105 protein-coding genes, 1 tRNA gene and 2 riboswitches (1 of these 108 running past the window's edge) are annotated in these 113209 nt (G+C 70.9%); of the genes, 46 read left to right on the top strand and 60 right to left on the bottom strand.

Annotation, left to right across the window (positions count from 1 at the left end):
- Positions 1 to 155: 155 nt before the first annotated feature.
- On the top strand, positions 156 to 752 hold the full coding sequence (locus ACIA8R_RS22990) for a hypothetical protein (protein WP_397040224.1): 597 nt from the start codon (positions 156 to 158) through the stop codon (positions 750 to 752).
- A gap of 110 nt (positions 753 to 862) precedes the next feature.
- Here ACIA8R_RS22990 and ffh read toward each other — a convergent pair whose 3' ends face one another.
- From ffh to ACIA8R_RS22965, 5 genes are read right to left on the bottom strand one after another with little or no spacing between them, the layout of a single operon-like run.
- Complete coding sequence (gene ffh / locus ACIA8R_RS22985) at positions 863 to 2419, bottom strand: signal recognition particle protein (RefSeq protein WP_397040223.1); 1557 nt, start codon at positions 2417 to 2419, stop codon at positions 863 to 865.
- Positions 2420 to 2476: 57 nt separating this feature from the next.
- The gene (locus ACIA8R_RS22980; protein WP_357695423.1) at positions 2477 to 3037 is read right to left on the bottom strand and encodes an ATP/GTP-binding protein; all 561 of its coding nucleotides are present in this window, start codon (positions 3035 to 3037) and stop codon (positions 2477 to 2479) included.
- A gap of 7 nt (positions 3038 to 3044) precedes the next feature.
- A complete protein-coding gene (locus ACIA8R_RS22975) occupies positions 3045 to 3437 on the bottom strand; it encodes a DUF742 domain-containing protein (RefSeq protein WP_357695399.1) in 393 nt (130 codons plus the stop codon).
- Between the two features lie 5 nt (positions 3438 to 3442).
- The gene (locus ACIA8R_RS22970) at positions 3443 to 3865 is read right to left on the bottom strand and encodes a roadblock/LC7 domain-containing protein (protein ID WP_020546542.1); all 423 of its coding nucleotides are present in this window, start codon (positions 3863 to 3865) and stop codon (positions 3443 to 3445) included.
- The gene (locus tag ACIA8R_RS22965) at positions 3862 to 6759 is read right to left on the bottom strand and encodes a nitrate- and nitrite sensing domain-containing protein (protein ID WP_364104653.1); all 2898 of its coding nucleotides are present in this window, start codon (positions 6757 to 6759) and stop codon (positions 3862 to 3864) included. Before ACIA8R_RS22965 ends, ACIA8R_RS22970 begins: the two co-directional genes overlap by 4 nt.
- 390 nt (positions 6760 to 7149) lie before the next feature.
- Between ACIA8R_RS22965 and ACIA8R_RS22960 the strand changes: the two genes are divergently transcribed.
- From ACIA8R_RS22960 to ACIA8R_RS22945, 4 genes are read left to right on the top strand one after another with little or no spacing between them, the layout of a single operon-like run.
- Positions 7150 to 8136, top strand: a complete 987-nt coding sequence (locus ACIA8R_RS22960; protein WP_357695395.1) for an ABC transporter substrate-binding protein — start codon at positions 7150 to 7152, stop codon at positions 8134 to 8136.
- Positions 8136 to 8912, top strand: coding sequence for an ABC transporter permease (locus tag ACIA8R_RS22955; protein WP_364104658.1), 777 nt, complete (start codon positions 8136 to 8138; stop codon positions 8910 to 8912). Before ACIA8R_RS22960 ends, ACIA8R_RS22955 begins: the two co-directional genes overlap by 1 nt.
- Positions 8909 to 9700 (top strand): ABC transporter permease subunit, encoded by a 792-nt coding sequence (locus ACIA8R_RS22950; RefSeq protein ID WP_364104661.1) that lies wholly within the window; start codon positions 8909 to 8911, stop codon positions 9698 to 9700. Before ACIA8R_RS22955 ends, ACIA8R_RS22950 begins: the two co-directional genes overlap by 4 nt.
- Before the next feature lie 18 nt (positions 9701 to 9718).
- A complete protein-coding gene (locus ACIA8R_RS22945; RefSeq protein WP_397040219.1) occupies positions 9719 to 10723 on the top strand; it encodes a methyltransferase in 1005 nt (334 codons plus the stop codon).
- 24 nt (positions 10724 to 10747) lie between these two features.
- Here ACIA8R_RS22945 and ACIA8R_RS22940 read toward each other — a convergent pair whose 3' ends face one another.
- The 4 genes from ACIA8R_RS22940 to ACIA8R_RS22925 form a co-directional block, all read right to left on the bottom strand.
- A complete protein-coding gene (locus tag ACIA8R_RS22940; protein WP_352329408.1) occupies positions 10748 to 11314 on the bottom strand; it encodes an ATP/GTP-binding protein in 567 nt (188 codons plus the stop codon).
- A gap of 7 nt (positions 11315 to 11321) precedes the next feature.
- Positions 11322 to 11669, bottom strand: a complete 348-nt coding sequence (locus ACIA8R_RS22935; protein ID WP_352350491.1) for a DUF742 domain-containing protein — start codon at positions 11667 to 11669, stop codon at positions 11322 to 11324.
- Between the two features lie 71 nt (positions 11670 to 11740).
- Positions 11741 to 12163: a roadblock/LC7 domain-containing protein gene (locus ACIA8R_RS22930; RefSeq protein WP_020546542.1), complete on the bottom strand. Its 423-nt coding sequence runs from the start codon at positions 12161 to 12163 to the stop codon at positions 11741 to 11743.
- Complete coding sequence (locus ACIA8R_RS22925) at positions 12160 to 14982, bottom strand: nitrate- and nitrite sensing domain-containing protein (RefSeq protein WP_397040217.1); 2823 nt, start codon at positions 14980 to 14982, stop codon at positions 12160 to 12162. Before ACIA8R_RS22925 ends, ACIA8R_RS22930 begins: the two co-directional genes overlap by 4 nt.
- Positions 14983 to 15612: 630 nt before the next feature.
- Here ACIA8R_RS22925 and ACIA8R_RS22920 point away from each other — a divergent pair.
- The 3 genes from ACIA8R_RS22920 to ACIA8R_RS22910 are packed head-to-tail and all read left to right on the top strand — an operon-like array spanning position 15613 to position 18322.
- Positions 15613 to 16623: an ABC transporter substrate-binding protein gene (locus ACIA8R_RS22920; RefSeq protein ID WP_364101982.1), complete on the top strand. Its 1011-nt coding sequence runs from the start codon at positions 15613 to 15615 to the stop codon at positions 16621 to 16623.
- A complete protein-coding gene (locus tag ACIA8R_RS22915) occupies positions 16620 to 17441 on the top strand; it encodes an ABC transporter permease (RefSeq protein WP_397040216.1) in 822 nt (273 codons plus the stop codon). Before ACIA8R_RS22920 ends, ACIA8R_RS22915 begins: the two co-directional genes overlap by 4 nt.
- Positions 17438 to 18322, top strand: coding sequence for an ABC transporter permease (locus tag ACIA8R_RS22910; protein ID WP_397040214.1), 885 nt, complete (start codon positions 17438 to 17440; stop codon positions 18320 to 18322). The genes ACIA8R_RS22915 and ACIA8R_RS22910 overlap by 4 nt, the downstream gene beginning before the upstream one ends.
- On the opposite strand, the gene ACIA8R_RS22905 is transcribed toward ACIA8R_RS22910, so the two are convergent.
- Entirely contained in the window at positions 18309 to 18743 is a 435-nt protein-coding gene (locus ACIA8R_RS22905) for a pyridoxamine 5'-phosphate oxidase family protein (protein WP_364101973.1), read from the bottom strand. The genes ACIA8R_RS22910 and ACIA8R_RS22905 overlap by 14 nt on opposite strands.
- A 142-nt stretch (positions 18744 to 18885) precedes the next feature.
- Between ACIA8R_RS22905 and ACIA8R_RS22900 the strand changes: the two genes are divergently transcribed.
- Both ACIA8R_RS22900 and ACIA8R_RS22895 read left to right on the top strand, forming a co-directional pair.
- On the top strand, positions 18886 to 20118 hold the full coding sequence (locus ACIA8R_RS22900) for a flavin-dependent oxidoreductase (RefSeq protein ID WP_397040316.1): 1233 nt from the start codon (positions 18886 to 18888) through the stop codon (positions 20116 to 20118).
- 105 nt (positions 20119 to 20223) lie between these two features.
- On the top strand, positions 20224 to 21093 hold the full coding sequence (locus tag ACIA8R_RS22895) for an ABC transporter ATP-binding protein (RefSeq protein ID WP_364101970.1): 870 nt from the start codon (positions 20224 to 20226) through the stop codon (positions 21091 to 21093).
- Positions 21094 to 21154: 61 nt separating this feature from the next.
- Here the strand turns inward: ACIA8R_RS22895 and ACIA8R_RS22890 are convergent, their stop codons facing one another.
- The 6 genes from ACIA8R_RS22890 to ACIA8R_RS22865 form a co-directional block, all read right to left on the bottom strand.
- Positions 21155 to 21685 (bottom strand): ATP/GTP-binding protein, encoded by a 531-nt coding sequence (locus ACIA8R_RS22890; protein WP_364101967.1) that lies wholly within the window; start codon positions 21683 to 21685, stop codon positions 21155 to 21157.
- Between the two features lie 28 nt (positions 21686 to 21713).
- A complete protein-coding gene (locus tag ACIA8R_RS22885; protein ID WP_055507219.1) occupies positions 21714 to 22118 on the bottom strand; it encodes a DUF742 domain-containing protein in 405 nt (134 codons plus the stop codon).
- A 19-nt stretch (positions 22119 to 22137) separates the two neighbouring features.
- The gene (locus tag ACIA8R_RS22880; RefSeq protein WP_201760494.1) at positions 22138 to 22551 is read right to left on the bottom strand and encodes a roadblock/LC7 domain-containing protein; all 414 of its coding nucleotides are present in this window, start codon (positions 22549 to 22551) and stop codon (positions 22138 to 22140) included.
- Positions 22552 to 22556: 5 nt separating this feature from the next.
- On the bottom strand, positions 22557 to 25802 hold the full coding sequence (locus ACIA8R_RS22875) for a nitrate- and nitrite sensing domain-containing protein (RefSeq protein WP_357695372.1): 3246 nt from the start codon (positions 25800 to 25802) through the stop codon (positions 22557 to 22559).
- Positions 25803 to 26054: 252 nt separating this feature from the next.
- Positions 26055 to 27452, bottom strand: coding sequence for an aminobutyraldehyde dehydrogenase (locus tag ACIA8R_RS22870; protein ID WP_357695370.1), 1398 nt, complete (start codon positions 27450 to 27452; stop codon positions 26055 to 26057).
- Between the two features lie 18 nt (positions 27453 to 27470).
- Positions 27471 to 28814, bottom strand: coding sequence for a glycosyltransferase (locus ACIA8R_RS22865; protein ID WP_364101961.1), 1344 nt, complete (start codon positions 28812 to 28814; stop codon positions 27471 to 27473).
- Positions 28815 to 28942: 128 nt separating this feature from the next.
- Between ACIA8R_RS22865 and ACIA8R_RS22860 the strand changes: the two genes are divergently transcribed.
- Positions 28943 to 29548 (top strand): TetR family transcriptional regulator, encoded by a 606-nt coding sequence (locus tag ACIA8R_RS22860; RefSeq protein ID WP_357695366.1) that lies wholly within the window; start codon positions 28943 to 28945, stop codon positions 29546 to 29548.
- Here ACIA8R_RS22860 and ACIA8R_RS22855 read toward each other — a convergent pair.
- The 4 genes from ACIA8R_RS22855 to ACIA8R_RS22840 are packed head-to-tail and all read right to left on the bottom strand — an operon-like array spanning position 29542 to position 33364.
- On the bottom strand, positions 29542 to 30591 hold the full coding sequence (locus ACIA8R_RS22855; RefSeq protein ID WP_364101957.1) for an ABC transporter ATP-binding protein: 1050 nt from the start codon (positions 30589 to 30591) through the stop codon (positions 29542 to 29544). The genes ACIA8R_RS22860 and ACIA8R_RS22855 overlap by 7 nt on opposite strands.
- Entirely contained in the window at positions 30578 to 31384 is an 807-nt protein-coding gene (locus tag ACIA8R_RS22850; protein WP_357695362.1) for an ABC transporter permease, read from the bottom strand. Before ACIA8R_RS22850 ends, ACIA8R_RS22855 begins: the two co-directional genes overlap by 14 nt.
- Complete coding sequence (locus ACIA8R_RS22845; RefSeq protein ID WP_397040209.1) at positions 31377 to 32231, bottom strand: ABC transporter permease; 855 nt, start codon at positions 32229 to 32231, stop codon at positions 31377 to 31379. Before ACIA8R_RS22845 ends, ACIA8R_RS22850 begins: the two co-directional genes overlap by 8 nt.
- Positions 32232 to 32242: 11 nt before the next feature.
- Positions 32243 to 33364 (bottom strand): spermidine/putrescine ABC transporter substrate-binding protein, encoded by a 1122-nt coding sequence (locus tag ACIA8R_RS22840; protein ID WP_357695358.1) that lies wholly within the window; start codon positions 33362 to 33364, stop codon positions 32243 to 32245.
- Between the two features lie 624 nt (positions 33365 to 33988).
- Between ACIA8R_RS22840 and ACIA8R_RS22835 the strand changes: the two genes are divergently transcribed.
- Together ACIA8R_RS22835 and ACIA8R_RS22830 are read left to right on the top strand one after the other, a co-directional pair.
- Positions 33989 to 35080 carry a hypothetical protein gene (locus tag ACIA8R_RS22835; RefSeq protein ID WP_397040207.1) on the top strand — a complete coding sequence of 364 codons (1092 nt, stop codon included), beginning with the start codon at positions 33989 to 33991 and terminating at the stop codon, positions 35078 to 35080.
- On the top strand, positions 35077 to 36036 hold the full coding sequence (locus tag ACIA8R_RS22830; protein WP_397040205.1) for an SIS domain-containing protein: 960 nt from the start codon (positions 35077 to 35079) through the stop codon (positions 36034 to 36036). The genes ACIA8R_RS22835 and ACIA8R_RS22830 overlap by 4 nt, the downstream gene beginning before the upstream one ends.
- 9 nt (positions 36037 to 36045) lie before the next feature.
- On the opposite strand, the gene ACIA8R_RS22825 is transcribed toward ACIA8R_RS22830, so the two are convergent.
- Genes ACIA8R_RS22825 through ACIA8R_RS22815 form a run of 3 tightly spaced genes read right to left on the bottom strand, consistent with a single transcriptional unit; the run spans position 36046 to position 39557 of the window.
- A complete protein-coding gene (locus tag ACIA8R_RS22825; protein WP_364101944.1) occupies positions 36046 to 36414 on the bottom strand; it encodes a DUF742 domain-containing protein in 369 nt (122 codons plus the stop codon).
- A 12-nt stretch (positions 36415 to 36426) separates the two neighbouring features.
- Positions 36427 to 36849, bottom strand: coding sequence for a roadblock/LC7 domain-containing protein (locus ACIA8R_RS22820; RefSeq protein ID WP_352321436.1), 423 nt, complete (start codon positions 36847 to 36849; stop codon positions 36427 to 36429).
- On the bottom strand, positions 36849 to 39557 hold the full coding sequence (locus tag ACIA8R_RS22815; protein ID WP_397040202.1) for a nitrate- and nitrite sensing domain-containing protein: 2709 nt from the start codon (positions 39555 to 39557) through the stop codon (positions 36849 to 36851). Before ACIA8R_RS22815 ends, ACIA8R_RS22820 begins: the two co-directional genes overlap by 1 nt.
- Positions 39558 to 39974: 417 nt before the next feature.
- On the opposite strand from ACIA8R_RS22815, the gene ACIA8R_RS22810 reads away from it, so the two are divergent.
- The 5 genes from ACIA8R_RS22810 (at position 39975) to betA (ending at position 46459) form a co-directional block, all read left to right on the top strand.
- The gene (locus ACIA8R_RS22810; RefSeq protein ID WP_357695348.1) at positions 39975 to 40955 is read left to right on the top strand and encodes a betaine/proline/choline family ABC transporter ATP-binding protein; all 981 of its coding nucleotides are present in this window, start codon (positions 39975 to 39977) and stop codon (positions 40953 to 40955) included.
- Positions 40952 to 42865, top strand: coding sequence for an ABC transporter permease (locus ACIA8R_RS22805; protein ID WP_397040200.1), 1914 nt, complete (start codon positions 40952 to 40954; stop codon positions 42863 to 42865). The genes ACIA8R_RS22810 and ACIA8R_RS22805 overlap by 4 nt, the downstream gene beginning before the upstream one ends.
- Positions 42862 to 43839, top strand: coding sequence for an ABC transporter substrate-binding protein (locus ACIA8R_RS22800; protein ID WP_364101932.1), 978 nt, complete (start codon positions 42862 to 42864; stop codon positions 43837 to 43839). The genes ACIA8R_RS22805 and ACIA8R_RS22800 overlap by 4 nt, the downstream gene beginning before the upstream one ends.
- A 62-nt stretch (positions 43840 to 43901) precedes the next feature.
- Positions 43902 to 44837 (top strand): ABC transporter substrate-binding protein, encoded by a 936-nt coding sequence (locus ACIA8R_RS22795; RefSeq protein ID WP_364101929.1) that lies wholly within the window; start codon positions 43902 to 43904, stop codon positions 44835 to 44837.
- Positions 44813 to 46459, top strand: coding sequence for a choline dehydrogenase (betA, locus tag ACIA8R_RS22790; RefSeq protein WP_397040198.1), 1647 nt, complete (start codon positions 44813 to 44815; stop codon positions 46457 to 46459). Before ACIA8R_RS22795 ends, betA begins: the two co-directional genes overlap by 25 nt.
- A 7-nt stretch (positions 46460 to 46466) precedes the next feature.
- On the opposite strand, the gene ACIA8R_RS22785 is transcribed toward betA, so the two are convergent.
- Both ACIA8R_RS22785 and ACIA8R_RS22780 read right to left on the bottom strand, forming a co-directional pair.
- The gene (locus tag ACIA8R_RS22785) at positions 46467 to 47255 is read right to left on the bottom strand and encodes an ABC transporter permease (RefSeq protein ID WP_397040197.1); all 789 of its coding nucleotides are present in this window, start codon (positions 47253 to 47255) and stop codon (positions 46467 to 46469) included.
- A complete protein-coding gene (locus ACIA8R_RS22780) occupies positions 47252 to 48190 on the bottom strand; it encodes an ATP-binding cassette domain-containing protein (RefSeq protein ID WP_357695337.1) in 939 nt (312 codons plus the stop codon). Before ACIA8R_RS22780 ends, ACIA8R_RS22785 begins: the two co-directional genes overlap by 4 nt.
- 80 nt (positions 48191 to 48270) lie before the next feature.
- Between ACIA8R_RS22780 and ACIA8R_RS22775 the strand changes: the two genes are divergently transcribed.
- A complete protein-coding gene (locus ACIA8R_RS22775) occupies positions 48271 to 49038 on the top strand; it encodes a TetR/AcrR family transcriptional regulator (RefSeq protein ID WP_397040195.1) in 768 nt (255 codons plus the stop codon).
- Here the strand turns inward: ACIA8R_RS22775 and ACIA8R_RS22770 are convergent.
- The gene (locus tag ACIA8R_RS22770; RefSeq protein ID WP_357695333.1) at positions 49027 to 49479 is read right to left on the bottom strand and encodes a MarR family winged helix-turn-helix transcriptional regulator; all 453 of its coding nucleotides are present in this window, start codon (positions 49477 to 49479) and stop codon (positions 49027 to 49029) included. The genes ACIA8R_RS22775 and ACIA8R_RS22770 overlap by 12 nt on opposite strands.
- 75 nt (positions 49480 to 49554) lie before the next feature.
- Here ACIA8R_RS22770 and ACIA8R_RS22765 point away from each other — a divergent pair, with 75 nt between their 5' ends.
- Positions 49555 to 49956, top strand: a complete 402-nt coding sequence (locus tag ACIA8R_RS22765; protein ID WP_397040193.1) for a hemerythrin domain-containing protein — start codon at positions 49555 to 49557, stop codon at positions 49954 to 49956.
- Here the strand turns inward: ACIA8R_RS22765 and ACIA8R_RS22760 are convergent.
- From ACIA8R_RS22760 to ACIA8R_RS22730, 7 genes are all read right to left on the bottom strand, one after another.
- Positions 49953 to 50531: an ATP/GTP-binding protein gene (locus ACIA8R_RS22760; protein WP_357695329.1), complete on the bottom strand. Its 579-nt coding sequence runs from the start codon at positions 50529 to 50531 to the stop codon at positions 49953 to 49955. The two genes, ACIA8R_RS22765 and ACIA8R_RS22760, sit on opposite strands and share 4 nt — an antisense overlap.
- Positions 50512 to 50874, bottom strand: a complete 363-nt coding sequence (locus tag ACIA8R_RS22755; protein WP_125631446.1) for a DUF742 domain-containing protein — start codon at positions 50872 to 50874, stop codon at positions 50512 to 50514. The genes ACIA8R_RS22760 and ACIA8R_RS22755 overlap by 20 nt, the downstream gene beginning before the upstream one ends.
- Before the next feature lie 26 nt (positions 50875 to 50900).
- On the bottom strand, positions 50901 to 51317 hold the full coding sequence (locus ACIA8R_RS22750) for a roadblock/LC7 domain-containing protein (protein ID WP_357695326.1): 417 nt from the start codon (positions 51315 to 51317) through the stop codon (positions 50901 to 50903).
- A gap of 27 nt (positions 51318 to 51344) precedes the next feature.
- Positions 51345 to 54299 (bottom strand): nitrate- and nitrite sensing domain-containing protein, encoded by a 2955-nt coding sequence (locus tag ACIA8R_RS22745; RefSeq protein WP_397040190.1) that lies wholly within the window; start codon positions 54297 to 54299, stop codon positions 51345 to 51347.
- 224 nt (positions 54300 to 54523) lie between these two features.
- On the bottom strand, positions 54524 to 56749 hold the full coding sequence (locus ACIA8R_RS22740) for a [protein-PII] uridylyltransferase (RefSeq protein ID WP_397040188.1): 2226 nt from the start codon (positions 56747 to 56749) through the stop codon (positions 54524 to 54526).
- Positions 56746 to 57084, bottom strand: coding sequence for a P-II family nitrogen regulator (locus ACIA8R_RS22735; RefSeq protein WP_357695321.1), 339 nt, complete (start codon positions 57082 to 57084; stop codon positions 56746 to 56748). The genes ACIA8R_RS22740 and ACIA8R_RS22735 overlap by 4 nt, the downstream gene beginning before the upstream one ends.
- Positions 57081 to 58403: an ammonium transporter gene (locus tag ACIA8R_RS22730; protein WP_357695319.1), complete on the bottom strand. Its 1323-nt coding sequence runs from the start codon at positions 58401 to 58403 to the stop codon at positions 57081 to 57083. Before ACIA8R_RS22730 ends, ACIA8R_RS22735 begins: the two co-directional genes overlap by 4 nt.
- Positions 58404 to 58595: 192 nt before the next feature.
- On the opposite strand from ACIA8R_RS22730, the gene ACIA8R_RS22725 reads away from it, so the two are divergent.
- Entirely contained in the window at positions 58596 to 59516 is a 921-nt protein-coding gene (locus ACIA8R_RS22725) for an ABC transporter substrate-binding protein (RefSeq protein ID WP_397040185.1), read from the top strand.
- Here ACIA8R_RS22725 and ACIA8R_RS22720 read toward each other — a convergent pair.
- Positions 59500 to 60264, bottom strand: coding sequence for an MOSC domain-containing protein (locus tag ACIA8R_RS22720; RefSeq protein WP_357695315.1), 765 nt, complete (start codon positions 60262 to 60264; stop codon positions 59500 to 59502). The two genes, ACIA8R_RS22725 and ACIA8R_RS22720, sit on opposite strands and share 17 nt — an antisense overlap.
- A 10-nt stretch (positions 60265 to 60274) precedes the next feature.
- Positions 60275 to 61078 carry an alpha/beta fold hydrolase gene (locus ACIA8R_RS22715; protein ID WP_397040183.1) on the bottom strand — a complete coding sequence of 268 codons (804 nt, stop codon included), beginning with the start codon at positions 61076 to 61078 and terminating at the stop codon, positions 60275 to 60277.
- A gap of 78 nt (positions 61079 to 61156) precedes the next feature.
- Here ACIA8R_RS22715 and ACIA8R_RS22710 point away from each other — a divergent pair, with 78 nt between their 5' ends.
- Positions 61157 to 61723 (top strand): TetR/AcrR family transcriptional regulator, encoded by a 567-nt coding sequence (locus ACIA8R_RS22710; RefSeq protein WP_357695311.1) that lies wholly within the window; start codon positions 61157 to 61159, stop codon positions 61721 to 61723.
- Between the two features lie 251 nt (positions 61724 to 61974).
- Here ACIA8R_RS22710 and ACIA8R_RS22705 read toward each other — a convergent pair whose 3' ends face one another.
- From ACIA8R_RS22705 to ACIA8R_RS22685, 5 genes are all read right to left on the bottom strand, one after another.
- On the bottom strand, positions 61975 to 62916 hold the full coding sequence (locus tag ACIA8R_RS22705; RefSeq protein ID WP_364101887.1) for a sigma-70 family RNA polymerase sigma factor: 942 nt from the start codon (positions 62914 to 62916) through the stop codon (positions 61975 to 61977).
- 106 nt (positions 62917 to 63022) lie between these two features.
- Positions 63023 to 64183: an imidazolonepropionase gene (gene hutI, locus ACIA8R_RS22700; RefSeq protein ID WP_397040180.1), complete on the bottom strand. Its 1161-nt coding sequence runs from the start codon at positions 64181 to 64183 to the stop codon at positions 63023 to 63025.
- Positions 64180 to 65502, bottom strand: a complete 1323-nt coding sequence (locus ACIA8R_RS22695) for a formimidoylglutamate deiminase (protein WP_397040178.1) — start codon at positions 65500 to 65502, stop codon at positions 64180 to 64182. Before ACIA8R_RS22695 ends, hutI begins: the two co-directional genes overlap by 4 nt.
- Positions 65493 to 66662, bottom strand: coding sequence for an allantoate amidohydrolase (locus ACIA8R_RS22690; RefSeq protein ID WP_357695303.1), 1170 nt, complete (start codon positions 66660 to 66662; stop codon positions 65493 to 65495). Before ACIA8R_RS22690 ends, ACIA8R_RS22695 begins: the two co-directional genes overlap by 10 nt.
- A gap of 33 nt (positions 66663 to 66695) precedes the next feature.
- On the bottom strand, positions 66696 to 67382 hold the full coding sequence (locus ACIA8R_RS22685; protein WP_397040176.1) for an SDR family oxidoreductase: 687 nt from the start codon (positions 67380 to 67382) through the stop codon (positions 66696 to 66698).
- 54 nt (positions 67383 to 67436) lie between these two features.
- On the opposite strand from ACIA8R_RS22685, the gene ACIA8R_RS22680 reads away from it, so the two are divergent.
- The 3 genes from ACIA8R_RS22680 to ACIA8R_RS22670 are packed head-to-tail and all read left to right on the top strand — an operon-like array spanning position 67437 to position 69678.
- Positions 67437 to 67970: a PadR family transcriptional regulator gene (locus tag ACIA8R_RS22680; RefSeq protein ID WP_364101875.1), complete on the top strand. Its 534-nt coding sequence runs from the start codon at positions 67437 to 67439 to the stop codon at positions 67968 to 67970.
- A gap of 8 nt (positions 67971 to 67978) precedes the next feature.
- Positions 67979 to 68932: an ATP-binding cassette domain-containing protein gene (locus tag ACIA8R_RS22675; RefSeq protein ID WP_397040173.1), complete on the top strand. Its 954-nt coding sequence runs from the start codon at positions 67979 to 67981 to the stop codon at positions 68930 to 68932.
- Positions 68929 to 69678: an ABC transporter permease gene (locus ACIA8R_RS22670; protein WP_364101869.1), complete on the top strand. Its 750-nt coding sequence runs from the start codon at positions 68929 to 68931 to the stop codon at positions 69676 to 69678. Before ACIA8R_RS22675 ends, ACIA8R_RS22670 begins: the two co-directional genes overlap by 4 nt.
- Here ACIA8R_RS22670 and ACIA8R_RS22665 read toward each other — a convergent pair.
- The 3 genes from ACIA8R_RS22665 to ACIA8R_RS22655 form a co-directional block, all read right to left on the bottom strand.
- A complete protein-coding gene (locus tag ACIA8R_RS22665) occupies positions 69658 to 70491 on the bottom strand; it encodes a MurR/RpiR family transcriptional regulator (RefSeq protein ID WP_364101866.1) in 834 nt (277 codons plus the stop codon). The genes ACIA8R_RS22670 and ACIA8R_RS22665 overlap by 21 nt on opposite strands.
- 69 nt (positions 70492 to 70560) lie before the next feature.
- Entirely contained in the window at positions 70561 to 72210 is a 1650-nt protein-coding gene (hutU, locus tag ACIA8R_RS22660) for a urocanate hydratase (RefSeq protein WP_397040171.1), read from the bottom strand.
- 196 nt (positions 72211 to 72406) lie between these two features.
- Complete coding sequence (locus tag ACIA8R_RS22655; protein ID WP_364101860.1) at positions 72407 to 74113, bottom strand: ABC transporter ATP-binding protein; 1707 nt, start codon at positions 74111 to 74113, stop codon at positions 72407 to 72409.
- A gap of 333 nt (positions 74114 to 74446) precedes the next feature.
- Here ACIA8R_RS22655 and ACIA8R_RS22650 point away from each other — a divergent pair, with 333 nt between their 5' ends.
- Positions 74447 to 75022, top strand: a complete 576-nt coding sequence (locus ACIA8R_RS22650; protein WP_397040169.1) for a PadR family transcriptional regulator — start codon at positions 74447 to 74449, stop codon at positions 75020 to 75022.
- On the top strand, positions 75019 to 75816 hold the full coding sequence (locus ACIA8R_RS22645) for an SGNH/GDSL hydrolase family protein (protein WP_364101855.1): 798 nt from the start codon (positions 75019 to 75021) through the stop codon (positions 75814 to 75816). The genes ACIA8R_RS22650 and ACIA8R_RS22645 overlap by 4 nt, the downstream gene beginning before the upstream one ends.
- On the opposite strand, the gene ACIA8R_RS22640 is transcribed toward ACIA8R_RS22645, so the two are convergent.
- The 9 genes from ACIA8R_RS22640 to ACIA8R_RS22600 form a co-directional block, all read right to left on the bottom strand.
- Positions 75783 to 76475, bottom strand: coding sequence for a hypothetical protein (locus tag ACIA8R_RS22640; RefSeq protein ID WP_364101852.1), 693 nt, complete (start codon positions 76473 to 76475; stop codon positions 75783 to 75785). The two genes, ACIA8R_RS22645 and ACIA8R_RS22640, sit on opposite strands and share 34 nt — an antisense overlap.
- 35 nt (positions 76476 to 76510) lie before the next feature.
- Entirely contained in the window at positions 76511 to 77269 is a 759-nt protein-coding gene (locus ACIA8R_RS22635; protein WP_364101849.1) for a hypothetical protein, read from the bottom strand.
- Between the two features lie 58 nt (positions 77270 to 77327).
- On the bottom strand, positions 77328 to 78107 hold the full coding sequence (locus ACIA8R_RS22630) for a hypothetical protein (protein ID WP_397040166.1): 780 nt from the start codon (positions 78105 to 78107) through the stop codon (positions 77328 to 77330).
- A gap of 4 nt (positions 78108 to 78111) precedes the next feature.
- Positions 78112 to 80193 (bottom strand): right-handed parallel beta-helix repeat-containing protein, encoded by a 2082-nt coding sequence (locus tag ACIA8R_RS22625; protein WP_397040164.1) that lies wholly within the window; start codon positions 80191 to 80193, stop codon positions 78112 to 78114.
- 45 nt (positions 80194 to 80238) lie between these two features.
- On the bottom strand, positions 80239 to 81240 hold the full coding sequence (locus ACIA8R_RS22620; protein ID WP_357695277.1) for a hydroxyacid dehydrogenase: 1002 nt from the start codon (positions 81238 to 81240) through the stop codon (positions 80239 to 80241).
- The gene (locus ACIA8R_RS22615) at positions 81237 to 82061 is read right to left on the bottom strand and encodes a carbohydrate ABC transporter permease (RefSeq protein ID WP_357695420.1); all 825 of its coding nucleotides are present in this window, start codon (positions 82059 to 82061) and stop codon (positions 81237 to 81239) included. Before ACIA8R_RS22615 ends, ACIA8R_RS22620 begins: the two co-directional genes overlap by 4 nt.
- Positions 82062 to 82066: 5 nt before the next feature.
- Positions 82067 to 82963, bottom strand: a complete 897-nt coding sequence (locus ACIA8R_RS22610) for a carbohydrate ABC transporter permease (RefSeq protein WP_397040162.1) — start codon at positions 82961 to 82963, stop codon at positions 82067 to 82069.
- Positions 82964 to 83017: 54 nt separating this feature from the next.
- Complete coding sequence (locus ACIA8R_RS22605; protein WP_364088835.1) at positions 83018 to 84325, bottom strand: extracellular solute-binding protein; 1308 nt, start codon at positions 84323 to 84325, stop codon at positions 83018 to 83020.
- A 106-nt stretch (positions 84326 to 84431) separates the two neighbouring features.
- Positions 84432 to 85469 carry a substrate-binding domain-containing protein gene (locus tag ACIA8R_RS22600; protein ID WP_357695271.1) on the bottom strand — a complete coding sequence of 346 codons (1038 nt, stop codon included), beginning with the start codon at positions 85467 to 85469 and terminating at the stop codon, positions 84432 to 84434.
- Between the two features lie 124 nt (positions 85470 to 85593).
- Here ACIA8R_RS22600 and ACIA8R_RS22595 point away from each other — a divergent pair, with 124 nt between their 5' ends.
- On the top strand, positions 85594 to 87360 hold the full coding sequence (locus ACIA8R_RS22595) for a DUF2264 domain-containing protein (protein WP_397040160.1): 1767 nt from the start codon (positions 85594 to 85596) through the stop codon (positions 87358 to 87360).
- A 16-nt stretch (positions 87361 to 87376) separates the two neighbouring features.
- Here ACIA8R_RS22595 and ACIA8R_RS22590 read toward each other — a convergent pair whose 3' ends face one another.
- A complete protein-coding gene (locus ACIA8R_RS22590; RefSeq protein ID WP_397040158.1) occupies positions 87377 to 88081 on the bottom strand; it encodes a FadR/GntR family transcriptional regulator in 705 nt (234 codons plus the stop codon).
- Positions 88082 to 88232: 151 nt separating this feature from the next.
- Here ACIA8R_RS22590 and ACIA8R_RS22585 point away from each other — a divergent pair, with 151 nt between their 5' ends.
- The 11 genes from ACIA8R_RS22585 (at position 88233) to ACIA8R_RS22535 (ending at position 100565) form a co-directional block, all read left to right on the top strand.
- Positions 88233 to 89576: a glutamine synthetase family protein gene (locus ACIA8R_RS22585; RefSeq protein WP_397040314.1), complete on the top strand. Its 1344-nt coding sequence runs from the start codon at positions 88233 to 88235 to the stop codon at positions 89574 to 89576.
- 8 nt (positions 89577 to 89584) lie between these two features.
- The gene (locus ACIA8R_RS22580; RefSeq protein WP_357695264.1) at positions 89585 to 90928 is read left to right on the top strand and encodes an aldehyde dehydrogenase family protein; all 1344 of its coding nucleotides are present in this window, start codon (positions 89585 to 89587) and stop codon (positions 90926 to 90928) included.
- A gap of 278 nt (positions 90929 to 91206) precedes the next feature.
- Complete coding sequence (locus tag ACIA8R_RS22575; RefSeq protein WP_397040156.1) at positions 91207 to 91971, top strand: 3-oxoacyl-ACP reductase; 765 nt, start codon at positions 91207 to 91209, stop codon at positions 91969 to 91971.
- Positions 91968 to 92657: a gamma-glutamyl-gamma-aminobutyrate hydrolase family protein gene (locus ACIA8R_RS22570; RefSeq protein ID WP_397040154.1), complete on the top strand. Its 690-nt coding sequence runs from the start codon at positions 91968 to 91970 to the stop codon at positions 92655 to 92657. The genes ACIA8R_RS22575 and ACIA8R_RS22570 overlap by 4 nt, the downstream gene beginning before the upstream one ends.
- Before the next feature lie 222 nt (positions 92658 to 92879).
- Complete coding sequence (locus tag ACIA8R_RS22565; RefSeq protein WP_397040152.1) at positions 92880 to 95174, top strand: M4 family metallopeptidase; 2295 nt, start codon at positions 92880 to 92882, stop codon at positions 95172 to 95174.
- Positions 95175 to 95254: 80 nt separating this feature from the next.
- Positions 95255 to 96628 carry a M28 family peptidase gene (locus ACIA8R_RS22560; protein ID WP_357695257.1) on the top strand — a complete coding sequence of 458 codons (1374 nt, stop codon included), beginning with the start codon at positions 95255 to 95257 and terminating at the stop codon, positions 96626 to 96628.
- Between the two features lie 213 nt (positions 96629 to 96841).
- Positions 96842 to 96939: riboswitch (glycine riboswitch) on the top strand.
- Between the two features lie 20 nt (positions 96940 to 96959).
- Positions 96960 to 97059, top strand: a riboswitch (glycine riboswitch).
- Positions 97060 to 97093: 34 nt separating this feature from the next.
- Positions 97094 to 98179 carry a glycine cleavage system aminomethyltransferase GcvT gene (gene gcvT / locus ACIA8R_RS22555; protein WP_357695255.1) on the top strand — a complete coding sequence of 362 codons (1086 nt, stop codon included), beginning with the start codon at positions 97094 to 97096 and terminating at the stop codon, positions 98177 to 98179.
- On the top strand, positions 98176 to 98565 hold the full coding sequence (gene gcvH / locus ACIA8R_RS22550) for a glycine cleavage system protein GcvH (RefSeq protein ID WP_357695253.1): 390 nt from the start codon (positions 98176 to 98178) through the stop codon (positions 98563 to 98565). Before gcvT ends, gcvH begins: the two co-directional genes overlap by 4 nt.
- Before the next feature lie 59 nt (positions 98566 to 98624).
- The gene (locus tag ACIA8R_RS22545; RefSeq protein WP_397040149.1) at positions 98625 to 100001 is read left to right on the top strand and encodes an L-serine ammonia-lyase; all 1377 of its coding nucleotides are present in this window, start codon (positions 98625 to 98627) and stop codon (positions 99999 to 100001) included.
- Between the two features lie 49 nt (positions 100002 to 100050).
- Positions 100051 to 100311: a type II toxin-antitoxin system prevent-host-death family antitoxin gene (locus ACIA8R_RS22540; protein WP_364088863.1), complete on the top strand. Its 261-nt coding sequence runs from the start codon at positions 100051 to 100053 to the stop codon at positions 100309 to 100311.
- The gene (locus tag ACIA8R_RS22535; protein WP_364088866.1) at positions 100308 to 100565 is read left to right on the top strand and encodes a Txe/YoeB family addiction module toxin; all 258 of its coding nucleotides are present in this window, start codon (positions 100308 to 100310) and stop codon (positions 100563 to 100565) included. The genes ACIA8R_RS22540 and ACIA8R_RS22535 overlap by 4 nt, the downstream gene beginning before the upstream one ends.
- 100 nt (positions 100566 to 100665) lie before the next feature.
- Here the strand turns inward: ACIA8R_RS22535 and ACIA8R_RS22530 are convergent, their stop codons facing one another.
- From ACIA8R_RS22530 to ACIA8R_RS22520, 3 genes are all read right to left on the bottom strand, one after another.
- Positions 100666 to 100803, bottom strand: coding sequence for a hypothetical protein (locus ACIA8R_RS22530; protein ID WP_397040147.1), 138 nt, complete (start codon positions 100801 to 100803; stop codon positions 100666 to 100668).
- A 206-nt stretch (positions 100804 to 101009) separates the two neighbouring features.
- Positions 101010 to 101522 carry a hypothetical protein gene (locus ACIA8R_RS22525; protein ID WP_357695247.1) on the bottom strand — a complete coding sequence of 171 codons (513 nt, stop codon included), beginning with the start codon at positions 101520 to 101522 and terminating at the stop codon, positions 101010 to 101012.
- Entirely contained in the window at positions 101522 to 102100 is a 579-nt protein-coding gene (locus tag ACIA8R_RS22520; RefSeq protein WP_357695245.1) for a DUF6286 domain-containing protein, read from the bottom strand. The genes ACIA8R_RS22525 and ACIA8R_RS22520 overlap by 1 nt, the downstream gene beginning before the upstream one ends.
- Before the next feature lie 212 nt (positions 102101 to 102312).
- Between ACIA8R_RS22520 and ACIA8R_RS22515 the strand changes: the two genes are divergently transcribed.
- Positions 102313 to 103506 (top strand): amino acid deaminase/aldolase, encoded by a 1194-nt coding sequence (locus ACIA8R_RS22515; protein ID WP_397040145.1) that lies wholly within the window; start codon positions 102313 to 102315, stop codon positions 103504 to 103506.
- Between the two features lie 37 nt (positions 103507 to 103543).
- On the opposite strand, the gene ACIA8R_RS22510 is transcribed toward ACIA8R_RS22515, so the two are convergent.
- Positions 103544 to 103876 carry a DUF3618 domain-containing protein gene (locus ACIA8R_RS22510; protein ID WP_357695242.1) on the bottom strand — a complete coding sequence of 111 codons (333 nt, stop codon included), beginning with the start codon at positions 103874 to 103876 and terminating at the stop codon, positions 103544 to 103546.
- A gap of 151 nt (positions 103877 to 104027) precedes the next feature.
- Here ACIA8R_RS22510 and bcp point away from each other — a divergent pair, with 151 nt between their 5' ends.
- The 6 genes from bcp (at position 104028) to ACIA8R_RS22480 (ending at position 110110) form a co-directional block, all read left to right on the top strand.
- A complete protein-coding gene (gene bcp, locus ACIA8R_RS22505; RefSeq protein ID WP_397040142.1) occupies positions 104028 to 104501 on the top strand; it encodes a thioredoxin-dependent thiol peroxidase in 474 nt (157 codons plus the stop codon).
- 104 nt (positions 104502 to 104605) lie between these two features.
- A tRNA-Leu gene (locus ACIA8R_RS22500) sits at positions 104606 to 104688 on the top strand.
- A 296-nt stretch (positions 104689 to 104984) separates the two neighbouring features.
- Entirely contained in the window at positions 104985 to 106109 is a 1125-nt protein-coding gene (locus ACIA8R_RS22495; protein ID WP_357695240.1) for a sensor histidine kinase, read from the top strand.
- Entirely contained in the window at positions 106109 to 106759 is a 651-nt protein-coding gene (locus tag ACIA8R_RS22490; RefSeq protein ID WP_357695238.1) for a response regulator transcription factor, read from the top strand. Before ACIA8R_RS22495 ends, ACIA8R_RS22490 begins: the two co-directional genes overlap by 1 nt.
- Before the next feature lie 89 nt (positions 106760 to 106848).
- Positions 106849 to 107619: an ABC transporter ATP-binding protein gene (locus tag ACIA8R_RS22485; RefSeq protein WP_397040139.1), complete on the top strand. Its 771-nt coding sequence runs from the start codon at positions 106849 to 106851 to the stop codon at positions 107617 to 107619.
- A gap of 1 nt (position 107620) precedes the next feature.
- Complete coding sequence (locus tag ACIA8R_RS22480; RefSeq protein ID WP_397040137.1) at positions 107621 to 110110, top strand: ABC transporter permease; 2490 nt, start codon at positions 107621 to 107623, stop codon at positions 110108 to 110110.
- 265 nt (positions 110111 to 110375) lie between these two features.
- Here ACIA8R_RS22480 and ACIA8R_RS22475 read toward each other — a convergent pair whose 3' ends face one another.
- The 3 genes from ACIA8R_RS22475 to ACIA8R_RS22465 form a co-directional block, all read right to left on the bottom strand.
- Complete coding sequence (locus tag ACIA8R_RS22475; RefSeq protein ID WP_357695232.1) at positions 110376 to 110645, bottom strand: hypothetical protein; 270 nt, start codon at positions 110643 to 110645, stop codon at positions 110376 to 110378.
- On the bottom strand, positions 110642 to 112210 hold the full coding sequence (locus ACIA8R_RS22470) for a toxin glutamine deamidase domain-containing protein (RefSeq protein WP_397040135.1): 1569 nt from the start codon (positions 112208 to 112210) through the stop codon (positions 110642 to 110644). The genes ACIA8R_RS22475 and ACIA8R_RS22470 overlap by 4 nt, the downstream gene beginning before the upstream one ends.
- 119 nt (positions 112211 to 112329) lie before the next feature.
- On the bottom strand, positions 112330 to 113209 hold the final stretch of the coding sequence (locus ACIA8R_RS22465; RefSeq protein ID WP_397040133.1) for a molybdopterin-dependent oxidoreductase. Its footprint extends 881 nt past the window's final position; the window shows 880 of its 1761 coding nt (coding positions 882–1761); its start codon lies beyond the right edge, outside the window; its stop codon occupies positions 112330 to 112332.

Below are 113209 nucleotides of genomic sequence, written 5' to 3'. Positions count from 1 at the left end.
GGGGGGGGGGGGGGGGGGGGGGCCCCCCCCCCCCCCCCCCGCGGCCGCCCGCTCCCCTTTCCGGTGGCGGGGGGGGTGGTTGTGTTTGCTCGCCCCGCCCCCCCCCCCCCCCCCCCCCCCCCCCCCCCCACGACGCGACCTCCGCCGAGGCGGACATGACGATCTCGATCTCGGCTGACCTGCGGAGCGACGACGGCGCCACCATCTACGAGGGGCCGCTGACCGAGGTCGTGATCGGGCGGGTCGAGGTCAACTGCGTCCCCAACCAGCCCACCCCGACGCCCACGATCACGCCCACGGTGACCCCGACGCCCACGCCTACCGTGACACCCACCGTGACACCCACACCCACGGCGACGCCGACACCCACCGTGACACCCACACCCACCGTGACACCCACACCGACCGTGACACCGACACCCACCGTGACACCGACCGTGACGCCCACACCTACGGTGACTCCGACGCCCAGCCCGACGCCCACCCATGACTGCACTCACCGGCCGCACAAGCCGCACAAGCCGAGCTACTGGCCCCCTTGCGGGTGGCCGCATGATCCGCACCACCATGGCGACCCGAGCGGCCATCAATGGCCCGCCGACCACGACGACGAGTTCGGCCTTGCGCCCGAAGACGCCTGGATGACCCACAAGTCGCCGCTCACCGGCCTGCCGATGTGGATGCCCGCAACGGCCGCCTCAGGGTGGCTCCTGATGGACCCCGCCCTGCAGTGGATGCTCCTCTGCCGTTAAGAGCGGGCCGACCGCCCCACATACGCGCACCCCGCGACCGATGTCGGTCCGGGGTGCGTCGGGTTTCAGGAGCGCGGCAGGCAGGGGCGGGCGTCGCCCGCCCCGATCGCCTACTTCTGGCCGGGCAGCCTCAGCTTCGACGGGTCGAAGCCCGGCGGCAGCTCGATGCCGGGCGGGAGCTTGCCGCCCAGGTTCCCCAGCACTCCCCCGGCCTTGGGCGCGCCGCCCTCGCCGTCGGGGGACGAGGACGCCGACTTCTCCAGGCCCGCCTTGCGCGGGTCGCCGCTGACGCGCCGCCCCTTCTTGGCCTTCTTCTGGGCCTTGGACGCCTTCCCGCGCCCGCCGGGCATGCCCGGAAGGCCCATGCCCCCGGCCACCCGCTTCATCATCTTCTGCGCCTCGAAGAAGCGCGTGACGAGGTTGCTCACGGCGCTGACCGTGACGCCGGAGCCGGCGGCGATGCGGGCGCGGCGGGAGCCATTGATGATCTTCGGGTCCTGCCGCTCGCCGGGCGTCATCGAGCGGATGATGGCGGCGATGCGGTCGAGGTCGCGGTCGTCGATGGAGTTGAGCTGGTCACGCATCTGCCCCATGCCGGGCATCATGCCGAGCAGGTTCTTGATCGGGCCCATCTTCTGGACCATCATCATCTGCTCGAGGAAGTCGTCGAGCGTGAAGTTCTCGCCCGAGGTGAGCTTGCCCGCCATCTTGGCGGCCTGCTCCTCGTCGAACGTCTTCTGCGCCTGCTCGATCAGGGTGAGGATGTCACCCATGTCGAGGATGCGGGAGGCCATCCGGTCGGGGTGGAAGGCGTCGAAGTCTTCCAGCTTCTCGCCCGTGGAGGCGAACATGATCGGGCGGCCGGTGATGTGCCGCACCGACAGCGCCGCGCCGCCGCGGGCGTCGCCGTCGAGCTTGGTCAGCACGACGCCGTCGAAGCCGACGCCGTCCATGAACGCCTGGGCCGTGGTGACGGCGTCCTGGCCGATCATGGCGTCGACCACGAACAGGACCTCGTCGGGGCGGACCGCGTCGCGGATGTCGGCGGCCTGCTTCATCATCTCCTGGTCGATGCCCAGGCGGCCGGCGGTGTCGATGATGACGACGTCGTGGTTGAGGCGCCGGGCCTCGTCGATCGAGCGGCGGGCGACGGCGACCGGGTCGCCGACGCCGCTGCCGGGCTCGGGCGCGAAGACGGCGACCTGGGCGCGCTCGCCCACGACCTGGAGCTGCTGCACCGCGTTGGGCCGCTGGAGGTCGGCGGCGACCAGCATGGGCGCGTGCCCCTGCTCGCGCAGCCACCGGGCCAGCTTGCCGGCCAGGGTGGTCTTACCGGCGCCCTGGAGACCCGCGAGCATGACGACCGTCGGCGAGGTCTTGGCGAAGCGGAGCCTGCGGGTCTCGCCGCCGAGGATCTCGATCAGCTCGTCATTGACGATCTTGACGACCTGCTGCGCCGGGTTGAGCGCCTGGGAGACCTCGGCGCCGCGGGCGCGCTCCTTGACCTGGGCGACGAACGTCTTGACCACCGGGAGCGCGACATCGGCCTCAAGCAGGGCGATGCGGATCTCGCGGGTGGTGGCGTCGATGTCGGCGTCGGACAGCCGACCCTTGGATCGGAGGGAGGAGAAGACCGATGTCAGCCGGTCGGAAAGCGTCTCGAACACGTGGTTGGCCAGTCCTCGAAGCGAATGTACGTCTAAGACTTCAGCCTATCCGCTCTCCTAGCCGCTCCAGCCTGGCACGGCCATCCGGACGGTCAACGCGTGCTCGACGAGGTTGATCAGAGCACTTTTGACCGAGTCCTTCTGGCGGGCGTCGAGGCGCACCAGCGGGATGTGGGGGGCCAGCGTGAGGGCGTCCCGGACCTCGGAGTCGCTGTGGGCGTACGTGCCGTCCCAGCCGTTGATCCCCACGATGAAGGGGAGCTGCGCCTCCTCGAAATAGTCGATCGCGGGGAAGCTGTCGGCCAGGCGGCGGGTGTCGACCAGGACGACGGCCCCGATGGCGCCGCGGACCAGGTCGTCCCACATGAACCAGAACCGGTGCTGTCCGGGCGTGCCGAACAGGTACAGGATCAGGTCGCGGTCGAGCGAGACGCGGCCGAAGTCCATCGCGACGGTCGTGGTTGACTTCAGCGGCGTCATGCCCAGGTCGTCGATCCCCGCGGAGGCGTCGGTCATGACGGCCTCCGTGGTGAGCGGCATGATCTCCGAGACCGCGCCGACGAACGTCGTCTTGCCCACGCCGAAGCCGCCGGCCACGACGATCTTCGTCGAGGTCAGACCGGGGCTAGAGCCTGCGAAGTCCACTGAGCACCCTTTCCAGCAGGTTGACGTCCGGCCTACCCGCGTCCAGCGCGGGCTGGTGCACCCGCACCAGGCCCTCGGCCGCCATGTCAGCGATCAGAACACGCACCACCCCGAGCGGGATCCGCAGCAGCGCCGACACCTCGGCCACCGACCGGACCTGGCGGCAGAGCTGGCTGATCGCCTTGTACTCGGGGGTGATGTGGGAGAACTCCCGGTGCTCGGCGGTCGCCGACGAGACCAGGGCCTCCATGGCCAGCTTGACCTTGGGCGCGGTACGCCCGCCCGTCACCGCGTACGGGCGTACCGGCGAGGCCGGGTCCGAGCTGACCGGCGGCTGGGGCTCCCAACCGCCGCTGTTCCAGGAATCCGTCACCTACATCACCTGGTCTGGCTGGCGCGCAGTTCCGCACGCACCGCCGGAGTCAGCACCTGACCGGCGCGATCCACCATCAACGTCATCTGGTACGCCACCAGCCCCATGTCACAGTCAGGGGCCGCCAGCACCGCGAGACACGAACCATCACTGATCGACATGATCAGCATCAGCCCGCGCTGCATCTCCACGATCGTCTGGTTGACCGCACCACCCTCGAACACCCTGGCCGCACCCTGCGTCAAGCTCACCAGCCCCGACGCGATCGCAGCCAGCTGATCCGCCCGGTCAGCCGGAAAACCCGACGAGGCCGCAAGCGGCAACCCGTCGGATGACACGACCACCGCGTGCGCGACCCCCGGGACGGTACTGACGAAGTCGGTGATTAACCAGTCAACCCCGCGTGCCGCGTGGCTCAGGTCATTCACGCGCCCTCCTCCCTACTGTCGTTCCTAGAGCCGGATTGGTATGTCCTGCCCTCGCTGATGTCGTCCCGCGCTGCTCGGAAGCCCTGCTGGAAGCTCGACAACCTGCTGCGCACCCGGTCCGGCGAGACCGACGGCATGGGAGCCACGCCCTTGGGCGCGGACGCCGTGTCCGCCGATCCGGGCACCAGGTTGGCCTTGGGCACCCGCTTGGGCAGCCCGGCCGCCGTCGAGCCGTCGCGTGCGGGCTCCACCACGGACGCCGCCGCGCTCCAGCCGGCGTCGGCCTTGGCCGAACCCCAGGTGGCGCTGGGCTCGCCCTGGTCGAACCAGGCCGACTCCACCGCGGCGAAGATCGGCAGGTACTCGTCCCCGCCGGAGGCGGGCTTGACGACGGGGATCGGGCCGGTGGCGGCCGACTCCGTCTCGGGGTAGTCGTACTTGGGCGCGGCCAGCGGCGTCTCCTGCGGGGCCGACCAGGGGCGCGACTCCTCGGGCGGCAGGCCGCGCTGCGGCGGCGCGTGCTCCCCGGTGACCGGGCCGCGCGAGGACACCCAGACGTCGGACGACGAGTCCGGCAACCAGTCGGAGCCGGTGTTCGTCGACTCGGTCGAGGGCCACTGCGGCATGGCGGACGGCATCGAGGACGGCGTGGAGGACGGCATCGACGAGGGCAGCGAGGCCGGCATCGACGGCCACGACCCTCCGGCCGGCTCGGACGGGTACGACGGGTAGGACGGGTGCCCGGGGGCGAGCCCGAAGCCCGTTGCGCCGGGCCACTGCTGGGCGCCGGCGGCGGGCTGGGACGCGGCGAAGGCGTCCTCGCGGCCGGCGGAGGCGGCGGTGTTGCCGCCCGCGCCGGCGACGGCGGCCGGCTGCGCGCCGAGCAGCGACTCGGGGATGAGGACCATGGCGGTCAGACCGCCGGAGCCGTGCGGGCGGAGCTGCACCCTGATGCCGTGCCGGTGGGCCAGCCTGGCGACCACGAACAGGCCCATGCGGCGGGAGACCGACACGTCCACGGTGGGGGCGTCGGTCAGGCGCTCGTTGGCCTGGACCAGCTCGTCGCCGGTCATGCCGATGCCGGAGTCGCTGATGGAGAGCATGATCCCACCGCCGTCGATCCTGCTGCCGGAGACGGGGACGCGGGTCTCGCGCGGGGAGAACGACAGCGCGTTCTCCACCAGCTCGGCCAGCAGGTGGATGACGTCGTTGACGGCCTGGCCGGCGATGGAGACGCCCTCGGGGACCTCCAGGACGACGCGCTCGTAGTTCTCGACCTCAGAGAGGGAGGCGCGGGCGACGTCGACCAGCTTGACCGGCTGGCTCCAGCGACGCGGCGGGTCCTGACCGGCGAGAACCAGCAGGTTCTCGCTGTTGCGCCGCATACGGGTGGCCAGGTGGTCCAGCTTGAACAGGTTGCCGAGCCGCTGCTCGTCCTGCTCGCCCTGCTCCAGGCCGTCGATGAGGGTGATCTGCCGCTCGACCAGCGTCTGGCTGCGGCGCGACAGGTTCACGAACATCGCGTTGACGTTCGAGCGGAGCCTGGACTCCTCGCCGGCCAGTCGGACGGCCTCGCGGTGGACCTCGTCGAAGGCGCGGGCGACTTCACCGATCTCGTCCTTGGAGTTGACCTCGATCGGCGGGACGTGCAGCTGTTCGGGGCTGACGTCGGTGTTGCGGAGCTGCCTGACCAGGTCGGGCAGCGTCTGGCCGGCGATCTTCAGGGCGTCGCCGCGCAGACGGCGCAGCGGGCGCACCAGCGAGCCGGCCATCAGGGCGGTGATCGCGAGGACCAGGACGAGCAGGCCGGCCACGATGCCGATGTTGATCGCGGCGAGCTGCCGGTCGCTGCTGGCGATGTCGGCGCTTCGGGTGGCGATCTGCTCCGACAGCGACTTCTGCACGGTGTGCAGGCGCTCGACGGTCTCGGTGATGGACTGGAACCACTGGTCGGTGTCGTCCCTGGTCGAGGTGTCGAGCCGGCGCAGCGACTGGTTGGCGTTGTGCAGCAGTACGGCGCGGCTGGCGTAGAACTCGGCGCGGCCGATCTTCAGGCTGGCGACGGTGTTGTCGTAGAACTGGCGCTGCGCGGGCGTGGCGACGGCGCGGAAGGCGTCGCGCTCGCTGTTGCGGCGGGATCGGGCGTCGAGGAAGGCGTTGTACTCCGGCTCCTCGAACGCGCCCCTGATCAGCGCGCTGGTCAGGAGGCCACGCTGCTTGGACGCCTCCTCCTCGGCGCGGGCGACGGCGCGCAGGGCCGCGCTGGTGGCGATGATCTCCTCGTCCGTGGAGCCCTGGCCCAGCTCGTCGTAGAGCTGCAGCAGCTCGGCGATGGCCTCTGAGTACTTCTCGCTGGTGGGCAGCGGCGGGAGCTTGGTCTCGGCGACCGTCTTGCGCATCGAGGGGATCTGGCTGAGCCGGACCCGGATGTGGTCGAGGGCCTTCTTGCCGAGGTCGGACAGGGACGCTTCCGACTTCTTCGCCGCGTCCAGGGTGCTGGCGATGCGCTTGTCGACGATCTCGTGCTGGCTCTTCAGCCGCTGTTCGTCGGAGGCCCCGCGGTTGGTGGCGACGTGGCGGGTGGCCAGGTCGCGTTCGAGCCCGAGGTCGCGGGAGAGCTCGCCGAGCTGTGCGACCAGGGTCCCCACGCTGCTGATGTCCTGGTACTGCTGGGCGCTGGCGATCGACGTCGTGACCCGCAGGGCGCCCAGGATGACGGCGATGACCGTGGGGATGGCGATGAGGGCGATGAGGCGGGTACGCACGCGCCAGTTGCGCAGCGCGAACGGGCTGCCCGCCTTGGGCGGGTGGGCCTGCTGCACCTCGCCGTCCGCGGCCTTTTCCGGGGCGTCCGGAGCCCTGCCACGACCGGGTCCGGTCGTTTTTGTCCTCACTGGTGGCAACCTCTCGCCGTGGCCTGCTTCAGGGGGAATCAGCGGCTTCGTCACGCGGACGAGTGATCGCAGGCAAGTTCGAGGCCCAATTTGAGCACAAACCTCATACTTAGGCCAACGTTTCAGCCGTTTTCAACCGTTCCACATCGCACTCCCTTCACGTCGCATGCCATCGCACACGGAGCGCAACCACCGTCCCAATCCGGACAAATCACCACTAACCATACTTAATCTCTAGATTTACATCTATAACGTTGATTTGTCATATTTTCGCGATAAACCTACATATACGCGGCATAGCGCTGTAGATCCGAACTCTGCTCCGGTACGCTTCACGCCCGGCATCCCGTGCCGATCTCCGGAACTTCCCCCTGGTAGGAGAACCCCCCCATGACACGCACCATGCGCGGCCACGCCATTGTCGTCGGCGTGGCTCTGGCGCTCACCCTTGCCGGCTGCGGCGGAGGCGGCGGCGAAACCGCGAACACCTCGGCCAACAGCAAGGGGCTGGAGAAGACCACCATCAAGGTCGGCGCCCTCCCCGTGCCCGACGCTGTCTCGGTCTATCTCGCCAACGCCAAGGGCTTCTTCAAGGAAGAGGGACTGACCGTCGAGCCGCAGACCATCACCGGTGGCGCAGCGGCGCTGCCGCAGATCGAGAGCGGCGCCCTCGACATTTCGCAGACCAACTACGTCTCGACCTTCCTCGCGGTGAGCAAGGGCAAGAAGATCAAGCTGGTCGCGGACATGTACCAGGCCGCGCCGAACACGTTCAACATCATGGTGCCGAAGGACTCCCCCATCAAGACGGTGGCGGACCTGAAGGGCAAGACGGTCTACGTCAACAACCTCAACAACGTCGCCACCCTGGCCGTGGAGACGCAGCTCAAGGTCGCCGGCCTCACCAAGGAGGACGTCAACTTCGCCGAGAAGCCGTTCCCCGACCAGGGCAACGCGCTCAACACCGGGCAGGCGGACGCGGGCTGGATGACCGAGCCCTTCGTCACCGCCAACCAGAGCGCCTTCGGCTTCCGCAAGCTCGCCGACACCATGACCGGCCAGACGGAGGACCTCCCCATCGCCGGCTGGATGGCCACCGAGGACTGGGTGCAGAAGTACCCCAAGACGCTCGCCGCCTTCCAGCGGGCCATCGCCAAGGCGCAGCAGCTCGCCTCCAGTGACCGCAAGGCGATCGAGGAGACGCTGCCGAAGTACACCAAGATCGACGCCAAGACGGCCTCGGTGATCACGCTCGGCACGTACCCGAGCGAGCTGAACGAGAACCGTCTGCAGAAGGTCGCCGACCTGATGCTGGAGTACAAGTACCTCACCAGCCCGATCGACGTGAAGTCGGTCATCGCCGCCCCTGCAAGCTGATGAACTCCGCGCGTCTGCTCCGCGGCGCCGCCGGCGCCGCGGGGTTCCTCATCGCCGGTGAGCTGGTCATCCGCTTCGCGCTGAGCGACGGCGTGATCTTCCCGGCGCCCTCCGTCATCCTGTACGAAGCCGCGCGTCTCCTCGCCGACCCGGTGTTCCTGGAGGGTCTGGCCACCACCCTCGCGAACTGGGCGCTCGGCCTGCTCATCGCCATCGTCGTGGCCGTGCCGCTGGGCGTGCTGCTGGGCGCGGTGCCGCCGGTGGAGCGGGCGATCCGGCCGCTGCTGGAGTTCATGCGCCCGATCCCCTCGGTGGCGATCATCCCGCTGGCGATCCTGCTGATCCCGGTGGACGGCCTGATGAAGGTCTCGGTCATCGTCTACGCGTCGATGTGGCCGATCCTGATCAACACCCTGTACGGCATGCAGGACGTGGACCCGCTGGCCAAGGAGTCGCTGCGCAGCTTCGGCTTCGGCCGGCTCGCCGTGCTCGGCCGGGTCAGCCTGCCGAGCGCCGCCCCCTTCGTCGCGACCGGCATCAGGATCGCGGCCGGCATCGCGCTCGTCCTCGCGGTCAGCGCCGAGCTGCTGGCCGGCGGCACGGCCGGGATCGGGGTCTACACGATCCAGGCGGGCAGCGGCAACCGGATGGACCTGATCATGGCGGCGACGTTCTGGGCCGGGGCGTTCGGGGTGTTCGCGAACCTCGCCCTGCTGGCCGGCGAACGGCGGCTGTTCCGCTGGCACCGCGTCCGGATGGGAGCGTCGGAATCGTGAGGCGGCTGTCCAGGCTCTGGGTGGTGCCGGTCGTGCTCGTCGTCTGGGAGCTGCTGGCGCGGCTCATCGGCGACAGCGACTTCCCGCCGCCGCTCACCATCGTCACCAGCATGTACGAGATGTGGTTCTCCGGGCCCGTCTCCCACCTGTTCCTCACCGAGGACGCGGTCGGCAACATCCTGCCCAGCCTCGGTCGCATGTTCAGCGGCTGGATCCTGGCCTCGCTGCTCGGGGTGCTGCTCGGCGTGGCGCTCGGCCGTTCCAAGGCGGCCACCGACTACGTGGACGCGCTGTTCGAGTTCGGCCGGGCGATCCCGCCGCCGCTGCTGCTGCCGCTGTTCGTCGCGCTGTTCGCCGGCACCGCGCACGCGCAGCTGAGCATGCAGCTCGCCACGATCGTGTTCGGCGTGATCTGGCCGGTGCTGCTCAACACGATCGAGGGCGTCCGGGCCGTGGACCGCACCTACACCGAGACCGCCACCGTGTTCGGGCTGTCCAAGGGGCAGCGCCTGCGCGTGGTCGTGCTGCCCGCCGCGTCGCCGAAGATCTTCGCCGGGCTGCGGCTGAGCCTGTCGCTGGCGCTGATCCTCATGGTGATCTCCGAGCTGTTCGGCAGCACGGACGGCATCGGCTACCAGCTCCTGCAGGCCCAGCGCAGCTTCGACGGCCCCGGCGTGTGGGCGACGATCGCCCTGCTCGGCATCCTGGGCTACCTGGTGAACGGGCTGTTCGTGCTGGCCGAGCACCGCCTGCTGGTCTGGCACCGGCAGGCCAACCGCAACGTCTGACTTATCGGGAAGGACCCCATGTCCCACTCGGATGACCTCCTTTGGGGGGCCGTGGCCGACATCTCGCGCTTCGCCGCTCTGCTCACCATGGCGGAGCTCGGCCTGGCCGACCATCTCGCCCACGGTCCCCTCAGCACCACCGACCTGGCCGCCCGCAGCGACGCCGACGCCCCGCGGCTGCGCCGCGTCCTGCGGGAGCTGGCCGGGATGGGCGTCGTCCGCGGTGCCGGGCCGGACGTCTACGACCTGACCGAGCGCGGCACGGCGCTGCGCTCGGACGTCCCGGACTCGGTGCGCTCGTCGGTCCGCATGCTCGGCGAGGAGGGCTTCTGGCACGCCATGGGCAACCTGCCCGCCACCGTGCGCGACGGCGGCTCGGCCTTCGTCGCCCGCTACGGCCACCTGTACGAGTACCTGGCGGCGAACCCGGGAGCGGGCAAGCTGTTCGACGACTACATGACCGCCCGCGCCATCCCCTTCACCGAGGGCCTGGCCAAGCGGTACGACTTCCCGGCCACCGCGACCATGGTGGACGTGGCCGGCGGCAAGGGCCACATCCTGGCCACCGTCCTGCACGCCAACCCGGACATGCGCGGCATCCTGTTCGACCTGGAGCACGTGGCCGGCCGGGCCAGGGAGCTGCTGGCCGCCGAGGGGCTGGGTGAGCGGAGCGAGGTCGTCACCGGCGACTTCTTCGCCGAGGTCCCGGCCGGCGGCGACGTCTACCTGCTGGCCAGCGTCCTGCACAACTGGGACGACGAGGACGCGGTCACGATCCTGCGCAACGTCCGCCGGGCGATGAACCCCGACGGCCGCGTCCTGGTGCTGGAGGTGGCGTTGCCCGACGACGAGGCGCCGCACCTGGGCAAGGACATCGACATGCGGATGCTGGCGATCTTCGACGGCGGCACCGAGCGCAGCCGTGAGGAGTACCGGGCGCTGCTCGACCGGGCGGACCTGCACCTGACCGAGGTCGTCGAGCTGGGCTCGGGAGCCAGCCTCATCGAGGCCCGGCCCCGCTGAGCGGAAGGGCGGCGGCGGGCCTGATCAGCCGCCGCCGCTCCAGCCCGGCACCGCCATCCTGATCGACAGGGCGTGCTCGACCAGATGGATCAGAGCGCTCTTGACCGAGTCCTTGGAGCGCGCGTCCAGCCGTACGAGGGGGATGTGGGGGGCCAGCGTGAGGGCGTCGCGCACCTCGGCGTCGCTGTGCGGGTACTGGCCGTCCCAGCCGTTGACGCCCACCACGAACGGCAGTTGCGCCTCCTCGAAGTAGTCGATCGCGGGAAAACTGTCGGCCAGGCGGCGGGTGTCCACCAGCACGACCGCGCCGATCGCACCGCGCACCAGGTCGTCCCACATGAACCAGAACCGATGCTGGCCCGGCGTGCCGAACAGATAGAGGATCAGGTCGCGGTCGAGCGAGACGCGGCCGAAGTCCATCGCCACGGTGGTGGTCGACTTCAGCGGCGTCATGCCCAGGTCGTCGATCCCCGCGGAGGCGTCGGTCATCACCGCCTCCGTGGTCAACGGCATGATCTCCGAGACCGCGCCGACGAACGTCGTCTTGCCCACCCCGAAACCGCCGGCCACCACGATCTTCGTTGAAGTCAAGCCGGGGCTAGAGCCTGCGAAGTCCACTGAGCACCCTTTCGAGCAGATTAACGTCCGGCCTACCGGCGTCCAGCTGTGGCTGATGCACGCGGACCAGACCTTCGGCCGCCATGTCGGCGATCAGAACACGCACCACGCCCAGCGGGATCCGCAGCAGCGCCGACACCTCGGCCACCGACCGGACCTGCCTGCACAGCTGGCTGATCGCCTGATACTCCGGCGTGATGTGCGAGAACTCCCGGTGCTCGGCGGTCGCCGAGGACACCAGGGCCTCCATCGCCAGCTTGACCCTGGGCGCCGTCCGCCCACCCGTCACCGCGTACGGGCGGACGGGTGAGGCGGGGTCGGGGTGCAGCTGCGACTGGGGCTGTGGCTTGGGCGGAGGCGCCCAGCCGCCGCTGTTCCATCTCTGGTCCGTCACCTACATCACCTGGTCTGGCTGGCGCGCAGTTCCGCACGCACCGCCGGAGTCAACACCTGACCGGCGCGATCCACCATCAACGTCATCTGGTACGCCACCAGCCCCATGTCACAGTCAGGGGCCGCCAGCACCGCGAGACACGAACCATCACTGATCGACATGATCAGCATCAGCCCGCGCTGCATCTCCACGATCGTCTGGTTGACCGCACCACCCTCGAACACCCTGGCCGCACCTTGCGTCAAGCTCACCAGCCCCGACGCGATCGCAGCCAGCTGATCCGCCCGGTCAGCCGGAAAACCCGACGAGGCCGCAAGCGGCAACCCGTCGGACGAGACGACCACCGCATGTGCCACACCGGGGACCGTGCTGACGAAGTCGGTGATCAACCAGTCGACTCCGCGCGCCGCGTGGCTCAGGTCGTTCATGCGCCCTCCTCTCTTTCACCGTTGTGGGGTTCACCGTTGTAGGAGCCGCGGGGGCCGGGCTGGAACGCCTTGCCCCCGGTGATGTCGTCGCGGGCCGCCCGGAAGCCCTGCTGGAAGCTGGACAACCTGTTCCGCACCCGGTCCGGCGAGACCGAGGGCATCGGCAGCACGCCCTTGGGCGAGGCGGAGGTGTCGGCCGAGCCCGGCACCAGGTTGGCCTTGGGCACCCGTTTGGGCAGGCCGGCCGCGGTCGTGCCGTCGCGGGCCGGTTCGGCCACGGCCTCGGCCGCGGTCCAGCCGGCGTCGGCCTTCGTCGAGCCCCAGCCGCCCTCGTCGCGCCCGAACCAGGCCGACTCGACGGCGGCGAAGATCGGCAGGTAGTCGTCCCCCGCGGAGGCGGGCGGCACGGGCGGGATCGGGCCGGTGGCCGCCGACTCGGTCTCGGGGAAGTCGGGCCGGGGCCGCTGGAGGCCGTCCGGCTTCCAGGGTGGCGGCGGCTCGGCCGCGGGACGTTTGGACAACCCGCGGTCGCCGTTGTGGCGCGGCGGCGACCAGATGTCGTGGCTGTCGAAACCGCCGCCGTGCGCGTCGGAGGGCCAGCCGTCGGACGGCCACTGCGGCCAGTTGCCCCCCGCCTCCGGGTTCGACGGGTACGACGGGTGCGCCGGCCCCATCTGATAGGTGGGCCGCGGCCAGTCCTGTCCGGCGGGCGGCGGCGCCTGCGGCCAGTCGGACACCGGCGTGAGCGGCGTCTGCGGCCAGTCGGCCCCCGGCGCGGGCGGCGCGGGCGGCCAGTCGGCCCCGGCGGAGGAGGCGATCGCGGGCCAGTCGGGCTCGGGCGGGGCCGAGACCGGCGGCCAGTCGGTGGCCGGCGGCGCCGCGTGCGGCCCCACGTACGGCTCGCTCCCGGACGTGCTCTCGGCGAGCGCCGGGGGCTGCATGCCGGCGAAGCCCGGCGCCTGCGTGCCCAGCATGTTCTCCGGGACGAGCACCATGGCGGTCAGCCCGCCGGAGTTGTGCGGGCGGAGCTGCACCCTGATGCCGTGCCGGTGGGCCAGCCTGGCGACCACGAACAGGCCCATCCGCCGCGAGACCGACACGTCGACGCTGGGCGAGTCGGTGAGCCGGTCGTTGGCCTGGGCCAGTTCCTCGGGGGTCATGCCGATGCCGGAGTCGGTGATCGACAACATCACGCCGCCGCCGTCGATCCTGCTGCCCGACACCGCCACCCGCGTCTCGCGCGGCGAGAACGACAGCGCGTTCTCCACCAGCTCGGCCAGCAGGTGGATGACGTCGTTGACGGCCTGTCCGGCCACCGACACGCCGTCGGGCACCTGGAGCACGACGCGTTCGTAGCTCTCGACCTCCGACAGGGAGGCGCGGGCCACGTCGACCAGCTTGACCGGCTGGCTCCAGCGACGCGGCGGGTCCTGACCGGCCAGCACCAGCAGGTTCTCGCTGTTGCGCCGCATACGGGTGGCCAGGTGGTCCAGCTTGAACAGGTTGCCGAGCCGCTGCTCGTCCTGCTCACCCTGCTCCAGACCGTCGATCAGGGTGATCTGCCGCTCCACCAGCGTCTGGCTGCGGCGCGACAGGTTCACGAACATCGCGTTGACGTTCGAGCGCAGTCGCGCCTCCTCGCCGGCCAGCCGCACCGCCTCGCGGTGGACCTCGTCGAAGGCGCGCGCCACCTCGCCGATCTCGTCGTGGGTGTCCACCCCGATCGGCGGGACGGGCCCGACCTTGCCGTCCCCCGCCTCGCGGAGCGCCCGCACGGTCTCCGGCAGGCGTTTGCCGGCGATGTCCAGGGCCTCTCGGCGCAGCCTGCGCAGTGGCCTGATGAGCGAGCGGGCGATGAAGGTGATGATGATCAGCACCACGATCAGCAGGATCATGATGAGCACGCCGGAGATCAGTGCGGAGCGGTTGGCCCCCTCCTCCAGGGCGCGGGCCCGCAGGATGACCGAGGAGGCCAGCGACTTCTCCACGCTGCGCAGGGCGTCGATCTTGCCCGTGCTGACGTCGAACCAGGTGCCGACGTCCTTGTCCGGACGTACGCCGATGCTCAGGGGCTTGGCCTCGACGGACTGGGCCATGGCCCGCAGCCGGAACAGGTCGGTCTGGTCGACGTCCCTGCCCACGACGGTGTCGCGGTAGAGCTCAAGCTGGTCGAGGCTGGCGAGGGTGGCGAACAGGGTCTCCTCGCTCTCCTCGCGCGCCTTGGCGTCGGAGAGTGCGTCGAGCTCGCCGCTGTCGAAGCTCTTCTTGTCCAGGGCGCTGGCCAGGATGCCCCGCTGTTTGGACGCCTGTTCCTTCGCGCGCGCGATGGCGGCCATGGAGCTGGCGCTGTGGGAGATGTCGTCGTCCACGGCGACCTGGCCCACCTGGTCGTGGAACTGCAGGAGGGTGGAGATGATCTGGGAGTACTTCTGGATCATCGGCAAGGGCTGGATCTTGCCCTTGACGGCGGTGTCGCGCAGGGTCTGGATCTCCTCCAGGCGGCGCAGCACCGGGCGTACGGAATCGGCGTGGGTGTCGGTGAGGGCGCCGGCCCGCACCTTGGCCTCGTCGATGAGGTTGTCGACCCCGCTGTAGGTGGTGCGGAGCTGGGCCGCGCGACTCTCCGGACGGCCTTGCGCGATGTAGAGGGCGGTCTCGTCCCGCTCGAAGGCCAGTTCGTGCGTGACGGCGCCGAGCTGCTCGCTGAGCTCGGCGACCTCTCTGAGTGTCTGGTACGTGTCGGCGTCCCTGAGGGAGGTGATCACGTTCAGCCCGCCCAGGCCCACCGCGACGGCCGTGGGCACGACGATCAACGCCACAAGACGCGATCTGACGTGCCAATTACCCAATCCGAACCTGTTAGAAGCTGGTTTGGGCAGCCGTCGCTTCTGGCGCCCGTGCGGCTCGCGGTCAGCGGAAGCTTCAGCGCTCTGCGTTCTCACTTGCCTCGCAACCTCTCGCCCCGGAGGGGAATTCTCGAAGACCATGCAGGTAAATGCACGTGGGGCAATATGTACAATCGAGATGAGGGCCATTTGAGCACAGGTACCGGTCAGGACCAACCACCTATAGTGCCCATCTGAGGCTTATATCCCGGATTGTCCAAATATTGTGACAAAATTGGTAGACCGCCGTTTACCTGCAAAAACGGGCAGCCGAAACGTGTTCCGCAAGCCCCCTTCCGCCCGCGGAACGATCCATATCAGTCAGTCTCAGTAGTAACAGACGCCCCGGGCGCCACCCTCTTTCACAAAACGGACAAAGTCATCTCACGCCTCTTTTAACGATAGAGCGGCAAACGGACATTGCAACCACAGGAGTCATTTTCTTGATAATGACTGCCAATGTGGTGCTACGGTCGATTCCTGCTTGTTCGTCAGGCACTCAGCCCCGGGGGCAGTTCAGCCACCCGGTCCCCCCGGCTCGATGTCTTGAAGGGAGTCCCTGACATGAGGCTTGGCCGCTCCGCCAAGGCCGCCATCATCGGGTTCGCCGTGACTTTAGGCGCCGTAGCGTGCAGCACCGGCGGCTCAACCACCGCCAGCGCCCCGCCCTCCGCCTCCGCGAACGGCGGCGGCGGCGCCTTGGAGAAGACGAAGCTCAAGATCGCCACTCTGCCCGCCATCGACAGTGCCGCCATCTACGTCGCCATCGACCAGAAGCTCTTCGAGCAAGAGGGGCTCGACGTCACCCCGCAGGTCGTCCAGGCCGCCCCTGAGGCGATCCCCATGCTGGTCAACGGCGAGATCGACGCCATGTTCGGCAACTACGTGTCGATGTTCCAAGCGCACGACAAGGGGGCGATCAAGATCCATGTGCTCGCCGAGGGCTCGCGGGCCGCCCCCGACTCGCTCAGCATCATGGCGCTGCCCAACTCCCCCATCAAGACGCCGAAGGACCTCGCGGGCAAGACGATCAACGTCAACGTCCTGCACAACTTCCAGGAGCTCGCGCTCACCCAGGTGCTCAAGGCCAACAACATCGACCCGGCCACGATCAAGTACGTCCCCGTGACCTTCCAGAACATCATGGCCTCGTGGAAGAACGGCCAGATCGACGCCGCCTACCTGGGCGAGCCGCTGGTCACCGCGGCGACGTCGCAGATGGGCGCCCGCAAGATCCTCGACCCCGCCTCCGGGCCGGCGGCGGAGTTCCCGATCTCGGGATACATCAGCACCCAGGACTGGTACGACAAGAACCCGAAGACGGCGGCGGCCTTCCAGCGGGCCATCCACAACGCGGCCAAGCTGATGGAGAACAACCGTGAGGTGGTGGCCAAGGTGCTGCCGAACTTCACGCAGATCGACGCGCCCACGGCGGCGACGGTCACCTTCCCCTACTTCTCCAGCTCCGACAACCCGGTACGGCTGCAACGCGTGGCCGACTGGATGTGGGAGGCCAAGTGGCTGGGCAAGGAGATCGACGTCAAGGCGTTGATGTCGCCGACGACATCGGGGTGAGCACCACCACGACGGGCGTCGTCATCCGCCGTCCGGCCGGCGCCGCCACGCGGTGGTCGCGCCGGGCGGCGGGGGCGGCGGGCTTCGCCGTCCTCGTCGAGCTGCTGAGCCGGTCGGGGCTGGTGGACGCCGAGGTGCTGCCGCCGGCCACGCGGATCGTCGGGCGCGGCGCCGCGCTGCTCGCCGATCCCGCCTTCCGCGACCACGCCCTGACCAGCCTGCTCGCCTGGGCCATCGGGCTGGGCCTCGCGGTGCTGGTCGCGGTGCCGCTCGGCCTGCTGCTCGGCAGCGTGCCGGTGATCGACGCCGCCACGCGCTCGGTGGTGGAGTTCCTGCGGCCGATCCCGTCGGTGGCGCTGATCCCGCTGGTCGCGCTCGTCATCGGCACCGGCCTGCAGCTCCGCGTCACACTCGTGCTCTACGCCGCCATGTGGCCCATCCTCTACAACACCATGTACGGCCTGCGCGGCGTCGACCCCGTCGCCAAGGAGACCATGCGCTCCTATGGCTTCGGCCCGCTGTCGGTGCTGCTGCGGGTCAGCCTGCCGTCGGCGGCGCCGTTCATCACGACGGGCGTGCGGCTGGCGGCGTCGGTGGCGCTCATCCTGACCGTCAGCACCGAGATCGTGGCCGGGCGCGGGGAGGGCATCGGCGTGTTCATCTTCTTCGCCGGGATCGCGGTGCCGGCCAGGATGACCGACATCCTGGCCGGGGTCTTCTGGGTGGGGCTGTTCGGCGTGCTGGTCAACGCCCTGCTGGTGGCCGCCGAGCGGCGCGCCTTCCGCTGGCACCACGCGCGGCTGACGGAGGGCGCGTGACCAGGGCCCGCCGCGGGCCGGGGGCGCGCAATGCTACACGCGGGCCGGGGGCGCGCAATGGTACACGCGGGCCGGGGGCGCGCAACGGCACGCGCGGCACGGTGTTCCGGGTGGTCGTGCTGGTCGTGCTCGTCCTGGGCTGGGAGGCGGGCACGCGGCTGGCGGGCAGCGCGTTCTTCCCGCCGCCGACGACGATCGTGGGCCGGATGCACCAGATGTGGTTCTCCGGGCCGCCCGGCAGCCTGTTCCTGACCGGCGAGGCCGTGGACAACGTCCTGCCGAGCCTGGGCAGGATGGCCGCCGGGTTCGCGGGCGGGGGCGTGGCCGGGGTGCTGCTCGGGCTGGCGTTCGGGTTGTCGGCGCGGGTCTACGACTACCTCGACGGCGTGCTGCAGTTCCTGCGCGCGATCCCGCCGCCCGCGCTGGTCACCGTGTTCCTGGTGGTGTTCGGGTTCGGGCTGCGCATGCAGCTCGCGTTCATCGTGTTCAGCGTCGTGTGGCCGGTGCTGCTCAACACGGCCGACGGCGCGCGGGCGGTCGATCCGCTGCACCTGGACACCGGGCGGGTGTTCCGGCTGTCGCGGACGGAGCGCCTGCTGCGGGTCGTGCTGCCGTCGGCGCTGCCGAAGATGTTCGCCGGGCTGCGGCTGGCGCTGTCCCTGTCGCTGATCGTGATGGTCTTCGCCGAGCTGCTGCCGGGAGCGTCCAACGGCATCGGGTTCCAGCTCACCACCGCGTACTCGACGTTCGACCTGCCCGCGATGTGGGCCGGGATCGTGCTGCTCGGCGTGCTGGGTTACCTGCTCAACGAGCTGTTCCTGGTGGCCGAGCGGCGGGTGCTGGCCTGGCACCTCGGCGCGCAGCGGCTCATGGGGCAGTGAACGTGCCGGCGTCGACCGGGCGGCTGCGCGGCGGTTCGTAGGCGCCCGAGTCGATGCCCCACGACGCGACGGAGAGCGGCATGATCTCCACCCATACGGGCTCGTACCCGGGTTTCAGCCGTTCGCCGCCTGTGGAGTGCACCCGCCCGACCCCCTGGACCAGGACGCCGCGCGGCCCCTCCTCGGTGAAGTCGTCCACGACGAGCGACACCTCGGGGTTGCTCCTGACGTCGGCGCGGTACCGCCGGGGACGCACGCCCTCGGGCAGCATGCGGGAGCCGACCGCGATCATGCCGCGGTCCGGCTGGAGATGGATCCGCACGGGCACGACGTGCGGCGTTCCCCCGGCCCCCGCCGTGGCCAGCCGCGCCAGGTCGTGCGCGAGCAGGTAGGCGAACTCCCCGTCACTGAATCCGCGCATCACACACCTCACACCAGATAGGAACGAGATTAGTGGGACAAACCTGTTCTTCAGCCTGCAAAGAGAGAGAAACTTAGCGTCATGTTCCCCGTCAGGGGACACGGGTGATCGGATCGAGACCACTGGGGGCGACGTGCGGACGATGGTCGTGGGCGGCGGCATCGGCGGGCTCACCACGGCGCTCAGCCTGGCGGCGGCCGGGCTGGAGTGCGTGGTCGTGGAAGCGGCCGCCGCGCTGAGGCCGCTCGGCGTCGGGATCAACCTGCAACCGCACGCCGTACGGGAGCTGACCGAGCTCGGGCTGGCCGGCGAGCTGGCCGCGCTGGGCGTGGAGACGAGCTTCATGACCTTCGCCGACCGGCACGGCAACGTGATCCTGGCGCTGCCGCGCGGTCGGTCGGCCGGCTACCGCTGGCCGCAGTACAGCATCCACCGGGGCGAGTTGCAGATGGCGCTGCTGGCCGCGGTCGAGGAACGGGTCGGCCCGGTGCGGACGGGCGTCCGCCTGGAGGGCTTCGAACAGGACGGCAAGAAGGTCCTCGTCCGGCTCCGGCAGGGCGGCGAGCTCCTGGAGGAACGGGTGGACGTGCTCGTCGGCGCGGACGGCGTGCAGTCCACGGTACGGGCGCTGCTGCACCCGTCGGGCGATCCCCTGCTGTGGGCGGGCATCCGGATGTGGCGCGGGGTGGCCGAGACCGATCCCGTCCTGGACGGCGCCACGGTGCTCGTGGGCGGCTCCAACCGGGCCGGAAAGCTCGTGACGTATCACATCTCGGCCGGAAATCCCCGGCTGGTCAACTGGGTGGCCGAGGTCAAGGTGGCAGAGCCAGGCGTCGTCGCGGAGGCCGACTGGTCGCGCGAGGGCCGGCTGGAGGAGGTGTCCGCCCACTTCGCGGACTGGCGGTACCGTCCGGTGGACGTCCAGGGGTTGTTGTCGGGCTCGGCCCGCATCCTGGAGTACCCGATGGTGGACCGGGATCCGCTGCCCGTCTGGGGCGAGGGCCGGGTGACGCTGCTGGGCGACGCCGCCCACCCCATGTACCCGATCGGCTCGAACGGCGGCTCGCAGGCCGTGCTCGACGCGCGGGTGCTGGCCCGGTGCCTGGCGACGTCCGGCGACCCGGCCACGGCGCTCAAGGCGTACGAGGAGGAACGGCGTCCGCCCACGTCGGCGCTGGTGCTGGCCCATCGGGCGCTGCCGATCGAGGATACGATCGCGCTGGTGACCGAACGCGCGCCCGACGGGTTCGCCGACATCGCCGACGTGCTGACGGAGGCCGAGCTGGCCGCCATGGCCGGGGCGCAGCGGCGCATCTCCGACGCCGACGTCCGGGCGCTGAACGAGCGGGGGTCGTGGAGCGTGGGCATCCCATGACAGCCGTGAAGACTCAAGGGTAAGATCCGACACCGAAGAGCCATACCGACATTTCCGGCTTCCCGAGTCGGTCCTCCGCTCGGGGCCTCGCCCCCTAGGACATCCATGCTCGAGATAGAGAACCTCTCCCACGTCTACGGCGGCGGTGGCCCCAACGCTCACCACGCCATCGAAGGGCTGAACCTGAGCGTCGCCGCGGGCGAGCTGCTGTGCATCGTCGGGCCGTCGGGCGCCGGGAAGTCCACCCTGCTGCGCTCCATCGCCGGGCTGATCAGGCCGACGGGCGGGGAGGTCAGGGTCGAGGGCGAGCTCGTGCGGCAGACGCCGGACAACCTGGCGGTGGTCTTCCAGGACTACAGCCGCTCGCTGTTCCCGTGGATGTCGGTGGCCGACAACGTGGCCCTGCCGCTGCGCCGCCGGGGCATGGACAAGCGGCAGCGCCGCGAGGCCGCCCAGGAGGCGCTGGAGTCGGTCGGGCTCCAGGGCGCCGAGAAGAAGTATCCGTTCCAGCTCTCGGGCGGCATGCAGCAGCGGGTGGCGATCGCGCGGGCGCTGGCCTACCGGCCCTCGCTCATGCTCATGGACGAGCCGTTCGGCTCGGTCGACGCCCAGACCCGCGAAGACCTCGAAGACCTGGTGCTGAAGGTGCGCGGCCACCACCAGATGACGATCGTGCTCATCACGCACGACATCGACGAGAGCGTCTACGTCGGCGACCGCGTCGTGGTGTTGTCGAAGGCGCCCGCGCGCGTGGTCGGCGACCTCAAGGTCGACCTGCCCGGCCCGCGCGACCAGATCACCACCCGCGAGCACCCTGACTTCGTCCACCTGCGCGCCGAGGTCGGCCGCCTGGTGCGCGGCCACGCCACCGCCGCCGACCCTGTCGCCGAGCCCGCCGCCGAGTCCACTTCCGACCCGGACGCCGAGCCCACTTCCGAGCCCGCCGCCGAGTCCACTTCCGACTCCGTCGCCTGAGCCCGCCGCCCGGCCGTCCGGGGCGCGCGCGGATCGATGGGCGCGCGCCCGGGGCTCACGTCTATACCGGCGTGTGCGAGTGGCGGGTGAGCGCGTGCTCCACCAGCGTGATCAGGGTGGATTTCACCGTGTCGCGCTGACGGGCGTCGAGGCGGATGATCGGGATGTGCCCGCCGACGGACAGGGCCTCCCGGATCTCGTCCTCCGCGTGGGCGAACTGACCGTCCCAGCCGTTGATGCCGATCACGAAGGGCAGCTTGGCCTCTTCGAAGTAGTCGATCGCGGGGAAACTGTCCGCGAGACGGCGCGTGTCCACCAGGACGACGGCGCCGATCGCACCGCGCACGAGGTCGTCCCACATGAACCAGAAGCGGTGCTGTCCGGGGGTGCCGAACAGATAAAGGATCAGATCGCGATCCAGCGACACACGTCCGAAGTCCATCGCCACGGTGGTGGTCGTCTTGTTCGGCGTGAGCGAGACGTCGTCGACGTGTGCCGATGCGTCCGTCATGACCGCTTCCGTGGTGAGCGGCAGGATCTCCGAGACCGCTCCCACGAACGTCGTCTTCCCCACGCCGAAGCCCCCGGCCACGACGATCTTCGTCGAGGTCAGACCGGGGCTAGAGCCTGCGAAGTCCACTGAGCACCCTTTCGAGCAAGTTGAGGTCCGGCTTTCCCGCGTCCAGCGCAGGCTGGTGCACGCGGATCAGGCCCTCCGACGCCATGTCGGCGATCAGCACCCGGACCACACCAAGGGGCTGGCGTAAAAGGGCGGAGATCTCGGCAACCGACCGGACGTTCCGGGTCAGCTGAATGATCGCCTGATACTCCGGACTCAGTAGGGAAATGTCTTGGTATTCCGACGTCACGGAGGACACCAAAGCCTCCATGGCGAACTTCATCCGCGGCGCGGTGCGCCCCCCGGTCACGGCATAGGGCCGTACCAGGGAGCTCGGCTTCTGCGGACGAGGGGCCGCCGGATGCGGCGGAGTGCTATCACCAGCCCAACCCTGACCTGACACCATGATCTCCTGTCACCGCCCGCTAGCGGGGGCGGGCCGCTTGCAGCTCAGCGCGTACGGCCGGGGTGAGCACCTGACCTGCCCGCTCGACCAGCAGCGTCATCTGGTACGCCACGAGGCCCATGTCACAGTCGGGAGCCGCGAGGACGGCCAGACAGGACCCGTCGCTGATGGACATGATCATCAAGAGCCCGCGCTGCATCTCGATGACGGTCTGGGTCACCATGCCGCCCTCGAAGACCCGCGCGGCGCCCTGCGTCAAACTGATCACACCCGAGGCGACCGCGGCGAGCTGGTCGGCCCGGTCCTTGGGGAAACCCTCCGAGAAGGCCAGCGGCAGGCCGTCGGACGACACCACGACGGTGTGCGCGACGCCTGGCACGTTGTTCACGAAGTCGGTGATCAGCCAGCTGATGCCACGCGCTCCCTGGCTCATCTCTCTCATTTGTCCTCCTCATTCTCTTCTCCGCGGGTGAACGCGCGGCCTTGCCGCACTCCCTGCTGGAAGCTGGAGAGCCTGCTGCGCAACCGCTCGGGCGAGATCTGCGGCGGCGGTGACGTGGGCTGCGGCTCGGCGAGACTGGCCGTACCGGGCACGAGGTTGGCCTTGGGCACGCGGCGCGGCAGGCCCGAGGCCGTGATGCCGGACTGGGCGGGCTGCGCCGCGGCCTGGGCCGCCTGGAAACCCGAGTCGGCGGGCGAGGACCACGACGCGCCGGCGCCGGACTGGCCGGGCTTGCGCTGCGGCAGCCCGGACCGGCCGGTCGCCGGGGCGGCGGGCGGCGCCGCGGGCGGCGCGGACGCCGGGGGCTCGGCGGGCACAGCCGGGTGCACGGCGGTGATCTCGTGCTCGGACTCCTGGTCCTGGCGCAGCTGCTCGGGGTCGGGCCTGCGGAACCAGTCCGAGCCGACGGACGAGAAGATCGGCAGGAACTCCTCGCCCTGCTCCTCCAGGGGCGAGGTGCGCACCACGGGGAGCGGGCCGGTCATGTCCTGCGAGGAGTAGTCACCCTGGCCGAATGGGCCGAAAGCGCCCGGACTGCTCTGCTCGTACTGGTCGGCGGGCTTGGGCTCCTCCGCGCCGAACCCCTGGAGGTCGCCGAACGCCGAGCGGTAGGGCTCCTCGCCGTACGGCGGGGGGCTCGGCCGGTCGACCGACTCGAACAGGGACCGCCGCGGCTCCTCGCCGAAGGCCGACTGGCCGAGCGAGGTGTCGCCGAAGGACGGCGAGCCGAAGGAGGACCAGCGGGGCTCCTCCTTCCCGGCCTGCGGCGGCTCGGTGGCGAAGGACGGCCAGCGGGGCTCGTCGTCCTGCATCGGCGGCGGCTGCTCGGCGAAGGAGGGCCAGCGCTGCTCGCCCCACGGGGACTGGGCCTGCGGCTGCGGCTCGGGCTGGGCCGCCGGCGGCTCCTCCGCGAAGAACGGCTTGGGCTCGTCGGAGTAGAACGGCTTGGGCTCGTCGGCGAAGAAGGGCTTGGGCTCGTCGCCGAAGGACGGCTTGGGGTCCTCGGCGAACGAGGGCCAGCGCGGCTCGTCCCGGCCGGGCTCCTCGCCGAAGGATCCCCAGCGGGTCTCCTCCTGCGCGGACTCGTCGGCGAAGGACGGCCAGTTGCCGGTGCCCGGCGCGGGCAGCGAGCCCGGCCACTGCGTGTCCAGCACCCGGTCGGCCGAGGCCGGCGCGGAGGCGTGGCCGCCGTTCTGGCTCGCCTCGTCGGGCTGGGCGGGCACGCCGAACTGGCTCGGGTCGAACGTGGTGAACGCCTCGTACTGGCTGCCGGCCTGCTGCGGCATGCCGGCGCCCCCGCTGATGAGCATGTCGGGCATCATCACCAGCGCGCTCAGGCCGCCGGTCTCCCGCATGCTGAGCTGGACGCGGATGCCGTGGCGCAGCGCCAGGCGGCCGACCACGAACAGGCCCATGCGGCGGGAGACGCCGACGTCCACGACGGGCGGGTTGGCCAGGCGCCAGTTGGCCTCGGCGAGCTCTTCGGGGCTCATGCCGATGCCCAGGTCGTTGATGGAGATCATGACGCCGCCGTCGGCGGCCACGCTGCTGACCTCGACCTTGCTCTCGCGGGGCGAGAAGGAGATCGCGTTCTCGATCAGCTCGGCGAGCAGGTGGACGGCGTCGGTGACGGCCGGGCCGACGATCAGCGTGCCGGACGGGATCTTGATCTGGACCCGCTCGTAGTTCTCGACCTCCGACAGCGAGGCGCGGGCGATGTCGACCAGCGGCACCGGCTCGCTCCACTTGCGCGCGGCCTCCTGGCCGGCGAGGACCAGGAGGTTCTCGCTGTTGCGGCGCATGCGGGTGGCCAGGTGGTCGAGGCGGAACAGGTTCGCGAGCCGCTGCTCGTCCTCCTCGCCCTGCTCCAGGCCCTCGATGAGCTGGAGCTGCCGTTCGACCAGCGTCTGGCTGCGGCGGGAGAGGTTGACGAACATGGCGTTGACGTTGGCGCGCAGCTTGGCCTCGTCACCGGCCAGCCGGAGCGCCTCGCGGTGGACCTCGTCGAAGGCCCGGGCCACTTCACCGATCTCGTCACGGGTGTTGACGCCGACCGAGGGCACCTCGGGCACCTGCGCGCCCTCACCGGACTCGCGCAGGATGCGGACGGTCTCGGGCAGCCGGGTGGTGGCCACCTGGAGCGCCTCGGCGCGCAGCCGGCGCAGCGGGCGGACCAGCGAACCGGCCACCCGGGTGGTGATGATCAGGACGAGCAGCAGCAGGACGAGGATGGTCGCGCCGCTGATGATGGCGTTGCGCTGCTCGGTGTCGCTCAGCTCACGGGCCCTGGTCACGATCTTGGTGGCCAGGGAGTCCTCGACCTTGCGCATGGCGTTGCCGGCCAGCGTGGTGCTGTCGTACCAGCGGCTCAGGTCGCGGGCGGAGGTGACGTCGAGGTCCTTGATCTGGTTGTACTCACGGATCTGGGCCAGGGCGCGCTGCCGCATCGCGTCGGCGCGGTCGATGTCCGAGCCGCGCATGCCCTTCTGGTACGCCTTCAGGTCGGCCGGGTCGGCCTCCCGCTCGAAGGCGGCGAGCTCGGCCTGCTGGCGGCTCCACGAGCCGAGCAACTCCGACGGATCGTCGTAGTCGAGCTTACGCTCAAGGAGCGCGATCATGAGAATGGTCTGCTGCCTGGAGACTTCTTCCTTGACCCGCTCCAGCGAGCCGAGGGCGGCCACGTCACCCTGGAGGTCGTCGTCGTTCACGCCGTCGCCCAGGTCGCCCAGGATGCCGGAGAAGACGCCGATCATCGTCGTGTACGTGGTGATCGCGGCTCGCGAGGGCGCGCCGTCGGCCACCATCGACGCCCGGAGGCTGTCGAGGCCGGCCAGCCACCGGCGCATGTTCTCCACGCCCTCGCGGATACGGGCCGAGTGCGCGGCGTCGATGGCGTTCGCCGAGGCCAGCACCCGCTTCTTGGCCGCGTCGACGGCCGCGCGCTGGGTCTTGAGCTGAACGAACCGTCCGGACTTCGACTGGTCGGTGACGTACCACGCGGTGAGCGTGCGTTCCTTGGCCAGCTCGTGGTTGAGTCCGCCGATGCGCTGCACCAGCTCGGCGACCTGGGTCAGCCGGCGGTACTCGGAGCTCGTCCCGATCGCGTTGGCGAGCTGCACACCCGCGAGGAGCACGCCCACGATGGTGGGGATGAGGATCAGCGCGATCAACCTTGAGCGCACACGCCAGTTCCCCAGCCGGAACCTTCCGCCTGTGTACTCCCCTGACCTCGTGTGCCTGGGGTTTTCCGTCCTCACTGACTCTCGCTACCTCTCGCCGGTACGTGCTCGAAAGAAAATCAGACACGCGTGTGGCGCATGGGATTCTGTCCGGCTGGGTAATTGGAACACAGTCCGTACCAGACGGCCAACCGTACATTTCCCACTAAATGCGCCCAAAGCGACACTTTGGGCGACATATCGCCGTACACGTTTTCAGGCGGGCCGGAACGAATCCCGCTCCACGGGTGCCGCGTGCTTGACCATCAGGTGACGCGTCACCGAATACTCCTGCACCGCCTCCTGGCTCATGTCCTTACCGAACCCGCTGCCCTTCACGCCGCCGTGCGGCGCCTCGCTGGCGATCGGGAGATGATCGTTCACCCAGGTCACGCCCACGTCCAGCCGGTGGGACACGCGCATTGCCCGCGCGACGTCGCGCGACCACACCGACGAGGCGAGCCCGTAGGGGGTGTCGTTGGCCAGCCGGACGGCCTCGTCCTCGCCGTCGAACGGCAGCGCCACAAGGACCGGTCCGAAAAGTTCTCCCTGGACGATCTCGCTCTCCTGTGCGACATCGGTCACAAGCGTGGGCGGGTAGAAGAACCCGGGCCCCTCGACGGGCGCGCCGCCGTGCACGATCCGCCCGCCCGAGCGTGAGACGAAGCCGTGCACGCGCTCGCGGTGGGCGGCCGAGATCAGCGGGCCGATGTCCGTCGCCGGGTCCCAGGGGTCGCCCACGGTGATCTCGGCGAGCGTCGCCCGGATGGCCTCGACGGCGTCGTCGTAGATCTCGCGGGCCACGTACACGCGGGTGGCCGCGGTGCAGTCCTGGCCGGTGTTGTACGTGGCGCCCATGGCCACGCCGCGGGCCATCTCGGCCAGGTCGGCGTCCTGGAAGACCAGGGCGGGCGCCTTGCCGCCGAGTTCGAGGTGCACCCGCTTGAGCGTGGCCGCCGCGCCGGTCATGACCGCCCGGCCGGTGCCGGTCGAGCCGGTGACGCTCACCATGTCCACGCCCGGGTCGGTCACCAGCGCCTGGCCGACCTCGGCGTCGCCGGTGACCGCCTGGACGAGCCCCTCGGGCGCGCCCGCCTTGGCGAACAGCTCGGCCAGGCGCAGCGTCGTGCGCGGCGTCTGCGGCGCCGGCTTGATGACCACGGCGTTGCCGGCGGCCACGGCCGGGCCGACCTTCCACACCGCCATGACGAACGGGAAGTTCCATGGCGCGATCGACCCCACCACCCCGACGGGCCGGCGCAGCAGCACCGAGGTGTAACCGGCGCTGAACACCCCGGCGCCCGACCCTTCGAGAGAGCGGGCGGCGCCGGCGAAGAAGCGCAGGTTGTCGACGGCGAAGGGCAGCTCGCCGTCCCTGAACACGGCCGCCGGCTTGCCGGTCTCCTCCACCTCCAGCCTGGTCAGCTCCTCGGCGTCGGCCTCCACCAGGTCGGCCAGGCGCAGCAGCAGCCGCTGGCGCTCGGCGGGAGTGGTCTGCGCCCACTCCTCGTACGCGCCCCTGGCGGTCCGGACGGCCGCCGCCACGTCCGCCACCGGCGTGTCCGGGATCTCGGCGCACGGGAGGCCGGTGGCGGGGTTGATCAGTTCACGCATGGAATGTCCTCGAAATCCCTACTGGCCGAGCTGTTCGATCAGGTCGGCGGCCTTGCGCAGGCCGTCACGGCCGCGGATCTCCTCGCCCGCGGCGGCGAGCCTCGCGCGCATCTCGGTGTCGCCGAGCAGGCGCTCCACGGCGCCTGTCAGCTCCTCGTCGGTGAAGGTGTAGGTGGAGAGCCTGACACCGTAGCCCAGTTCGTCCACGCGCTGGGCGTTGTCGTACTGGTCCCAGAACAGCGGGAGCACGATCATCGGCTTGCCGAAGTGCACCGCCTCGGTGGTGGTGTTGTTGCCGCCGTGCGTGATGACCAGGTCGCACAGCGGGATGATCTTCGTCTGCGGCAGGAACTCGGCGCCGTACATGTTGTCGGCGAGCCTGATCTCCTCGTGCAGCGGGCCCTTGGAGACGATGTACTGGTGGCGCGTGCCGGCCAGGATGTCGATCACGCGCTGCATCAGCTCCACGTCGGAGGAGCCGAGCGAGCCGAGCGAGAAGTAGATCAGCGAGCCGTCGTTACGCTCGTGCTCATCGTCGCGCCCGCTTCGCTCCTCGTTGGCTCCTCCGTCGCTCTCTCGTCGCGAGCTCCTGCGCTCGAAGGGCAGCGTGAAGTCCTCGTCGGTCTCGCGCACCGAGGAGTCGAGCCGCTGCCAGCTCGGGCCGAGCGGGCGGGCGTCGGTGTAGTCGAGGATCTCGGGGAAGACGTAGAGGTTCAGGTCGCCCTCGTGGATGAAGTCCAGGTCGGGCAGCGGGGCCGTGCCCTGCTCGACGCACCACGCGTTGAAGGCCGTCCAGATCTCGCGGTGGGTGCGGTCGTACTCGGCGCGGAAGGCGTCCCACTCGGAGCGGTCGTCGGCGGGCAGGCCGGAGAAGACCGGCGCGACGTTCTCGCCGCGCACCTCCAGCGGGTTGCAGGAGACGATGCGGACGAACTTCTTGCCGGCCGTGAGCAGCGCCGGGAACGTGATCACGTTGTCCTCGACGATCACGTCCGGGTTCACGCGCTCGATGATGGCCTTGAGCTGCGGCTCGCAGTACTTGGCGCCGTCGATGAGGGAGTCCCAGATCGGCTTGGTGACGGTGTCGAGCTGCTCCAGCGTGCTCTTGCGGTACTCCGGCGCGGTCTCGCGGATGAAGTCCTTCCAGAACTGACCGGCGTCCTGCTCCTCGGCGTTCTCGGCCGGCGGGGCGAGGTCGACGAGGTCCTCCTCGAAGCCGAGCGCTTCGAGCTTGCCCTTCCAGGAGGATTCGGCGGCGAAGACGACGCGGTGCCCGCGACGACGGAGAATGTCGCCGATGCCGATGCTGTTGTTCGTGGGGCCGTACGCGCTCTCTGGCATGAACAGGATGGTGAGGGACATCGTGAACTCCGGGGGAACTCGTCAAATTGAAGAGGAATTCAAATACTCATCTAGCGTGAAGCGCAAGTTAAGTGCACTATGGTCACGGCCGATCTGAATGGTGACCAAACGCACGGGGGGTGGTGGTCGTGGCCCAGCGCAAAAGCCGTAGTGACCGGCGCATCGACTTGATCGAGGCCGCGCGCCGAGCCATCATCCGTCATGGAATCGACGGAGTACAGCTCTCGCACGTCGCCGAGGAGGCCGGCCTGACCTCCGGAGCCGTGCTCTACCACTACCCCGACCTGGGCGAACTCCTGGTCGAGGCGCAGCACGCGGGCATGGAACGTTTCTACGAGCTGCGCATGCGCCGCCTGGCCGACTTCACCGACCCGGTCGAGAAGCTGGTCGTCACGATCCGGTCGGGGTTGCCGACCGGGCCGCTCGACCCCGACGTGCGCCTGCTCAACGAGCTGGGCGGCGCCGCGGGCCGGCACCGGGTCTACGGCGTGCTGCTCACCTCGCTGTACGACCGCCAGGTGTCGATGTACCAGGCGATCCTGGACACGGGGGCCGCGCTCGGGGTCTTCCGGCTGACGGCCGACTCCGTGACCGTCGCGCGCAACCTGGTGGCCCTGGAGGACGCCTACGGCTACCGCATCACCGCCCGCCACCCGCTGATCGGGCCCGACGAGGCGGCCGAGCTGATCCTGTCGTACGCGCGGGCGGCGACGGGCAACGACCTGGCTCATTGATCGACCGTCATGATGACGGCGTCCTGGGTCTCCCAGCGCACCTTCACCTTGGCGCCGGGCTGCACCGTGCTCGCTCCCTGGACGGCGGCGAGCACGGGTTTGGCCCGTCCCGGCACGTCCACGGAGATGTGTGAGACGCCGCCGTAGAAGCTGACGTCCAGGACGCTGCCCTTCAGGCCCCTGGCCGCGTTCTCGTCGGCCAGCTCGATCTTCTCGGGACGGACCGCGAGCAGCGCCTTGGTGTCGGCGGCGAGCTCGTCGAGCGGCGTTCCGGCCAGCATGCCGAACTCGTCGCTCTTGATCCCGTCCAGGCCGGTGTAGACGCCCTCGAAGAGGTTGTTCGCCCCGACGAAGTCGGCCACGAACGGCGAGCGCGGGCGCTCGTACAGGGCGACGGGGGCGTCCACCTGGCGCACGGTGCCGCTGTCGAAGACCGCGATGCGGTCGGCCAGCGACATGGCCTCCTCCTGGTCGTGCGTGACGACCACGAAGGTGATGCCGACCTCGTGCTGGAGCCGCTTGAGCTCCAGCTGCATGTCCGCGCGGACCTTCTTGTCCAGGGCCGACAGCGGCTCGTCGAGCAGCAGCAGACGCGGCCGCTTGACGATGGAACGCGCCAGCGCGACCCGCTGCCGCTGTCCGCCGGACAGCTGGGCGGGCTTGCGCGAGGCGTGCGCCGACAGGCCCACGGTCTCCAGCACCTCGCCGACGCGCTGCTTGATCTCCGCCCGGGGCAGCTTCTCGCGCTCCAGGCCGTAGGCCACGTTCTTGGCCACGGTCATGTGCGGGAACAGCGCGTACGACTGGAACATGAGGCTGATCGGCCGCCGGTTGGGCTGCTTGGCCAGCAGGTCCTCGTCGTCGAGCGTGACCGTGCCGGCGTCGGGCGACTCGAACCCGGCGATGATGCGCAGCAAAGTGGTCTTCCCGCAGCCGGACGGCCCGAGCAGGGCGAAGAACTCGCCCTGCTCGATCTCCAGCGAGACGTCGTCGAGCGCGGTGACGTCACCGAACCTGCGGGTGATCCCGTCAATCCTGAGCACGCGATCTCCCGATCTTGGTCATCCGCTGCCCGGCGATCACTGCCGTGAAGCTCACGAGGAGCAGGATCGCGGCCAGCGCGTTGATCTTCGGGGTCACCCCGAAACGAACCATTGAGTAGATGACGATCGGCAGCGTCGGCTCGGCGTTGCCGATCGTGAAGAAGGCGATCACGAACTCGTCCAGCGACAGCGTGAACGCCAGCAGCGCCCCGGCGACGATCCCGGGCAGGAGCTGCGGCAGCGTGATCTTCATGAACGTGACCACCGGCCCGGCCCCCAGGTCGCGCGAGGCCTCCTCCAGCGAGGGGTCGGCGCCGGTGAGCCGGGTGCGCACCACGGCCGCGACGAACGCCATGGAGAACAGGGCGTGCGCGAGGGTCACCGTGGGCAGCCCGAGCGCGAACTGGGCGTCCCACTGGGCCAGGAAGTTGTTGATCAGGGCGTACAGGACCAGCAGGCCGATCCCGAGCACCAGGTCGGGCAGCACGGCCGGCATGAGCGCGACCGCGTCGAGGATCTTGGACCTGGTGTACCGGGCCAGGCCGACGGCCAGCAGCGTGCCGAGCACGGTGGCGATCGCCGTCGAGCCCAGGGCCACGATCAGCGTGTTGACCAGGCTGTCCCGGACCTTCTCGTCGGCGGCCAGCTCGCCGTACCACTTCAGGCTGAAGCCCTCGAAGGTGTAGGCCGACTTGCCGGAGTTGAAGGACATGACGACCAGGACGATGATCGGCACGTACATGAAGACGTAGGTCGCCCAGAAGGGCACGTACAGCAGCTTGGGCCTACGCACGGCGGGCCGCCCACGCCTGGACGAGCAGCAGCAGGACCAGTAGGGCGATCAGCGCCAGCACCAGCGCCGAGCCGAACGGCCAGTCGCGCGCGGTCAGGAACTGGTTGCGGATCAGGTTGCCCACCATGATCGACTTGCTGCCGCCGAGCATCTCGGGGATGACGAAGTTGCCGAAGCTCGGCACGAACACGAACATCGCCCCGGTCAGCGCGCCGGGCAGCGTGAGCGGCAGCGTCACCTTCCTGAACGTGGTGAACGCCGAGGCCCCGAGGTTCGCCGACGCCTCGCGCAGTTGCGGGTCGAGCTTCTCGATCGAGGAGTACAGCGGCAGCACCATGAGCGGCAGGTACGAGTAGAGCAGGCCGACGACGATCGTGCCCTGGGTGTAGAGCAGCTCCAGCTTCGTGCCCAGCAGGGAGTTGATCAGCCCCGGGCCGCTGAGCATGATGATCCACGCGTAGACGCGGATGATGAAGTTCGTCCAGAAGGGCAGCACGATCGCCACCAGGGCGATCGTCTTCCACTTCGGCGGGAGCTGGGCGATCAGGTACGCCGTCGGGTAGCCGAGCAGCAACGCGATCAGCGTGGCGATCGCCGCCATCTTCAGCGAGTCGCCGACGACCCCCAGGTAGAGGGAGTCGAACAGGCGCTGGAAGTTCTCCAGCGTGAACTCGTAGAAGATGCCGCCGAAGCGCCCCCGCTGGAAGACCGTGTAGCTGAGCACCAGCCCCAGCGGCACGAGGAGCAGCACGACCAGGTACGTCAGACCTGGCGAAAGGAAAACGAACGCGCCCAGCCGGCGACCCCGCTTACGGGACACCGGCCGGGCCTTGACCTCGGATCTCACTGCACCAACGACTATCCGGCCGTGACTTCCTGCGACAGGCGGCTGAACTTGGTCGACGCCTGCCCCAGGTCGATGATCGACTCACCGTTGAGCAGCTCCGCCGGCTTGATGTCCAGCAGCGAGCCCTTGGCGATGGTCACCTTGTCCATGGCGGCCTTGTTGGGGACCTTGTAGTTGATGTTCTCGGCCGCCCAGCGGTGGATCTCCGGGTCGAGGATCATGTTGATGAAGGCGTGGGCCGCCTCCTTGTTCTTGGAGGACTTCATGATCACCATGGTGTCCACCCAGAGGTCGCTGCCCTCCTTCGGCACCACGAACTTGATGTTCTGCTTCTCGTCCGTGGTGGGGCACCAGCCGTCCCACGCCTCGACCATGATCGCCTCGCCGGACTTCAGCTTGTCGCCGAAGGTGGTGTCGTCGTAGGAGAGCAGGTGCGGCTTCTGCGAGACCAGGAGCTCCTTGGCCTTGGCGATCTCCTCGTCCTTCTCGGTGTTGACCGAATAGCCGAGCGACTTGAGCGCGGGCAGGACCAGCCAGCGCTCGGTGGTCATCATGGTGACCTTCTTCTCGGCCCAGGACGCGGGCTTGAGGATGTCGTTCCAGCTCGTCGGCGGCGTCTTCACCAGGTCGCTGCGGTAGCAGATGCCGGTGGTGCCCCAGGTGTAGGGCACCGAGTACTTGTTGCCCTTGTCGTAGGAGAGCTGGGTGGCCTCGGGGTAGAGATTGGCCAGGTTGGGGATCAGCTCGGCGTGGATGGGCTCCAGCAGGCCCTGGGCGTTGAGCGCCTGGGCGTACTGACCGGACACGAACGCGACGTCGATGCCGCTGTCGCCGGAGGCGGTCAGCTTGGCCATCGCCAGCTCGTTGGTGTCGTGGTTGGTGATCGCCATCTCTTTGACCTTGAGCTGCTGCTTGACCTTCTCGGGCAGCTCCTCGGGCGTGTAACCCGGCCAGACCGTCACCTTGAGCGACTGCTTGGTCAGGTCGGCGTTGGGCTGGAGCTGCTCTGCCTTGGCCGCGGTCGTGCCGTCTGAGCTGGTCGACGACTCACCGCCGCACGCCGCGACGGCTAGCGCGAGGCCGGCCACCGCCACGGCGGCCGGAAGACGACGGGTGAACCGGTTACGGGACACGGCCGCTACTCCTTCTGGTGCTGAGGATTGAGGGGTCGCGCGACCTTACTGGACACGGCAGACCAGAGCAGGAGTGTTGCAGCAGAAATCAACATGAGCAAGACTTTTCCCGACATTGCTACCAGGAAGTTTGATCAGAGTGTTGAATCTGGATTCAATAACGGAGTCGCCTCATCCCGGTCCGTGAGGGGCCTCTCACCTCGCGTACGGACCGCCTTTGGGCCGCGCTCTTCGCGCCATCTCTCCCAGCCGTAATCTAGCGGTTCGGGAGCGTGCGGTACCTGGCGGGGGCTCAAGAATCGGGCGAAGGATCAGGATCCGCCCAGGGCGGGATGAGGGGCGTCGCCGGGCCGGGCCGGTCCGATCGACTTCGCCGCCACGGTCCCCGTCGGACCGGTCGGGACGAGCCGTCCGCCCGCAGGCGCCCCCCTCCGGAAATCCGGAGTGACCACCTCGATCAGGACAGTACCCTCCTGCCTGGCGAGGCGGCATTTGCGCTAATGCGATGACCCGCTCCGATTACCGGCGGCCGGACCAAGTTGCAGCCGATATCAACATGAGCGAGACTTCCTACCCACACGTCGATCGGGAACCATGGGCAATCTGTTGAACTGGGATTCAATTGTGCGTCGGCTCGCTGCCCTCGCGGAGGAGCCCGTCTCCGACCGGGACCACGGCCTGTCCACGAGCCTCCTGCGCGCGCTGGCGCACGACCCGCCGTCCCCGTTCGCCGTCCGCCGGTTCCATGACCTTCCCGTCCTCGCGGCGACGGCCGCCGAGCGCGGTTTCGGGGCGCACGTCGACCAGACCAACCACTCGGTCGTGGTGGACGAGCGGGTGGTCGTGAAGTGGCTGACCCCGCCGGTCCCGCTCCCCCACCCGACGCCCGAGATCTTCGCCCATCTCGTCGAGGTCGGCTTCGCCGGCACCGCGCCTCCCTACCTGGCCCTGACCCGCGCGTCGGACGCCGGCGAGGAGCTGCTGGCGCTGGTGACGGGCTACCTGCCCGAGGCGCGCGACGGCTGGGAGTGGTGCGTGGACGAGGCCGAGTCGGGCGGCACGGAGTTCGCCGGCGAGCTCGGCCGCCTGGCCGCCGACCTGCACGTGGCGCTGGCCACCCTGCCCGGCGGCTCGTCCGGGCGGCAGGCGGACCCGGCGGCGCGCGCCGCGGACGCGCTGGCCGAGGCCCTGGCCCTCACCGACGGCGCCGACGGCGAGTGGCTGGCCGCGCGGGCCGCCGATCTGGCCCGCGAGCTGGAGCCGCTGCGGGCGGGCATCACGGGCCCGTCGATCAGGATCCACGGCGACCTGCACGTGGGCCAGATCCTGCGGTGGCGCGAGGGGTACGCCGTGATCGACTTCGACGGCAACCCCACCGTGGCCGACACCGCCGCCCGTCAGCCGGCCGCCAGGGACGTCGCCCAGCTCACCACCAGCCTGGAGCACGTGGCCCAGGTCGCGATCGTCCGCCGGGGCACCCCGTCCGCCCACGCCGCGGCCTGGGCGGCGAAGGCCCGCGCCGGCCTGCTGGCCGCCTACCGCCGCCGCCTGTCCGACAAGGGCCGGCCCGACCTCCTGGACGAGACGCTGCTGCGCCCGTTCGAGGTCGAGCAGGAGTGCCGCGAGCTGATCTACGCCGCCCGCCACCTGCCCCGCTGGCGCTACGCCCCCATGGGCGTGCTGCGCACCTGGTACCCCGAGGAGAACCTGCCGTGAATTCCGAGCTCTACCTGGCCGACCTGGAAGCCAAGCCCGCCGCCCTGGCCGCCCTCGCCGACGGGCTGCGCACGGCCGACCCCTTCGCCGGGCTGCCGGAAGGGGTGCGCCGGGTGCTGTTCCTCGGCATGGGCAGCTCCCGGTACGCCGCCGGGGTGGCGGCCCTGCGCCTGCGCGCGGCCGGCGTGGACGCCTACGCCGACTACGCCTCGGCCGCGGCGACCTACCCGGCCGGTCCCGGCACGCTGGTCGTGCCGATCTCGGCCACCGGCGGCAGCCGCGAGACCCTCGACGCGCTCGCCCGCTACGCCGGGGGCCCGTCGTACGTGGCCGCGATCACCAACGTGCCCGGCTCGCCCGTCACCGAGGCGGCCGACCTGGTGGTCCCCATGAGCGCGGGCGAGGAGCGCGGCGGCGTGGCCTGCCGGACGTTCCAGCACACGCTGGCCCTGCTGCTGGCGCTCGAAGCCCGCCTCACCGGAGCCGGACGCGACCTGCCCGCACTGCTCGACCGGGCCGCGGAGGCCACCGGCGACCTGCTGGACCGCCGCGACGACTGGCTCCCGCCGACCCTGGAGCTGCTCGACGGCCCCGACGGCGTCTACACGATCGCCCCGGCCGAGCGGCTGTCGTCGGCCGAGCAGTCGGCGCTGATGCTCCGCGAGGGCCCGCGCCGCGCGGCCGACGCCTGCGAGGCGGGCGACTGGTCGCACGTGGACGTCTACCTCACCAAGACCCTCGACTACCGGGCGCTGCTCTTCCCCGGCTCCCGCTACGACGGGCAGGCCATGGACTGGGTGCGCGAGCGCGGCTCCACGGTGATCTCCGTGGGCGGCGAGGTGAAGGAGGCCGCGGCGGCGATCCGCTACGCGCACGACGACGACCCCGACGTGGCGCTGCTCACCGAGACGCTGGTGGCCGAACTGGTGGCCGCGCACTGGTGGAACGCCCAGTAGGCACGGGCGTCAGAGGCGGCGGAGCCCGCTCAGGACCCTTTCGAGCAGCCTCCTGTCCGGCAGGCCGGCCTCAAGCTGCGGCTGGTAGATCTTGACCAGCCCGTCGGCCTCCATGTCGGCGACCAGCACCCGCGCGACGCCGAGCGGGACGGCCAGCAGCGCGGAGATCTCGGCCACCGAGCGCACCTGGCGGCACAGCTCGCTGATGGCGCGAAACTCGCGGGTGTAGGTCATGCCGAGCCGCGCGGAGGTCGCCGACGAGACCAGCGCCTCCATGGCCAAGCCGGTGCGTGGCGCCGTCCTGCCGCCGGTGACGGCGTACATGCGCACCAGCGAGCTGCGCTCGGGCTCCGGCTCACGGTCATGCCACGATGCCAACGTCCACTCCCATCACCAGGGGCGCGCGGATGACAACTCCGCCCGTACGGCAGGGGTCAGCACCTGCCCCGTGCGTTCCACCAGAATCGTCATCTGGTACGCCACCAGGCCCATGTCACAGTCGGGCGCGGCCAGTACCGCCAGGCACGAGCCGTCGCTGATGGACATCACCAGCAACAGCCCGCGTTCCATCTCCACCAGGGTCTGGGTGACGCCGCCGCCCTCGAAGACCCGCGCCGACCCCTGCGTGAGGCTGACCAATCCGGCCGCGATGGCGGCGAGCTGGTCGGCCCGGTCCTTGGGGAAGCCGCGGGAGAAGGCCATCGGCAGCCCGTCGGCGGAGACGACCACGGCGTGGGCCACGCCGGGCACCTCCTCGACGAACGCGCTCACCAGCCAGTTGATGTCCCTGGCCCCCTGGCTCAGCTCCTTCATCAGTCCTCCTCTAGCTCGGCGCGGCCCTTGCGCACGCCCTGCTGGTAGCTGGCCAGCCTGTTGCGCAGCCGGTCAGGGGACAGCGGAGGAACTGGTGCGGGCGGCGGCTGGGGGACAGCGGTGCCCGGCACCAGATTCGCTCGCGGCGTGCGCCTGGGCAAGCCGGAGTTCGTGGTGCCGCTCCTGGCGGGCTCGGCGGTCGTGTTCGCCGCCTGCCAGCCCTGGTCGGCGGGCGATGACCAGGACGGGTCCCGCCGGTCGGCGGTCGGCGCGGCCTTGCTGAACCAGCTGCTCTCCTCGACCGAGGCGAAGATCGGCAGGAACTCGTTCGTGGCCGCCGGCTCGGCCGGTTCGGGGCCCGTGGCGAACGACGGGTACGACGTGCCCTGCGCGTCCGGCTGCGGCAGCTCGACCGAGTGCGACGCGGTCGAGGTGAACCACGACGACTCCGACGCCGCCCCGGACGGGGACGGCGACGACTCGGCCGGCGACGCGGGCGGGAACGGCATGGCGTCGAACGACGGGTGCCCGTAGGCGGGCATCGGGGCCGTGGGCGGCGCATACGGCTCGGGACTCTGGAAGGGCTCCGCGCTGTGGAAGGGCTCGGCGCTCTGGAAGGGCTCGGCGTTGTGGAAGGGCTCGGCCCGTCCGCGCTCCGGCCGTCCCGCGCCCGTCATGGCGGCCTGGACGCCGCCGGCCATCGAGCCGTGCGCCGCCATCGAGCCGTGCAGGGGCCCGGCCGTCGCGCCCGGGACGGCGGTGAGCAGCATCTCCGGGATCAGCACCATCGCGGTCAGGCCGCCGATGTCCTGGCGGCGGAGCTGCACCTTGATGCTGTGCCGCAGCGCGAGCCGCCCGACCACGAACAGGCCCATCCGCCGCGACACGGACACGTCCACCACCGGCGGGTTGGCCAGCCGCCAGTTGGCCTCGGCCAGCTCCTCGGGGGTCATGCCGATGCCGTTGTCGGTCACCGAGACCATCAGCCCGCCGCCATCGATGCGGCTGCTGGAGATGATCACCTTGGTGTCCCTGGAGGAGAAGGAGACCGAGTTCTCGACCAGCTCGGCCAGCAGGTGCACCACGTCGGTGACGGCCTGCCCGGCGATGGCGACGTCCGACTGCACCTGGACGCTGACCCGGTCGTAGCTCTCGACCTCGCCGAGCGCCGCGCGCACGATGTCCATGAGCTCGACCGGCTCGCTCCACTTGCGCGCGGCCTCCTGGCCGGCCAGGACCAGCAGGTTCTCACTGTTGCGGCGCATGCGGGTGGCCAGGTGGTCGAGCTTGAACAGGTCGCCCAGGCGCTCGTCGTCGCGCTCGCCGCGCTCCAGGCGCTCGATCAGGGTGAGCTGCCGTTCGACCAGGGTCTGGCTGCGCCGCGACAGGTTGACGAACATGGCGTTGACGTTGGAGCGCAGCCGCGCCTCGTCGCCCGCCAGCCGCACGGCCTCGCGGTGCACCTCGTCGAAGGCGCGGGCGACCTCGCCCACCTCGTCCTTGGAGAAGATGCCGATGGGCGGCACCTCGGCGTTGACCGCGCCGTCGCGCGACTCGCGCAGATGCTGGACGAAGTCCGGCAGCCGGTGCCCGGCGATCTCCAGCGCCTCGCCGCGCAGCCTGCGCAGCGGCCGGACCAGCGACCTGGCCACGCCGGTGGTGATCAGCAGGACGGCGACGAGCAACGCGAGCACCGCGCCCGCGATGACCAGCGCCCGCTGCTGCTCCTCGCCGCTGAGCGTACGGCTGCGCGCCACGATCCCGGCGGCCTGACGCTGCTCGACCGTGCGCATGGAGTCCACGACGACGTTGGAGGCGTCGAACCACTCCTTCGCGTCGTCGCGCTTGGCCAGGTCCAGCCCGCGCAGCGGCAGCGAGGCCGACGCCCTGATGAGCACGAGCTCGCGCAGGAACAGCATGCGGTCGGCGCTGCGGCCGTTCACGGTCTCGTCGAAGAAGCGGCGCTCGTCGGCGGTGGCCTCTGCGGCGAAGCCCTGGCGCTCGGCGTTCTCGCTGGACAGTTCGCCGAGGAAGCGCTTGAGCTGGTCCTGGCCGAAGGCGCCCTCGACGAGGACGGTGGTCAGCAGCGCCTGCTGGTAGGAGACGCTCTCCTTCGCCCGGGCCAGGCCGTCCAGCATGCGGGTCTGGCGGAACAGCTCGTCGTCGGAGCTGCCCTTGATGAGTTCGGTGTGGATGGAGAGCAGCTCGTTGATCACCGTCGTGTAGAGGTCGACGGCGGGGCCGGGGAGCAGGTTGGCGTCCAGGGCCTGCTGACGCAGCGAGGTCAGGTCGTCCAGGCGGCTGAGCATGTTCTCGATCTGGTCGGCGGTACGGCCCTCGACGTCGGCGAGGATCTGCTGGGCGGTGCCGCGTACCTCTTTGATGGCGACGTCCACCTGGTCCATCTGGGACTGGACGGCGCCGATCCCGACGACGGGCCGGTTCCTGGCGATGTACCAGGCGGTCTTGGCCCGCTCGCCGGCGAGCTGGTGGGTCAGGTCGCCCACCTGCTCCGAGAGCATGGCTAATCGGTTCGTCCGGTCGTAGTCGGCGGCGGCGCCCGTCGAGGACAGCACCTGGACGCCGCCCAGCAGCACGGCGGCGGCCGTCGGCACCAGGATGAGGGCGACCAGGCGCGCACGTACGCGCCAATTGCGCAGGCGCCAGTTGCCTTCGGCGGCCTGCCTCTCGCCCAGCTGTGTTGTCACCGAACGCACCTCGCCCGAATCGGCGTATTTGTCAGGGCTGTGCCCCTTGAGAGAAATCAGCAAGTGCGGGTAATTGGAACACATCCTAAGCGGGCGTGGCCACCCGCACATATCGGGACGCAATTCAACTTCTGTGTCCAGTGAGACGAGAAGCTGGAGCCCCATCTCGCTCTCCGTCCGGCCAGAAATAACCCGCCATCTGTTTATATGTCCACATATGGGCGATTAGCGCGTTCCAAGCACATAACACCGGAGGAGCGGCCAGGTCTCTCACGGGTCACAGCGTTGAGATTTGCGTTATTCACCGCATATGTTGAGCCCCCGGCAATCGAGGAGGCGAGGGTGCGGGATTCTCCCGACAGCGCGGCTATCAGCGTCGACGGGCTTTGGAAGATCTTCGGATCCAGGGCGCAAAAGGTGCTGGACAGCGAGGACAGACACCTCGACCCCGCCGCGATGCGAGAGAGGACCGGCTGCACCGCCGCCGTCCGCGACGTGAGCTTCGAGGTGCGCCCCGGCGAGGTCTTCGTCGTCATGGGCCTGTCGGGAAGCGGCAAGTCCACCCTCGTACGCTGCCTGACCCGGCTCGTCGAGCCCAGCGCCGGCGAGATCAGGATCGGCGGCGAGGACGTCGGCCGCGCCTCCCCCGCCCGGCTGCGCGAGCTGCGCCGCCACCAGGTGAGCATGGTCTTCCAGCATTTCGGGCTGTTGCCGCACCGTAAGGTCGTTGACAACGTTGCCTATGGTCTGGAGATCCAGGGCACCGCCAAGGCGGCCAGGCACGCGCGGGCCGCCGAGATCCTCTCCCTCGTGGGCCTCGACGGCCACGCCGACGCCTATCCCGACCAGCTCTCCGGCGGCATGCAGCAACGTGTCGGCCTGGCCCGCGCGCTGGCCGTCGATCCCCAGGTGATGCTGTTCGACGAGCCGTTCAGCGCGCTCGACCCGCTGATCCGGCGCGACATGCAGGCCGAGGTGATCCGGCTGCACCGCGAGGTCGGCAAGACGATGGTGTTCATCACCCACGACCTGTCCGAGGCGCTCAAGCTGGGCGAGCGGATCGCCATCATGCGCGACGGCTCGATCGTGCAGCTCGGCACGGCCGAGGAGCTGGTGGGCGCGCCGGCCGACGACTACGTGGCCGACTTCGTCCGGGACGTGCCGCGCAGCCACGTGCTGACGCTGCGCTGGATCCGCCGCGATCCCGAGCCCGGCGAGCCGCTGGACGGCCCGCAGCTCCCCGTCACCACCCTGATCAAGGACGCCATCGCCGCGGCCTCGGCCTCCTCCCGCCCGATCCGGGTGATGGACGGCGACGAGCTGGCCGGCGTCGTGGACCGCGTGGACCTGCTGTCCTTCCTGGCCGGCGAGGACGCGGCGGTTAGGGCAGGCGCGTGAGCACCACCGCGGTCAGCGCCCCCGGCAGGCTCAGGATCCCGAGGTGGGCCGGTCCGGCCGGGGTCGCGGTGCTGTTCGCCGTGGCGTACCTGCTCTTCCGGGACACCGGCACGCTGCCGCACGACAAGGAGGCGCCGCAGTTCCTGGCGGTCACCGACCTGCGCGAGTGGATCGACGACCACCGGAACGAGAGCCCGCTCTTCCTGTACTTCCTCAACTACATCCGGCTGTTCGTCGACGGCGTCTACACCTTCTTCCAGACCGTCCTCACGGCCCTGAACTGGCCGGGGCTGATCGGCGTCCTGGGCGCGCTCGGCTGGCTCGCCGGTGGCCGGCGCGTCGCGCTGCTCGCGGCGGCGGGCGTGGGCGCGTTCGGGGTGCTCGGGCTGTGGCAGTCGAGCGTGGACACGCTGGCGCTGGTGGCGGCCTCGGTGCTGTTGTCGCTGGCGGTCGGCGTGCCGCTCGGCGTGTGGGCGGGGTTGTCGGCGCGGGTGCGCCGGGTGCTGACGCCGGTGCTCGACGTCATGCAGATCATGCCGACGTTCGCCTACCTGGCGCCGCTCGTGCTGTTCTTCCACATCGGCGCGCCGGCCGGGGCGATCGCGACGATGATCTACTCGATCCCGCCCGCGATCCGCATCACGGCGCTGGCCGTCGAGGGGGTCTCCGCCACGGCGGTCGAGGCGTCGGCGTCGCTGGGCGCCACCCGCCGGCAGACCCTGTTCAAGGTGCAACTTCCGCTGGCCCGCTCGACGATGGCGCTGGCGGTGAACCAGACCATCATGATGGCGCTGTCCATGGTGGTGATCGCGAACCTGATCTCGGCCCCCGGCCTGGGCGGCGACATCATCCGCGGCCTGTCGCGGGCCCAGGTCGGCATCATGCTCCCGGCCGGCCTGGCGATCGTGGTCATGGCCGTGGTGCTCGACCGCATGCTCATGTCGGTGGCCCGCCGCCAGGCGCACGCGAGGGCCGGCCGGCTCGACCTGGTGGTCGCGGCGGCGCTGGCCGGCGTGGGGGTGGTGGCCGGGTTCGCGCTGCCGGCGGGCTGGCCGGACGGCCTGACCGTCACCTTCGCCGGCGCGGTGAACGACGCCGTGCGCTGGGCCGAGACGACCTGGTACCCGGTCACGACGTTCGTCAAGGATCTGACCTCGGCCGTCCTGCTCAACCCGCTGGAAGGCCTGCTCATCTCGGCACCGTGGTGGCTGATCGCCCTCGCGGTGCTGGCGCTGGCCTGGCGGGTGAGCGGGTTGCGTCCGGCGCTGACCGCGCTCGGCTGCCTGCTGGCGATCGCGCTGCTCGGCGTGTGGGAGCACGCCATGCAGACGATGACCACGGTCGCGGTGGCGGTGTTCGTCACCCTGGTCGTCGGCCTGCTGCTGGGCGTGGCCGCGGCCCGCTCGCCGCGTTACTCGGCGATCCAGCGCCCGCTGCTGGACGCCGCCCAGACCATGCCCGCGTTCGTCTACCTGCTGCCGGCGCTGGCCCTGTTCGAGACGACCCGGTTCACCGCGATCTTCGCCTCGGTGATCTACGCGGTGCCGCCCGTGGTGCGCCTGGTCGAGGACGGCATCAGAGGGGTGCCCGCCACGGTCGTCGAGGCGGCCGCGTCGGCGGGCTCGACCCCTGGCCAGCTCTTGTGGAAGGTGCAGCTCCCGATGGCGCGACGGGCCATCCTGCTCGCGGCCAACCAGGGCATCGTGATGACGCTGGCCATGGTCGTCGTCGGCGGCCTGGTCGGGGCGGGCGCGCTCGGCTACGACGTGGTCGTCGGCTTCTCCCAGCGCACGGATTTCGGCATGGGCTTCGTGGCGGGCATCGCGACCGTCCTGCTCGGAGTCATGCTCGACCGCATCACGCAGGGCGCCGACAGGCGCCCTTCCCCCCGAAAGAGGAAGCGCACATGAAGATTCGCCTGCTCGCAGGCCTGCTCGTTGTCGGCCTCACCGCCGTGGGTTGCGGCGGTGGCGCCAAGGTGGAGACCTCCCCCAGCTCCGCCGCCCCGTCGACCGGCGCCACCTCCGGCGCGGCGACGACGGGCACCGTCAAGATCGCGATCAACCCGTGGGTCGGGTACGAGGCCAGCGCGAACGTCGTCGCCTACCTGCTGAAGAACGAGCTCAAGTACGACGTGGAGCTGCCCGAGATCAAGGAGCAGGTCGCCTGGGAGGGCTTCGAGACGGGCGACGTCGACGTCATCATCGAGAACTGGGGTCACCCGGACCTGAAGAAGAAGTTCATCGACGAGAAGAAGGTCGCGCTCTCGGCGGGCTCCACCGGCAACAAGGGCGTCATCGGCTGGTACGTGCCCAAGTGGATGGCCGACAAGTACCCGGACATCACCGACTCCAAGAACCTGAACAAGTACGCCGACCTGTTCAAGACGTCGGAGTCCGGTGGCAAGGGCCAGCTCCTCGACGGCGACCCCAGCTACGTCACCAACGACGAGGCCCTGGTCAAGAACCTCAAGCTGAACTACAAGGTGGTGACCGGCGGCAGCGAGGCGGCCCTGCTCAAGGCGGCCGAGCAGGCGCAGGCGCAGAAGAAGGCGCTGCTGTTCTACTTCTGGACGCCCCACTGGCTGTTCGACAAGGTCGAGCTGACCCGGGTGAACCTGCCCCCGTACACCGAGGGCTGTGACGCCGACGCCAAGAAGGTCGCCTGCGACTACGCCGAGCTGGACCTCGACAAGATCGTCAGCAAGAAGTTCGCCGACACCGGCGGCAAGGCGTACGAGCTGGTCAAGAACTTCAGCTGGACCAACGAGGACCAGAACGCGGTCGCCAACGACATGACCAACAACGGCCTGACCGGCGAGCAGGCCGCCAAGAAGTGGGTCGAGGCGAACACCGCCAAGTGGCAGGGCTGGATCCCCAAGTGACCCCTCTTGACCGTGCCCCCTCCGGCCGCGCGCCGGAGGGGTCGCGGTCGCGGAGACCTCTCATGCGAACCAAGAAGCTGATCGGGCCGCTGCTCGCGGCCCTGCTCCTGACGTCCTGCTCCGGCGGCGCCCCCGAGACCGGGGCCGCGCCCAAGGGGACGGTCAACCTCGACGTCCACGCCTGGGTCGGGTACGAGGCCCAGGCCGCCGTCCTGGCCTACCTGCTCGAACACGAGCTGGGCTACAAGGTCAACACGCGCAAGATGAACGAGAGCGATTCCTGGCGCGATTTCGAATCCGGCAAGGTCGACGTGATCGTCGAGAACTGGGGACACAACGACCTGAAGAAGGAGTACATCGAGCAGAAGAAGGTGGCGCTGTCGGCCGGCCTCACCGGCAACAAAGGTGTGATCGGTTGGTACGTCCCCGAGTGGATGGCCAAGAAATATCCCGACATAACCGACTATCGGAACCTGAACAAGTACGCCCCCCTATTCCGGACCTCCAAAACCGGAAATTTGGGTCAGGTGCTCGACGGGGATCCGGCATTCGTCACCAACGACGAGGCTCTCATCAAGAACCTCAACCTCGATTACAAGGTCGTCTACTCCGGCAGCGAGGACGCCCTGATCAAGGCCGCGCAGTCCGCGACGAAGAATCGCACGCCCCTGCTCATGTATTTCTACGAGCCGCAATGGCTGTTCACCAGGGTCAAACTGGTCAAGGTCAACCTGCCCGCGTACGCGATCGGCTGCGACGACGTGCCCGCCAAGGTCGCCTGCGACTACCCGCCGTACCTGCTGGACAAGATCGTCAGCAGGCGGTTCGCCGAGCGCGGCGGGAAGGCGTACGAGCTGGTGCGCAACTTCACCTGGACCAACGACAACCAGAACGCCGTGGCGAGCGACATGCTCAACGGCAGGAAGTCCGCCGCGCAGGCCGCCCGGCAGTGGGTGGAGGAGAACAAGATCGTGTGGAAGGACTGGATCCCGCGTTGAGCTTCGACTTCGTCATCGTGGGCGGCGGCTCGGCCGGCTGCGCCCTGGCCAACCGGCTGAGCGCCGATCCGTCGGTGTCCGTGCTGGTGCTGGAGGCGGGCCGGCCGGACTACCTCTGGGACGTCTTCATCCACATGCCGGCCGCGCTGATGTTCCCCATCGGCAGCCGGTTCTACGACTGGAAGTACGAGTCCGAGCCCGAGCCGCACATGAACGGCCGGCGCATCTACCACGCCCGCGGCAAGGTCCTGGGCGGCTCCAGCAGCATCAACGGGATGATCTTCCAGCGCGGCAACCCGCTCGACTACGAGCGCTGGGCCGCCGATCCCGGCATGGAGAACTGGGACTACGCCCACTGCCTGCCCTACTTCAGGCGCATGGAGAACTGCCTGGCCGACCCCGGCTCGCCGTTCCGGGGCGACGACGGCCCGCTGAAGCTGGAGCGCGGCCCGGCCCGCGGCCCGCTGTTCGAGGCGTTCTTCGAGGCCGTCCAGCAGGCCGGTCACCCCCTCACTGACGACGTGAACGGCTACCGCCAGGAGGGGTTCGCCGCCTTCGACCGCAACGTCCACCGGGGCCGGCGGCTCAGCGCGGCCCGCGCCTACCTGCATCCGGTGCGCCGCCGTCCCAACCTCACGGTCAGGACGCGGGCCCACGTGGAGAAGGTGCTCTTCGAGGGCACGCGGGCGGTGGGCGTCCAGTGCGGCGGCGAGCGCATCGAGGCGCGCGAGGTCGTGCTGTGCGGGGGCGCGATCAACACCCCCCAGCTGCTCCAGCTCTCGGGGGTCGGCCCGAAGGCGCTCCTGGAGTCCGTGGGCGTCAAGGTGGTGCACGACCTGCCGGGCGTCGGCGAGAACCTCCAGGACCACCTGGAGGTCTACGTCCAGCACGCCTGCACCCGGCCGGTCTCGCAGCAGCCGTCGCTGGCCATGTGGCGGCGGCCGTTCATCGGCGCCGACTGGCTGTTCCTGCGGCGCGGCCCCGGCGCCACGAACCACTTCGAGGCGGGCGGGTTCATCCGCTCGAACGACGACGTGGCGTACCCGAACCTGATGTTCCACTTCCTGCCGATCGCCGTGCGCTACGACGGCTCGGCCCCGGCCGGCGGCCACGGCTACCAGGTGCACATCGGCCCGATGTACTCCGACGCCCGCGGCTCGGTGCGCATCCGGTCGGCCGACCCCCGCGACAAGCCGGCGCTCCGCTTCAACTACCTCTCGACCGAGCAGGACCGCCGCGAATGGGTGGAGGCCATCAGGCACGCCCGCGCCATCCTGTCCCAGCCCGCCTGGGCCGGCCTGGACGGCGGCGAGCTCTCCCCCGGCCCGGACGTCAGCACCGACGAGGAGATCCTGGCCTGGGTCGCCAAGGACGGCGAGACGGCCCTCCACCCGTCGTGCACCTGCAAGATGGGCGTGGACGACCTGGCCGTGCTGGACCCCGGCACCATGCGCGTGCACGGCCTCGACGGCCTGCGCGTCGTGGACGCCTCCGCCATGCCGTACGTCACCAACGGCAACATCTACGCCCCGGTCATGATGCTCGCCGAGAAGTCCGCCGACCTGATCCTCGGCAACACCCCCCTGCCTCCCGACCCCGTGGACTTCCACCGCCGCGCCTGAGCCGTCCTCACCGGTCCATGCGCTGGTACAGCCGTACCGACAGGACGAAGAAGACGACGGTGATCGCCGCCGGCCACAGCACGGCCATCGGCACGGCGTGCCGGGCCACCCACGAGTCGCCGCCCCAGCCCGGGTTGCCGAACAGCTCCCTGGCGGCGGCGACCGTGGAGGAGAGCGGGTTCCACTCCGAGATCGCGCCCAGCCAGCCGGGCATGGTGCCGGGCGCGACGAAGGCGTTGGACAGGAACCCGATCGGGAACTCCAGCGTCTGGATCGCGACCACCGCGCCCGGCTCCCGGGTGAGCAGGCCCAGGTACATGCCCGCCCACAACAGGGAGAAGCGCAGGAGCAGCAGCAGGCCGACCGCGCCGAGCGCTCCCCCGGCACTCGCCGGTCGCCAGCCCACCGCCAGGCCGCAGAGCAGCAGCCCGCCCAGGATCAGGACCGAGTTGAGCAGGTCGGCGACGGCCCGGCCGATCAGCACGGCCGACGGCGCCATGGGCATCGACCGGAAGCGGTCGGTGACGCCCTTGGCGACGTCCGCGGACACGGCCATCATGGTGGAGCTCAGGCCGAAGAGCATCGTCATGCCGTACATGCCGGGCATGAGGAAGGCGAAGTAGTCCGCGCCCGCGGGCACCTCGACCGCGCCGCCGAACAGGTAGCCGAACGCCAGGGTGATCACCACGGGGAAGAGCACCCCGAAGACCACCGTCATGGGCTGGTTGGCCCAGTGGATCAGGTCGCGGCGGGCGACGGTCCAGCCGTCGGCCAGCGCCCATCTGAGTGCGGTCATCGGTCGCCTCCGGTGGTCGTCAGGTTCAGGAAGACCTCGTCGAGGGTCGGCCGGCGCAGCGCGACGTCCTCGGCCTCGATGCCGGCCGCCGCCAGCGCGGGCAGGACCCGGGTGAGCGCGCTCACGCGGTCGGCCACCGGGGCGCTGACGTGCCGGGTGTCCCGGTCGAGCTCGGCGGCGCCCGAGGCCGTCGCCGAGAGGATCGCCGCCGCCTCGTCGAGCCGCGCCGGGTCGTTGATCACCACGTCGAGCCGATCGCCGCCGAGCTTGGACTTCAGCGCCTCAGGAGTGCCCTCCGCCACCACCCGGCCGGAGTCGATCACCGCGACGCGGTCGGCGAGCTGGTCGGCCTCCTCCAGGTACTGGGTGGTCAGCAGCACGGTCGTGCCGCCCGCGACCAGCTCGCGCACCGCGCTCCAGATCCCGGCGCGGCTACGCGGGTCGAGGCCCGTGGTGGGCTCGTCGAGGAAGAGCACGGGCGGCGCCAGGATCATGCTCGCGGCCAGGTCGAGGCGGCGGCGCAGGCCGCCGGACAGCTCCTTGGCCGGGCCGTCGTGCTCGGCCAGGCCGAAGCGTTCCAGCAGCTCGGCGGCCCTGGCGCGGGCGGCGGACGCGCTCAGGTGGTAGAGGCGGCCGAACAGCTCCAGGTTCTGGCGGGCGGTCAGGATCTCGTCCACGGCCGTCTGCTGGCCGACCAGGCCGATGGCGGCGCGGACCCGGCGGGGCTCGGCCGTCACGTCGAACCCGGCCACCTGGGCCCGGCCGTCCGACGGGCGCAGGAGCGTGGTGAGGATGCGGACGGTCGTGGTCTTCCCCGCGCCGTTGGGCCCCAGCAGACCGTAGACCGTGCCCGCGGGCACGTCGAGGTCGATGCCGTCCAGCGCGGTCTTCGTGCCGTACGTCTTGCGCAGGCCCTGGGCGAGCACTGCGGACATGGCCACCTCCCGATTGAATCGTACGGCGTACCGTACAACATACGATCGAAGACGGCAACCGTACGGTGTACCGTACGAGGGTGACAGTTGAGTACCCGGGCAAGGGCGATCCGGCGCGCAGTCTGGCGTTGCTGTGGCGGACGAGCGAGCGGGCCAGCCGCAAGGGCAAACCGGAGCTGGGCGTCGGGCGCATCGTCCGCGCCGCCATCGACGTGGCCGACGCCGAAGGGCTGCAGGCGCTGTCCATGCGCCGGGTGGCGGAGAAGCTGGGCGTCGGCACGATGTCGCTCTACACGTACGTGCCGGGCAAGCCGGAGCTGCTCGACGTCATGCTCGACACCGTCTACGGCGAGACCGCCCGCCCCGAGGACGTGCCCGGCGGCTGGCGCGACCGGCTGGAGCTCATCGCCCGCGAGAACTTCGCCCTCTACCTGCGCCACCCGTGGCTGCTCCAGGTGGCATCGAGCCGCCCGGTCCTCGGCCCGAACGTCACCGCCAAGTACGACTACGAGCTGCGCGCCATCGACGGCATCGGCCTGACCGACCTGGAGATGGACTCGGTGATCACACTGGTCACCGGCTTCGTGCACGGCACGGCCAGGGGCGCGGTGGAGGCCGCCCAGGCCGAGAGCCTGACCGGCATGACGGACCAGCAGTGGTGGGCCGCGCACGCGCCCTTCCTCAGCCGGATCTCCGACCCCACCCTGTTCCCCACGGCCTCGCGCGTGGGCCAGGCGGCCGGGGAGGAGCTCCAGGCGCCCTACAGCCCCGAGCACGCCTTCGAGTTCGGCCTCCAGCGCGTGCTCGACGGCGTCGAGGTGCTGGTCAACAGCAGGTCATCGCCCTGACAGCGCCTGCTCGTAGGCCAGCAGGGTGCGCACGAACGTCTGCCGCTCCTGCGGCGTCAGCGGGTCGAGGGCGGCCCGCCAGGCCGTGGCGCCGTAGCCGAGCCATTCGGTGATCGCCTCCTGGTGGGCCGGGGCGATGCTGACGATCGTCCGGCGCCGGTCGGCGTCGTCCTCGCGGCGCTCCAGCACGCCCTTCCTGCTCAGCTCGCCCACCATCAGGCTCACGGTGGCCGGCGCCACCTCCAGCCGCCCGGCCAGCTCGTTGACCGTCGTCGGACCGTCGAACAGCAGGTAGGCCAGCAACGACAGGTGCCGGGGGGCCAGCGACAACGACCGCAGCGCCTCGGGCACCTTGAGCCGCTTGGCCCGGCCCACCATGCGCGGCATCAGGAGCAGCAGCGTCCTGATGCCTTCGTCCACGCTCAAGCCGTCGGTTGACATCGCCAATACCTTGCTGCCTAAATTAGCTTTGCTTGCAAAGCAAAAACGTCGTGGTCTGAGGCAAAGGATAGTGACGTGGACGAGCGGGTGCGGGCCTTCGGGGACGAGCTGGTCAAGGTGCACGAATGGTTCAGGGGCGAGCTGGCGAAGCTGCGCGCGGGCGAGGCGGTGACCGACGACCTGCGGGCCCACTGCCTGACCTTCTGCGACGCGCTGAGCTTCCACCACTCCGGCGAGGACCGGGTGGCGTTCCCGTTCCTGGAGGGGACGCGCCCGGAGCTGAAGGGGCCGCTGGACCGGCTGCGCCGCGAGCACGAGGTGATCGCGGCGCTGGTCGAGGAGCTGCGCGCGGCCGGCGACCCGGCGACGATCGAACGCGTCGCCGCCGAGCTGGAGGCCCATTTCGACTATGAGGAGCGGGCGCTGGTGCCCGTGCTCAACTCGCTGGAGAGCGTCCCGTGGGCGGTCGGCGACTAGCGGACGGGGGCCGCGCGCAGCCGTACGACGTGCTCGACGAGCGAGATCAGCGTCGACTTGACCGACTCCCTGTTACGCGCGTCGGTGCGCACGATCGGCACGTGCGAGCCCAGAGCCAGCGCCTCGCGCACCTCTTCGTCGGTGTGCATGAACTGGCCGTCCCAGCCGTTGATGCCCACCACGAAGGGCAGCTTGGCCTCTTCGAAGTAGTCGATCGCGGGGAAGCTGTCGGCCAGACGGCGGGTGTCGAGCAGCACCACCGCACCGATCGCGCCGCGGACCAGGTCGTCCCACATGAACCAGAACCGGTGCTGTCCGGGCGTGCCGAACAGGTACAGGATCAGGTCGCGGTCGAGCGAGAGGCGGCCGAAGTCCATGGCGACGGTCGTGGTCTGCTTGTTCGGCGTCAACCCGAGGTCGTCGATGCCCGCGGACGCGTCGGTCATCACCGCTTCCGTGGTGAGCGGGAGGATCTCGGACACCGCCCCCACGAACGTCGTCTTGCCGACGCCGAACCCACCAGCGACGACGATCTTCGTCGAAGTGAGCCCGGGGCTAGAGCCTGCGAAGTCCACTGAGCACCCTTTCGAGCATGTTGAGGTCTGGTTGTCCCTGGCTGAGGCGTGGCTGGTGCAGGCGGACGAGACCTTCGTCTGACATGTCCGCCACAAGCACCCTCGCCACGCCCAGCGGGACGCGGAGCAGGGCCGAGATCTCGGCGACCGACCGGAACGTCCTGCACAACTGCATGATGGCCTCCTGCTCGGGGGTGAGCATGGCCATCTCGTCGTCCGGGATCGACATCGATGAGATCAACGTCTCCATCGCGAGGTGATACCGCGGCTCGGAACGGCCGCCGGTCACCGCGTAAGGACGGAACAGGGGCTCGTCGTCCCCGGTCCCGTCACTGCCGTACACGGCCCTCTCCCATCAGTTCCATCACATCACCGGGTCCTTGCGGCCTGGAGTTCGGCGCGCAGGGCCGGCGTGAGCGCCTGTCCCGCTCTGTCTACCAGCAGCGTCATCTGGTACGCCACCAGCCCCATGTCACAATCCGGACCCGCCAGCACCGTCAGCACGGAGCCGTCGCTGATCGCCATGACCAGGAGCAGCCCGCGCTGCATCTCGACGACGGTCTGCGACACCGAGCCGCCCTCGAACACCCTGGACGCGCCCACGGTCAGGCTCAGCAGGCCGGCGGAGACCGCCGCGAGCTGGTCGGCCCGGTCCGGCGGGAAGCCCTCGGAGGCCGCCAGGCACAGGCCGTCGGCGGAGACGACCACGGCGTGCGCGACCCCCGGAGTGTTGCGCACGAAGTCGGTGATCAGCCAGTCGAAGCGGTTCGCCTCATGGCTCAGCATGGTCACGCATCCTCCCCAGCGGGACGCTTACTCACTCTGTTCCTCCTGTCCACGTACTTCCTGGCGGCCCCGCCGCACACCCTTTTGGTAGCTGGCCATGCGGCTGCGCATCCGGTCGGCTGAGACCGGGGGCGCCGGCGGCTGCGACTGCTGAGCCTGCTGCTGAGCGGGCTGGCTCGCCGTGCCGGGGACCAGATTGGCCTTGGGGGTGCGCTTGGGGAGCCCCGCGGCGGTCACGCCGCCGAGGCTGGGCTCGCTGGCTTTGGCCGCCGCACGCCAACCGGCGTCCGCGGCCGTCTGCCACGCTTCCTCCCCAGAGGGTACGGCTTGCGCGGGCCTCGCCTCACCGCCGCTTTCGCCGGACGAGGGCGCCTCGGGCGCCGACTCCCCCGGCGGCCTGCGGAACCACGCGGACTCCACCGACGCGAAGATCGGCAGAAACTCCTCCTGCTCCGGTTCCATCGGCGAGACGTCCACCGAGGGAGCCGGGTCGGGACGGCGCACGTCGTTCGTCCCGTAGTTCGTCGCGTACGGCGGCGGCGTCGGGAACGCCCCTCCGTTCGCCGGGTACGACGGGAACGAGCCGTTGCCCGACGACAACGACGGGTAGGCCCCCGAGTCGAACGGCGACGACTGCCGCCGGTAGGAGCCACCGTCGGTGTCGGCGGTGAACCCGTTGACCGGACGGCCCGGGTCGGAGTTGAACCCGTTGCGGCCCGGGTCGGAGTTGAACGCCCCGAGCCCCTGCCTCGGCGCCGGGCTGTCGAAGGACGACGGCCCGGAAGGCGCGTCGAAAGGCCCGGACGGCCCTGAAGACGCGCTGTCGAAAGGCCCGGGCTGCCCTGAAGACGCGCTGTCGAAAGGCCCGGGCTGCCCTGAAGACGCGCTGTCGAAGGGCCCGGGTGGCCCGGACGGGGCGCCGCCGAAGGCCCCCGACGGCCCCGGGCCGAACCTGGCCGGATCGCCGGGACCCGGCCGCGAGCCGTTCGCCTCGACCGAGTCGAAGCTGCCGAACGACCGGAACGAGCCGTTCTGCGAGGGCGGCGTCACCGTCCCGCCGCCGAACGCCGGACGCTGCGGCAGCGGCTGCTGCGTGCCGTCGGCGATCAGGGTGGGCGGCAGCAGCACCATGGCGATCAGGCCGGCGCCCTCGCCCTTCCTGAGCTGCACCCGGATGCCGTGGCGCAGCGCCAGCCGGCCGACCACGAACAGGCCCATGCGGCGGGAGACCGACACGTCCACGACCGGCGGCTCGGCCAGGCGGCGGTTGGCCTCGGCCAGCTCCTCCTCGGTCATGCTGATGCCGGAGTCGCTCACCGACAGCAGCGCGCCGCCGCCCTCGATGAGACTGCTGGAGACCAGGACCTGGGAGTTGCTCGGGGAGAACTGGATCGCGTTCTCCACCAGCTCGGCCACCAGGTGGACGAGGTCGTTGGCGGCGCTGCCCTGGACGGACGTGGCCCGGTGGACCTTGACCTGGACCCGCTCGTAGCCCTCGACCTCCGACAGTGCGGCGCGCACGACGTCGACCAGTTTGGCCGGCTGGCTGCGCCGGCGGGTGGCCTCGTGGCCGGCGAGGACCAGGAGGTTCTCGGAGTTGCGCCGCATGCGGGTGGCCAGGTGGTCGAGCTTGAACAGGTCGGACAGCCGGCCGCCGTCCTGCTCGCCCTTCTCCAGGCCGTCGATCAGCGAGATCTGCCGCTCGACCAGCGTCTGGGTACGGCGCGAGAGGTTGACGAACATCGAGCTGATGTTGCTGCGGAGCTCGGCCTCCTCGCCCGCCAGGCGCACGGCCTGGCGGTGGACCTGGTCGAACGCCCGCGCGACCTCACCGATCTCGTCCTGGCCCTCGACCTCGATCGGACGCACGTCGGTGCTGGCCTCGCCCGAGACGCGGAGCTGGCGCACCACGTCGGGGAGCCGGAAGCCGGCGATCTCCAGGGCCTCCGTGCGCAGCCGGCGCAGCGGGCCGACCATCGAACGGGCGATGGCCACGGTGAGCAGCAGGACGACCAGCAGCAGCGCCAGGATCAGGACACCGGCGATGATGGCGTTGCGGATCTCGGCCTCGCGCAGCTCCTGGCTGCGCAGGTTCACCTTGTCGGCGAGGTCCTTCTCGATCTCGTGCAGGACGCCGATCGCGACCTTGTTGTCGCCGAACCACTGCTCGCGGGCGTTGGACCGGGAGGAGATCAGGTTGTCGGCGATGCGCACGCCCGGGGCCCGGCCGCTGGCCAGGGTGACCGCGCGGGCCTTGGTGAGCTGGACGTTGACGTACTCGTTCTTGCCGGTCAGCAGCTTCGACAGCTGCAGGCCGATCTCGACACCGGCCTCGGCGCCCACGGTGGCGATGTCGCTCTGCTCGCGGGCGTTGGAGGCGATGAACCGCTCGACCTCCTTGGCGTCGACGCCGTCGACGTTGTAGGAGTTCTTCAGCAGCTGCACGCGCTGGCGGGACATCTCCTCCTTGGCCTGCGCGAGCGCGCTCAGGGCCCGGAAGTGGCCGATGATCTGGGAGTCGTCCGACAGCAGTGCCAGCTCGTCGTGCAGCTTGAGCAGGGTGTCGGTCAGGAAGTCGTACCGGATCGTGTCGGCCTGGCCCTCGGCGCGGATCTTGGCCAGCCGGTTGAGGTCGTACTTGGCCTGGCCGGCGGCCTTGACGACGCGTTCGCCGTAGGAGTCGTCGATGGCGTCGAGGTCCTCGCGGACGCTCGTGACCAGCTTGTCGACGGCGCCCTTGTACTCGTTGAGCTCGCCTGCCTTCGACTTGCGCAGCTTGGGATAGGCCCCGATCCAGCCCCCCGTGTCACGCTCCAGGCCGAGTGCCTGCACCAGGTCCCTGATCCGGCCCGCCTGCTCGGCCGCGGTGGCCGTGCGGTCGTAGTCGCCGATGCTCTGGACCGAGCCGACCACACGTGCTCCCCCGAGCACGACGCCGGCGATGGTGGGCACGAGGATGAGCGCCGTCAGACGCCATCTCACGCGCCAGTTGCGCAGGCCCAGGCGAGGCAGCGACCGCTTCCCGCGGTCCCGCCTCGCGGCATGGCCGCTGTCGGAATTCCCCGTGATCACTGCTTTCGCTACCCCTCAATCGTCCCGTTCAACGACGGGTGTTCAAGCCGTCCACAAGGTATCCGCAGTATCCGACTTAACAGGCATTTCGGACACAATCGTTACATATGTGACCGACAGTTGTTCACTGTTGGTTATCGCAGTGCGGCCAGCACCTGATCGTGAACTTGAACTCGCTGCGCGCCGTCGCTGAGGGTGCGACCGGCGCGGTCCACGACATAGAAGACGTCCACCGCCTCCGCGCCGAGAGTCTCCACGCGGGCGGCTCTCACGTCAAGACCACACTCCCCGAACGCCCGTCCGATGCGCCACAGGAGCCCCGGCCTGTCATGGGCCCTGACTTCCACCACGGTGGCCGTCGCGGAGGCGTCGTCGACCAGTGTCACGCGAGGTGGAGCCACAGGTACCCGGGGCGGCCGTACGGACCTGGCGCGGCGGGCCAGCCGCTGCTCGATGTCAAGACGGCCGGCAAGGACGAGCCGCAGATCGGCCTCCAGCGTGGCCGGGTCGGGCGGGGAGCCGTACTCGGGCACGACGGCGAACTCGATCACCGCCGTGCCGCCCGCCGACGCGGCCGACGCCGAGCGCACGACCATCCGGTGGGCGGCCAGCACCCCGGCGGCGCTCCACAGCAGCCCGGCCCGGTCGGGGGCGACGACCGTGACCGCCCCGCCGTTGACCCGGACCGCCCCGCCGCCGTGCCGGGCCAGCGCGGCCTGCTCGGGCGAGATCGAGGGCGCCCTGGGCGGCGGCGAGCCTGACAGCACGGACCTGACCCGGCGGACGAGGTCGGCGACCAGGCCGGCCTTCCAGGCATTCCAGGCGGCGGGCCCGGTCGCGTTGCCGTCGGCGACGGCCAGCGCGGCCAGCAGGTCGAGCACCTCGCGGGAGCCGACCGTGGCGGCGACCTTCTCGATCGTGACCGGGTCGTCCAGGTCCCTGCGGGTGGCGGTCTCGGGCAGCAGCAGGTGGTGGCGTACGACGGTGGCCAGCGTCTCGACGTCGCGCGCGGGCAGCCCCATGCGGCGGGCGAGGTCGCGGACCACGACCTCGCCCGTCGCCGAGTGGTCGCCCGGCCAGCCCTTGCCGATGTCGTGCAGGAGCGCGCCGATCAGCAGCAGGTCGGGACGGGAGACCTCGCGGGCGAGGCCGGCGGCGTTCGCGGCGGCCTCGATCAGGTGCCGGTCCACGGTGAAGCGGTGGATGGGATTGCGCTGCGGACGATGCCGTACGCGCTCCCAGTCAGGAAGCAGCTTGACAAGGACGCCGGCCTGGTCGAGCTCCTCCCACACGGGCACGGCGGCCCGTCCGGCGCCGAGGATCGACACCAGCGCGTCGCGCGCCTCCTCGGGCCACGGCACCGGCATCGAAGCCGACTGAGCGGCCAGGACGGACACCGTCGCGGGCGCCAGCGGCAGCCCCGAACCGGCCGCGGCGGCAGCCGCCCGCAGCACCAGGACGGGGTCCCTGCGCGGGTCGACACCCCTGGCGAGCACCACCTCCCCACCGTGCTCGACCACACCGTCGGCCAGCGGACGGCGCCCCCGCGGCACCGGCCCTGACAGCAGCTTGTCAACCGTCCGCCAGGTGGCGTCGAAGGCGTGGGAGACGGTCCGGCCCGCCTCGGCGAGCCTGCGCATGAGGGCCTCGGCGTCGAGCAGGCCGAGCAGCCCGGCCACGGCGTCCTGCTCCTGGAGCACCAGCCGGTCGGCGCCGCGCGCGGTGACGACGTGCAGCGCGTGCCGCACGTCGAGGATGAACTCGTGCGCCTCGCGCGCCCGCGGTCCCGGCGCCGAGGCCACCCAAGCCGCCGCCACGGCCTGCATCGCCTGGACGTCGCGGAGCCCGCCGCGGCCGTCCTTGAGGTCGGGTTCGAGGAGGAAGGCCAGCTCGCCGCTGACCTGCGCCCGGTGGTCGGCCGACGCGCGCAGCTCGCCCAGCCTGCGCCGCGAGTCGGTCCGCCACTCGGCCAGCACCGCCTCCCTGGCCTTCCTGGTCAGGTCGGGGTCGCCGGCGACGTGCCTGGCCTGGATGAGTCCGAGCACGGCCTTGAGGTCCTGCCTGGCCACGGCCACGGCCTCCGCCACGGTCCGCACGGAGTGGTCGAGGCCGACGGCGGAGTCCCAGATGGGGTACCAGATGCGGTCGGCGATCCGCGCCACGTCGGCCCGCCCGTCGTGCAGCAGGACCAGGTCCAGGTCGCTGCCCGGGGCCGGCTCGCCGCGCCCGAGGCTGCCGACGGCGACCAGGGAGACCTGGTCGCCGTCGCTCGCCGTCCTGAAGAGGTCCTTGAGCCAGCGGTCGGTGTCCGCGGTCCGCTCCTTGCGGGCCGCGGCGTACGAGCGCGCCTCTCCTCTCACAGGGCCTCCGGCCCTCGCTCTCCGGTGCGTACGCGCACGACCGTGTCGACGGGCACGGACCAGACCTTGCCGTCGCCGATCTTGCCGGTGTGGGCCGCCTTGACGATGACGTCGAGGACGTCCTCGGCGTCGTCCTCCTCGGCCAGCACCTCCAGGCGCACCTTCGGCACCAGGTCCACCTGGTACTCGGCGCCGCGGTAGACCTCGGTGTGGCCGCGCTGGCGGCCGTAGCCGCTGGCCTCGCTGACCGTCATGCCCTTGACGCCGAACTGCTCCAGCGCCGCCTTGACGTCGTCGAGCTTGAACGGCTTGATGATCGCGGTGATGAGCCTCATGCCTCCACCTTCTTGGGAGCCGGAGCCGGGGCCGGGGTGAGCGGACCGTTCGGGGTGGTCACGCCGGACGCGTAGACCGTGCCCAGGTCGTACCCGGTCTCGGCGTGCGTGGTGACGTCGATGCCGGTGAGCTCGTCCTCGGCGGAGATGCGGAAGCCCATCGTCCTGTCGATGATCTTCCCGACGATCCAGGTGGCGACGAACGAGTAGCCGCCGATCGCGACCGGGCCGAGCACCTGGAGCCCGAGCTGGCCGAGGCCGCCGCCGTAGAACAGGCCCTTGCTCTGCTGGTCGAGGAAGGGATAGGCGGCCAGGAAGCCGAGCGAGACGGCGCCGATGACCCCGCCGACCAGGTGCACGCCGACCACGTCGAGCGAGTCGTCGAAGCCCAGCCGGTACTTCAGGCCCACGGCGTAGGCGCAGACGGCCCCGGCCACCAGCCCGATGACCATCGCGGCCCACGGGTCCACGAAACCGCAGGCCGGCGTGATGGCGACCAGGCCGGCGACCGCGCCGGAGGCGACGCCGAGGCTGGTGGCGTGGCCGTCGCGCAGCTTCTCCACGACGAGCCAGGCCCCGGCGGCGACCGCGGTGGCGATCTGGGTGTTCATGAACGCGAGCCCGGCGGTGCCGTCCACGGCCAGTTCCGAGCCGGCGTTGAAGCCGAACCAGCCGAACCACAGCAGGCCCGCGCCGAGCAGCACCAGCGTGAGGTTGTGCGGCCGCATCGGCTCCTTGCGCCAGCCCTTGCGCTTGCCGATCACCAGGGCCAGGGCCAGCGCCGCGGCGCCGGCGTTGATGTGGACGACGGTTCCGCCGGCGAAGTCCTCGATGCCCATGGTGTTGAGCCAGCCGGTGCCCCACACCCAGTGGGCGACCGGGAAGTAGACCACGGTGGCCCAGACGACGGTGAACAGGATCCACGCGCCGAACTTCGCCCGGTCCGCGATCGCGCCGCTGATCAGGGCGACGGTGATGATGGCGAACGTCAGCTGGAAGGCCGAGAAGACCAGGCTCGGCATGCCGGTGCCGTCGTCCTTGGTGGCCGTGTCGACCAGGCTCTGCAGGCCCAGGGCGTCGAAGCCGCCGACGATGTTGTTGAGCACCGTGCTGCCGTTGTCGGTGAACGCGATCGAGTGCCCGAACAGCACCCAGGCCACGGTGACCGTGATGATGGCGCCGAACGACATCATCATCATGTTCAGGACGCTCTTGGCCCTGGTCATGCCCCCGTAGAAGAACGCGAGGCCCGGAGTCATCAGCAACACCAGCGCGGTGGCCGCGAGCATCCAGGCTGTGGTGCCGCTATCGATCTTCACGACGCGACCCTCCTTACATGTGACGTGTCGCCACAGCGTGTTCGGCCGGGGTTTCGTGGCTCGACCTGGAGTGTTTCGCGTTCGTGAATCTCGTCGGCACGGTGTTTCGGGTACGTTTCGGCCCCTTCACATGCTTCGAACCGGCCATGAGATACTTAGGATTGCCTAACCTAATAGATCAAGGAATCCCTCATGCGTCTCCGGCTTCTGGCCCTGCTCCCCGTCCTCGCCCTGGCCGCCTGCGGCACCTCGACCGGCACGCAGGACGCCGGCCCCACCAGGACGGTCAAGCACGCCATGGGCGAGAGCAAAGTTCCGATGACCCCCAAGCGGGTGGTCGTGCTCGACACCGACAAGCTGGACACGATGGTCTCCCTCGGGATGGCCCCCGTCGGCGCGGCCCAGGCGGGCGAGAACCAGACCTGGCCGGAGTACCTCGGCTCGGCGCTGTCGGCCACCAAGCCGGTCGGCACGCTCCAGCAGCCCAACATCGAGGCGATCATGGCGCTCAAGCCGGACCTCATCCTCGGCACGAAGTTCCGCCAGGCCGCCTTCTACGACAAGCTCAGCAAGATCGCTCCGACCGTGTTCACGGAGAAGGTGGGCATCACCTGGAAGGAGAACTTCCTGCTGGACGCCGAGGCCCTGGGCAGGAAGGAGCAGGCGTCCGGGCTGCTGTCGTCCTACGAGCAGCGGGCCAAGGAGGTGGGCGCGAAGTTCTCGAAGCTCTCGGTGAGCATCGTGCGCTTCATGCCCACCGAGATCCGCATGTACGGCCCCGAGTCGTTCAGCGGCATCGTGGTCGGCGACGCCGGCGTCCAGCGGCCGGAGGTCCAGCGCCTGGCCGACCAGGACGACAAGCGCTTCGGCAAGCTGAGCCAGGAGAACATCGCCAAGGCCGACGGCGACGCGATCTTCTACAGCGCCTACGGCGAGGCCGCCGCCAAGTCGCAGGCCACGGTGACCGGCGGCCCGCTGTGGAAGAACCTGGCCGCGGTCAAGGCCGGCCACGCGCATGACGTGGACGACGAGATCTGGATGACCGGCATCGGCGTCACCGCCGCCGGCAAGATCCTCGACGACCTGGAGAAGTACCTCAGCCCGCTGGCCTGACCGGGTCGCCCTGGACGATCCGGCCGGGGCGCAGCACCCGCGCGTAGACGCCCGCGCACGCCTGGAGCCCGGCGTCGAGCACCGGGACCCGGTTGTGCCGGGCGACCACGCGCAGCGCCTCGGTGTCGCGGCCGAGCGCGCCGTGGGCCAGCGTCGGCACCGCGCAGCGCGGGCTGGCCACGATGACCTGGAGCACGACCTCGTGCCCGACGTGCAGCTCGCGCCCCACCCAGTCGTTCTCGGCGAAGCCCTCCACGTCGGTCCTGATGATCAGGTTGGGCCGGTAGCGGAGGGCTTCGACGTGCCCGCGCGGGCTCAGCTCGCCGATGCGGTCGATCGTCGCGGTGGAGATCAGGTGCAGGGGCGCGAAGTCGAAGAACGTGCCCTCCGGCGAGGCCCCGCCCAGCGTGCCCACCGTGTACGGCACCTCCGCCTCGATGCCCTCGGCCAGCACCCGCTCGGGCACCGACCGCTCCAGCTCGGCCCCCTCCGGCGGCACGTCGATCAGCCGCACCTCGCGGCCGAGCAGCTTCGACAGCTCCTCGTCGCCCGGCGCGCGGGCGCCTTCGACGGTCAGCAGGTCGCGCCACAGCCTGGGGTTCTTGGCACTGGCGATCTTCCCCGTGGCGACGTCGAGCACCGCCCTGGCCCGGTCGCCGGTCAGGCCGCGCTCGGTCACCTCGCTCTCGGCGATCTCCTCGCCCAGCATCGACTTGACCGGGTAGCGGCGCAACGTTTCGACGTACATGATCCGGAGCCTACGGCCGGCCCCAGAAACGGCGCAGGTGGGGGACCAGCTCGGCGGCCCGCTCGTCGGGGAAGAACAGCCGCCCGCCCTCGATCTCGACGACCTCCTTCACGCCTGGGATCGTGTCGCGCAGCCAGTGGGCCCAGCTCACGTCGAAGAACGTGTCGCCGGTGCCCCACACGACCAGCGTCGGCACGGTGAGCACGGTGAGCTGGGGCTCGATGGCGACCAGGTCCGCGGCGTCGATCGAGGCCAGCAGGCGTTCGAAGGCGCGGCCGCCGCCGGGCTTGGCCAGGATCGGGCGCAGGTAGGCGTCGACCAGCGCGGCGGGGTCGTCGATGCGCTCGTAGCCGGCGCCCAGGGCGGTCCGGGCCAGCAGCTCGGGATGGTCCAGCACGGCGGCCACGAGCCCGGCCAGCTCGCCCCTGACGGCCAGCTCGACGGTGTCCTTGAACGCCTCGGGCGGGGTGTTGGTGTGCACGTCGCAGTTGGTGAGGGTGAGCGAGCGCAGCCGCGCGGGGTGGCGCACCGCGAACACCTGGGCCACGGCGCCGCCGGTGTCGTTGGCCACGAGGTCCACCTCGTCCAGGCCGAGCCCGGCGCACAGCTCCTCCACGGCCTCGGCCAGCGCGGGGATGGACAGGTCGTCGCGCGGGTCGCTGCCGCCGTGCACGGGCAGGTCGATGGCCACGCAGCGGCGTTCGTCGCGCAGCTCGGCGACGACGTTGCGCCACAGGTACGAGCTGGTGCCCACGCCGTGCACGAACAAGGCGACCGGGCCCCGGCCGACGTCCATGTAGGTGATGCCGTCCACGTCCACTCCTTGGGATTACAGACCGACTGTCGGTCTAGAAAATTACCGACCGTCGGTCGGTCTGTCTAGAGTGGGGGCATGAACCTCAAGGCGGAGCGCGGCGCGGCCACCCGCGACAAGGTCCTCGCCATCGCCACGCGGCTGTTCGCCGAGCGGGGCTACGACGACACGTCGATCGAGACCGTGCTGCAGGAGTCGGGGCTGAGCCGCGGGGCGCTCTATCACCACTACGCGGGCAAGGACGCGCTGTTCGAGGCGGTGCTGGAGGCCACGGAGTCGGCCGTCGGCGTCAAGATCGCCAAGGCGGTGCGCGGCATCGGCGACCCGGCGGCGGCGCTGCGGGCGGGGGCGCTGGCCTGGGTGAGGCTCGCGGGCGATCCGGTGATCCGGCGCATCGTGCTCATCGACGCGCCCGCCGTGCTCGGGTGGGAGAGCTGGCGGGCGATGGAGGAGCGCTACTCGTTCGGCATGCTGAAGGCGGCCCTCCAGGCGACCGGGGCGGTGCCCGACGAGTTCGTCGACCTGCACGCCCACATGCTGCTGGCCGCCATCAACGAGAGCGCCCTGCTGGTCGCCAGAGGCGGCGACACGGCCACGGCGGAGTCCGCCGTCGAGGAGTTCCTGCGCCGCGTCCTCAGACCGTGACAGGCCCCCTGGAACGAGCGGCCCTCAGAACAACCACAGCCTCTGGAACAAGCGGGCCTCAGAACAACCACAGCCCTGGAACGAGCGGGCCCTGGTGACGTCACAGGCCCCTGGAACGGGTCGCCGCCCGCGGGCCTTCGTCACACCGCGGGCCCCTGGGACGCCGGAGGCGTCCGGATGCGGCGGCGCCGCCGCCCGGATGCGGGCGGCGGCGCCGAAGACGCCCAGAAGGGCGGAAGCCGCGAAGAAGGTCAGGCGGCGGCGTTGGCCATGCGGCGCAGGCGGGCCAGCGCGTCGCGCTCGATGCGGCGGGCGCGGTCGCGGCCGATGCCGTAGCGCTCCCCCACCTCGGTCAGCGTGTGCTCGCGCCCGTCGACCAGCCCGTAGCGCCACCGCAGCATCTCGCTGGTGTCGCCCTCCAGGTCGGTGAGCCACTGGTCGAGCCGCTCGCGCTCAAGGATGTCGATGGCCTGCTGCTCGGGATCGGCCCACGTCTCGTCGGCGATCATGTCACCCAGCTCGGTCTCGTCCTCGTCGCCCACGCCGAGCTGCAGCGACACCGGGTCGGAGGCCCAGCGGCGCAGCTCGCGCACCCGCTCGATCGGCAGGTCGAGGATCTCGGCGAGGTCGCCGTCGGTCGGCTCGGTGTCGTACTCGGCCAGCATGTCGCGGCGCACCCGCATCAGCCTGGTCATCTGCTCGCCGGCGTGCGTCGGCAGACGGACCGGACGGGCCTGCTCGTGGATGGCCCGTCCGACCGACTGCCTGATCCACCACGTGGCGTAGGTGGAGAACTTGTACCCCCGCCGGTAGTCGAACTTCTCGACCGCTCGCACCAGGCCCAGGTTCCCCTCCTGGACCAGGTCGATGAGCGGCATCCCCCGACCCGAGTACTTCCGGGCCACCGCCACCACCAGGCGCAGGTTGGCCTGGATGAACTCGTCCTTCGCCCGCTGGCCCGAGACGGCCAGGCGTTCCAGCTCCTCGTCGGCCGCGTCCCCGATCCGCGGCTCGGAGCCTCCGCTGTCAAGAAGCTGCTCGGCGAACAGGCCCGCCTCGATCCTCTTGGCGAGCTCCACCTCTTCCTCCGCCGTGAGCAGCGGGACCCGGCCTATCTCGGCCAGATACGTCCCCAGCAGGTCGCGGTCAGCGACGTGCTGCTCCTGCGTGCGACTCCCCGTAGGCCTTGCCATCCCCTGGCACCTCGTTCCGCAGCTGCTTCCTATATCCCGCCAACGTCCGGCCGGAAGCAAAGATTCCCTAAACAGCTACGCCAGAGGGAGGGTCTTGGACGTCCTCCTAAAGGAGGAGACCGGCCTGAAACACCTGGTGGACAAGGGGAACGCCGGGTCGGTACGCCAGGTGGACATAGGAGGGGGCGTCGAGCACGACGAGGTCCGCGCGGGCTCCCTGACGCAACCACCCTACGTCCGTGCGGCGCAGCGCGCGGGCCCCGCCGTACGTGGCCGCCCGCACCGCCTCCAACGGCGTCATCCCCATCTCCCGTACGGCCAGCGCCACGCAGAACGGCATCGACGAGGTGAACGACGAGCCCGGGTTGCAGTCGGTGGCCAGCGCGACCGTGACGCCCGCGTCGATGAGCCGCCGCGCGTCCGGGTACGGCGACCGCGTGGAGAACTCGGCCCCCGGCAGCAGCGTCGCGACCGTCCCGCTGGAGGCCAGCGCGTCGACGTCGGCCGCCGACAGGTGGGTGCAGTGGTCGGCCGAGGCCGCGCCCAGCTCGCAGGCGATGCGCACGCCGGGCCCCTCGGTGAGCTGGTTGGCGTGCACGCGGGCCTGGAGCCCGGCCTTGATCCCGGCGTTCAGGATCTCCCTGGTCTGGTCGCCGTCGAACGCGCCGCGCTCGCAGAAGACGTCCACCCATTTGGCGTAGGGGGCGCAGGCGTCGAGCATCTCGCCCGTCACCAGGCGGACGTAGTCGTCGGCGTCGGCGCCCTCGGGCACGACGTGCGCGCCGAGGTAGGTGGTCTCGTCGGTGAGGGTGGTGGCGATCTCCAGGGAGCGGCGCTCGTGCTCGGCGGACAGGCCGTAGCCGCTCTTGATCTCCACGGTGGTGGTGCCCTGGGCGAGCATCTCCTCCACCAGGGCGCGGGCGTGCGTGGCCAGGTCGGCGTCGCTCGCCGCGCGGGTGGCGGCGACGGTCGTCCTGATGCCCCCGCCGGTGTACGGCTGTCCCGACATGCGGGCCTGGAACTCGGCCGTGCGGTCGCCGGCGAAGATCAGGTGGGCGTGACTGTCCACGAACCCGGGCAGCACGGCCCGGCCGCCGACGTGCACGCGCTCGTCGGCGTCGGGCGCCTGGGCGGCGGGGCCCAGCCAGGCCACCACGCCGTCCTCGACGACCAGCGCCGCGTCGGTGATCTCCTCGCGCTCGGGGTCGCCGGTGTAGAGCAGCCCGATCCCGTCGATCAGCGTGGTCAGCGTGGTCGGTGTGGTCATCGCACTTTTCCTATCGCCTCGGAGAGCATGTGTCCGACGTCGCCCAGTTCGTGGCGGCCCTGCGCGACCACCCTGCGGCCGCCGGAGACCACCGAGTGCACGTCGGAGGCCGTGGCCGCGAACACCACCGCCTCCAGCCCGCCGGCGCCCGCCGTGCGCACCGAGTCGAGCCGGACCGACACCAGGTCGGCCCACGCCCCGGGGATGAGCCGGCCCGCGTCGGCGAAGCCGAGCGAGGTGTGCCCGGTGCCGGTGGCGGCGGTGAGCAGGTCGGCGGCGCTCCAGTGGCCGCGCCGCTCGCTGGTCAGCCGCTCGTCGAGCTCGACCGCGCGGGCCTCCTCGAACAGGTCGATCACGGCGTGGCCGTCGGAGCCGAGCGTGATCTGCGTGCCCCGGTCGGCCGCCGCCCTGGCCGGGCCGACGCCGTCGGCCAGGTCGCGCTCGGTGGTGGGGCACATGCAGATGTACGTGCCCGACTGGCCGAGCAGCTCCACGTCGGAGTCGGTCAGATGGGTGGCGTGCACGGCGGTCGAGCGAGGGCCGAGCACGCCGCGCTCGTGCAGGATCTGGACCGGCGTGGCGGCGTACGTCTCGGCGCAGGCCGCGTTCTCGGCGCGCTGCTCGGAGACGTGCGCGTGCAGCGGGGCGGCGTGCCGGTGGGAGAACTCGGCCACCACCGGCATCTGGTCGGGCGGCACCGCGCGCACCGAGTGGACGGCGGCCCCGATCTCGACGTCGTGCTGCCCTTCGTAGGCGGCGGCCAGCTCGTCGGCGCGGGCGGCCCAGCCGTGGGCACTGCCGTCGCTGAAGCGCAGCTGGGTGCCCGACAGCGGCACGCCGATGCCGCCCGACAGGTAGCAGGTGTCGAGCAGCGTGATGCGCAGCCCGGCCTCGCGGGCGGCCTGGATGAGCGCGTGGCTCATCACGTTCCTGTCCTCGTACGGGCGGCCGTCGGGGGCGTGGTGCAGGTAGTGGAACTCGCCCACGCAGGTCACCCCGGCCAGCGCCATCTCGGCGTAGACCGCCCTGGCGAGCTGGAAGTAGGTGTCGGGGTCGAGCCTGCCCGCGACCTCGTACATCTGGTCGCGCCAGGTCCAGAAGTCGCCCTTGCCGCGCTGGGTGGCGCCGCGCAGGGCCCGGTGGAAGGCGTGGGAATGGGCGTTGGCCAGGCCGGGGATGGTCAGGCCCGGCAGCCGCTCGGCCGAGCCGGGCTCGCCGCGGGCGATCCGGGTGATCCGGGTGCCCTCGACCTCGATGAGGACGCCATGGGCGACCCCGTCGGGCAACCAGGCCTGCTCGCACCAGTAGGTCAGCGACACAGATCCTCCAGCACGTCCGCGAGTGCCACCACTCCCGCATGGCAGTCTGCCTGGTCGGCGTGCTCCTCGGGTGAATGGGACACGCCGGTGGGGTTGCGTACGAACAACATCGCGCTCGGGACGCCCGCCGTGGCGAGGATCCCGGCGTCGTGACCCGCTCCGGTCGGCAGGATCGGCGCGGGCGTGTCGCCGCCGGCCACGCGGGCCAGCCGGTCCCTCAGCGCGGCGCCGAAGGCGACCTCGGGGGTCCACGACTCCTCGCGCACGTCCGCCCCGGCCGCCGCGGAAAGCTCCTCGACCAGGGCGCGGACCGCGGGCTCCGCCGGGCCGCGGGCGTCCAGCCAGGCCGAGACCAGGCCGGGGACGGCGTTGGCGTTGCCGGGCGAGACGCGGGTCTTGCCGACCGTGGCCACCACGTCGTGCCGCTCGGCCGCCTCGCGGGCGGCCAGCACCAGGCGGGCGAAGGGCAGCATCGGGTCGTCGCGGTCGGCCAGCCGGGTGGTGCCCGCGTGGTCGGCCCTGCCGTGGAAGTCGAAGCGCCAACGGCCGTGCGGCCAGATGGCGCTGGCCACGCCCACCGGCCGGCCCTCGTGCACCAGGCCGCGGCCCTGCTCGACGTGGAGCTCGACGAACGTGCCGACGGTGGCCAGGGTCTCGGCGTCGCGCCCGATGGCCTCCGGCTTGCGGCCGGCCCGCGCCATGACGTCGGCCAGCGTGTCACCCTCGTCGTCGGTGAGCGCGAGCGCGCGTTCCGGCGTGAGCGCGCCGGTGAGCAGCCGGGAGCCCATGCACGGCATGCCGAACCTGGCCCCCTCCTCGTCGGTGAAGCAGGCGACGCCGACCGGCCTGCCCGGGGTGACCTGCCGTTCGCGCAGCAGGTCGAGGGCGGCGAAGGCGGACACCACGCCGAGCGGGCCGTCGAAGGCGCCGCCGTGACGCACCGAGTCGAGGTGGCTGCCGGTGACGACGCCCGGACGGCCCGACGGGTCGCCCCACCAGGCCCAGAGGTTGCCGTTGCGGTCTTCCCGCAGGTCGAGCCCGCGGCGCGCGGCCTCGCCCGCGAACCACCCGCGTAGCTCCATGTCGGCGGCCGACCAGGCGTCTCTCACGTATCCGCCGGAGCGGGGATCTCGTCCTATGTGCGCGAGTGGTTCAAGCATGGGTCCACTGTAGTGAATGGATTCATTCAGATGTCAGTTGACCGGGCCCGCGCTCGGTCTGATGGTCAGTTCGGTGAGGTGGGCGTCGGGTCCGGCGTTGATCGTGGCGAGCACGGCCCGCGCCACGCTCTCCGGGGTGAGGTACTTGTCCGGTTCGTACGCGCCGCCTTCCTGGGCGCGTACGCCGCGCTGCATGTCGGTGGCCACCCGGCCCGGGTAGACGGTGGTGACCCGCAGCTCGGGCTCCTCCAGGCGCAGCGCGTCGGCGAAGGCGCGCAGGGCGAACTTGCTGGCCGCGTACGAGGCCCATTCGGGGTTGGCCCGCTGCCCCGACCCGGAGTTCACGCAGACGACGTGCCCCCGGGCGCGGCGCAGCGCGGGCAGCAGCAGCCGGGTCAGCTCGGCGACCGCCACGACGTTGAGCTCCATCGTCGTGCGCCAGTTGTCGGCCGGCTGGTCGGCGATCCGGCCGAGCATCGCGACCCCGGCGCTGTGCACGAGCACGTCGAGCCGCTCGACGCCGGCGACGTCGGCCTCGGTGAGCCGGGTCAGCTCGACGGGCCAGGGCCGCGCGTCGGGCAGTTCGGCGGCCAGCTTCGCGAGCGCGGACTCGTCCCTGCCGCCGAGGATGAGGTGATGCGTGGGGCCCAGAGCCCGCGCCACGGCCTCGCCCACACCACGGGAAGCGCCGGTGACCAGCGCGATCGGTCGTTCAGTCATGCCGCCGAGTTTATGACCTTGACGATCCCTCAAATTTGAGTACAAAATTGAGTCATGTCGGTGTCAACGCGCATCCTGATCCTCGGTTCCCTGCTCGACGCCCCCATGAACGGCTACGGCGTCCGCCGCCGGCTGGAGATGATGGGCGCCGACGCCTGGGCGAACGTCGCCTTCGGCTCGATCTACCACGGCCTGGGCAAGATGGCCGACGAGGGTCTGCTCGCGGTCGTCGAGGCCGGGAAGGGCGGCAAGGTCGTCTACGAGCTGACCGACGCCGGCCGCTACGAGTTCCACCGGCTGCTCATGCAGAGCTGGTCGGAGGTGCGGCCCGTCGTGGACCCCTTCCAGGTCGCACTGACGTTCATGAACCGGCTGGAAAAGCAGGAGATTCTCGACGCCCTGCATGGCAGGATCCGACAGCTGCGACTGAACATCGAGACGATCGACCACGCGTACGGCACCAAGCAGCGCTACGGCGAGCCCAGGCACCTCGACGAGAACCTCCGCCTGACCCAGGCCGTGCTCCAGGCCCAGCTCGACTGGGTCGAAGGCGCGATCACACGGGTCGAGAAGGACGAACTGCCCTGAGGAGAACGGTGATCATAGAAGCACGCGAGTTACGCAAGACGTTCACCACCAGGAGCCGCAAGGGCTCCCAGACCGTCGAGGCCGTGCGCGGCATCGACCTCGACGTCGAAAAAGGCGAGATCTTCGGCGTCCTCGGCCCCAACGGCGCCGGCAAGACCACGACGATCCGCATGCTGGCCACGCTGATCACGCCCGACTCGGGCACCGCCGTCATCGCCGGGCACGACCTGCGCGCGGAGCCCGGGGCCGTGCGCCGCAAGCTCGGCTATGTCAGCCAGGCGGGCGGCGTGGAGGACACCACGAGCGCCCGCGCCCAGATCATGATGGCCGCCAGGATCCACGACGTGGCCGACCCGAGGCAGGCCACGGCCGACGTCCTCGAACGTTTCGACCTCACCGAGATGGCCGACCGGCCCGGCCGCACGCTCTCCGGCGGCCAGAAGCGGCGGGTGGCCATCGCGCTCGGGCTGGTGCACGCGCCGCCGCTGCTCTTCCTCGACGAACCCACCACCGGCCTCGACCCGCAGAACCGCGCGAACCTCTGGGACCGCATCAGGCAGCTCCGCGAGGCCGGCACGAGCGTGCTGCTCAGCACCCACTACCTCGACGAGGCCGACGCGCTCTGCGACCGGCTGGTGATCGTGGACCACGGGCGGATCGTGGCCGAGGGCACGCCCGGCGAGCTCAAGCGCGAGGTCTCCGGCGACGTCGTCACGCTGCGGCTGGACGAGCCCGAACGGGCCGCCGAGGCGCTCAGGCCCCTGGCCCGCGAGGTCCGCGTGGACGAGGACGCCCTGCGCGTCTACGTCGACGACGGCGAGCACACGCTGCCCGCGCTGCTGCGCCTGCTTGAGGAGCACGGCATCGGCCTGAACTCGATCGCGCTCGACCGCTCCACGCTCGACGACGTCTTCCTGGCCAAGACCGGCCGATCCCTCCGCGACACGGGAGCCGCCGCATGATCCGCCACCTCGTCCTGTTCACCGGCTACGAGCTGAAGAAGTCCTTCAGCAACCCGGTCTGGCCGCTGTTCGGCATCCTGCAGCCGGTGCTCTACCTGCTGATGTTCGCGCCGCTGCTCAAGGACCTGACGCCGGGCGGCAGCACGGTCGACGCCCTGCGCATGTTCACGCCCGCGTCGATGATGATGATCGCCGTGTTCGGCTCGCTGTTCTCGGGGTTCGGCCTGATCGCCGAGCTGCGCAACGGCTCGCTCGAACGGTACGCCGTCAGCCCCGCCTGGCGGCCGGCCATCGTGCTCGGACGGGTGGCCAAGGACATGGTCGTGCTGGTCTGCCAGGCCATCCTGGTGCTGGTCGTGGCCGTGGCCATGGGCGTGCGGATCGGCGGCGTCGAGCTGGTGCTGGTGCTGGCGCTCATGGCGGCCACGGGGCTGTTCGCCTCCGGGCTGTCGCAGGGGCTGGCGCTGACCGTACGCGACGAGAACGGCATGTCGCAGACGCTCAACCTGTTCATGCTGCCGATCATGCTGCTGGCCGGGCTGTTCATCCCGATCTCGTTCGCACCCGGCTGGATGCGGGCGATCGCGCCGGTCAACCCGCTGTACCACGCGGTCGAGGCCGGGCGGGCATTGTTCGCCGGGCGGCTCGGCGACCCGTCGATCCCGATCGCGTTCGCGCTGTTCATCGTGCTCGCGGTGCTCACGACGATCTGGTCGATGCGGTCGCTACGCAGGATCGCCGGGTAGGAAGGTGCCGGCCTCGTCGGTCATCCGCTCGTACTCCTCCAGCCTGGCCCGGGTACGCAGCGGCGCGGCGTCGGCCATGGCCTCCACCAGGGCCATGGCCAGCGCCAGAGGGGCCGCGTGGGAGTCGAACACCAGACGGTCGCCGACCGGGCCGTCGAGCACCACCTCGGCCGGGAAGCCCGGCTTGTCGGTGATCGCGGCGACGCGCAGGCCGAGCTTCTCCGCGTACTCCAGCGCCTGGACGACCTCGGCCGGATAGCGCGGGAGCACCACGGCCACCACCCACTCCGCGCCCGCCCGCCGCGCCGCGTGCAGCCCCTCGACCAGCTCCGAGCCGCCATGGGTGAGCAGGCGCACGTCGGGGTGGATGCGCCTGGCGTAGTAGGCGAAGGTGGTGGCCAGGCCGCAGGAGACCCGCAGGCCCAGCACCGGCAGCGGCTCGGTGGCGGCGAGCTGCTCGCCCAGCTCCTTGAGCGGGAGCGCGGCCAGCCGCTCGCGCACCACGGCGAGGTTGCGGATCTCGCTGTCGATCGCGTTCCGCAGCAGGCTCTCCTGCGGCGCGACCACGCCGCCGCCGAGCACCAGCGGGCGCAGCGCCTGACGCAGCTCGGGGTAGCCGGCGAAGCCGAGCACCATGGCGAACCTGGTCACCGACGGCTGGCTGACCCCGGCCCGCTCGGCCAGCTCGACGCTGGACAGGAAGATGGCCTCGTCGAGGTGCTCGCCCAGGTAATGGGCGATCCTGCGCTGCACCGGCGACAACCTCCGGCCGTCGAGCAGGACGCCGAGCCCACCGTGATATCCGTCAGCCACGCCACCTCCAACGTTCCCCGACCCGCATTCTCATCCCCCGTACCCCGTGGGGGACGGGACGGCGGGCCGTCAGGACTCGCGCATCGGGATGCGCACGCCGCGGGCCTCGGCCACCTGGGCGGCCTCGTCGTAGCCCGCGTCCACGTGCCGCATCACGCCCGTGCCGGGGTCGTTGGTGAGCACGCGGTTGAGCTTCTCCCCGGCCAGCGCGGTGCCGTCGGCGACCGTGACCTGACCGGCGTGGATGGAACGCCCGATCCCCACGCCGCCGCCGTGGTGGATGGACACCCAGGCCGCGCCGGAGGCGGTGTTGAGCATGGCGTTGAGCAGCGGCCAGTCGGCGATCGCGTCCGAGCCGTCGGCCATGGCCTCGGTCTCCCGGTACGGCGAGGCCACCGACCCGCTGTCGAGGTGGTCGCGGCCGATCACGATCGGCGCCTGGAGCTCACCGGAGGCCACCATGTCGTTGAACCGCTCGCCCGCGACGTTGCGCTCGCCGTAGCCGAGCCAGCAGATGCGCGCGGGCAGCCCCTGGAAGTGCACCTTCTCGCCGGCCTGCGCGATCCACCTGGCCAGCGGCTCGTTGTCGGGGAACAGCTCCAGGATCGCGCGGTCGGTGGCGGCGATGTCGGCCGGGTCGCCGCTCAGCGCGGCCCACCGGAACGGCCCCTTGCCCTCGCAGAACAGCGGCCTGATGTACGCCGGCACGAACCCGGGGAAGTCGAAGGCCCGCGAGTAGCCGGCGAGCTGGGCCTCGCCGCGGATGGAGTTGCCGTAGTCGAACACCTCGGCGCCGGCGTCCTTGAAGCCGACCATGGCCTCGACGTGCCGGGCCATCGACGTGCGCGCCCGCTCGGTGAAACCGGCCGGGTCCTTGTCCCGTTCGGCGGACATGTCCTCGAAGGCGACGCCGAGCGGCAGGTACATCAGCGGGTCGTGCGCGGACGTCTGGTCGGTGACGATGTCGATCTCGGCGCCCGCGGCCAGCAGCTCGGGCAGCGCCTCGGCGGCGTTGGCCACGACGCCGATGGACAGCGGGCGGCGCGCGTCGCGGGCCTCGTAGGCCAGTCGCAGCGCCTCCTCCAGGCTGTCGGCCTGCGCGTCGAGGTAGCGGTGCTCGATGCGGCGGGTGACCGAGCGGGGGTCGCAGTCGATGCAGATCGCGACGCCGCCGTTCATGGTGACGGCCAGCGGCTGGGCGCCGCCCATGCCGCCGAGGCCGGCCGTGAGGGTGATCGTGCCGGCCAGCGTGCCGCCGAACCGCTTCGCGGCCACCGCGGCGAACGTCTCGTACGTGCCCTGGAGGATGCCCTGGGTGCCGATGTAGATCCACGAACCGGCGGTCATCTGGCCGTACATGGTGAGGCCGGCGGCCTCCAGGCGGCGGAACTCCTCCCAGTTGGCCCAGTCGGGGACCAGGTTGGAGTTGGCGATGAGCACCCGGGGGGCCCATTCGTGGGTGCGGAACACGCCTACCGGGCGGCCCGACTGGACCAGCAGCGTCTCGTCGCCCTCCAGGGTGGTCAGGGTCCTGACCATCGCGTCGAAGGAGGGCCAGTCGCGGGCGGCCCTGCCCGAGCCGCCGTAGACGACCAGCTGCTCGGGGTGCTCGGCGACCTCGGGGTCCAGGTTGTTCTGGAGCATGCGGAGCGCCGCCTCCTGCGGCCACCCCTTCGCGGTGATCGTGGTGCCTCGCGGTGCGCGCACGCTGCGGCTCATGGTGACCCTCCTGAATGAACACATTCACCTTTGTCACCCGAAGACTACGGTGGACCGCGTCCAGCGGTCCACCGCAGGCAGCGGACTTTGCGCCTACGGTCCCCCGCGTCCAGCGGTCCACCGCAGGCAGCGGAGTCTGCGCCTACGGTCCCTCCGTCCAGCGGTCCACCGCAGGCAGCGGACTTTGCGCGTATCCCTAGCTCACGAGGAACTGGGTGGCGGCGAGTTCTCGGTAGAGGTCGTCGCCTGCCACCAGTTCGGCGTGGGTGCCGATCGCCCGTACGCCGCCCGCCTCCATCACCACGATCCGGTCGGCGTTCGTCACGGTGGACAGCCGGTGGGCGATGACCAGCACCGTCGTCTCGGCCGCCACCTCGGCGATGACCTCGCGCAGCCGCAGCTCGTTGACCGCGTCGAGCTGCGAGGTGGCCTCGTCGAGCAGCAGCAGCCTGGGCCTGCGCAGCAGCGCCCTGGCGATGGCGACCCGCTGCCGCTCGCCGCCGGACAGCAGCACGCCGCGGTGGCCCACCGCCGTGTCGAGCCCTTCGGGCAGCCGGGCGACCAGGTCGTCGAGCCGGGTGCGGGTGATGGCGCGGCGCAGCTCGTCCTCGGTGGCGTCCTGGGCGGCGAAGAGCAGGTTCTCCCGCAGCGTGCCGGCCAGGACGGGGGCGTCCTGCTCGACGTAGCCGAGCGCGGCCCGCAGCTCGCCGAGCGGCCAGTCGCGGATGTCGCGGCCGCCGATCGCGATCAGGCCGTCCTGGTGCTCGTAGAAGCGTTCGAGCAGGGCGAACACCGTGGACTTGCCCGCGCCCGACGGCCCGACCAGCGCCGTCAGCCCGCCCGCGGGAACGTCGAAGGTGACGCCGTCGTGCACGGTGGGACGGTCGTCGCCGTACCGGAAGACGACGTCCTCGAAGCGGACCCCCACCGGCGTGCTGTCGGCCGGGACGGTGACGCCGACCGGCTCGCCGGGCAGGTCCTCGATCTCCTTGATGCGCCGCATGGCGGCCAGCCCGTTCTGGAGCTGGACCGCGCCCTGGACGAGCTGCCCGATCGGCGGCACCAGGTAGAACAGGTAGAGCAGGAACGCGATCAGGGACGAGACCTCCAGCACGCCCGACGCGACCCGCGACCCGCCGACGGCCAGCACGCACAGGAAGGCGATCTGCACGGCCATCCAGGTCGCCACGCCGGCCAGCGACGTCCATCCGGCCACCTGGAGCCCGCGGTCGCGGGCGCGCTCGGCCGCCTCGCCGACGACGGCGATCTCCCGTTCCTCCGCGCCGCTGGCCTTGACCGTCCGGTACGCCTGAAGCGCCCGGTCCAGCACGGCCCCCATCTCGCCGACGGCCTCCTGTGCCTGCGTCTGCGCCCGCTGGATCTTCGGCATGATGAGCGCGACCAGGCCGCCGATCACCACCACGACGAGCAGCGTGACCAGCAGCAGCACGCCGTCCATGGTGGCCATCATGATGATCGCCCCGACCAGCATGAACACCGCGCTGACCGACTCCACGATCCCGTTGGTCAGCACCGCGCGCAGCAGCGTGGTGTCGCTCGTCACCCGCGACATCAGGTCGCCGGGCTTGAGCCGGTCGACGTCGGCCACCCTGAGCCGGAGCATCCGGTCGACGAGCCTGCGCCGGGCCCCGAGGACGACGCCCTCGCCGGTGCGTTCCATCAGGTAGGTGCCCCCGGCCGAGACGACGGCCCCGACCAGCACCGCCACGGTCAGGCCTAACAGCGGCGCGGCCAGCGACTGGTCCTCGCCGAAGGCGTCCACGACGTACTTGGCCAGCAGGGGCATCGCGAGCCCCGCCACCGAGCCGATCAACCCGAGCAGGCCGCCCGCGACCAGGACTTTCCGGTGCGGCCGAAGGTAGGCCAGCAGCTCCTTGAGCACCCCAACTCCCCTCACGACATTTCTCGAAATTTCCCAACGAACGGGACGACGCAATCCGCACCGCCGCGACAGGGTCAACTTAGATTGACGACCTAAGTATGTCAACTTTCGTTGACGCCTCCTCCTTGAGAAGGAGAAGAACCCGACCTCCACAGAACGAGGCCCGGGGTTGTCCGGCGGCATGGCGGCTTGGTGGGGGCCGGGCTCGTTCGGCGGTTGTTCGGCGCCGGATGAACCCTGGGCCGCCTTGCGGCCGTTCGTCCTCCTCTGGCGTCGGCGGCCGGGCAGCTCTATAGTCATGTCCATGAGTAGTCATCGTCTTGAGCATTCCTGATGGCGCTGCGGCACGCCGTGCTGGCGGCGCTGCTCGACGGCGAGTACAGCGGCTACCAGCTCACCAAGGTCTTCGACGTGGGCGTCTCCAACTTCTGGTACGCCGCCCCCCAGCAGCTCTACGCCGAGCTGACGAAGCTGGAGTCCGACGGCCTGGTCACCGGCCGGGAGGTGGTCCAGCGCGGCCGTCCGAACAAACGCCTGTTCTCGGTCACGCAGGCGGGCCTCGACGAGCTGGCCGCCTTCGCCGCGTCCCCGGCCAAGCCGTTGCTCCTCCGCGACGACCTGGCCGTCAAGGTCCACGCGGCCGACCGGCTCGACCCGGCGCCGCTGATCGCCCAGCTCCTCGACCGCGCCGAGGAGGCCGCCGCCAAGCTCGCGTTCTTCGAGAAGACCCTGCTGCGCCTGCGCGGCGACCTGGACGAGGAGTCGTTCCTGCGCGAGGGCGAGCACGTCGGCCCGTACCTGTCCTGCCTGGGCGGCTGCCGCCTGGAGCGGGAGATGCGCGACTGGTGCCTGAGCACCGCCAGGACGCTCGGCGAGCGCGCCGCCCGCACCACAGAGGAGATGCCGTGACCTACACCCGTTATGTCGCGCTCGGCGACAGCCAGACCGAGGGCCTCGGCGACGGCGACGACGTCCTCGGCCATCGCGGCTGGGCCGACCGGCTCGCCGAGCACCTGGCCCGCGACAATCCCGCCCTGCTCTACGCCAACCTCGCCGTGCGCGGCCGGGTGGCCGCCCAGATCCGGGCCGAGCAACTCCCCGTCGCGCTGGAGCTCCGTCCCGATCTGGCCACGGTCATGGCGGGCATGAACGACGTCATCCGTCCCGGTTTCGACGCTACCCGCGTCGCGGCCGACCTGGAGCACATGTTCGCGGCGCTGACCGGGGCGGGCGCCCGGGTGGTGACGGTGACGTTCCCCGACATCGGCAGGATCGCGCCCTTGGCCAGGCCGCTGCTGCCGCGCGTGCTCGACCTCAACGCCCGTGTCCGCGAGGCCGCCGCCCGGCACGGCGTGACGCTGGTGGACACCTTCCCCGACACGGCGGTGACCGACGCGCGGCTGTGGAGCTCCGACCGGCTGCACGCCAGCCCGGCCGGGCACGCCAGGTTCGCCGCGGCGGTGGCGTACGCGCTGGAGCTGCCCGGCAGCGACGACACCTGGAACCTTCCGCTCCCCGTGCTGCCCACGCCCGGCCGGCTGCGCACGGCGGCGGCGGAGGTGCGCTGGCTGGGCTCGTTCGCGGGCCCGTGGATCGCCCGGCGGATGCGGGGGCGTTCGTCGGGCGACGGCCGGGTGTGCAAGCGTCCGGGGCTCGCGCCCGTGCCGGATCAGTCGATCTCGGGCAGGTCGGGGTCGTCGTAGTCGGCGTCGCCGTCGTCGGCCCTGCGCAGCTTGATGTCCTCGGCCCATGCCCGCGAGCAGGCACGGACGTCGGCGATGTGCCGTTCGTCCAGGCCGTGGGCCTCGAAGCGTTCGTCGCTCATGAGCTCGACGAACTCCAGCCGCATGAGCAGCTCCCGAGGGGAGAAGTCGTCGAGGTGGGCGGCGGCCAGGCGTTCGAGGTCGCGGAAGGAGAACTCCTGTGCCGCCGCCGCCGCGTCGGCGACGTCGGCCGGGAGCCCTCTCTCGTGCAGGTCGCGCACCCGCAGCCCGATCACGTCCGCCGCGCCCGCCACCGGCAGGCCGTCGCACACGACCGGGGGCTCGCGCAGCGCCTCGCGGGTGAGGACGATCTCGCCGTTCCGGCCGGTGGAGGCGTCCTCGACGGTCAGGCGGGCCGCCCACGGGGTGCTCTCGGCGACCTCCGCGAGCAGGCCGCCGGCGCGCAGCGCGGCCACGACGTCGTCGGCGACGGCCGGGAGCGGATGTCCGGCGGCGGTCACCAGCTCGATCCGCTCGACCAGGCGGTCGGTGAAGCCGAGGGCGCGCAGGGCGTGGCCGCCCGCGAGCAGCAGCCCGTGCCGCTCGCCGGCCGGCGACAGGGCCCGCAGCAGGCGCTCGGGGAACGGCGGTAAACGCATCAGAGCGGAGTCCGGGGCGCACGCGGTGTCATGGATCAAGTATGCCGACGGCCGCGCCGGGTGGAGGGCAGGTCGTGCCGCCCCGACAGGAACTCCTGGAACGCGATCTTGGCCCTGATGACCGGCCGCCGCCAGCGTTCCTCACGGTGGACGGCGGTGGCGAGCTTGCGGGGCGAGCGTCCGCCGCGGAAGAACCAGCGGGCCCACGGGGAGCCGGGTCGCGCCAGGCGGACGGCGCCCACCAGGAGCAGCAAGGGCAGGAACAGCCCCGCCATCCCGGTCCAGATCTTGCCCTTGAGCAGCGTGATCACCGCTAGCGCGAGGTTGCCCACGATCAGCACCGCCGGGTTGACGGGCGTGCCGTAGTCCCAGGTCAGGGGGCGCAGGCCGATGAGGAGCAGGCCGGTCACGGCGACGGCGATGAAGACGGCGTCCACCGAGGTGCGCCCTTCCTCCTCCCAGTAGACGTCGTGCAGGTGCAGGATCAGCGCGAACTCGTCGAGCACCAGGGCCGAGCCGACGCCGAACACGCAGGCGGCGACCACCTGCCCGGCCTGCGAGGCGCCGTTGACGATGAGCCCCGCCACGCCCCCGACGAGCATGAGCACGACGCCGAACACGACGTGGTGGATGTGCATCTCGCCCACGTTGACGTTGCGGAACCAGCCGAGCTTGGCCCTGATCAGGCGGACGTTGATGCGGGTGGCGATGAAGGCCACGATGAGCATGACGAAGTAACAGAACAGCGGCAGCCGTCCCGTGGCGACGATGTTGCTCTGGAACCAGTTCCCCATGACCTTCGAAGTCGATGGTACGAGCCGGAAGAGCGTTGTATGTCCCCCGTGTGGGCCTTCATGACGCGGCTCTCGCCTGGAGGGCCCGTTCGTAGCCGTCGATGACGAGCTGCCGCCTGAGGTTGTCGCGTACCTGCTCGAAGGGGGGCGCGCCGGGGCCGGCCGTGCGGGCGTACTGGGCGCGCAGCCGGCGTTCGGACAGGTCCAGGGTGGCCGCGTGCAATTTGGCGAGCGCCGCGTCCAGCTCGGCGGCCCGTACCCGGGCGTAGGTGTACTGGTCGTAGGACGGGACGCCGGGGATCGGGCGGCCGGAGCGCGCGGCCGCGGCGCGGCGGGCGTTCTCGGCGGCCAGCTCGCGCTGGAACCCCTGCTCGCCGACGTCGGCGAGCAGGCCCGCCTCGCGGGCCCAGATCCGCCGCGCCTTGTCCAGTACGGCGGCCCGCACCGCCCTGTCCCTGAGCCGCCGCGCCGGGGTGACGCCGTCGCGGGGACGGTCCCAGAAGCCCGGACCGAGCCCCTGGGCGGCGAACTCGGAGATCACCTCGGCGCGGACGGTCTCGGCCGCCCTCAGCACCTCGGCCCCGCTCACCGGCTCCCCCTCGAACGTGACGACCGTGTCCCCGGGACGCATCCCGAGCACCTCGGCCACGTCCGCGGACGCCGCCCGCGCGGGAACGCCGCCCCCGGCCTCCTCCCCGGACCTCGCGACGCCGACGACGAGCACGCCGACGAGCACCCCGGCCAGGGCGAGAGCCGCCCACAGGGCCCGCCGCGCCGGGAACCTCGGGCGCGCATCGGACGCCCGTCGCGGGCGGGCGGTGACCGGGGTGCTCGTCATGGCGTCAGCTCGCGATCTTCATGTCGAAGACGTGGAACCCGGCGTTCGCCAGCGGGCTGCCGGCCGGGAAGGTCACCGTGGCGACCGTCCTGGACGCGTCGAGCGGCACCGCGTAGCCGAACACCGACACGCCCGACTCGCGCGTCTGCCCGGTGGCCGGGTTCTTGTAGCTGGTCTGCGTCATGTTGTGGTAGTCGGCGCGGGCCACGAGCACGCCTCCGGCGGGCGCGGTCGCGTCCCATTGGTCGCCGAACCGCACGGTCTTCTCCTCGACCGTCCCGTCGGTGTAGGCGACCTTGAACACGCCCTCGCGCGCCTTCAGCCCACCGGCCCCGAGCAGGACCAGCCTGGCGCCCTGCCCGGACAGCGCGACCGTCTGCCCGGCGGCCTTGACGTTGTCCGTCATGCCGTACGGGCGGCGATGCCAGACGAAGTCGGCGCCGAGCACGTTCACGGTCCCGCCCGGTGTCAGGCCCGCCTTCTCCAGCCCCTGGCCGGAGTAGCTGCGGCCGCTGGTGGAGAAGCCGCCGACGTTGGGGTTGAGGTCGGAGCTGACCGCGACGTTGTTGTACGCCTCCTCGACCGACCCGAACACGACCGGCGCGGCGGCGGGCCCGTTGTAGGCCCCGCGCGAGACGGTTCCGGCGACCTGGTGGCCGAAGTAGTCGCGGTCGCCGAGGCCGTCCACGACCGCGCCGGAGGCGAGTGCGGGCGAGCCTTCGAGCAGCTTGTAGCCGTCCACGTCGGTGGCGCCGTCGGCGGTGCCGGGGGCGGCGAGCCCGGGGTCGGCCGTGACCGCGCGGGCGTCCGCCGCCGGTACGGCCACGCCGCCGTGGTAGACGTTGGAGTCGTAGCCGATGCCGGGGGCCGAGGGCAGCGTGCCGGACGGCGCGTAGAAGATGTTGTTGACGATCTTCGAGTTCCCGGTGGGCACGGCCACGTCGAGCTTCTGCGACGGGCAGAAGAACGTGTTGTTGTACAACCACAGCGGGCTGGTGTTGTCGCCGGAGGCGTTGCCCGCGATGCGGCAGTCGTCCTGGGCGATGTTGAACCGCAGGATGGCCGTGGCCTTGTAGTTCGGGAACTCGGTGCAGCTCTGGCAGCCCAGGTAGAAGCCGCCGGCGTTGTCGTGCGAGTAGTTGTACTGGTAGACGCACGAGCCCTTGATGCCGCCGTCGCAGTCCCAGGCCGTGGAGTCGAAGATGGTGGGCCGCTGGCGGGTCACCTCGTTGTACTGAAATACCGGGTCAACCGAGTTGATCGGCCACATTCCCGCGAAATTTCCGTCTACGTACGGGTATTTCCCGGCGCCGCCCTCGTCGAACAGGTTGTGCTCCACCAGCGGCCGGTCCGAGGCGTGCACCACGATGCCGTCGCCGCCCACCGCGCGGATGGTGTTGCGGGCGATGAGCACGTTCCGGTGGTAGTCGGTGCCCTTGCGACTGATCTTGATGCCGCCGCCGCCCGTGTCGTGCACGTAGTTGCCGGTGATCGTGATGCCGTCCAGGTAGCCGACCCGCCCTTCGGGCAGCGCCTGGATGCTGATGCCGGCCGAGTAGGAGAACCAGGAGCCGTTCGTCCCGGTCTTGTTGCCCCAGCCCGCGACGTCGGAGACCTCCAGGTCCCGCAGGACCAGCCCGGCCTTCGGCTCGGGGGTGGTCGAGTTGTACTGCACGCCGGTCCGCTTGGCCGTGGTGGCCGCCGGGTTGGTGATGTGCAGCTTCTCCAGCGTCACGTAGCTGTTGTCCACCAGGTGGACGGCCCACTCGCCGCCGTCACCCTGGATGATCGGCTTGGGGCCCTCGCCGTAGGAGGTGAAGACGACGGGGTGCGCGGCCGTGCCGGAGCCGACGGGTTCGAGCCGGCCCGCGCAGACGGTCCCGGCCCTGAACTTGATCGTGTCCTTCTCGCGGAAAGTGATGGCGTTGACGGCGTCCAGGCTGTTCAGCGGCCCGGCGGCATGACGCCCCGAGCCGCCGTCCGGCGCCTGGCAGTCGACGAAGAAGTTCCTGGCGGCGGCCGCTTCCGCGGGGGTGGCGACCAGTCCGGCCGCCACGACCAGGGCCGCGACTAACTGAAGACGCATGTTTCCTCTCCGGGGGTGTTCAGGCGGAACGGGAAAGCAGAGGGTTCAGGCGGAACGGGAGAGCGTGGCCGGCTCGACACCGTGCTCGAACGGCAGCCCGCGGGCGTGCCGGGCCAGCTCGTCGAGCGCGAGGTCGGCCATCCTGGCCAGCTCGCCGCCCAGCGAGCCGGCGATGTGCGGCGTGACGAGCACGTTCGGCAGGTCGTACAGGGGGGACCCGGCGGGCAGGAACTCCGGCTCGGTGTGGTCGAGCACCGCGTACAGCCGGCCGGTCACCAGCTCGGCGACGAGCGCGTCCTGGTCGACCAGGGCGGCCCGCGCGGTGTTGATCAGCGTGGCGCCGTCGCGCATGGCGGCCAGCCGGCGCGCGTCGATCAGGTGGCGGGTCTCCGGCAGGTCGGGCGCGTGCAGGCTGACCACGTCGGAGCGGGCGACCAGCTCGTCCAGCTCGACCCTGCGCGCCCCCAGGTCCTCCCCCAGGTACGGATCGCTGACCAGCACCTCGAAGTCGAACGGCCGCAGCAGCTCGATCACCCGCCGCCCGATCCTGGACGCCCCCACGACCCCGACGACCCGCCGGTAGTTGCCGAAGCCGGGGAAGCGGGCGTCCCAGTCGTCGTTGGCCCGCCGGGCGCGGTAGGCGCGGGCGATGTCGACCACCCGCTTGTTCGCGAACAGGATCGACGCGAGCGTGAACTCGGCCACCGGCTCGGCGTTGGCCGCGGCGGCCGAGGAGACCGTGATGCCGCGCTCCCAGCAGGCGTCGGTGACGTGGTGCTTGACCGAGCCCGCCGCGTGCACGATCGCGCGCAGCCGCGGCGCGCGGGCGAGCACTTCGGCGGTCACCGGCGGGCAGCCCCACGAGGTGAACAGCACCTCGGTCCGCGACAGGTCGGCGTCGTCGAACGCGGCGACCTCGGCCCGGACGTCGGCCAGCCGGTCGAGGCGGGCCCGCACCTCGCCGGTGAGCATGCGCCCGGCGACCTCCGCGGCCATGGCGACGACGGTCACCGGCTTGTTCATGTTCTCCCCCGAGAGCTCGTTCACTTGACGCTGCCCGCCGTCATCCCGGCCTTCCAGAAGCGCTGCAGGGACACGAACACCAGCAGCAGGGGCACCACGGACAGCAGGGACCCGGTGATCACGAGGCTGTGGAACTCGGGGAAGGCGTGGCCCTGCTTCTCCCAGCCGTACAGGCCGAGGCTGAGCGGGTAGAGCCGCTGGTCGCTCAGCATGACCAGGGGCAGGAAGAAGTTGTTCCAGATGGCGGTGAACTGGAACAGGAAGATCGTCACGTACGCCGGCAGCAGCATGGGCAGCGCCACGGACGCGAACGTGCGCAGCTCGCCGGCCCCGTCGGACCTGGCCGCCTCCAGCACCTCGCCGGGCACGTACCCGGACGACAGCACCCGCGCCAGGTAGACGCCGAACGGATGGACCAGCACCGGCACGAACACCGACCAGAACGTGTTCACCACCCCGACCTTGGAGGCCAGCAGGTACAGCGGCACGGCGGTGGCGGTGGTCGGCACCAGCACGCCGAGCAGCACCAGCCCGAACATCTTCTCCTTGGCGAACCAGGAGTACTTGTCGAAGGCGTAGCCGCACATCACGGTGACGAACGAGCTGACCGCCGCGCCGAGACCGGCGTACAGGACGCTGTTGAGGTACCAGCGGAAGAAGACGCCGTCGCCCTCCCGTGCGACCGCCCTGATGTTCTCGAACAGGTTGAAGCCGGCGAAGGAGAAGCCGGGCGTCGAGTACAGGTCGGACAGCGACTTGGTGGAGGCGAACAGCAGCCACGTCAGCGGCAGCAGCGTGTAGAGGGCGGAGATGATCAGCAGCACGTTGACCGTGGCGCGGGACATCCACTTCACCGGCGGTTCCCCCACTTCGTGACGGCGTAGGACAGCACGGCGGCGAGCAGCGCGAGCAGGATGGAGGCCGCGCCGGCCTGGCCGTAGTCGTTGTTGCCGAACGCCTCGTTGTAGGCGTACATGTTGGGCGTCCAGGTGCTGACCACGCCGTCGCTGACGTTGTCGAGCACCATCGGCTCGGTGAACAGCTGCAGCGAGCCGATGATCGTGAACAGCACGGTGGTGACCACGGCGCCGCGGATCAGTGGCACCTTGACCTGGAGCGCGACGCGCAGCGGGCCCGCGCCGTCCATCCTGGCCGCCTCGACCACCTCGGCCGGGATGGCCTGGAGCGCCGCGAAGTAGATGATCATGTTGTAGCCCACCCACTCCCACAGCGCGATGTTGACCACCGAGCCGAGCACGTGGTCGCCGCCGAGGAAGTCGACGTCGCCGAGCAGGTCCACGATGGGGCTGATGCCGGGCAGGTACAGGTAGAGCCAGATCAGCCCGGCGATCACGCCGGGCACGATGTGCGGCATGAACAGCGCGAGCTGGAAGAACTTGCCCAGCCTGGCCAGCCCGGAGTCGAGCAGCAGCGCCAGCGCGAGCGCGCCGCCGATCATCAGCGGGATGTACAGCACGCAGTAGCCGAGGATGACCAGGAAGCCGTCGGTGAACGCGGAGTCCCTGAGCGTGTCCAGGTAGTTGCCGAGCCCGACGAACACGGTCTCCGCGCCGCCGAAGCCCAGCCCCGACGACTTCTCGCTGAACAGGCTGAGGTAGACCGCGTAGGCCAGCGGGGCCACGATGACGGCCGCGAACAGCGCGAAGAACGGCCCGACGAACAGCAGGATCGCCCCCCGCCGCCGCCACCCCTCACCGCCGCGACCGCTTCCTACTGGAGGAGTCACAAGCTGCCTTTCGGTGGGTCGCGGCGGAGCCGGCGCTCCGCCGCGCGCGTCGTGCTACTGCTGGGCGACGTTGAGGCCGCGGCTCTTGATCTCGCCGACGGTGGCGGTCTGCGCGGTGTCCAGCACGCCGGGGATGGTGGTCTCGCCGCTGCCGACCTTGCCGAGCGCGTCCTTGAAGGTGGTCAGCGTCTGCACCATGCTCGGGCCCCACGTCCAGCCGGGCTGGACCGTCTTGTACGACTCCGAGAACAGCGCGTAGATGTCCTGGCCGCCGTAGAAGGAGGCGTCGAAGCTCTTGGCCGCGACCGGCACGAGGTCGGCGATGGCCGGGAAGCCGCTGGAGGTGCCCGAGGACAGGCGGGCGGTCCACGCCTCCTCCGAGCCGGTCAGCCACTTGACGACCTCGACGGCCGCCTTGGCGTTCTTCGACCCCTTGCTGACGCCGAACGTGGTGCCGCCGAGCATGCCGCTGGCCGGGGTGCCCCAGTTCGGGATCGGCGCGATGGCCCACTTGCCGGACTGGCCGGCGTGGTTGCCCTTCATGACGCCCGCGCCCCAGTTGGCCCCGACGTAGCCCCAGAGGGTGTCGTCCTCGAAGGCGGCGTTCCACTCCTGGCTGAAGGACGGCTGGACCTTCAGCAGGTCGTCCTTGACCAGGCCCTGCCAGTAGTCGGCGACCTTCTTGCTGGGCTCGTCGTTGATCGTCACCTTCCAGGCGTCGCCCTCGGTGCCGAACCACTTGCCGCCCGCCTGCCACGACAGCGCGGCCAGCACGCTCGGGTCGTCGGGGAAGAAGGTCGCGATGCGCGACTTCTCGTCGGCCTTCTTGACCTTCTCGGCGGCGGCGCGGAAGTCGTCCCAGGTCTTGGGGACCTCGATCTTGTTCTTCTCGAACAGGTCCTTGCGGTAGAAGAACACCTGCGGGGCGGCGTCCATGGGCAGCGCCCACGCCTTGCCGCCCAGCTCGACCAGGCTGAAGACCTCGGCCGGGTACTTGGACTTGACGTCGGCCACGTCGGCCGAGATGTCCTGGAGGGCGCCCTGGTTCACGAAGTCGGGGAGCTGCGGGTACTCCACGGACATGACGTCGGGGGCGTTGCCGGCCTTGACGGCGTTGGAGAACTTGGCGTAGCCGCCCGCGTTGCCCGAGGGGATCTCCTCGTACGTGATCTGCACGTCCTGGTGCGACTTGTTGAAGGCGTCCACGACCTGCTGGGTGCCCTTCGCCCAGCCCCAGAACGTCACCTGGACGGGCTTGCCCGCCTCACCCGCGGGCTGCGCCGGCTCCGTGCTGCCGCACGCGGCGGCGAGCAGGCTCATACCGGCCAGCAGTCCGGCAATGCCGGCGCTCTTGCGTCCCATCGATGGCTCCTCATCGCTTTCGATCGATAAGGCATCATTCGCTCAGACTCGATCGGTTGTCTAGAGAGAGGCCACAAATCGATCAATAACGAAATGGATGCGTAACTTATGGGCGCGGCGCGACCGTGGACTCCCGGACCCTCAGCTCGGGCAGCAGCGCCACGTGCTGGGCAGGGCGCCGCGGGCCCTCCTGGATCCGGCTCACCAGCAGGTCGACGGCACAGCGGCCGACCGCAGCCTTGGGGGGCGCGACGGCCGTTAGCGGGGGGTCGCTGAGCGCCGCCACCTCGTCATCGTAGGCGACCAGCGACACCTCTTCGGGAATGCGCACCCCGGCCGCCCGCAGGTGCTGGACCAGCAGCAACGCGTCCTCGTCGTTGTGCACGAGCATCGCGGTGACCCCGCCCCTGATCGCCGCGACCACGTCGGCCACCTGCTCGCGCGAGGGCCCCTCCTGCGCGACGTCGAGATGGACGGGCTCGTCCAGTCCCAGGTCTCGGACGGCGGCGAGGAAGCCGTGCCGCACCCGCGGGGCCGTCGGGCTGTCGCGCGACACCATGGCCAGCCGCCGGTGCCCGAGCCCGGCCAGGTGCCGCGCGCCGAGGAAGGCCCCATGGGCGTGATGGGAGGCCGCCGCGTCCAGCAGGGAGGCGGGTCCGCCCAGCTCGGCCCGCCGTTCGACGAGCACGGCCGGCACGCCGAGCTCGGCCAGCCAGTGCTCGTGCGAGGCGTCCGGCTGCCTGCTCGGGGTGAGCAGGAGGCCCTCGATGCCGCCGTCCACGAGCTGCCTGACCTGGGTGCGGTCCTCGTCGTCGTCATAGCGCGAGACGCCCAGGACGAGCCGGGCGCCCAGGCGTTCGGCCTGCTCGCGGGCGCCCTTGATGACCGCCGGGTAGTAGTAGGTGGCCGAGGGCACCAGCATGCCGAGGGTCAGCGAGCGCTCCCGGGCCGGCGCGGGCACGGACTCGGGCCGGGTGATGCCGCCGTGCACGCGGTTGACCAGGCCCTGCCCGGCCAGGTGCTCGACGTCCCTGCGCAGGGTGACCATCGAGACGTTGAGCCGGTCGACCAGCTCGGCCAGGCGTACGGAACCGCGCTCGCGCACCTCGCGCAGGATCAGCTCATGACGTTGTTCGGCGAACACCGCGACTCCTTCTGACTCGACCCTACGATCCTACCGGGAAGTGCTTTCGTTTTTGAACGGATGCTTTCGTTCGATCAGGATGCTAAGGTCCCGCCGGAGACCGGACGTCCCTTTGGAGTGCCGCATGTTCCCGCTTCCGCCGGAGGATCGAACGCTCAGCCCGTACACCGGCTGGACCCGCGCCCACTGGGAGGCGGTGGCCGACGGACTGCTGGCCGCGGTGGAACCGTACCGCTCCGCGGACGGCGCCGTGATCAACCTGCCGGGGCGCGAGAGCTGGTCACGCTGCGACGGCCTGGAGGGGTACGCGCGCACCTTCCTGCTCGCCGCCTTCCGCGTGGCCGGCGGCGGCCCCGAGGAACTGCTCGCCCCCTACGCGCGCGGCCTGGAGTCCGGCCCCGGCGTCTGGCAGCCCGTCGAGGACCGCACCCAGCCCATGGTCGAGGCCGCCTCGATCGCCCTGTCCCTCTGGCTGACCCGCGAGCGCCTGTGGGACCGGCTGGCCCCCGCCACCCGCGAACGCGTCGCCGCCTACCTCGCCGAGGCCCTGCGTCACGAGCCGGTGGACAACAACTGGTGGCTGTTCCCCGCCATGGTGGGCGGCTTCCTGTCGGCCGCCGGCCGGCACGCGGAGGAGGCCGACGCGGCGGTCGAACGCGGTCTGGCGCGCATCGAGCCCTGGTACGCCGGCGACGGCTGGTACGCCGACGGCGACAACCGCTCCTTCGACCACTACAACGGCTGGGCCATGCACCTCTACCCGGCCCTGCTGGCCCACCTGTCGGGCCACGGCTCCCCCGGCCCCCGCCTGCGCCGCTTCCTGGAGAGCTACGCGCTCACCTTCGACCAGGACGGCGGCATGCTCCACCAGGGACGCTCGCTCACCTACCGCTTCGCCTCGGCCACCTCGCTCTTCGCGGGGGCGCTGCTGGACGCCACGCCGTTGTCCCCCGGCCAGACCCGCCGAATCGCCTCGGGCGTCCTGCGCCGCTTCCTCGACGCGGGCGCGCTGTCCGCCGAGGGGCTGCTCACGCTCGGCTGGCACGGCCCCCACGAGCCCTCGTTGCAGTCCTACTCCGGTTCGGCGTCCCCGTACTGGGCCTCGAAGGCGTTCCTCGGGCTGCTGCTGCCGGCCGACCACCCGGTCTGGACGTCCCCCGAGGAGCCCGGCCCCACCGGCCTGGCCGCGCTGCCCGGCCCCGGCCTGGTCGTCCAGAACACCGGTGACGTCGCCCGCCTGCTCAACCACGGCAGCCAGCACCACCCCGGCGACCCCCTGTACGACCGCTACGCCTACTCCACCCGCACCGCCCCGACCGTCCGCGTCCCCGACAACCACTTCGGCATGGTCCGCCCGGACGGCACGGTCACCGGGCGCGGCACGATCACGCCCCGGGGCGCGGGCTCGGCGGGCGACCTGGCGTGGGCCGCTTCGGCGGGCGACGGCGTGGAGAGCCTGAGCGTGATCAGGGGGGCGGTCGAGGTGCGCGTCCATCGGGTCGCCCCGGGCTCGCCGGTCCGGCAGACCGGCTGGGCGCTCGTCGCGGACCCGGCCGACGGGCCCGGCGCCCGCGTCCGGGACGGCGACGGGCTGGTCTCCGAGCTGGTCGCGGTCTGCGGCTACAGCCGGGCCTACGTCGCCGACGACCCCGAGGGCAGCGCCTTCGGGGCTCCGGCGGCCGTGCCCGTGCTGGAAGGGGTGGCGGCGGACGGCTGGGCGGTCAGCGCGGCCGTCCTGGGCGGTGCCCCGGCCGGTGCGCCGTCGGCGACGGCCGACGACATCACGCTGACGGTGCCGTCGGCGGCGGTGGCGGCTGACGAGATCACGCTGACCTGGCCCGACGGCACCCGCCACGCCTTCCAGGTCCGCGCCCCGGACGCCGCCGCCTGACGGCCCCGGCCCACGCTCAGGACAGGAAGGCGCGCAGGAGTGCGGCCGTGCCCTCCAGGTGCTCGGCCATCGCCCGGCGGGCCGCGTCCGGGTCGCCGGCCAGGACGGCGTCCACGATGGCCCGGTGCTGGACGGCCGCGTGCTCGATGTTCACCTGGAGCATCGGGATCATGTTCAGCAGGTCGCTCACCCGGGAGCGGGCGTCGGCGCAGGTGGTGGCGAGCAGCGTCGAGCCGGTCAGCTCGGCGATCGACAGGTGGAAGGCCGTGTCGAGGCGCCGGTAGTCCTCCAGCGGCGCCTCGTTGAGCTCGGCCAGCCGGCGCAGCAGCACCTCCCGCTTGCCGGGGGTGAGCTCGGAGGTGGCCAGCACCTGCGCCGCCCCGCACTCGACCGCCAGCCGGAAGGTGAGCGCGTCGGACAGCTCGGCCATGCCCATGTCGGCCACCGCCTGCCGCAGGTCTCCCGCGTCGGGCCGGGGCGGGACGTAGGTGACGAACGCGCCGCCGTACCGGCCGCGCCGCACGTCGAGGTAGCCCGCGTCCTGCAGGGCGCGGATGGCCTCGCGCAGGGTGACCCTGCTGATGCCCAGCCGCACGGCGAGCTCGCGCTCGGGCGGCAGCTTGTCGCCGTACGCCACCACGCCCAGTTTGATCGCCTGGAGCAGCCGTTCCACGGTCTCCTCGAAGGCGTTTCCCGCCCTCACCGGGCGGAGCACTGTCATCAAACGCGCCGAATCGTCCAAGGTGTCCTCAGGTCTTGACAAGCGATCCCGGCATGCACATCAATGGTCTGAGACTAGCCCAATCAACGGGAAAGCGCTTCAGACGAGATCGGAGCGACCTAGGGTGAGCGAACCTGCGGGCAACGGATTCCTGTCCGTCGAGGAACTGCGGGGCGAGGCCGCGATCGGGCGGATCGACACGGTGCTGCTCGCCATCGCCGACATGCAGGGCAGGTTGCAGGGCAAACGGCTCTCCGCCCGCTACTTCCTGGACGAGGTGCTGCACCACGGCTCCGAGGGATGCAACTACCTGCTCGCGGTCGACGTGGACATGAACACCGTCTCGGGCTACGACATGTCCTCCTGGGACCGGGGCTACGGCGACTTCGCGATGAAACCCGACCTGTCCACCCTGCGCCGGGTCCCCTGGCAGGACGGCACCGCCCTGGTCATGGCCGACCTGGCCTGGGAGGAGGGCGGCGAGGTCACCGCCTCACCGCGCCAGATCCTGCGCCGCCAGCTCGCCCGCCTGGCCGACCGGGGGCTGGCCGCGTACGTGGGCACCGAGCTGGAGTTCGTCGTCTACGACGACAGCTACGAGGAGGCCTGGCGGCGCGCCTACCGCGACCTGACCCCCGCCAACCTCTACAACGTCGACTACTCCCTCCTCGGCACCGCCCGCGTCGAGCCGCTGCTCCGGCGCATCAGGCGCGACATGGAGGGCGCCGGCATGTACGTCGAGTCGGCCAAGGGCGAGTGCAACCTCGGCCAGCACGAGATCGCCTTCCGCTTCGACGAGGCGCTGCGCACCTGCGACAACCACTCGATCTACAAGAACGGCGCCAAGGAGATCGCCGCCCAGGAGGGCCGTTCGATCACCTTCATGGCCAAGCCGAACCAGCGCGAGGGCAACTCCTGCCACATCCACATCTCGCTGCGCGGCCCCGACGGCGACCCCGCGATGGCGGGCGAGGGGCCGTACGGGCTCTCGCCGCTCGGCGCGCGGTTCATCGCCGGGCAGCTCGCCCACCTGCGCGAACTCACCCTGCTGTACGCGCCCAACGTCAACTCCTACAAGCGTTACGTGCCGGGCAGCTTCGCGCCGACCGCCGTCAAGTGGGGCGTCGACAACCGCACCTGCTCCCTGCGGCTGGTGGGCCACGGCCCGTCGCTGCGGGTGGAGAACCGGGTGCCGGGCGGGGACGTCAACCCGTACCTGGCGGTGGCGGCGCTGATCGCGGCCGGGCTGGACGGCATCGACCGGGAGCTCACGCTGGAGGACGCCTTCGAGGGCAACGCCTACGACTCCGGCGCCGAGACCGTGCCGCACACGCTGCGGGACGCGCTCGCGCTGTTCGAGGGGTCGAAGCTGGCCAGGGAGTCGTTCGGCGACGACGTGGTCGAGCACTACGCGAACAACGCGCGCGTGGAGCTGGCCGCCTTCGACGCGGCGGTGACGGACTGGGAGCTGTTCCGTGGTTTCGAGCGAATGTGACGGCAGGCATGAGGATCGTTAATCCGGCGACGGAAGAAGTCGTCGCCGAGGTCGAGATGGCCGACGCGGCCGAGGTCGACCGGGCGGTGGAGCGGGCCGCGAAGGCGTACCGGAGCTGGCGGGAGGTGGCGCCGGGCGACCGGGCGCGGCTGCTGCGCCGCTTCGCCGACCTGGTGGACGCCCACGGCGAGGAGCTGGCCCGGCTGGAGCTGGACAACGCCGGGCACCCGATCGGCAACGCGCGCTGGGCGGCCGGGGCCGTCCGCGACGTGCTGCACTTCTACGCCGCCGCCCCCGAGCGCAACCACGGCAAGCAGATCCCGGTGCCCGGCGGCGTGGACATCACCTTCCAGGAGCCGCTGGGCGTGGTGGGCGTGATCGTGCCGTGGAACTTCCCGATGCTGATCATGTCGTGGGGCGTCGCCCCGGCGCTGGCGGCGGGCAACACCGTGATCGTCAAGCCGGCGGAGTGGACCCCGCTCACGGCGCTGAGGCTGGCCGAGCTGGCCCTGGCGGCGGGCCTGCCCGAGGGGGTGCTCCAGGTGCTGCCCGGCGAGGGAGAGGTCGCCGGGGCGCGGCTGGTCGAGCATCCCGGCGTGGCCAAGATCGTGTTCACCGGGTCGACCGAGGTGGGCAAGGAGATCGCCGCGAAGGCGGCGGCGCAGGTCAAGCGGGTGACGCTGGAACTGGGCGGCAAGTCCGCAAATATCGTCTTTGCTGACTCGGATCTCGAAAAAGCGGCAAAAACTGCTCCTTATGCGGTCTTCGACAACTCCGGCCAGGACTGCTGCGCCCGCTCGCGCATCCTCGTCCAGGCCGAGGTGTACGACGAGTTCCTGGAGCGCCTGTCGGCGGCGGTGCGCGGCGTCAAGGTCGGCGACCCGCTCGACGAGTCCACCGAGATGGGCCCGCTGATCAGCGCCGAGCACCTGGAACGGGTCCGGGGCTTCGTCGAGGGCACGCCCTACCTCCAGGGCGACTGCCCGCAGGGCAAGGGCTACTGGTTCCCGCCGACCGTGCTGACCTCGAAGGTCACCGACCGCGCCTTCACCGAGGAGATCTTCGGCCCGGTCGTGTCGGTGGTGCCGTTCGCCGACGAGGCCGAGGCCGTGCGCATCGCCAACGACACCCCGTACGGGCTGAGCGGGTCCATCTGGACGCGCGACGTCGGGCGGGCGCTGCGGGTGGCCCGCGCGGTCGAGTCGGGCGCCCTGTCGGTGAACTCGCACTCCTCCGTGCGCTACTGGACCCCGTTCGGCGGCTTCAAACAGTCCGGACTCGGCCGCGAGCTCGGCCCGGACGCCCTGACGGCCTTCACCGAGACCAAGAACGTCTTCATCTCATGGGAGTGAACCTGACGCAGTGAGCGGAGTGAAGGGCTGAGGAACGAAGCACTTCGCGAAGCGAATGAGGAAGGTGAACGACCAATCGGGCAGGGAGTGAACCTGACGCAGTGAGCGGAGTGAAGGGCTGAGGAACGAAGCACTTCGCGAAGCGAATGAGGAAGGTGAACGACCCATCGGACAGGGAGTGAACCTGACGCAGTGAGCGGAGTGAAGGGCTGAGGAACGAAGCACTTCGCGAAGCGAATGAGGAAGGTGAATGACCAATCGGACAGGGAGTGAACACAGTGCAGCGATTGCAGGACCGGGTGGCCGTCATCACCGGGGCGGGCAGTGGCATCGGGCTGGCCACGGCGCGCAGGTTCGCGCAGGAGGGCGCGAAGGTCGTGTGCGTCGACATCGACGAGGACGCGGGCGCCAAGGCGGCCGGCGAGGTCGGCGGCCTCTTCGTCAAGGCCGACGTGACCAGCGAGGACGACGTCGTCCGGATGTTCGCCACGGCCCACGAGACCTACGGCAGCGTGGACATCGCCTTCAACAACGCCGGCATCTCGCCGCCCGACGACGACTCGATCCTGGAGACCGGCCTCGACGCCTGGCGCCGCGTCCAGGAGGTCAACCTGACCAGCGTCTACCTGTGCTGCAAGCACGCCATCCCGTACATGCGGCGGCAGGGCAAGGGCTCGATCATCAACACCGCGTCGTTCGTGGCGGTGATGGGGTCGGCCACGTCGCAGATCTCGTACACGGCCTCCAAGGGCGGCGTGCTGGCGATGTCGCGCGAGCTGGGCGTGCAGTTCGCCCGCGAGGGCATCCGGGTCAACGCGCTGTGCCCGGGGCCGGTGAACACGCCGCTGCTGCAGGAGCTGTTCGCCAAGGACCCCGAGCGGGCCCAGCGGCGGCTGGTGCACGTCCCCGTGGGCCGCTTCGCCGAGGCGTCGGAGATCGCCGCCGCCGTGGCGTTCCTGGCCAGCGACGACGCCTCCTTCATCACGGGGGCCGAGTTCCTGGTGGACGGCGGCATCTCCGGCGCGTACGTGACGCCGCTGTGACCCGTCCGGTCATCGGGATCACGACGTACGTGGAGCCCGCCCGGTTCACCGTGTGGGACCTGCCCGTCGCGCTCCTGCCGTACATGTACGTCGAGAAGGTCGTCCAGGCCGGCGGGCAGCCCGTGCTGCTGCCGCCGGCCGGCGACCCCGCCCAGGTCGTGGGCCGGCTCGACGGTCTCGTCCTGGCCGGCGGCGGCGACGTGGACCCCGTCAGGTACGGCCGGGCCCCGCACGAGCGCACCGGCTACGTCCGGGAGTTCCGGGACGAGGCCGAGTTCGCCCTCCTGTCGGCGGCCCTGGAGGCGGGGCTGCCGTTCCTGGGCATCTGCCGGGGCCTCCAGGTGCTCAACGTGCTGCTCGGCGGCACCCTGCACCAGCACCTGCCCGACGTGACCGGGCACACCGGCCACGCCCCGACGCCCGGGGAATTCGGCCACCTGCCGGTCACGCCCGTCCCCGGCAGCCGCCTGGCCGAGGCGCTCGGCACGGACCCGGTGACGGTCCCGCACTACCACCACCAGGCCGTCGACGATCTCGCCCCCGGGCTCACGGTCACCGCCACGGCCGGCGACGGGACGCTCGAGGCGGTGGAGCTCGGCTCCGAGGGGTTCGCGGTGGCGGTCCAGTGGCATCCGGAGGCGGGCGACGGCCTGGCGCTCTTCGAGGCGTTCACAGCGGCCTGCTGAGCCCCTTACTGGAAAGCTTCTTTACCTTTTCTGCGGCCTGAAACGGCACGAAATCCCAGCTCAGGGGGCCATATCACCGTGTTATAGGAAACTTGTTGGGTACCGGGTCGCGCCATCCCGGTGTCACCCTGTGTTCATCCCCAGCCGGCCGGGGCTCTTCCACTCCACACCCCCCTGAGGAGCCAGAGAGTGAACCCCAAACTCAGGTTGGGGGCTGCCGCAATGCTCGCGCTAGCCCTGACCACCAGCTCGCTGGTGGGCGCCACGAGCGCCACAGCCCAAGCGTCGCAGGTGGCCGATCCTCCCACCGCCGACGACCGCAGGAACGCGATCGCCACCGCACACAACGCGATCCAGGCCGACTCGGCGGCATTGCTGGCATCCGAGCAGGACACGTTCACGCTGACGTCGACCGTCGAAGGCGTCCGCGGTCTGCAGTACCTGACCTACGCCCGTAAGCACGCGGGCCTGCCCGTGTACGGCGGCGAAGTGGTCGTCACCACGGACGCGTCCGGCGCGGTGGTCGACACGGTCACCACCGGACAGCGCACGAAGATCGGGATCGGCACGAAGGCGAAGGTGGCCGCCGCCCAGGCCGCGGTGACGGCCAGGGCCAAGGTGGCCAGGGTCGAGACCGTCGCCACGCCCGTGCTGTCCGTCCACGCCACCACGACGACCCCGCGCCTGGCCTGGGAGGTCCTGGTCACCGGCGCCAACGCCACCGGCCACGAGAGCAAGCTCCACGTCTACGTGGACGCCCTCACCGGCAAGGTCATCGACGAGTGGGACGAGGTGCGCGACGGCACCGGCAACAGCTACTACGTCGGCACCGTGACCATCGACACCAGCCCCTCGTACACGATGCGCGACCCCCGCAGGAGCGGCGTGGCGTGCGGCGGCCAGAACGGCTCGCCGTACACGAAGACCACCGACACCTGGGGCAACGGCTCGGGCACGAACCTGGAGACCGCCTGCGTCGACGCCCTGTACGCCGCGCAGCGCGAATGGGACATGCTCAGCGCCTGGCTCGGCCGCAACGGCATCAACGGCCAGGGCGGCGGTTACCCGGCCCGCGTCGGCCTGGCCGACGTCAACGCCTACTGGAACGGCCAGTACGGCTCCTTCGGCCACAACTCCGCCAACTCCCAGCAGCTCACGTCGATGGACGTCGTCGGCCACGAGTTCGGCCACGGCATCTTCCAGTTCACCAGCGGCGGCTCCGGCAGCGGCAACGAGACCGGCGGCATGAACGAGTCCACCGGCGACATCTTCGGCGCGCTGACCGAGGCGTACGCCAACAACCCGAACGACCCGCCGGACTACCTGGTCGGCGAGGAGGTCAACCTCTCCGGGTCCGGGCCGATCCGCAACATGTACAACCCGTCGGCCCTGAGCCACCCCAACTGCTACAGCACCTCCATCCCGAACACCGAGGTGCACGCGGCGGCCGGCCCGCAGAACCACTGGTTCTACCTCGTGGCCGAGGGCACCAACCCCTCGGGCAAGCCCGCGAGCACCCGGTGCGACAACGGCGCCGCGATCACCGGCATCGGCATCCGCAAGGCCGGTGAGGTGTTCATGTCCGCGCTGAACAACAAGACCCAGCCGTGGACGCACGCCAAGGCCAGGGTCGCCACCCTCCAGGCCGCCAAGACCCTGTACCCGGGCAGCTGCACCGAGTTCAACGTGGTCAAGAACGCCTGGGACGGCGTCAGCGTCCGGGCCCAGTCCGGCGAGCCGACCTGCACCCAGGGCAGCAACGACTTCTCGGTCAGCCTGAACCCGGCCTCCGGCAGCGTCACTCCGGGCCAGAGCACCACGACCACGGTCAGCACCACCGTGACCGGCGGCTCGGCGCAGTCGATCACCCTGCGGACCGGCACCCTGCCGGCCGGCGTGACCGCCTCGTTCAGCCCGGCCACGATCACCGCCGGTCAGAGCTCCACGCTGACGATCAGCACCTCGGCGAGCAGCCCGCAGGGCAACCATTCCATCGCGATCACGGCCGACGGCACCGACGTCGACCGGCAGGCCACCTACAACCTGCAGATCGGGCAGAGCTCGCCGAACGACTACTCCTTCGGCGTGACCCCGTCGTCGGCCTCGGTCCAGGCCGGTCAGTCGGCCACCGCCACGGTCAGCACGCAGGTCACCGCCGGTCAGGCGCAGAGCATCGCCCTGTCGGCGAGCAACGTGCCCTCGGGCGTGACGGTCAGCTTCAGCCCGTCCACGATCACCGCCGGGCAGTCGTCCACGGTGACGTTCGCGACCACGAGCGGTGTGACGCCCAGCACGTACACGATCAGCCTGAACGCCGACGGCGCGAGCGCCGACCACTCGGCCTCCTTCAGCCTGACGGTGGGCGGCGGCCAGGGCACCACGTGGCAGACCTACACGGCCTACACGGCCGGGCAGACCGTCACCTACCAGGGCGTCAGCTACCGCTGCCTCCAGGCGCACACCAGCCTGCCGGGCTGGGAGCCGCCCAACACCCCTGCCCTCTGGCAGCCGGTCTAAGTCGCACGACCTGGGCGGCCACGCCGGGGTGGCCGCCCAGCCCCCTTGAGCCCCTTCAGGAGCCACAGATCGTGAACGCCATGCTCAGGTTGGGCGCCGCGGCCACCGCCGCGCTGGCCCTGACCCTCACCTCGCCGGCCGGACCGGCCGGCGCCGCCGCCGACCCCCCGCCTGACATCCCCGTCTCGAACGTCACGGCGCATCTGAGCCAGTTGCAGTCCATCGCCACGAGCAACGGCGGCAACCGCGCCTCGGGCAGGCCGGGCTTCACCGCCTCGATCAACTACATCAAGGGCAAGCTCGACGCGGCCGGGTTCACCACCCGGGTGCAGAGCTTCAGCGGCGGCAGCAACCTGATCGCCGACTGGCCGGGCGGCCCGGCCAACCAGACCGTGATGCTCGGCGCCCACCTCGACAGCGTCGCGGCCGGCCCCGGGATCAACGACAACGGTTCCGGCTCGGCCGCGCTCCTGGAGAACGCCCTCACCCTCGCCGCCCGCAGGCCCACGCTCACCAAGCACGTGCGGTTCGGCTGGTGGGGCGCCGAAGAGGCGGGCATGGTCGGGTCCAGGTACTACGTGCAGAACGGCGGCGCGAGCGGCGTCGAGGTGTACCTGAACTTCGACATGATCGCCTCGACCAACGCCGGTTACTTCGTCTACGACGACGACGCGGCGATCCAGCGGACCTTCAACGACTACTTCGCCACCATCGGCCTGCAGACCGAGGGTGACAGGGAAGGCGACGGCCGCAGCGACCACGCCTCCTTCAAGAGCGCCGGTGTCCGGGTCGGCGGCCTGGCCACGGGGGCCGGGGCGGTCAAGAGCTCGGCGCAGGCCGCCAAGTGGGGCGGCTCGGCCGGGCAGGCGTTCGACCGCTGCTACCACAGCGCGTGCGACAGCTACCCGAGCGCCATCAACACCACGGCGCTCGACCGCAACTCCGACGCCATCGCGTACGCCATATGGAAGCTCGCCGTGGGCACCAGCACGCCCACGGAGAACGACTACTCGATCTCGGTGACCCCGTCGTCGGCATCGGTCCAGGCCGGTCAGTCGGCTACCGCGGCGGTCAGTACCCAGGTCACGTCCGGCCAGGCGCAGAGCGTCGCGCTCTCCGCCGGGAACGTGCCGAGCGGGGTCACCGTCTCCTTCAGCCCGTCCACGATCCAGGCGGGCCAGTCGTCCACCGTCACGGTCGCCACCACCGGCGGCGCCGCGGCGGGGACGTACACCATAGGGATCAACGGCGACGGGGCGACGGCGGACCACTCCGCCTCCTTCACCCTGACCGTCGGAGGGGACGGCCAGGGCACCACCTGGACGGCTTACAAGTCGTACACGGCCGGAGACGTCGTCACTTACCAGGGGGTCAGCTACCGCTGCCTCCAGGCGCACACCAGCCTGCCGGGCTGGGAGCCGCCGAACGTGCCCGCCCTCTGGGCGCGCGCCTGATCCCCACGCGGGCCGGTTCGCGCCGGCCCGCGTCCAGGCTGCCGCGTGCGAGCTGACCTGCCATGACCGGCTCGCGCGCGGCCACCAACGCGGCCGCGGCCCCGCCTCTCCGGGGCCGCGGCCGCTTTTCGCTGCGTGCGGTGTGCCGGCGAGATCCAGGGGCGAAGCGCGACAACACCCCCATGTCGGCACTAGGCTGACGGACATCACCGGCGAAACCGTGCGGGAGAGCACTCTGACATCCGGTCAGGGTCCCTGAAGGAGCAAGCCCTCCCCGCGAACCTCTCAAGGCAAAGGACCGCGCGGCAGCCCTGTAAGGCGTTCTTACGGGGAGGTGACCTCTGGAAAGCAGGCCCTGGGGGCCTCGCCGAAGGTGAAAGTCCGGTAAAACTCGGGCGAAGCTCTCAGGCATCCATGACAGAGGGGGAGGATGCTGGCATCCAATCCTGTCCTGAGGTGCGACAAATGTCCCGACCTACGCCGCTACGAGACGTCCACGAGGCCCTAGGCGCCACGCTGACCGACTTCGCCGGGTGGCTCATGCCGCTCCGGTACGGCAGCGAGTCGGCGGAGCACAAAGCCGTACGCGAGGCGGCCGGGCTGTTCGACCTCTCGCACATGGGTGAGATCTTCCTGACCGGCCCGCAGGCCGCAGACGCCCTCGACTACGCGCTGGTCGGCCACCTGTCGGCGCTCGCGCCCGGCCGGGCCAGGTACACGATGATCGTGGACGAGCGCGGCGGGGTCCTCGACGACCTGATCGTCTACCGGCTGGCGGACGAGGAGTTCATGGTGGTGGCCAACGCCTCGAACTCCGACAAGGTCCTAGAAGAGCTGAAAAATCGTACGAAGTCGTATGACGCGGTGGTCGATGACCGCTCCCAGCAGTACGCCCTCATCGCCATCCAGGGCCCGAGGGCCCAGGAGATCCTGGCCACGCTCACCGACGCCGACCTCGACGGCCTCAAGTACTACGCGGGCCTGCCCGGCCAGGTCGACGGCCGCCAGGCGCTCATCGCCCGTACCGGCTACACCGGCGAGGACGGCTTCGAGCTGTTCGTCGCCAACCAGGACGCCGTGCCGCTCTGGCGCGCCCTGGAGGCGGCCGGCGAGCCGCACGGGCTCAAGGCCGCCGGTCTGTCCAGCCGCGACACCCTCAGGCTGGAGGCCGGCATGCCGCTCTACGGCAACGAGCTGAGCTCCGACCTGACCCCGTTCGACGCGGGGCTGGGCAGAGTGGTGAAATTCGACAAGCCCGGTGACTTCGTCGGCCGGGCGGCGCTGGAGGCGGTCAAGGACGACCAGCCCCGCCGCCGCCTCGTCGGCCTGGTCGCCCAGGGCCGCCGGGTGCCGCGTCACGGCTACCCGGTCACCCGCGACGGCGCCGTCGTCGGCGAGGTCACCAGCGGTGCGCCCTCCCAGACCCTGGGGAAGCCCATCGCGATGGCCTACGTGGACGCCGGGGTCGACACAGGTCTGGCCGTGGACATCCGGGGCAGCCAAGAACCTATGGACCTGGTCGAGCTGCCCTTCTACAGGAGGAACAAGTGAGCAACATCCCTGACGACCTGAACTACACCAAGGAGCACGAGTGGGTGTCGGGCGTGGACGACGGCATCACCGTGACCGTCGGCATCACGGCCTTCGCCGCCGAGGCTCTTGGTGACGTCGTCTTCGTGCAGCTCCCCGAGGTCGGTTCGACCGTCGAGACGGGTGACTCGGTCGGCGAGGTCGAGTCCACCAAGTCGGTGAGCGAGATCTACTCGCCCGTCGGCGGCGAGATCGTCGAGGTGAACCAGGCCGTGGTCGACGACCCGTCCCTGGCCAACAGCGACCCGTACGGCGACGGCTGGATGTTCCGCGTGCGCATGGAAGGCGACGCGGAGGACCTGCTGTCCGCCGAGGAGTACACCGCGCTCACCTCAGGCGAGTCCTGACACCAACGCCGGGGCCCGCGGCGGGCCCCGGCACTTCCTGAACTGAAGGGCGCCCATCAATGGCGATCAGCGTCTTCGACCTCTTCAAGATCGGCATCGGACCGTCCAGCTCCCACACCGGCGGCCCGATGGCCGCCGCGCACAAGTTCGCCCGTGGTCTGCATGACGACGGCCTGCTCCCCCGCGTGGCCCGCGTCGAGGTCATCCTGTACGGCTCGCTCGGCCTGACCGGCAAGGGCCACGGCAGCGACAAGGCGGTGCTGCTGGGCCTGTCCGGCGAGAAGCCCGAGCTGGTCGACGTCGACTCCATCGACGCCCGCCTGGCCGAGATGCGCGCCTCAGGCACGGTCACGCTGTTCGGCACCCGTGAGATCCCCTTCGTCGTGGGCCAGGACCTCGTCTTCGAACGCAAGATCTCCCTGCCCGAGCACCCCAACGGCATGCGCTTCACCGCCCGCGACGAGCAGGGCGAGACCCTGCGCGAGAAGGTCTACTTCTCCGTCGGCGGCGGCTTCGTCGTGGACGAGAAGGCCACGGGCGCCGACCGCATCAAGCCCGACGACACCGTCCTGCCCTACCCGTTCGCCTCGGGCGAGGAGCTGCTCAAGCACTGCTCGAACACCGGCCTGTCGATCTCCGCGCTGATGCTGGAGAACGAGAAGGCGTTCGGGCGCACCGAGGAGGAGATCCGCTCGGGCATCCTCGACCTCTGGCGCGTGATGTCGGAGTGCGTGCGGCGCGGCATCACCAAGGAGGGCGTGCTGCCCGGCGGCCTGAAGGTCAAGCGCAGGGCCAACCAGCTCCACCGGCGGCTTCAGTCCGAGTCGGCCGAGAAGGACCCGCTGCAGGCGATGGACTGGGTGGCGCTGTTCGCCCTGGCCGTCAACGAGGAGAACGCCGCGGGCGGCCGCATCGTCACCGCCCCGACCAACGGCGCCGCCGGCATCATCCCGGCCGTGCTGACGTACTACACCAGGTTCGTCCCGCGCGCCGACGACGACGGCGTGGTGCGTTTCCTGCTCACGGCGGCCGCGATCGGCGTGCTGTTCAAGGAGAACGCCTCGATCTCCGGCGCCGAGGTCGGCTGCCAGGGCGAGGTGGGCTCGGCCTGCTCGATGGCCTCCGCCGGGCTCACCGAGGTCATGGGCGGCACCCCCGAGCAGGTGGAGAACGCCGCCGAGATCGGCATCGAGCACAACCTGGGGCTGACCTGCGACCCGATCGGCGGGCTGGTGCAGATCCCGTGCATCGAGCGCAACGCCGTGGCCTCCAACAAGGCCATCACGGCCGCCAGGATCGCGCTGCGCGGCGACGGCCGCCACTACGTGGCCCTGGACAAGGCCATCAAGACCATGCGCGACACCGGCCGCGACATGCTGGACAAGTACAAGGAGACCTCACGCGGCGGCCTGGCCGTCAACGTGATCGAGTGCTGACGCGCCTCCGAGTGGTACCGTAGAGTTGTACCACTCGGAGGAGGCGACCATGTCCATCACCGCCAGCGAAGCTCGCCGTCGTCTGTTCCCCCTCATCGAAGAGGTCAACAACGACCGTAACGCCGTGGAGATCGTCTCCAAGAACGGCAGCGCCTACCTCGTGGCGGCCGAAGAGTACGAGGCCCTTCGGGAGACCGCCTACCTGCTGCGTTCCCCGGCCAACGCGCGCCGGCTGATCGAGTCCTACCAGGAGGCCGTCCAAGGGCGTCACGAGCGGCACGAGTTGACGGGCGACGAGGCTGATCGGTGAAAGTGGCGTTCACGAGCCAGGGCTGGGAGGACTACGTCCACTGGCAGACAGCCGACCGGCAGACCCTGAAGCGCGTCAACCGGCTCATCGAAGACGTCCTGCGTGATCCGTACGAGGGCATCGGCAAACCCGAGCCGCTCAAGTACGCGCTGGCGGGCGCCTGGTCCCGGCGCATCACCGACGAGCATCGCCTGGTGTACCTCGTCGCACACGACGAGATCGTCGTCCTCCAGGCTCGCTACCACTACGAGTAGAGAGACACCACGCGGCGGCCTGGCCGTCAACGTGATCGAGTGCTGACGCGCCGGGGCCCCTCCGCCTGGGAGGGGCCCCGGGCCTGTCTCCAACCGTGTCTCAGGCGGACGAGCGGCAGATCACCGTGGTGGTGTGCCCGTTCACGCAGATCAGGCCGAACGCGGGGCTGAGGGCCTGGGCCAGCAGGCCGGGCAGGTGTTCGCCCACGCAGTGCGTCTGACCGTCCGCCCCGGTCATGCAGGGGATCAGCGGGAAGCCGTCGGCAGATTCCGCGTGGGCGGCGGGCGCGCCGAGGGCGAGTACGAGAGCTGCGGCGGCGAAAGCGCCGATGATGCGGTGAATGACGACCTCCCGATCGGATTCGACGACGAAGGCGCGGGTCCGCGCCTTCTTTTTCTGCAGGGACGAGCTTTTCCCGCAAGGACGAGCAGCCGGCTGAGTGGTCAGCGGCGCTCGGCCGGTTGGCGGCGGACGTGGACGCGGACGACCGCCGGCGTCTCGTCGTCGCGTACCTCGCGGCGGATGCGGCCGACGATGTCCTGGTCGAGCTTGGTCACCACCGCGCCGACGTCCGCGTCGGAGGGGCAGGTCAGGGCGACGCGCAGGCCGTTGTCGGCGGCCCGTACGCCCGCCCGGCCCAGGCCGTCCACGCCTTTGAGGCCCACGCACAACATGGCCGTGCCGGTGCCGCTGGCCGCGCCCCGGCGGCCCCAGCCCAGGCTGAGCACCAGCCAGCGCACCGCGAGCATGGACAGGATCAGCAGGGCGAAGGCCAGCAGCCACAACGTCCAGGGGTCGGCCGCCAGCGTACGGGCGAACTCGGCGGGCAGGACCTTGGCGTTGCGCGGCAGGTCGAAGAGCAGTCCCTTGGCGCGCAGCCAGCCGTAGCCGCCCGCGCCGAGCAGGGTGAGCCCGACCAGGGCCAGGCCGACGCGGTTGCCCGTGTACTGCCGCATCACACGCCCTTCCTGCGCAGCCGGACGACGACCTCGCCGGTGCCGAGCGTGCCGACGCCGGCCAGCCGGTCGCCGACCGCCGTGCCGACCTGCCGGAGCATCGTGCCCGAGCTCTCCGGCCCGGTCACGACGGTGACCTCGATGGTGCGCCGGCGCAGCCGTACGCGGGCCCGCTCCACCCCGTTGACCTTCTGGGCGGCCGAGCGCAGGGTCCGGCGCAGCCCGGCGCGGGTGATGCCGATGACGATCAGCGGGTCGGACGTCTCGACCGGGACCGTCCTGGAACGTCCCGGCACGATCGCGAGCAGCAACATCAGCAGCCCGGCCCCGGCGGTGAGCAGCGCGGCGAAGGAGACCTGCGGCCACGTCCGCGCGCCGGCCAGCTCGATCGCCTCGTTCACCGGGACCCAGCCGAGCGGCTTGCCGAGCAGCGACGTCACGACCTCGGCGGTCGTCGCGCCGAGCACGGCGGCCAGGAAGAGGGCGACGAGGGCGCCCGGCAGCGTACGGGCCGGTCTGAGCGCCCTTCTCGCCCTGCGCAGCCCGGTGTGCTGGGCGGTGATGGCTGCGGGCACCATCTGCTGAAGCGTGGTCATCACAACGACAGACGTACATGGGTCCGCCGGGCCCGCGTCCGCGCCCTCGCCGCCCATTTGCCCGATCATTACGGCCGCACCAAGGAATGTGAACCTCCCCGGCCGTCCGGGCCCCCGCCCATGCCGCACCGGGCCGCCAATGAATATGAACCCCCCTCATATTCATTCGCCCGATATGCCGTTACCCTGCTGCCATGGATGACCGCCAGCGCTACGACCGCGCCACCGCGGCGCTCGAACCGCCCTTCGCGATCCTCGACCTGGCGGCCATGCGGGCCAACGCGGCCGACCTGGTACGCCGCGCCGCGGGCAAGCCGATCCGGGTGGCCAGCAAGTCCGTGCGCAGCCGCGCCGTCCTCGAACGCATCCTGGCCATGGACGGCTTCCGCGGCATCATGGCCTTCACCCTCCCCGAGGCCCTCTGGCTGGCCGGCCAGGGCTTCACCGACATCCTGGTCGCCTACCCGACGGCCGACCGGCACGCGCTCGCCGCCCTGGCCGCCGACCCGCGGGCCGCCGCCGAGATCGCGATCACCGTCGACTCCCGCGAGCAGCTCGACTTCGTCGAGAAGGCCGTGTCCGGCGTGCACCCCAGGGCCGAGCTGCGGCTCTCCCTCGACGTGGACGCCGGCTACGTCGCGCTCGGCGGCAAGTTCCGGGCCGGCGCGCTCCGCTCCCCCGTACGCGAGCCCCACCAGGCCGCCGACCTGGCCACGGCCATCGCCAAGCGTCCCGGGCTCCGGCTGGTGGGCGTCATGGCCTACGAGGCGCAGATCGCCGGGGTCGGCGACGACCCGCCGGGCAACGCCGCCTTCGCCCGCGTCGTACGGCTCATGCAGGCCCACTCGGCCCGCGAGCTGATCGTCCGCCGCGGCCGCATCGTGCACGCCGTACGCCAGATCGCCGACCTGGAGTTCGTCAACGGCGGCGGCACCGGCTCGATCGAGACGACGGTCAGGGAGAAGGCGGTCACCGAGGTCGCCGCCGGCTCGGGCTTCTTCCACCCGCGGCTGTTCGACTTCTACCGGCGTTTCAGCGGCCGTCCGGCGGCCCTGTTCGCGCTGCCGGTCGTCCGCCGCCCGGGGCCGGACACGGTGACGGTGCTGGGCGGGGGCTACCTCGCCTCAGGCCCTCCCGGGCCGAGCCGCCTGCCTCAGCCGTACCTGCCCGCCGGCCTGCGGTACGCGCAGGACGAGGGCGCGGGCGAGGTGCAGACCCCGCTGCTGGGCCAGGCGGCCCAGGAGCTGCGGGTCGGGGACCGGGTGTGGTTCAGGCACGCCAAGGCGGGCGAGATGTGCGAGCGCTTCGACACCCTCCACCTCGTGGACGGCGACACCGTGACCGAGTCGGTGCCCACGTACCGGGGCGAGGGCAGGACGTTCCTCTGACCCCGTCCCCGGCCCGTCCCCGGCCCCGCCCCGGACGTCAGCGCCGGCGGCGCCTGCGCCGGAACAGGACGATCGCCGCGCCGACGACCAGCACCGCGCCGACGCCGATGAGCACCGGCGCCAGGTTGGGCTGCTCGTCGTCCCACACCCCTTCGGGCTTGTCGCCGTAGTCGACCGGGCGGGCGGTCACCCCGAGGGCGTCCCCCACGGACGCCACGAAGTGGCCCGCCCTGGTCTTGACATCGGCGACCGTACGCTCGGCGACCCGCTTGGGGCTCACCCGGTCGGCGATGGCGTCGACCGTCTGCGCCAACTCCGCGCGCGTGCGCGCGATCCGCCGCTCCAACTCGTCTGGATCGGTGTCAGCCATGGCTCTCCTTCCGACCGTACGCGTGGTCGCGCCCGCTACGCGGTCCGTCGCGAGCTCCGTCCGTTCTGGTCGTGATCAGTCTGTCAGGTCGGCGTGCCGTACGGCACAGCGGCCAGGCCGGTAGGTTTGCCGGGAGAACTCAGGAGGGCCCATGACAGAGACCAAGCTCGCGCCCGGCGACGCCGCGCCCGAGTTCACGCTACCCACCGCCGACGGCGGCACCGTCTCCCTCGACAGCCTTCGCGGCAAGAGGGTGATCCTCTATTTCTACCCCGCCGCGATGACGCCCGGCTGCACCAAGCAGGCCTGCGACTTCCGCGACAACCTGAGCCAGCTGACCGGCGAGGGTTTCGTCGTCCTCGGCGTGTCGAAGGACAAGCCCGAGAAGCTGGCCAAGTTCGTCGTCCGCGACGCCCTGACCTTCCCCTTGCTGTCGGACCCCGAGCTGGCCGTCCACCAGGCGTACGGCGCGTACGGCCCGAAGAAGCTCTACGGCAAGGAGATGATCGGCGTGATCCGCTCGACGTTCGTGATCGACGCCGACGGGAAGATCGAGCAGGCGCTCTACAACGTGAAGGCCACCGGGCACGTGGCCTCGCTCAAGAAGAAGCTCGGCCTGGCCTGAGACCGTCCCGCGGGCCCCGCGCGCAAGGGGCCCGCGGTCGTCGCGGAAGGCTGCCCGGCCACGGCCGGAGCGCTAAGCTGTTCCCAGCCCGCCTCGGCGGGATCGCGGGCGTGGCGAAATGGCATACGCGGCAGGTTTAGGTCCTGTTGGTGGAGACACTGTGGGGGTTCGAGTCCCCCCGCCCGCACACGCACCAGCGGCGATGGCTCGGAAGGTCGCGCCGTCCGGGAGGTCGGGTCGCGCGGTGCTTCCTCTTCACCGCGCGACCCGCGTCTCGATCATGATCCGCCATCACGATCTCCCTTTACCGCCCGCGAGGGGCGCTCCCATGAACCACCATGCCGTGTCCCCCGTAAGACCCATGTAAGACCTGGGTCGTACGACGACTTCCCCCTTGAGGCGGACAAACCCCGGGCGGGGCTTACATATCGTGATGATGTGTTCGGCAGGGTACGGGCGTGGTCGACGCGCCATGGCGGGCTGGTGAGCGTCCTTCGGGTCGCCCCCCTCGCCGTCTTCAGCTTGCTCCTGGCGATTCCCTACGCCTCGCTCACCCCGGTGGAGGGCAGCAGGTACCTGGGCGTGCCGGGCTACGTGGCGCTCTCGGTGCTGCTGCTGGCGCCGCTGCTGTGGCGGCGCAGGCCGCTGGAGGCGTACGCGGCGATCACGCTGATCTCCTTCGGGCAGTGGCTGGCCCACATCGACCCGTTGCCCGCCAACCTCGCGGTCATGGTCGCGCTCTGGACGGTCGCCTCCGAGCGCCCCTTCCGGTGGGCCCTGGCGGCCGGGCTGGTGGCCGAGCTGGGGATCTTCCTGGCGCTGGTGAACTGGTCCGCGACCACCTTCGGCATGTTCTTCAGCGGCTCGATCTTCGTCATCACCATCTGGCTCGCCGGCCTGTACGCCAACACCCGCCGTCGCTACCTCGAAGGGCTGGAGGAACGCGCGGAACGCGCCGAGCGCGAACGCGACCAGCAGGCCAGGATGGCCGCGGCGGCCGAGCGGACCAGGATCGCCAGGGAGCTGCACGACGTGGTGGCCCACAACGTCAGCGTGATGGTGGTGCAGGCCGACGGCGCCGGCTTCGCCCTCGACAGAGACCCCGAGCAGGCCCGGCTGGCCGTACGGAACATCTCCAAGACCGGGCGGGCGGCCCTGGCCGAGATGCGCAGGATGGTGGGCGTGCTGCGCGAGAGCGAGGACGACGACACCGACTACACCCCGCAACCCGGCCTGGGACAGCTCGAAGACCTGGTGCGCGGCGCCGGCGTCCCGGCCAGCCTGCGCATCGGCGGCGTGCCCGGCGAGCTTCCCGAGGGGCAGCAGCTGGCCGTCTACCGCATCGTCCAGGAGGCGCTGACGAACGCGCTCAAGCACGGCGGCCCGCACGTCCATGCGCGGGTCGAGATCGACTACGGCGGCCCCGAGCTGGTCGTCCGGGTGACCGACGACGGCCGGGGCGCCGCCGCGCCGCGCAGCCCCGACGGCCACGGCCTGATCGGCATGCGCGAACGCGTCGGCATGTACGGCGGCGCGGTCTCGGCGGGCCCCCTGACCGGCGGCGGCTTCGAGGTGCTGGCCCGGCTCCCGACGGCGAGGGCGGCGTGATGATCAGGGTCATGCTGGTCGACGACCAGGAACTGCTGCGGGCCGGGTTCAGGATGGTGCTCGGCGCCCAGCCGGACATCGACGTGGTGGCCGAGGCCGGCGACGGCGTGGCGGCCCTGGAGCTGCTGGAACGCGTCGAGGTGGACGTCGTGCTGATGGACGTCCGCATGCCGCGCATGGACGGCGTCGAGGCCACCAGGCACATCGACGGGCCGAAGGTGCTCATCCTGACCACGTTCGACCTCGACGAGTACGCCCTGGCCGCGATCAAGGCGGGCGCGGCCGGGTTCCTGCTGAAGGACGTGCCGCCCGCCGACCTGGTCAACGCCATCAGGCAGGTGCACGCGGGCGACGCGGTGGTCTCGCCGCGCACGCTGCGCAGGATGCTGGACCGGTTCGCCGCCCAGTTGCCGGTGGAGGAGCTGCCCGCGGCGACCGAGCTGACCCCGCGCGAGCGGGAGGTGCTGCTCATGGTGGCCCGCGGCCTGTCCAACATGGAGATCGCGAACCGCCTTGAGGTCGCCGAGGCCACCGTGAAGACGCATCTGGGCCGGGTGCTGGCCAAACTGGGGCTGCGCGACCGGGCCCAGGTGGTCGTGTACGCGTACGAGGCGGGGCTCGTCGTCCCCTCGCATCGGCCGAAAGGCTGACGGGGGTCGTCTGAGGTCCTACACGAAGTCCCTCCTCAGGGCCCACAAATCCTGAACTTTCCACTCCTAGCGTTGGTCGCGACGAGAAATTGCGACAAGGAGTGAAAGTGACCCTCACCGATTCCCGGCGCGCGGCCCCGCCCGCGGTGGTGGCCAAGGCCCTGACCAAGGTGTACGGCCAGGGCGACGCCCAGGTCCACGCCCTTCGCGGCGTGGACGTGGCCTTCGCGACCGGCGCCTTCACGGCGATCATGGGCCCGTCCGGTTCCGGCAAGTCGACGCTCATGCACTGCCTGGCCGGCCTCGACACCGCCAGCTCGGGCACGGTGCACATCGGCGACGTGGAGCTGACCGGCCTGGCCGACCGGCAGCTCACGCTGCTGCGCCGGGAGCGGATCGGCTTCATCTTCCAGGCGTTCAACCTGCTGCCCACGCTGACCGCCGAGCAGAACATCAGGCTGCCCCTGGACATCTCCGCCCGGCAGGCGGACGAGGAGCTGCTCGCCCGGGTCATCGACACCGTCGGCCTGCGCGACCGCCTCGGGCACCGGCCGACGGAGCTGTCCGGCGGCCAGCAGCAGCGCGTGGCCGTCGCGCGGGCCCTGATCAGCAAGCCGCAGGTGATCTTCGCCGACGAGCCCACGGGCAACCTCGACTCGCGCAGCGGCTCGGAGATCCTCTCCTTCCTGCGCACCTCGGTCCGCGAGCTGGGCCAGACCATCGTCATGGTCACGCACGACCCGGTCGCGGCGGCGTACGCCGACCGGGTGGTGTTCCTGCGCGACGGCGAGCTGGTCACCGAGATCGGTTCGCCGTCGCCGCAGGCGGTCCTCGACACGCTCATGAAGCTGGAGGGCTGAGGTGCTGAAGACGGCGCTGGCTGGGCTGCGCGCGCACAAGCTCAGGCTGCTGCTCACCTCGCTGGCGATCACGCTGGGCGTGGGCTTCATCGCGGGCACGTTCGTGCTGAACGACACCATCCAGGCGGGCTTCTCCCAGCGCGTCACCGCCGACGCCGACAAGGTGGACGTGGCCGTCCTGCCCAAGGAGCGCGACGGCGTCCTGCCGGAGAAGGCCCTCGAACGGGTGCGCGCCCTCGCCGGCGTGACCGAGGCGCAGGGCCTGATCCGCGACCCCGCGCCGCTGCTCGGCAAGGACGGCAGGGCGGTCGGCAGCAGCCCGACCACGGCCCTGTCCATCGTCCCCGGCCCGCTGGACCGCACCTCGATCGTCGCGGGCACCGGCCCCGGCAGCGACGACCAGGCGGCCGTGCTGGACAAGAACACCGCCAAGTCGCAGGGCCTGCGGCTCGGCGACACGATCACCGTGCTCGACCGCAGGCAGGCCCCGCAGCAGTTCCGGCTGGTCGGCCTGCTCGACCCCGGCGTGGACCAGGAGCTCTCCTTCACCGGCGCGGTGGGCTTCACCGCGGCCACGGCCCAGCGCATGACCGGCGCGAAGGGCTACCGCGAGATCGACGTCGCCGGCTCGGGCCCCGGGCTGAAGCAGGCCGTCGCGGCGGCGCTCGGCAACGCGTACGAGGTCAAGTCCGGCGCGGAGCTGGCCGACGACCTGGCGGCCTCGGCCGGGCTGTCGATGCGCACGCTGACCGTCGGCCTGCTGCTGTTCGGGGCCGTGGCGATGATGGTGGCCGCACTGGTCATCTACAACACCTTCACCATCCTCGTCGCACAGCGCACCCGGGAGATGGCGCTGCTGCGCTGCATCGGCGCGACGCGCGGGCAGGTGTTCGGCTCGATCGTGCTGGAGTCGTCCGTGGTCGGGCTGCTCGCCTCCGCGCTCGGCCTGCTCGCCGGGTACGGGCTGGCCGTGCTCGCCCTGACGCTGCTGGCCGCGTTCGACGCCCCCATGCCCACGGACGCGGCGGTCGCGCTGACCCCGGCCACCATCGGGATCGGCCTCGCGGTCGGCCTCCTGGTCACCATGTTCGCGGCCCTGCTGCCCGCGCGGGCGGCCACCCGCGTACCGCCGGTCGCGGCGCTGCGCGCCCAGCCGGAGGAGCAGGACTTCCGCACCGGCCTGCTGCGCTGGGTGTTCGCCGGGCTGTTCCTGCTGGCCGGGGCCGGTACGACCGCGTTCGGCGTGGCGGCGCTGCCGGCGGGCGAGCCGGGCACGCTGTTCGTCGTGATGGCCGGCGGCGCGCTGGTCTTCCTGGCCGTGCTGATCCTCGGGCCGGTGCTGGTCAGGCCGCTGAGCGCGATGGTGGGCTGGGTCCCGGCCAAGCTGTTCGGCGTGCCCGGACGCCTGGCGCTGGACAACTCGGCGCGCAACCCGCGGCGTGCCGCGACCACCACGGTGGCGCTCACCATCGGCGTCACGCTGATGACGCTGATCTCGGTGCTCAGCGCCTCCACCCGGCTGACCGTCTGGAACAAGCTCGACGAGCAGTTCCCCGTCGACTACATGCTGGCCGGCCAGGTGCAGGACAGCGGGGTGCCCCGGTCGGTGGCCGAGAAGCTGCGCGGCCGGCCGGAGCTGGCCTCGGTGCTGCAGATCCGCGAGACCCCCGGCAAGGTGGGCGACCGGCGCTTCGACATCGGCACCTACCACGGGACCGTCACCCCCGAGGTGCTCTCCGGCTCGATGGCGGGCCTGTCGGCCGGGCAGGTCGCGCTGCTCGACCACGCGGCCTCCGCCCTGGGCGTCAAGGTCGGCGACACGGTCACGGTCAGAACCCAGCGGGCCGGGTCGGTGCCGCTGAAGGTCGTGGCCGTCCTCGCCGGGACGAACTCCACCCTGCCGCCGCTCACCGTCGCCGAGCGGCCGTTCGACACCTACTACGACCGGGTGCCGGACTCCCGCGTGATGATCAACATTCGCGACGGCGTGGCGGCCGACCAGGCCCGGCAGGTGGTCAGGGCCGCGATCGCGCCTTATCCCACCGTCCAGATGGCGAGCTCGACCGAGGTACGCGGTCAGTTCGACGAGACCCTGGACATGCTGCTCATGATCGTCACCGGGCTGCTCGGGCTGGCGATCCTGATCTCGCTGCTCGGCATCGCCAACACCCTGTCGTTGTCGGTGCACGAGCGCACCAGGGAGTCGGCGCTGCTGCGGGCGCTCGGGCTGACCCGGCCGCAGCTGCGGCGGATGCTCTCGGTCGAGGCCGCGATGCTCGGCCTGATAGGGGCGCTGGTCGGCGTGGTGCTCGGCGGCGTGTTCGGCTGGGCCGCGGTCCAGGCGATGTTGCCCGGGGCGGTCTTCTCCGCGCCGCTCGGGCAGATCGCGCTGTTCGTGGTGCTGTCGGGGCTGGCGGGCGTGCTGGCCGCCGTGGTGCCGGCGCGGCGCGCGGCCCGGGCGTCGATCGTGGGGTCGTTGGCCACGGGGTGATCCCGATAAAACCGAATAAAAGCGAAAAATCAGGATAGAGGGTACGCGCAGGGGCAGCGCGGGCCTCCCAGGGCGGGTGTCGTGGGAGGCCCGCGCGGCCACGCCCAAGCCAACGGGTCGGGCGCCTCATGGGGGCGGCGCCCGACCTCGCGCACCTCATGGGGGGGCGGCGCCCGACCTTCCGGTGCGTCGCCCGCCGTCGCCCGCCCCCTCTACCCTCGCCTTTCCGGGCGCTGCCCCGCCCCCGACCCCTGCCTTTCCGGGGTCAGCGTGGGGTGCGGCCGGGCCAGAGTTCGGCGACGGTTTCGGGGTCGAGCAGGGGCCGGACGACGACCTCTCCCGACGCCTTGTCGATCACGATGCAGGCCCCGCCGACCGTGTCCGGCAGGGTGGTGGGATCGTCGGGGTCGAGCTCCCGGACCCAAGCGACATACCCGTCATGGAAGCCGTACAGGCCCACCGACAGCGGCTCGTCCGGCGGGCGGGTCCCGTTGAAGTACTCCTCCGCCAGCGCCCTGGCCTGGTCCATGTTCATCGCGGCCGTCCCTGCCGATCGAGGATCATGCAGAACACCCCCGTCACCGTCGCGTACGGCGGCTCGACCGACATGTGCCCCCGCTGGGCGTCGATCCAGATCACCTCGCTGCCGGAGTTGACCGCGTTCCAGACGTGCGAGCCGCCGCCGGGCCAGCGCACCGCGATGACCGCGCCGGCACCGTGCCCCGCCTCCAGCAGCCGACGCGCGACCATGGGATAGGCGTGCCGGCCCTGGCCCGCGTACTGGAACTTCTGGCCGGTCCACCGCTCGATCCTGGCCGCTCCCCCTTGCTCGCCGGTGAGCAGCGGCCGGCCGATCCGGTCGTACTCGGGGAGCCGGGGGGCGGCGGTGGCGGGCTCGCCGTGCCAGGTGGACAACACGGCCAGGGCGCAGTCGGCGGCGTTGGAGGCCCGGAACGGGTCGTCCGCCGGGCCGCCGCCGTTGATCAGCCTGACCCAGGTGCCGCGCGGGTCGGGGAACCTGGCTCCGGACTCCAGCGCCTGCCTCAGATCCCGCTCGACCTGCGGGTCCGGCTGTGCCAGGCCGCCCGGCAGCCCGTACGGACGGGACTCGACCAGTCTCGGCGGCCTCCGCTCCCCCTCGAACCAGTCCGCGCCGGCCTTGTTCCTCGCCCGATCGATCCGGACCTCCAGCGGATGCCGCCCATCCCCCGTACGTCCCGTACCTCCGGAACCCGCCAGCCGATCACTGCTTCCGAGATCCAACCGCCGCATCCCGCTGACGGCCGCTCCGAACCCCCGCGGCGTCGCCGCCCCCGGCTCACCCCGATGCGGCCCGGCCCCCGTTGCCGCGTCCCCACCCGGCCCGGCTTCCCGGGCATCGGCTCCCGGCCGACGATCCCCACGCACCTCAACGCTGGTTCCCGCGTCCCCGATGGTCGGCACGTCGGCGGGGGCCTGTGGGGTGATCGCCTCAGCGCCGCTCAAGGCGGTCAGCCCGTCGAGGTCCGGCGTCAGGCCGTTCGCGGGGCCGGGGTGTGCCTTCGGGCGTGCGGCGAGGCGGTTCAGGGCGTCCAGGCTGAACGTCAGGCCGTACGGCGTCTCAGTGCGGGACGGGCCGGGCGGTGGCCCTGGACGGGTGGCGAGGCCCGTGAGCACGTCCAGCGCCGAGGCCACGCCGGGGGCGGAGCCCATGTCCGACGCCGTGGTCAGGTCGGAAACCACAGCCTCGTCCGAGGTGGAGGTCAGGTCACCAGGGGAGGCCGGCTCCCAAGCCGGGGTCACGCCGCGAGCAGAAGCCGCGTCCGAGGTGGAGGGCGTGCCCGTTGCTGGGGCGGGGGCCGGGTGGGAGGGAGGCGGCTCGGGGAGGCCGGGCGGTGGGGTGGGTCCCTCCGCGGGGCTGTGGCCGGCGCGGAAGGGGCAGGGCGCTAACGGGGCCGAGCCCTCACGGGAGGAGGGGAACTCGGTGGTGGCGGGCGTGTCGCCGGGGACGTCCTCGGCGGCACGTTCGTAGTCGAGCCACCGGACCCCCTCCCCCACCACCGGGTTGTACTGCCCCTCCGGAAGGACCCCTCGGACGCTCGACTTGCGTTCGCGGAACACGTCCTGCCTCCTGTCCTGCTTGGACGACCGATCGTAGAGCGGTCGTCGCGTCCCGGAGGGTGAAGTGGGGAAGATTATCCGTTCGGGCCGTCGGCTTTACCTGCGCAAACGTCCGCGAATCAGGCCACCTGGACCGTCACCGCCGGCCATCCGGTGGCGCCGTCGGGGGCGGGGGGCGTCTGGCGCTCGGTCTGGGTACGTCCCGCCGCGTCCGTCGTCCGCGCCTCGATCGTGTGCTGCCCGGGGGTGGCGTCCCAGTCGAGCGCCCACTGCCGCCAGGTGTCCGGCCCCGGCACGGCGGCCAGCCGCGCCTGCCGCCACTCGCCGCCGTCGACCCGCACCTCGACGGCCTCCACCCCGGTGTGCTGCGCCCACGCCACCCCGGCGATCGCCGTGCGACCGGCCTTCAGAGAGTCCCCGGTCTTCGGTACGTCGATGCGCGACTGCGTCTTGATCGGCGCCTTGGCGGCCCAACCGCGCGGCGTCCAGTACGCCTCGTCCCGGTCGAACCTGGTCACCTTGACGTCGACCACCCACTTGGTGGCCGACACGTAGCCGTACAGACCGGGCACGACCTGGCGTACCGGGAAACCGTGCTCGAAGGGGAGCGCCTCGCCGTTCATGGCGACGGCGAAGAGCGCCTCGCGGCCGTCCATCACGACGTCCACGGGGGTGCCGCAGGTGAAGCCGTCCTCCGACGTGGACAGCAGCATGTCGGCACCCGGCTGGAGCCCGGCCCGGCGCAGCACGTCCGCCATGCGTACGCCCAGCCAGCGGGCGTTGCCGACGTACGGGCCGCCCACCTCGTTCGAGACGCAGGTCAGGGTGATGTCGGCCTCGGTGAGCGGCATGTTCAGCAGTTCGGCGTAGGTGAGCTCGACCGGCTTGTCCACCATGCCGTGGATGCGAAGCGTCCAGGCACGCGGGTCCACCTGAGGGACGACGAGGGCCGTATCAACCCGATAGAAGTCCTGATTTTTCGTGGTGAAGGATGACAGG

This window comes from Nonomuraea sp. NPDC051191 (genome assembly GCF_044455665.1).
In the GTDB taxonomy this organism is placed as follows: domain Bacteria; phylum Actinomycetota; class Actinomycetes; order Streptosporangiales; family Streptosporangiaceae; genus Nonomuraea.
This window is presented reverse-complemented; position numbering and strand designations above follow the sequence as displayed.

What these genes read in the sequence shown, in the direction of transcription:
- hutI (WP_397040180.1), bottom strand. Translation starts at nt 64,183, where the DNA reads ATGACCACACCGACCACGCTGACCACGCTGATCGACGGGATCGGGCTG.
- ACIA8R_RS22580 (WP_357695264.1), top strand. Translation starts at nt 89,585, where the DNA reads ATGAGGATCGTTAATCCGGCGACGGAAGAAGTCGTCGCCGAGGTCGAG.
- ACIA8R_RS22785 (WP_397040197.1), bottom strand. Translation starts at nt 47,255, where the DNA reads ATGACCGCACTCAGATGGGCGCTGGCCGACGGCTGGACCGTCGCCCGC.
- ACIA8R_RS22530 (WP_397040147.1), bottom strand. Translation starts at nt 100,803, where the DNA reads ATGACCGGGGCGGACGGTCAGACGCACTGCGTGGGCGAACACCTGCCC.
- ACIA8R_RS22625 (WP_397040164.1), bottom strand. Translation starts at nt 80,193, where the DNA reads ATGCGTCTTCAGTTAGTCGCGGCCCTGGTCGTGGCGGCCGGACTGGTC.
- ACIA8R_RS22595 (WP_397040160.1), top strand. Translation starts at nt 85,594, where the DNA reads ATGTTCCCGCTTCCGCCGGAGGATCGAACGCTCAGCCCGTACACCGGC.
- ACIA8R_RS22770 (WP_357695333.1), bottom strand. Translation starts at nt 49,479, where the DNA reads ATGTCAACCGACGGCTTGAGCGTGGACGAAGGCATCAGGACGCTGCTG.
- ACIA8R_RS22900 (WP_397040316.1), top strand. Translation starts at nt 18,886, where the DNA reads ATGGTCGTGGGCGGCGGCATCGGCGGGCTCACCACGGCGCTCAGCCTG.
- ACIA8R_RS22710 (WP_357695311.1), top strand. Translation starts at nt 61,157, where the DNA reads ATGAACCTCAAGGCGGAGCGCGGCGCGGCCACCCGCGACAAGGTCCTC.
- ACIA8R_RS22540 (WP_364088863.1), top strand. Translation starts at nt 100,051, where the DNA reads ATGTCCATCACCGCCAGCGAAGCTCGCCGTCGTCTGTTCCCCCTCATC.
- ACIA8R_RS22990 (WP_397040224.1), top strand. Translation starts at nt 156, where the DNA reads ATGACGATCTCGATCTCGGCTGACCTGCGGAGCGACGACGGCGCCACC.
- ACIA8R_RS22515 (WP_397040145.1), top strand. Translation starts at nt 102,313, where the DNA reads ATGGATGACCGCCAGCGCTACGACCGCGCCACCGCGGCGCTCGAACCG.
- ACIA8R_RS22865 (WP_364101961.1), bottom strand. Translation starts at nt 28,814, where the DNA reads ATGTCCCTCACCATCCTGTTCATGCCAGAGAGCGCGTACGGCCCCACG.
- ACIA8R_RS22725 (WP_397040185.1), top strand. Translation starts at nt 58,596, where the DNA reads ATGCGTCTCCGGCTTCTGGCCCTGCTCCCCGTCCTCGCCCTGGCCGCC.
- ACIA8R_RS22630 (WP_397040166.1), bottom strand. Translation starts at nt 78,107, where the DNA reads ATGACGAGCACCCCGGTCACCGCCCGCCCGCGACGGGCGTCCGATGCG.
- ACIA8R_RS22525 (WP_357695247.1), bottom strand. Translation starts at nt 101,522, where the DNA reads ATGCGGCAGTACACGGGCAACCGCGTCGGCCTGGCCCTGGTCGGGCTC.
- ACIA8R_RS22685 (WP_397040176.1), bottom strand. Translation starts at nt 67,382, where the DNA reads ATGACTGAACGACCGATCGCGCTGGTCACCGGCGCTTCCCGTGGTGTG.
- ACIA8R_RS22650 (WP_397040169.1), top strand. Translation starts at nt 74,447, where the DNA reads ATGGCGCTGCGGCACGCCGTGCTGGCGGCGCTGCTCGACGGCGAGTAC.
- bcp (WP_397040142.1), top strand. Translation starts at nt 104,028, where the DNA reads ATGACAGAGACCAAGCTCGCGCCCGGCGACGCCGCGCCCGAGTTCACG.
- ACIA8R_RS22545 (WP_397040149.1), top strand. Translation starts at nt 98,625, where the DNA reads ATGGCGATCAGCGTCTTCGACCTCTTCAAGATCGGCATCGGACCGTCC.
- ACIA8R_RS22780 (WP_357695337.1), bottom strand. Translation starts at nt 48,190, where the DNA reads ATGTCCGCAGTGCTCGCCCAGGGCCTGCGCAAGACGTACGGCACGAAG.
- ACIA8R_RS22720 (WP_357695315.1), bottom strand. Translation starts at nt 60,264, where the DNA reads ATGTACGTCGAAACGTTGCGCCGCTACCCGGTCAAGTCGATGCTGGGC.
- ACIA8R_RS22510 (WP_357695242.1), bottom strand. Translation starts at nt 103,876, where the DNA reads ATGGCTGACACCGATCCAGACGAGTTGGAGCGGCGGATCGCGCGCACG.
- ACIA8R_RS22475 (WP_357695232.1), bottom strand. Translation starts at nt 110,645, where the DNA reads ATGAACATGGACCAGGCCAGGGCGCTGGCGGAGGAGTACTTCAACGGG.
- ACIA8R_RS22705 (WP_364101887.1), bottom strand. Translation starts at nt 62,916, where the DNA reads ATGGCAAGGCCTACGGGGAGTCGCACGCAGGAGCAGCACGTCGCTGAC.
- hutU (WP_397040171.1), bottom strand. Translation starts at nt 72,210, where the DNA reads ATGAGCCGCAGCGTGCGCGCACCGCGAGGCACCACGATCACCGCGAAG.
- ACIA8R_RS22880 (WP_201760494.1), bottom strand. Translation starts at nt 22,551, where the DNA reads ATGAGCCAGGGAGCGCGTGGCATCAGCTGGCTGATCACCGACTTCGTG.
- gcvT (WP_357695255.1), top strand. Translation starts at nt 97,094, where the DNA reads ATGTCCCGACCTACGCCGCTACGAGACGTCCACGAGGCCCTAGGCGCC.
- ACIA8R_RS22615 (WP_357695420.1), bottom strand. Translation starts at nt 82,061, where the DNA reads ATGTCCCGCGCCACGGTCAACGTGCTGCTGATCATCTCCGCCCTCTAC.
- ACIA8R_RS22960 (WP_357695395.1), top strand. Translation starts at nt 7,150, where the DNA reads ATGACACGCACCATGCGCGGCCACGCCATTGTCGTCGGCGTGGCTCTG.
- ACIA8R_RS22750 (WP_357695326.1), bottom strand. Translation starts at nt 51,317, where the DNA reads ATGCTGAGCCATGAGGCGAACCGCTTCGACTGGCTGATCACCGACTTC.
- ACIA8R_RS22930 (WP_020546542.1), bottom strand. Translation starts at nt 12,163, where the DNA reads ATGAACGACCTGAGCCACGCGGCGCGCGGAGTCGACTGGTTGATCACC.
- ACIA8R_RS22905 (WP_364101973.1), bottom strand. Translation starts at nt 18,743, where the DNA reads ATGCGCGGATTCAGTGACGGGGAGTTCGCCTACCTGCTCGCGCACGAC.
- ACIA8R_RS22800 (WP_364101932.1), top strand. Translation starts at nt 42,862, where the DNA reads ATGAAGATTCGCCTGCTCGCAGGCCTGCTCGTTGTCGGCCTCACCGCC.
- ACIA8R_RS22590 (WP_397040158.1), bottom strand. Translation starts at nt 88,081, where the DNA reads ATGACAGTGCTCCGCCCGGTGAGGGCGGGAAACGCCTTCGAGGAGACC.
- ACIA8R_RS22955 (WP_364104658.1), top strand. Translation starts at nt 8,136, where the DNA reads ATGAACTCCGCGCGTCTGCTCCGCGGCGCCGCCGGCGCCGCGGGGTTC.
- ACIA8R_RS22520 (WP_357695245.1), bottom strand. Translation starts at nt 102,100, where the DNA reads ATGGTGCCCGCAGCCATCACCGCCCAGCACACCGGGCTGCGCAGGGCG.
- ACIA8R_RS22690 (WP_357695303.1), bottom strand. Translation starts at nt 66,662, where the DNA reads ATGCTTGAACCACTCGCGCACATAGGACGAGATCCCCGCTCCGGCGGA.
- ACIA8R_RS22735 (WP_357695321.1), bottom strand. Translation starts at nt 57,084, where the DNA reads ATGAGGCTCATCACCGCGATCATCAAGCCGTTCAAGCTCGACGACGTC.
- ACIA8R_RS22565 (WP_397040152.1), top strand. Translation starts at nt 92,880, where the DNA reads ATGCTCGCGCTAGCCCTGACCACCAGCTCGCTGGTGGGCGCCACGAGC.
- ACIA8R_RS22820 (WP_352321436.1), bottom strand. Translation starts at nt 36,849, where the DNA reads ATGAAGGAGCTGAGCCAGGGGGCCAGGGACATCAACTGGCTGGTGAGC.
- ACIA8R_RS22885 (WP_055507219.1), bottom strand. Translation starts at nt 22,118, where the DNA reads ATGGTGTCAGGTCAGGGTTGGGCTGGTGATAGCACTCCGCCGCATCCG.
- ACIA8R_RS22945 (WP_397040219.1), top strand. Translation starts at nt 9,719, where the DNA reads ATGTCCCACTCGGATGACCTCCTTTGGGGGGCCGTGGCCGACATCTCG.
- ACIA8R_RS22670 (WP_364101869.1), top strand. Translation starts at nt 68,929, where the DNA reads ATGATCCGCCACCTCGTCCTGTTCACCGGCTACGAGCTGAAGAAGTCC.
- ACIA8R_RS22795 (WP_364101929.1), top strand. Translation starts at nt 43,902, where the DNA reads ATGCGAACCAAGAAGCTGATCGGGCCGCTGCTCGCGGCCCTGCTCCTG.
- ACIA8R_RS22895 (WP_364101970.1), top strand. Translation starts at nt 20,224, where the DNA reads ATGCTCGAGATAGAGAACCTCTCCCACGTCTACGGCGGCGGTGGCCCC.
- ACIA8R_RS22605 (WP_364088835.1), bottom strand. Translation starts at nt 84,325, where the DNA reads ATGGGACGCAAGAGCGCCGGCATTGCCGGACTGCTGGCCGGTATGAGC.
- ACIA8R_RS22560 (WP_357695257.1), top strand. Translation starts at nt 95,255, where the DNA reads ATGCTCAGGTTGGGCGCCGCGGCCACCGCCGCGCTGGCCCTGACCCTC.
- ACIA8R_RS22635 (WP_364101849.1), bottom strand. Translation starts at nt 77,269, where the DNA reads ATGGGGAACTGGTTCCAGAGCAACATCGTCGCCACGGGACGGCTGCCG.
- ACIA8R_RS22920 (WP_364101982.1), top strand. Translation starts at nt 15,613, where the DNA reads ATGAGGCTTGGCCGCTCCGCCAAGGCCGCCATCATCGGGTTCGCCGTG.
- ACIA8R_RS22640 (WP_364101852.1), bottom strand. Translation starts at nt 76,475, where the DNA reads ATGCGTTTACCGCCGTTCCCCGAGCGCCTGCTGCGGGCCCTGTCGCCG.
- ACIA8R_RS22680 (WP_364101875.1), top strand. Translation starts at nt 67,437, where the DNA reads ATGTCGGTGTCAACGCGCATCCTGATCCTCGGTTCCCTGCTCGACGCC.
- ACIA8R_RS22870 (WP_357695370.1), bottom strand. Translation starts at nt 27,452, where the DNA reads ATGCGTGAACTGATCAACCCCGCCACCGGCCTCCCGTGCGCCGAGATC.
- ACIA8R_RS22490 (WP_357695238.1), top strand. Translation starts at nt 106,109, where the DNA reads ATGATCAGGGTCATGCTGGTCGACGACCAGGAACTGCTGCGGGCCGGG.